Source organism: Microbacterium sp. NPDC057741, assembly GCF_042798735.1.
Classification (GTDB): Bacteria; Actinomycetota; Actinomycetes; order Actinomycetales; family Microbacteriaceae; genus Microbacterium.
In genome coordinates, this window is the sequence record NZ_JBHVJW010000002.1 from 1 (window position 1) to 113,369 (window position 113,369).

The following is a 113,369-nucleotide window of genomic DNA, read 5'->3' on the forward strand; positions in this document are numbered from 1 at the left end:
GGGCTGGAGCGGGCAAGCCCGCTCCAGCCAGCGGCCCCTCCCTATGCTCGCTCCGGGAACCTCCCCGCCCGCTCATGCGTCTGGGGATGCGTGACCTCCTTTGGGGAGGTATGGGGTGGAGTGGTCACGGGAGCGAAGCGTCGTGACGGGGCGGGCGCCGGGGGTCGGTGGGGGCGTTTAGGCTTGAGGGGTGGAACTTCCTTTCCCGCGGCGGGCCAGCCTCGAAGTGCTGAGAGCAGAGGCGGCCGATGAGCGCTCGGTGCTCGTACACGAGCGCCTGCGCTTCGGGGAAGACCCCTGGGAGTTCATGAGCGAACTGCCCACCACCGACGAACTGGTCGTGCTGCTGCTGCGCACCGACTGGATCGAGGCCAACGGGGGGAACATCCGCGACCGTGACTGGAACAACGGCGTGCTGCGCCGGATCGCCCTCGAATACCCGCAGCTGTCGACAACGGTGTGGCAGATGATGCGGCCCGCCTCCACAGGTTCGACAACGCAGCGGCCGTGATGCTCGTCGCCCACGATCCCGACTGGCAACGCCGGTTCGAGGCGATCGCGGACGAACTCCGACGAGTCGGCGACGAGGACTGGGAGATCGAGCACATCGGATCGACCGCGATTCCAGGCATCCGGGCGAAGCCGATCATCGACCTGGCGGTGCGCCTGCGCAGCGACGAGTGCCTCGAGTACCACCTGCCGGCGCTGGAGGGTGTCGGATGGCGGCTCGGCAGCCGCGTGCGCTCCCACCGCGTGATGGTCTTCGAGGCGGACGGTTCGCGCACTCGGATCGCGCACTTCTTCGCACCGGACCAGTGGGAGCACGCTCACCAGCGGGTCTTCCGTGACTGGCTGCAGGGGCATCCCGACGACGCCCGGCGCTACGAGCGGGTCAAGATCGAAGCGTCTGCCGAGCCGTCCACGTACAACTCGGCGAAGACCTCGGTCGTCCAGGAGATCATGGATCGCGCTCGGGCGGCGCGAGGGCTGCCCTCCGTCGACGTCTACGACAAGCGCTGACGCACCGCATTCCACAATCGGCATATGACGCAGAAAGCCCGCCCCGGAACCGGGACGGGCCTTCGAGAAGCCGGGGTCAGCCGATGAAAGCGGCCAGATCCTGCTCGAGAGCGAACTTCGGCTTGGCGCCGATGATCGTCGTCTTCACCTCGCCGCCCTGGAACACCTTCATCGCCGGGATCGACGTGATCTGGTACTTCATGGCCAGCTCGGGGTTCTCGTCGACGTTCAGCTTGAGGATCGTGATCTTCTCGGGGTTCTCGGACTGGATCTCGTCGAGGACCGGCGCGACCATCCGACACGGACCGCACCACGCGGCCCAGAAGTCGACGAGCACGGGGCCATCGGCCTGAAGCACGTCCTGCTCCCAGGTCGCCTGGCTGGTTGCCTTGGCAGTCATGGATTCTCCTTGTTTGAAAAGTTCGTGGAGCGGAATCCGCTCATCGGGCACAACAGCGAGACGCGGCGGAATGTTCCCGCGCTCAGACGGCGACGGGCTCCGCCACCGGGGCGCCATCAGCGAGGTCGGCGAGGAAGTGCTCGGCATCCAGCGCCGCGATGGTGCCGGTGCCCGCGGCGGTGATCGCCTGGCGGTAGGTCGGGTCGATCACGTCGCCGGCGGCGAAGACGCCGCGCTGCGAGGTGCGCGAGGAGCGACCGTCGACCCAGATCGTCCCCTCGGACGTCAGGTCGAGCTTGCCGTGCACCAGGTGCGTGCGGGGGTCGTTGCCGATCGCGATGAACAGGCCGTCGAGCGCCAGGTCGCTGACCGAGCCGTCGACCGTGGAGCGCAGACGCACGCCGGTGGTCTCGGCGTCGCCGAGGATCTCCTCGACCTCGCTGTTCCACACGAACTCGATCTTCTCGTTCGCGAACGCCCGCTCCTGCATGATCTTGGATGCCCGCAGCGAGTCCTTGCGGTGGATCACGTAGACCTTCGACGCGAAGCGCGTGAGGAAGGTCGCCTCCTCCATCGCCGAGTCGCCGCCGCCGACGACGGCGATCGTGCGCTCACGGAAGAAGAAGCCGTCGCAGGTGGCGCACCACGAGACGCCGTGGCCGGAGAGGCGCTCCTCGCCCTCGACGCCCAGCTTGCGGTAGGCGGAGCCGGTGGCGTAGATCACCGAGGATGCCTCGTGCTCGGCGCCGCTGCCCAGGATGACCTTCTTGACCGGGCCGTCGAGTTCGAGCGACACCACGTCGTCGTAGAGGACCTCGGTGCCGAACTTCTCAGCCTGCTCCTGCAGCTTGGCCATCAGCTCGGGGCCCTGGATGCCCTCCGGGAAGCCGGGGAAGTTCTCGACCTCGGTGGTGTTCATCAGCTCGCCGCCGACCTCGACCGAGCTGGCGACCAGCAGCGGCTCGAGATTCGCGCGCGCCGCGTAGATGGCGGCGGTGAACCCGGCGGGGCCGGAGCCGATGATGATGACCTGACGCATGTGATCTCCCTTGTGACCGCGAACAGCGCAGTCGCCTATCAGAACCAATGGTAACCGCGGGACATTCCCGATCGCCGAACGCGCGACGGGGGTCAGCGCCCCGGCAGGATCCGCTTCACGATGCCCTTCGCGGCCTGCAGCTCCGGAGCCCGCAGCAGCGCGAGCGCGGCGACGTACACGGCCACGACCACCACGGCGATGATGCCCGAGCCGATGACGCCGAGGATCTTGTCGGCCGTCGTCCATCCGCCGGTTCCGCCGAGCAGCAGGAACACGCCCCATCCGGCAGCGGCGGCGGGCACCGCTGCGAGCACGAAACGGCCGATGGCCGCCATCCAGCGCCCCGTCTCGAGCGTTCCGAGACGTCGGCGCAGCAGCACGGTCGCGATGATCGTCTGCACGGTGCCGGCCAGCGACTGACCGAGCGCCACCGCAGCCGCCAGCAGCGTGATCGGCAGGATCTCGGCTGCCGCCATCCACGCGGCGATCGTCGCCGTGGCCGCGATGAGCACGCACTGGATCAGGGTGAAGAAGAACGGCGTCCTGGTGTCGCCGTAGGCGTAGAACGTGCGCTGCACGATGAACAGCACGGCCAGCGGCAGCAGACCCACGAGGTAGCAGACCAGCACGACGGCCGCGTCCACAGCATCCGATGACGAGTTCGTGAAGACGCGCGACGCCGGCACGGCGGCGGCCACGACCGCCGCCAGTGCGCCGGTCAGGAAGAACCCGAGCGTACGGATGCTGCGCGAGATGTCGGCGCGCACCTCGGCGTCGCGGCCCGCATGCGCGTGCTCCGACAACTGCGTGAAGTAGGGGGTGCCGATCGAGTGCACGATGATCGAGTACGGCAGCATGAAGATCAGCCAGGCGTTGTTCATCACCGTCACGGCGGCGCCCTCGCCCGAGGCCTCGTTGGCCACCCAGTTCTGGTAGAAGCCTGCAGCCATGCTCGACAGCGCCATCAGCAGCGTCCAGCTGGCGATGCGTCCGACGTTGCCCAGCCCGACCCCGCGCCAGCGGAAGTCGACCTTGAGCGCGAGCCCGGTCTTGCGCCAGAAAAGCAGCAGGATGGCCGCCTGCACCGCGATGCCGGCCGTGGCCGTTCCGCCGAGCCAGGCCACCATGTCGGGCGTCCAGTCGGACACGTTCACCAGGTTCTCGCCGAAGACGGCGCCGATCACGAGGAATCCGATGATGGAGATGATGTTGTTCGCCACCGGCGCCCAGGTGAAGGGGCCGAAGATCCGGCGGGCGTTGAGCGTCTCGCCGACCAGGGCGTAGAGGCCGTAGAACAGGATCTGCGGCAGGCACCAGTAGGCGAACGCGGTCGCGAGCGCGAGTTGTTCGACCCTGTCGGCGCGCACCTGCAGGGTCACCAGCCAGGGCGCTGCGAGCATCGCGGTGCCCGTCGCCGCCACGAGCACCACCGTGCCCAGCGTGAACAGCTTCGAGATGAAGGCGTTGCCGCCGTCGGACTGCGTACTCGCGCGAACGATCTGCGGCACGATCACCGCCGTCAGCACTCCGACCGAGATCAGATTGAAGACGCTGTTCGGCAGCTGGTTCGCGACGGCGAAGGCATCAGCCGCGGCCGATGCGTTCGAGCCGATGACACCGACGAGCACGATTGTGCGCACGAGCCCGGTGACGCGCGAGACGAGCGTCCCGGCCCCGAGGATGGCGCTGGCGCGGCCGAGACTGCTGCTCACTCCGACTCCTTCTCGGATGCCGGTCCTGCGGCATCCGTGTCTGCGGCATCCGGCTTTGCGGTATCCGCGCCTGCGCGCCGGCGGCGCACGGTGCGCCAGATGCCGACACCGAGGAGCACCACGATCACACCGCCGAGGATGCCGAGGCCGATGCCCTCCCAGTCGGCGCGGACGGTGACAGTGGCCGACGTGGGCGCGCCGATCGGCACTCCGGTCGGACTGGCCAGCCGGAACTGCACCTCGAGCTCACCACTGCCCACGCGCGCCTCCACCGGGACCGTGACGCGGGTGTTGCTTGCCGCGCTGGCGACGATCGTGGTCTGCTCCTGCACGCTGAGGCGTGGATCGGAGGGCTCGGTGAAGAGTGTGAGGTTCACGGGCCAGGGCAGGTCGTTGCGGATCCACACCGGCAGCGGAGCGGCCGAGGTGAACAGCTGCACCGGACCCGGATCCTGGATTCCGACCGCGCCGAGTGTCTCGACCGTCGCGGAGCGGTGTGCGACCACCTGCTTGGGGAAGGCCTTCTCGCTGACGCCGACGCCGATGACGCGCAGCACCTGCGTGCGCTCCGGGGCGAGCAGCACGAGGGGCTGCTCGAGGATCGTCGAGAACGCGCGCAGGCGGGTCTCGTCGTCGAGCATTGCCTGCAGCGAGGTCGCGCGCCCCTGCTCGGGGGTGGCGGTGCTCTTCACTGTGACGGGCGATGCGTCGCGCAGCCCGGCCAGGCCGGTGGTCGAGGTGGAGACGGCGGCCAGCGCGGCGTGCAGGTTCTCGGCGGTGCGCTTCTCCGAGCGGTCCAGCCCGATCAGGAGGGGACGGTTCGGCATCGCGGCCGCGGCGAGGAAGAGCTGTCCCTGGGCTGCGGCGATCCCGGCGTCACGGGCTGTCTCGTCGGCGGCGATGACGGCATCGGACAGGTGCCGCGAGATCGCGTCGTCGACGACCAGCACATCGCGCCCCTCTGCGGTCGCCCGCGCGCCGGCAGCGCCCGTGAGGACGGTGTCGGGCAGCACGGTGAGCGCGTCGTCGCCGAGGTACCGGCCGAATGTCGCCAGGTCGTCGTCGGTCACGTCGCTGCGCGGCCAGAGGATGCCGGGCGTCGCACGGTGCACCTCGGTGAGCACGGTGTTGTCGGGCAGCGCGGGCTCGGTCTGATCCGGTGTCGGCGTGGGCGTCGGCGTGGGCGCGGAGGTCGCGAAATCCGAGGTCTTGATCAGCCCGGACAGGTCGGCGGGTCCGAGCAGGTCGCCGAGCTTCGCGTGCGCCTGCGTCGCGGCATCCGCATCGCCGAACTGCAGCGCGAAGCGATCGTTCGGCAGGGTGTCGAGGCGGGCGAGCCAGTCGGTGGCGCTCGCGGGAGCGGAGGTCCCGAGCACGCGGATGGCGGCGGGGATCGACGGGTCGATAGCGAGGATCGCCCCGGTGCCGGCGACGCCGTCGAGCTGTGCGGTGAGGGCGCCGGTCGGCGCGGTGAGGTCCGTGAGTTCCTGGGCGGTGAGCAGGCTGCCGTTCTTCGGGGTGGCGGTGATCGGCACGAGCACGCTGACCGCGGCGGGCTTCGCCGCCTGGATGACGACCACGCTGCCCGCGCTCGGGCTCCAGGTGCTCAGGCTGTCGCCGGTGCCCGTCGTCGTGCCGCTGAGCGTCGCACGCAGCGGGTACACACCCGGGGCCAGGCCGGTGAGCGCGGTAGCGGGCACCTCGATGCCGGTCGTGCCGGTGTCGCCTGCGCGCACGGCCTCGGTCGGCTGGCTGGCGATCGTCTCGAAGACGCCGGGGGCGGTGCCGTCGTCGAGCCACGAGTCCAGTGCATCCGCGCCGGTCAGGGCGGTGCGATCGATCGCCAGGGTCAGCACGCCCTCGGTGAGGCGGTCCGGAGTGTCGTTGTGCAGCGAGACGCCCGCGCTGAGCGGGGCGTCCGGCAGGATCGCACCCGCGGGGGCGACATCGACGGTGACGTTCGGATCGGGTTCGTCATCGGCGGCCGAGGCCGGCGAGACGGCTGCGGGGAAAGTGAGAAGGGAGGCCACGATCGCGACCGCGCCGAGTCGCCCGAGCAGCCGCCGCGTGCGCGCGCGGAGGCCAGGGGTGGGGGAGGTCGCGGTCATAGGTTCTTCCTGGAACGCCGACGGCGCCCGTGAGTGTGCTGCCCCCGATTCTAGAGCGACCGGTTTCGGGAACACTGAAGGCGCGGGGGACTTGCGGTCCGCCGCGCCTTCAGTGATGGTCTCAGGCCGCGGGCGCGCGGCCGAGCGCCGCGGGCACCGTCGCGATCCGGCGCAGCGACCATCCGAACAGGATGGAGAGCACGCCGATCCCCATCGCGAACGCGGCCACGCCGAAGGAGACGACCGAGGTGAACAGCGACGCTCGCAGGAACGAGGCGTTCATCAGCGTGGTGCGCAGCGGGTCATCCATGTCGAGCTCCGCATAGGTCTTGCCGTCCGACATCTCGAGGGCGTGGTGCTGGATGATGTCGGCCTGCACGTAGGCCGTGAAGGGCCCGGCGACCTGCTGGCCCTGGAAGGCCATCGCGTCGTCGGGAACCGTGATGTTCTCGGCGCGCAGCTGTGACGATACGACGACCCAGACGACGATTCCGGCCACGATGAGCAGGATGCCGGCGAGGATGCCCAGCACGCCGATGACCTTGACGGAGCCGAGCCGGCTGGCGGGTGCGGGGGAGCGGTCGGAAGAATCGGCGACCTGATCGGACATTTCGTGCCTCCAGAGGGGGAAGGAATGCTGTCGCGGTCAGCGTACTCAGCAAGCCGCAGATATCTCGGGCGATCGACGGAGAAAATCCGAAGGCGCGTAGAGTGTCGGCCGTGCATCTCGCCCCTCGCCCCGAACCGCAGCTCGCACGCGCTCTCGCCGCCGACCTGGATGCGGCGGACTTCCGCTCCGACCCACTGCGGCGGCTGTGGGGTGAGGAGGCCGACGACGCGCTGGCGCGCGGACTCCGTGAGCCGATCCTTCGCGCGCTCGGCGACGCCGACAGCCCGCTCGCGACGCTGGGCCGGTTCTTCGTGCTCGGGATGCCGCAGCCAGCGCCTGCTCTCGAGCGGGCGCTGCCGCGCCTCGGACTCTCGGGACTGGCATCCCTCGGCCTCGGCGTCGCCGACGGCGACGACGTGCGACCCGAGGTGCTGGTGCGGCCGCAGTCCTTCGTCGACCTCGACGGCGTGGGTGAGTGGTGGATCGCGAGCGACCTCGACGAGGTCGCGCTCGGCGCCGCTCTGCCCGCCGACCACGTGCTCGGCGTGGGCGGGGCATCCCGCACACTCGCCGAGCTGGTCATCCCCGCCCCTGTCGAGCGTGCACTCGACCTCGGCACCGGATGCGGCATCCAGGCCCTGCTCGTCGCCCGGCACGCCGGCCGGGTGGTCGCGACCGACATCTCGGAGCGGGCCCTCGCCTTCGGTGAGCTGAATGCGCTGCTGAACGGCGTCGCGAACATCGAGTTCCGGCTGGGCAGCATGTTCGAGCCGGTCGCGGGCGAGGCGTTCGACCTGATCGTGTCGAACCCGCCGTTCGTGATCACGCCGCGCGCCCAGGGCGTGCCCGAGTACGAGTACCGCGACGGTGGGCTGATCGGCGACGCGCTCGTGGAGCGCTTCCTACGCGCCGCGCCCGCGCATCTCACGCCCGGCGGAGTGGCTCAGCTGCTCGGCAACTGGGAGTCGCGCGGGCGCTCCGGCCTGGAACGGGTGGAGTCCTGGATCCCTGAGGAGCTGGATGCCTGGGTGATCCAGCGCGAGACGCTCACGCCGCTCGGCTACGCCGAGTTGTGGATCCGCGACGGCGGCACGCTGCCGCGGGATGCCGGGTTCACGCCGCTGCTCTCGGCCTGGCTTGACGACTTCGCCGAGCGCGGGGTGACCGCGATCGGCTTCGGGTACGTGCTGCTGCGGCGGCCTGCCTTCCCGGCTCCTGAGCGCCCTTCGGAACCTGAGCGCCCTTCGGACCCTGAGCGAGCGGAGCGAGACGAAGGGCGCCCACGAGAAGAAGGGCGCCTCCGCCGCTTCGAGCACCTCGCCCAGCCGCTGGCCAACACCGGTCGGGCGCTCGAGGCGGGCCTCGCCGCCCACGACCTGCTGCAGGACGGCCTGCCGGACCGGCTCGTGGTCGCAACGGATGTCACGGAGGCCAGGCATCTCATGCCGGGCGACGACGATCCGACCGTGATCGAGCTGCGTCAGGGTGGCGGCTTCGGGCGGGTCGTGTCCGTCGACTCCGGCCTGGCCGGATTCGTCGGCGCCTGCGACGGCGAGCTCACCGTCGGGCAGATCGTCGGCGCCCTCGCCGACCTGTTCGACGTACCGCTCGCAGACCTGTGGGCCGATCTGGAGCCGCGCATCCGTCGTCTCGTGCGCGACGGCTTCCTGCTGCCCGCGGAATAGCCCGCGGCATCCATGCGTTCGCATACATCGTGAAGGCTTTCGGATTCCTCTCTTTCGGGCACTACGGCGATGTGCCCGGTTCGGCGACCCGCACGGCGGGCGACATGCTCAAGCAGACCATCGAACTCGCCGAGGGCGCCGACGAGATCGGGGTGAACGGCGCGTACGTGCGAGTGCACCACTGGGCGCGGCAGGCGGCGTCGCCGATGCCGCTGCTGACGGCGATGGCTGCCCGCACCAAGCGCATCGAGGTCGGCACCGGCGTGATCGACATGCGCTACGAGAACCCGTTCCAGTTCGCGGAGGAGGCGGCCGCGCTCGACTTCATCGCCGACGGGCGGATCGCGCTCGGCGTGAGCCGTGGCTCACCCGAGACCGCGCTGCGCGGCTACGAGACGTTCGGCTATCACGACGGCGAGGACGAGGAGCGCGGCAGCGTGATGGCGCGCGAGAAGTTCGACCTGTTCCTGCGCGCGATCGAGGGGGAGCGGCTCGCTCCGGCCGACCCGCGGATGGCCGGCGCCGGCCGGTACCTGCACGTCGAGCCCTACTCGCCGACCCTGCGCGATCACGTCTGGTGGGGCTCCGGGTCCCGCGCGACCGCGGAGAGCACCGGGCGGATGGGCCTGAACATGATGAGCTCGACGCTCGTCACCGAGGCCACCGGCCAGCCGTTCCACGAGCTGCAGCGCGAGCAGATCGACCTGTTCCGCGCCGCGTACAAGGAGGCGGGGCACACCGGCCGCCCGCGCGTATCGGTGAGCCGCAGCGTGTTCCCGCTGATCAACGACATGGACCGCGCGTATTTCGGGCTGCGTTCCGAGGAGAGTGACGACCAGATCGGCATCATCGACGGGCTGCGGTCGACCTTCGGCAAGACCTACGCCGCCGAGCCCGATGCGCTGATCGAGCAGCTGAAGCGCGACGAGGCCGTCATGGCCGCGGACACGCTCATGCTGACCATCCCGAACCAGCTGGGTCCGGAGTACAACCTGCACGTGATGCAGGCGTTCGCCGAGCACGTCGCCCCCGCGCTCGGCTGGAAGCCGAACACCGAGGGCCCGGTGCAGGGCGACGCCGTCGCGTAGCATCCGCTGAGAAACCAGATCCCGCACGAGAAACCGGCTGACGCAGGGTTTCTCGTGCGGGAAGTGGTGTCTCGCGGTGGAGCACACGTAGATTGAGCGCCATGGATGCCGAGAACGACACCTCGATCGAAGGGCGCATCGCCCGTGCGAACCGCGATGCCATGCAGCGGCAGCAGAAGCTGTTCGTGCGCTTCGCCATCGTCGAGGGGCTGGTGCTCGCGCTCGCGGTCGTGGCGATCTACGTGCTGAAGCTCGTCGATCCCGACGCCGGGATCTTCGTGATCCTCGGCGTCGCCGTGGTGGGCGCGTTCGTCCTGTCGCTGCTGCTCATCCGCGAGGTGAAGCGCCGCCAGCGCGAACTCGCCGAGGCCAAAGGTGAGACCCCCGGCGTCTGGTGATCTCGGAGCGACGTTCGCCGAGAGTTCACTTTCGGGATGCGGGCGTCGCCTGACGGACACCTGCGGGTCACCTGAGATCCCTAGACAGAGAGCGGCACGTCTGCCGCAACTCCTCGTCGAAACAGGTCTCTTCCGTCATGCTCCCCACAGCTCTCCGCCGCGCCGGCGCGGGTGCGTTCGCCGCGGTGGTCGCCGCGACGCTGTGCGCCGCCGCGCTTCCGACATCCGCCGTTCCGGCCTACGCCCAGGACGACCCGAGCGTGAGCGAGGGGGCGACCCCCGCGCCGGAGCCGAGCCCCACAGAGCCGGCGCCGGCTCCGACGGCCGACCCGACCGAGACCCCCGCGCCGGAGTCGACTCAGGCCCCCGCTCCCGAGCAGACCGCCCCGGCTCCCGCCGAGACGACCGCGCCCGCGCCGGAGCAGACGCCGGATGCACCGGCCCCGGCCCCGACCGAGAGGGCCGCGGCACCGGTCGCGGGCACCGACGGCAACGCCGGCGCGCACTGGCCGCTGGTGATCACCGAGATCCAGGGTGACAACCCGGGCGCCGACGAGTACGAGTACCTCGAGGTCACGAACACCACCGACAAGCCGATCGACCTCGAGGCCGCCGGCATCCAGGTGAGGTACCACACGTCGAAGTGGAACGCCGGCACCGTGCAGCCGCTGATCCACCTCGACGGCGAGGGGGACGAACCGGCCGTGATCCCGGCCGGCGGCGTCGCCGTGCTGTGGATGAACTACGCCGACGGCGACCCCCGCCGCGCGCTCACGAAGGACCAGTTCCGCGCGTTCTACGGCATGACGGATGCCGCGACGCCGATCTTCCGGTTCGGCCCGCAGGGCGGGTTCGCGAACAGCGGCAACCGCGGGTTCAGCCTGACGGATGCAGCGGGCAAGACGCTCAGCCGGGCGTGGGTGCCCGCCGACGACGGCAACGGCTCGACGCCGTGGAACGCGCAGTTCGGGGTGCCCGATCTGATCGGCAACCAGGATGCCCGCCTCCTGGACTACGACGTGACCGGGGCGATCGCAGCGCCGACGCCCGGTGCGATCACTGCTCTGCAGGTGACCAGCGCGCTGACCAAGCCGACCGATCCTGATTCCGACGGCCCGCTGCTGCAGATCACCGAGGTGGCCCCCGACACGGCGAACGTCGGCGGTTCCGACGCCTACGAGTACATCGAGGTCTACAACGCCTCGGACAAGCCGGTGGACTTCGGCGACTACGTGCTGGCGTACCTCACCACCGACAACGACCTCACGAACCCGAAGGCGCTGTCGTCGACCCTGTGGCCCGCCGGTCCCGGCGAGCCGACGATCGCCGCGGGCGAGACGCTGGTGCTGTGGATCCAGAACCCGGCCGTCGTGGCAGCCGGGCTCACCGTCGCCGACTTCAACAAGGCGATGGGCAGCGACCTGAAGCTCGGTGAGGGCATTCTCATCATCGCATCCGGCGGTATGGCCAACGGCGGATCCCGTGGCCTGCAGCTGCAGACCAAGTCGGGCCATGTGGTCTCGCGCGCCTTCTACTTCGACGACGCGCAGACCACGCCGACCACCGCCATCCAGTACGCGTGGAACCCGGCCGACCCGGCGACGATGTGGACTCCGGCCGACCCGGCCGGCAGCACGCAGGCGATCCTGGGCCTCGCGGCCCCGACGCCCGGCACGGTGACCGACGCGCAGGTCGCGCCGTCGTTCGTGCCCTACCCGGATGCCGGGACGGCGCCGAAGATCGTCGATCTGACCGGCGGCTCCGAGGTGCCCGATTCGGGCGGCATCGAGCTCGGCTTCGACATCACCGACGACGTACTGGTGCGTCGAGTGACCCTCACGCTGAAGGACAGCCTCGGGGGCACCGAGCAGCGCAACCTCACCTTCAGCGCCGCCGGGCGCTACCTCTACTCGATCCCCGCCGTCGACGCGTACGGCAAGCGCTGGGTGGAGTACTCGGTCACCGCCGGCGACGGCACGCTCGAGTCCACGCTCGGCCCGGTGCGGATCGTGCTGGACGACTCACCCGTCGAACCGGTACGGCTGAACGTCGCCGACGGGCAGTACGTCAACGCCCAGACGCCGATCGTCGGCACCACCGACGGCGACCCCGGCGCGCTCTCGATCGGTGTGGACGGCACGCCGCTCGGAGAGACCACGCCCTCACTCGAGAGGGCGCCGCGGTTCGCGATCGAGGCGACCAGCACCGACTCGTTCTTCCGCAACGGTCTCAAGCTCGGCGACGACGTGCTGAAGATCTTCGACGAGGGCTACTACGACCGCATCGTCACGGTCGACGCCGAGGTTCCCGTGGGCCAGGTCGTCCGCGGCGAGAAGCTCACGCTCGGCGTGTACGCGGGCACGAAGGCCTGGCCCGAGCCGAACCTCGACGAGAACAATGACGACTTCGTCATGATGAACCCGCGCCTCGTGCTGCCGGACGGCCGGGTGCTGCATCCGACGCTCTGCACAGGAGCCGGTGAGGGCAAGGAGCCCGTGGAGCGGGCGTGCCCGGCGGATGCCGCGGAGCGCATCGCGCTGAGCGACGCGAATCTCGTCTACATCCTCTTCACCTTCGACATCCCGGAGAACGCCTTCGACTCGGTCTCGACGATGTGGGACACCACCGTCGTCGCGGACGGCGAGCACGTCGTCACGGCATCCGAGGGGGAGCGCACCGCGACGCGCACCGTGCGCGTCGACAACACCGCACCCCGCATCGACAGCACGATCACCGACGGTCGCCAGTACCGCGGTGACTTCACGATCGACGCGACCGTGACCGATGAGGGCTCCGGCTTCGACAGCGTCAGCGCGACGCTCGACGAGAAGGAGATCACGCTGCCGCTGAAGACCTCGTCGCTGACGCTCGAGCCCGGCGACCACGTCGCCGTGATCACCGCGAAGGACAGGGTCGGCAACACCTCCACGAGCACGATCGCGTTCTCGACGGCGGACGAGAAGCCGCACACCACGCTGATCAGCCCCGCCGACGGCGCGAAGATCGACGCCGACAAGGTCGATCTGGTCGCCAGCCCCGGCTCCAACGTCGACGACCGCCTCGAGCTCTGCTTCGCAGAGGGCTACCGGTACGTCCCGACGGATGCCGCGGTGCAGGTCGCCACGGGCACCACGACCGACAGCCGGGCGAGCGACCGCGGCGACGCGAAGCCGCTCAGCGCCGACGACCTGGCGAAGCTGACCCGCATGGACGGCATCGAGGTCGCGGAGACCTCGAAGACCGCCATGCCGTATCAGCTGTTCACGATCGACGTCCCCGCAGGCGCGAAGGACGGATCGGATGCCAGGGTCGCCTGGGAGGGATCCGCGAACGCCGACGCCAAGGTGCTGCTCTACGTGCAGGACGTGAACGGCGGCTGGCAGGAGGTGGACCGCCACGTCACCACCGGCGGCGCGCCCACCTCGTTCACCCTCGAGGCGCAGGTGCCCGTCACCGGCCATGCGAAGGACGGCAGGATCACGTTCCTCGTGCAGCACTCCGAGGGGTGGGCCGCGAACGACCTCAGCGGCCGCGACTCGCAGGTCACGCCCTACAACGAGGGCGCGACGCCGCGCGACCAGTACGACTTCACGCTGGCCTGGGAGTCGGACACGCAGTACTACAACAGCAACGAGGGCAAGCGCGCAGGCACCGGGGGAACGGATGCCTGGTACCAGCACCAGTTGAAGATCAACAGGTTCCTCGTCGACCAGCGCGACGACCTCAACCTGCAGTACGTCACGCACACCGGCGACATCGTCGACAACCAGAACGAGGAGCACCAGTGGCAGAACGCGGATGACGCGTACAAGATCCTCGACGACGCGGGAATGCCGTACGGCGTGCTGGCCGGCAACCACGACGTCGGTCACTTCGAGGGGAACTACGGCCCGTACAGCTCGTACTTCGGCGAGAAGCGGTTCGCGAAGAACCCCTGGTACGGCGGCTCCTACAAGGACAACCGCGGACACTACGACCTGGTGAGCGCCGACGGCGTCGACCTGCTCATGCTCTACATGGGCTGGCCCGACCCGAACGACACCGCCTCGAACTCCGAGGACATCGCCTGGATGAACCAGGTCATCCGGCAGTTCCCGGAGCGCAAGGTGATGATCAACCTGCACGAGTACATGCTCACCACCGGCGGACTCGGCCCGTTCCCGCAGCGGATCTACGACGAGGTCGTGGCGCCGAACGCGAACGTGATCGCCGTGGGCTCGGGGCACTACCACGACGCCTACACGCGCCTGGACGAGTTCGACGACGACGGCGACGGCGTCGCCGACCGCACGGTCACCTCGATGCTGTTCGACTACCAGGCGCTGCCGGAGGGTGGCCAGGGATACCTGCGCCTGCTGCATTTCGACAACGAGAAGGGCCGCATCATCGTGCGCACCTACTCGCCGTCGCTGGACGACTTCGACTCGGATGAGGCGTCACTGAACAGCCCGGCGGGAATGCAGGAGTTCGAGATCCCCTACGCCGCGGGCGGCATCCGTCCGGTGGCGAAGACCCTGTCGACCGACTCGTTCCGCGCCGACATCCTCACCACGAACCAGATCGACTGCGTGAAGGACGTCGTCAGCGGCGAGAAGACCTCCGTGACCTGGAAGGGTATCGGTCCGGCCAAGGGCAAGGCGGTGGCCCGGGCCGCCGCGGCTCCGGCGGAGCACGGCTGGTACGTGCGCACCACCGGCCCCTACGGCGGCGTGGAGTACAGCGAGGTCCGTACGTTCACCGCGACCGGGAAGCACGGTGGTGGGAACAACGGCGGTGGCAACAACGGCGGTGGCAACAACAACGGCGGAGGAAACGGGAACGGCGGCAACGGCTCAGGCGGCCAGCACGGCGACGCGCAGGGCTCGGGCTCCTCACAGTCCGGCGCCCTGGCGACGACCGGCGGCTCGACGGCCTGGCCGATCGCACTCGGCGCCGGTGCTCTCCTCGCGCTCGCCGCAGGCGGCGTCCTGGTCGCCCGAGGCCGACGCAACCGCCGGGCCGGCTGACCAGCGGCATCCGTCCTGCGCCGACGCCCCTCCCGAATCGCGAGATTCAGGAGGGGCGTCGACGTGCACGCAGACTCAGGGCCCGAACAGTCCCTTGCCCTTGTCGTCGAGCAGCTCGTAGGCGTCGGCGAACGTCTTCGGCATGCGGGAGGCGGGCAGGCCCGACTTCGCCAGCAGCAGACCCAGCACACCCTGCGCGGGTGGGGTGAGCGGCTTGTCCCTGTTGGCGTGCGCCGGATGCACCGGAGTGGCCTCCGGGTTCGGCGGAGTGAACGCCGGCGTGGTCTCGGGCCAGTCGGCCGGATGCCGCGGACGGGGCAGGTTCACCACCGAGAGCAGATCGTTCGCGCCGGCATCCCGCGCGGTCAGCGGTTCCATTCCGTGCAGCCGGTTCAGCGTGGCGATCACGGCACCGTGGTGCATCTCGTCATGGATGATCGTGTTCCGCGCGGTGTACGCCGAAACGGCGATCGCCGGCACCCGGCATCCGAGCCGGTCGAAGCCGAAGCCCATTTCGCCGACACCGGCATCGTCCGGCGGCGTGGCCGCGGGCGGGGGCACGTGGTCGTAGCATCCGCCGTGCTCGTCGAAGGTGATCAGCAGCAGAGTGTTGACCGCGTTCGAGCCCTTCGGCGACGCGCTGCGCCGGATGGCCGTGTACACGTCGTGCACGAGTGCATCGCCGGCGCGCACGTCGGACTGCGCGCTGTCCACGAACATGATCCCGTCGATCGAGCTCTCGTGCAGCGCGCCGAACGGCGGGTGGAAGTCGTTGTGGTTGTAGATCATCCGCGGCTCGATGAACGCATACGCGGGCAGCGTGCCGTTCGCGGCGTCGGAGTAGAAGTCCTCCATGGTGCCGAAGTGAGCGGTCTTCCAGAACTTCTCCAGCACCGGCGCGTGGATGAAGCCGGTGAACGACACCATCTGCAGCTTGTCGAAATAGATGCGCCAGGTCTTGCCGGCATCCTCGAGGCTGTTGAAGATCGTCGGCGCGGGGTCGGCGGTGAGCCACTTCTCGAAACCGTCGCCGAAGTGATTTGTCACGAACCCGTGGGACGTGGACGCGTGGAAGAAGGAGCGGTTGCAGAAGGTCTGCGAAGGCACGGCCGCGTACCAGTGGTCGAAGACGGCGAACTCGCGGGCGAGAGTCGACAGTGTCGGAAGCATGTCGGGGGAGAACGACCCCATGATGCGGGAGACCTCCTCCGTCGACGGCTTCCTGCCGCCGCCCAGCTGCGTCACGTGATGCACGTAGTCGGTGACGAAGCCGCTCATCGTCGGCTTCGCACCGTCCTTTGGAGAGTTGTACGGCGTCGTCATCCTCTCGGCCGCCACCGTCGCATTTCTCGGCGGATCGACCGTGCCGAACAGCTGGGTGTTGACGTGCGGGTACTCCTCGCCCGGATCGGGGTCGGGGAAGCTCATGATTCGATCGGTGGGACCCGAGTACACGTGCGCCGGAACGCGGGTGCCGTCGGGCGCAGTGTTCGCATGTTCACCGAACGCCAGACCTGCGAACGTCTCGCCGGCCGGCAGGTCCTCCTTCGAGTACAGGTAGCCGAGCAGGTTGTCGAAGGAGCGGTTCTCGCCCATCAGCACCACGATGTGGTCGAAGCCGGGCTGATGCCGCGGTGCGAGCGCGGCGTACTCGGGGTCGGACTCGAACCCCTCGTCGCGCTGCGCGATCGATGTCGCGATCACCGCGCCCCCGACTCCGCCGACCGCGGCACCGGCCACCGCCGCACCACCGAGCTTCAGAAAGCCGCGGCGGGAAGTGCGTCGCCTCTCGGCATCCGGTTCTGCATCCTCCGCATCCATGCGCCGATCCTAGGCGGTGCCCTCGCTCCCGGTACCCTGGAACCCATGCTCAACATGGCCGAGGGCCTGTCCCGACTCGGCGCGCTCGCCGCGCATCCGGTCGTCCGCACCCTGGCCGACGCCTTCGCCGCGGCGGGCTTCGAGCTCGCCGTCGTCGGCGGCCCGGTGCGCGACGCGCTGCTCGGCCGGCCCACGCACGATCTCGACTTCACCACGAACGCCCGGCCAAACGACATCCTGCGCATCGTCACGCCGATCTCGACCGCGCAATGGGACATCGGCCGTGCCTTCGGCACGATCGGCGCCCGTGTGCAGGGCGAGCAGGTCGAGATCACCACCTACCGCGCCGACAGCTACGACGGCACCACCCGAAAGCCGGTCGTCGAGTTCGGCGACGACATCTCGGGCGACCTGCTGCGCCGCGACTTCACCGTCAACGCGATGGCGCTGCAGGTCCCGGAGGTGAAGCTCATCGACCCGACCTCCGGCGTCGAGGACCTCGTCGCCGGGGTGCTGCGCACCCCGATCGACCCCGCGGTCAGCTTCGGCGACGACCCGCTGCGGATGCTTCGCGCCGCACGCTTCAGCGCCCAGCTCGAGTTCTCCATCGAGCACGACACCCGCCATGCGATGGAGCAGCTGCGCGACACCCTGCGGATCGTGAGCCCGGAGCGCATCCAGGGAGAGCTGATCCGGCTGATGCAGACGGACGACCCGGTGCGCGGCATCCGGGTCCTCGTAGACACCGGGCTGATCGACCTGTTCCTGCCCGAGGTGCCGGCGCTGCGCCTCGAGGTCGACGAGCACCACCACCACAAGGACGTCTACGAGCACTCGCTCACTGTGCTCCGCCAGGCGATCGCGCTGGAGAAGACGCGCAACCCGGGCGCAGAGCCCGACGTCGCGCTGCGCATCGCCGCGCTGCTGCACGACATCGGCAAGCCGCGCACCCGCCGGCTCGAGCCGGGTGGTGGCGTCACCTTCCATCACCACGACGCGGTCGGCTCGCGCATGGCGCGCAAGCGCCTGCAGACGCTGCGCTTCGACGGCGAAACCACCGACGCCGTCGCGAAGCTGATCGAGCTGCACCTGCGCTTCTTCGGCTACGCCGAGGGCGCCTGGACCGACAGTGCGGTGCGCCGCTACGTGCGGGATGCCGGCGACCTGCTCGAGCGGCTGCACATCCTCACCCGCGCCGATGTGACCACGCGGAACAAGCGCAAGGCCGCCCGCCTCGCGGGCGCATACGACGACATCGAGCGCCGGATCGTCGAGCTGCGCGAGCAGGAGGAGCTCGACAGCATCCGTCCCGAGCTCGACGGCAACCAGATCCAGCAGATCCTCGGCATCGCGCCCGGGCGAGAGGTCGGTGAGGCGTACCGCTTCCTGCTCGACCTGCGGCTGGACGAGGGCGTCGTCGGCCCGGAGGTCGCGGAGCAGCGCCTGCGCGCCTGGTGGACCACGCGCGCCTGAAGCGGCCGGATGAGAGCCCCGATGCGGGGCCCTCATCTATGCTGAAGTGCCGAGAGTGCGGCGACGGCGCTGCACGCACGCGCGCACGCGCATGAAAAGGCGGCAGATCGCGTCGTGAAGAAGGGGGGTGCGCCGTGGAGAGCAGACGCACGACCCGAGGAGACGGGCACGGCAACCTCCGCAACGAGGTCGAGAGCATGCTGAGCACCGCCATCGTGACCGGTGAGCTCGCGCCGGGAACACTCGTCTCCGTCCCCTCGCTGGCTGCGCAGTTCGCCGTGTCGGCGACGCCCGTGCGCGAGGCCATGGTGAACCTGCAGAACCGCGGCTTCGTCGAGCCCGTGCGCAACAAGGGCTTCCGAATCACCCGGATGAGTGAGCGCGAGACGCGGGAGATCACGACCCTGCGGGCCTGGATCGAGTCCGATGCGATTGCCGCGATAGCCGAGGACTTCCCCCGGGAGCGGATCGCGGAGTTCCGCGCGCTCGCCGACCTCGGCGTGCAGGCGGTCGACCAGGGTGACCTCACCGGCTACCTCGACGCCGACCGGAACTTCCACCTCGAGGTGCTCGCGCTGCTCGACAACAGGCGCCTTCTGCAGCTGGCCACCACGCTGCGGCAGGAGACCCGACTGGGCTGCCTGGCGGCCCGGATCGGCACTCCCGAGCTGCGGCAGTCGGCGACGGAGCACCACCTCATCCTGGACCGGCTGATGGATGGCGATGCGGCGGGCCTGTCCGCTCTCATGCGCGATCACGTGCTGCGCGACGCCGCAGGCGTCGACGGACCCTAGGCCTCAGCAGGTTCCGCGCGGGTGCCCGCCATCGCGGCGGCGAACGCGCGTGCGAGCGCCTCCCGCACCACGGTGATCATCGGGGTGTCGGCGGTGGTCTCACGTGCGGCGCTGAAGATCTCTCGCCCCGAGGTCATCTGCAGGCGCTGCCGGGCGGCATCCGTGTGCACCGATGACAGGATCAGCTGCGGCAGGATGCTGACCGCCTGCCCTGCCTCGATCATCCGCAGGTGGGTGACCAGGTCGTTCGTCTCGTACCTGACGTCGGGCTCGAATCCCGAGGCGCGGCACAGCTGGGTGAGCCAGATGCGCGACGCGGTGCCGCGGGGTTCGGCGATCCAGGGGTGCTCCGCCGCGGCGGCGAGACCGGTGACGCGCAGCGGCCCGCTGCGCGGAGTCACCAGGTACGGGGCATCCGCGCCGAGGGTGACGTGATCGAGCCCGGCGCGCCTGGGGCGGAGCACGCCGGGATACTGCTCCGCGATGACGAGGTCGAACTCACGGGCGGCCGTCTCGAACAGTCCCTGCTCGGGTTCGCGCTCGACGAGCTCGACCCGCAGCTGCGGATGGTGCCGCGCGAGATCGGCGATCGCGCGGGGAAGCACCGTGTGCGAGACGGATTGGAAGACGGCGATCCGGCAGGTGCCCGTCACGGTGTCGGCGTGGGCGCTGAGCTCGGCGGATGCCCGCTCGATCCTGTCCAGGATCTCTGCGGCCCGTGTCGCCAGAAGCTCTCCCTGCGGGGTCAGCTGCGCGCGTCGCCCCGTCCTGCGCAGCAGGGCGGTGCCCGCCTCGCGCTCGAGGGTGGCGATCTGCTGAGAGATGAACGACGGGGAATACGAGAACGCGCGGGCGACCGCAGACAGCGTGCCGCGCTGCTGGAACTCGTAGAGGAATCGCATACGTCGCAGATCGAGCATGGACCGATTCCTCCGTTATGAAGTATGAGTTCACTGCATTGATGAGATTCTGCCACTTTCGCTTAAGGGTGAGGCCCGGGCACACTGGGGCACAAGACACCGGCCCCGGCTTCCTCCTGGGCGTCGGAACCCGGGGTGAAAGAGGACTGATCATGAGCGTGGCCCTCACATCGACCGCTCTGCACCGCACAGCAGCGGCAGCATCGTCGAGCACGGAGACCAGCGGCATCGATCGCGTGCTGTACGAGATCGTCGACGCGGCGGACGAGACGCTGAGTCATACGGTCGCAGACGACCTGCGCGGTGCCATCCTCACCGACCGTCGGGCATGGCAGGCGCTGTCCGTCCGTCGGCCGCTCAGGGAACCGCTCGCGATCCGCGCCGCGGAGGGAACCCAGCTGCGCGAACTGCTGCGGGTGCTGCTGGCCGTGGTGCGCACCGGCTCTCCCGCTGACGTCAGCCTGAGCTGGCCGCTGTCCGACCGGCTTCACCGCACCCTGCAGCGCGCCGGCGCCGAGGTGCGCGTGGAGACCCTGCAGACCTGGGGATGCCGTGTGGCGCACGGCGGCCATCGCCTGCGCGTCGTCGGACCGCGACTGTCGCGCTCGACGGTGCTGAGGCGGGCCAGGGTGAACGCCGATGCCTGGACAGCGGGAGCGGACACTGCCGACGTCGATCTCGCAGGACCGGGGGAGATCGAGCGGCTGGCGCTGGCTGCCGCCTCGTTCCGGTCGTCGTCCGATCGGATCGGCGCCGTCCTCAGCCGGCAGTGATCTTCGCCAGCGCCTCGCGGAGCTGATCGCCAGAAGCGCCACCCGGCCACATGCGAACGATGCCGCCGGAGGTGTCGACGAGCGCGGTCATCGGCGGCTCCTTCACCGCGTAGTCGCGCCAGATCGCGCCGGTGCTGTCGACCAGCACCGGTCCGGTCACGTCGTTGTCCTTCAGATACGCCTGGATGGTGTCGCTCGGCTCGTCGAGTGCGACATGGACCACGAGCACATCGTCGCCGAGATCATCGGAGAGCGCGGTCAGGTCGGGTTCGAGGTCCTTGCACTGGGTGCACCAGGTGGATGTGAACTGCAGCACCAGGGGTCGCGAGGTCCACAGCGCCGCCAGGGCGATGTCGGTGCCGTCGACCAGCTCGCCCGATGCCTTCGGTGCGGGGACGGCGTCCTTCGCAGCCACGAAGCGGTCTGCGGACGGCGTCTGCGACGGGAGCGTCTCGGCGCCGCCGCGGGGGCTCTGAGCGCATCCGGTGAGCATGAGCGAGCAGATCAGCAGCGCCGCGGCTGCCAGACGCGCAGCGGGAGGGGTGCGTGCGGTCATCATTCGCCTTCCTGCACGGATGTGGGATCGCCCAGCGCCGGGTATCCGAGGCGGAAGCGCCCCGAGTCGTCGGGCTGGTACTCGGCCTCGCCGAGGGATCGGTCGCCGATTCGGAACGTGTAGGTCGTGCCGGGCGTCAGCTCGGCATCCGAGAAGGAGAACTCACAGAAGGTGGGGATGCGCGAGACGGTGCCGTAGTCGTTGTCGTCTGCACGCTGCGCCGTGCCCGGACGGAGAGTGATCTCGGTGACCACGTCGTCATCGCCCTCCGAGACGGTCAGGACCGCGCCTGAGTGCACGAAGAGGTACTGCGCTGAACCTGAGCAGTCCGTGTCCGGCACGCGAAGGGCTCCATCCCGGACGATCAGGATGGCTTCTCCGGCGGCCCCTTCCGCGTCAGCCTGCCCGGCGCACCCGGTCAGCGAGCCGATGAGGGCGCCGACGGCGACGAGGGCCGCGAGCGAGGCGGTACCCGCCCGCGCGGGTCGCCGCTGCGTCCGTGTGGTCATCCTGACATCCTTCCCGATGCACGTGGTGCCCCGCCCTGCGGCGGGACACCACGTGCTCATCGATCGATCGCGATACGCGCCCGGGTCACTTCCCGTTCGCCGCGTTCATCTTGTAGGTGACGGTCTGGGTTGCCGTCGGGTCGTTCTCGCTCGTGATCGTGACGGTGACCGTCCCGCTCGCGTTCGACGAGTTTCCCGTGCGCTTCAGGTACACCGGCACCTGGATCGTCTCACCCGCCTGCGCGGTGACGATGGAGCTCGGAGTCTGCACCTCCCAGGCGCCCTTCGCCCCGCTGAACGAGGTGGTGACCCGGTAGATGTCGCCGTTCGCACGGGCATCGGACACTGCCGCACCGGTGTTCGTCACCGGAACGGTCAGGGCGCGCAGGCCGTCCTGCATCTTGCCCGACCACACGCCCTTGCCGATCTGCACGCCACGGGCCTGCGGGCCCGCGCTGTCCAGCGATCGCACGGCGACCTTGTAGTGCAGGATGCCGCGGTCGTCGACCTTGCGGTCCACGACGTAGAAGTGCAGACGGTTGACCTCGTCGACGTACTCGAACTCGGAGCCCGAGTCGTTGCCGGCGTGGAACAGCGCGTCGTTCAGCTGACGCTGGTCACCGCGGGTGATCGGCACCGGCACGCCGTCGGCGCGCACGTAGTCGAGCGTGTCGATGTCCTGCGGGTTGGCGTCGACCGTCCAGATGAACGGGTTGCGGTCGGCGTTCTTCGTCTTGGCGATCATCACGCCGCTGTCGGGCTGGAACGAGTCCGTGCCCATGCGGTCGATCACTTCGAGCGTGTAGTTGTCGTACCCGCCGCCGTCGCAGTCCCAGAAGCCCTTCGCGCGGCGGTCGCAGACGTTCTTGTCGCCGCCGTCGAGCTTCAGGTTGACGCCGAGCGTGACGCCGTCCTCCTGCAGCTCGCGGGACTGCAAGTCGGTGGTGATCGAGCCCAGCGCCGACAGCTCGCTGCGCGTCAGGTCGATGTAGCTGGAGGTGTCGATCATGCCGAGCTTGATGCGGTTGCGCAGTGCGACACCGGCCGGCTGCGATCCGCCCGCGACCGAGGGGACGTTCCAGCGCGTGTGGGTGCCGCCGGGGCCGTTGAACGAACCGCGCGCGAGCACGTCGAACGGGCCGGAGGTGTCACGCAGCGGTCCGCCGTCGGCATTGTCAGTGCCGTACGGGTTGCCGTAGTTGTCCGCGATCCCGAGGATGTGCGAGAACTCGTGCGCGAACGTGCCCATGCCACTGGACTCCGCCTGCGTAGAGTTGCCGGCGCGGATGACGTTGCCGCTGCCGTCGGTGACCGGGAAGTTGGCGTTCGGCCAGTGGCTGACGGCCGCGGCCCAGCTGGTCCACGGGACGTACCGGGTCTTGACCCAGTTGGCCATCTCGTTGCCGTTCTGGTCGTACGCCTTGCCGTTCGCGTCACGCGGCGGACCGAACTGGTCGGTCACGTCCTCCTTCGTGGGGAAGAGCATCTGACCGAACTCCTCCCACGTGCTGGACTCGTCGTGTCCGGCCGTGACGTAGAACACCTCGTCGAACTCCCCGAGCGGGTTGGAGTTGCCGATGTCGGCACCCCACAGCTTCAGCGCGTCGGTGCGGATGTCCTTGTTGCAGGTGTCGCCCTTGGGGCAGAACGCGGCGTTCGGCTTGTTGAACGAGTCGTTCAGGCCGTACTCCTCGATGTTGCCCGGCATCCGGTAGGGACCGAAGGCCTTGAGGTCGACGCTGAGACGCCCGCCGGTCTGCTCCATCCAGTACTCGTTGATGGTGCGCCCGTGGTTGAGCTCGTTGGGCGTGTTCAGCAGGTTGCGGTAGAACTCCGGAACGCCCTCACGCGGCACGGAGTTCGCCAGCCCGGAAGGCGTGCCGAAGACATCGGCGTTCTCCTTCTGGCTGATCACGAAGTCCTGGTTCTGGAAATCGAGCAGGACGATCGCGCCGTTGAAGTGCCGCTTCGAGCCCGTGGTCTTGTCCGCCCAGTCGGTGCCGGGGATCGGCGTGTAGTCGTCCCAGGTCATGTCGTCCATGTTGACCCAGTTCTGCGGGTCGACCGGATTCAGGAGGTCGGGGTCGATGCCGCGGTCGTTCGCCGCCTGGGCGACGCCGCCGCCGCTGAGCAGCATCATGCTGGCCGCCGTGGCGGCGACGACAAGCGCGGCTGCCGCTCGGCGTCTGCCTGACCGCGGGAGGCGGTCGGTCGATGAGGATGCCAAGGCTTTCTCCATTCGCTTCGGTTCGGTGTTGCGCGCGACTCGGCTCGTCGTCGATTGACGAGCGATCGAGAGATCCTCGGTGACCTCGGGCAACGTCAGTAGCATTGCACTGATCTGCGAGTTCATGAAGAGAAATCTAAGAATCAGATGTGAGACGCCAGGGCGATATCTGGCCAAACGGTGATAAACACCAGTTCAACGCGGAGAAATATTGAAAGCGCCCGAAGTTGGTGTCAAACCAGACACCCGACCTCTAGGCGCAAGTAGAATATTAGTATAAGCTGATCCCACGTCGGCTCCACCGGCGCACACAGCAACGAACGACCGCCGCTGGGTGGTGCTGCAGGGTGAAGCCGCTCTGCGGGCACTGGCGGCGATCGGACCCGACACCAAGGGATACATCTATGTCAATGCAGACATCCAGGCGTGGGCGCCTTCTCGCCACGGTCGGAGCGCTCGGAATCTCCGCACTGGTCCTCGCCGGCTGCGCCAGCAGCACCGGTGACAAGGGCGGCGACAGCGGCAGCGCTTCGGGCACCACGATCAAGGCGGGCACCACCGACAAGGTCACCTCGCTCGACCCGGCCGGCTCGTACGACAACGGCTCGTTCGTCGTGATGAACCAGGTCTACCCGTTCCTGATGAACAGCAAGTACGGCACCGCCGAGGTCAGCCCCGACATCGCCGAGTCGGCCGAGTTCACCACGCCCACGGAGTACACCGTCAAGCTCAAGTCGGGTCTGAAGTTCGCCAACGGCCACGACCTCACCTCCAGCGACGTGAAGTACACCTTCGATCGCATGGTGAAGATCAACGACCCGAACGGCCCGGCCGCGCTGCTCGGCAACCTCGCCTCGGTCGAGGCCCCCGACGAGACCACCGTCGTCTTCAAGCTGAAGAACGGCAACGACCAGATCTGGCCGCTGATCCTCTCCAGCCCGGCAGGCCCGATCATCGACGAAGAGGTCTTCGCGGCCGACAAGGTCACCACGGACGACGAGATCGTCAAGGGCGAGGCGTTCGCCGGCCAGTACACGATCGATTCCTACAAGTTCAACGAGCTCATCTCGTACAAGCCGAACCCCGACTACAAGGGCAACCTGGGTGCGGCCGAGAACAAGGGCGTGCAGGTCACGTACTACGCGGATGCCTCGAACCTGAAGCTCGCGATCGGCAACGGCGACATCGACGTGGCGTTCCGCAGCCTGTCGGCCACCGACACCGAGGACCTCTCCAAGAACGACAAGGTCAAGATCGTCGACGGCCCCGGTGGAGAGATCCGCTACATCGTCTACAACATCGACACCATGCCGTTCGGCGCGAAGACCGCTGACGCCGACCCGGCCAAGTCGCTCGCCGTGCGCCAGGCGATGGCCGACCTGATCGACCGCGCCGCGGTCGCGAAGGACGTCTACAAGGACACCTACACCCCGCTGTACTCGTTCGTCGCGGACGGCATGCCCGGTGCGACCACGCCGCTGAAGGACATGTACGGCGACGGCAACGGCGGACCCGACGTCGACAAGGCGACCAAGGCGCTGGCGGATGCCGGTGTGAAGACCCCGGTCACGCTGAACCTGCAGTACAACGGCGACCACTACGGCCCGTCCTCGGGTGACGAGTACGCCGCGTACAAGACGCAGCTCGAGAAGGGCGGCCTGTTCAAGGTCAACCTGCAGCAGACCGAGTGGGTGCAGTACCAGAAGGACCGCACCGCCGATGTGTACCCGATGTACCAGCTGGGCTGGTTCCCGGACTACTCGGACTCCGACAACTACCTGTCGCCGTTCTTCCTCAAGGAGAACTTCCTCGCCAACCACTATGACAACCCCACGGTGAACGACCTCATCGTCAAGGAGCAGACCGAGACCGACTCGGCCAAGCGTCTCGACGAGATCGGCCAGATCCAGGAGCTGGTGGCGAAGGATCTCTCCACGCTGCCGCTGCTTCAGGGCAAGCAGGTCGCGGTCGTGGGCAAGGACGTGAAGGGCACCACCCTCGACGCCTCGTTCAAGTTCCGGTACGCGCCGCTGACGAAGTAACGCGTTCCGCTCCCGGGGATGCTGCCGCGAGGCGGCATCCCTGGGATGCGCTCGCCCGAGAACGCAAGAACGAGGTACCCCATGACCGTCGATGCTGTCGACGCCCTCACACCGGTCCTGCCCCGCAGCCGCTCCGCCGGCGGCGGACTGTGGCGCTACATCCTGATCCGGCTGCTCCTGATCATCCCCACCGTCCTGATCCTGGTGACGACGGTGTTCTTCCTGATGCGGATCACCGGTGATCCCATCACCGCCGCCCTGGGCGGACGCCTTCCTCCCGCGCAGCTGCAGCAGCGCATCCATGACGCCGGCTTCGACCGCCCGCTGATCGTGCAGTACCTGGAGTATCTCGGCGGCGTGTTCCGCGGCGACTTCGGCACCACGCTCACCGACCGCAGGCCCGTGATCGAGATCCTGCTGCAGTACGGCTCGGCCACGCTCGAGCTGGCGCTGTACGCCCTGATCGTGGCCCTGCTGATCAGCATCCCGCTCGGCCTGCTGGCCGCCTATCGGCGCGACCGCTGGCAGGATGCCACGCTGCGCGTGATGGCGATCCTCGCCTACGCGACCCCGATCTTCTTCGCCGGCCTGCTGCTCAAGCTCATCTTCTCGGTGTGGCTGGACTGGCTGCCGGTCTCGGGCCGCGGCAGCACCGACACCGAGCTGCTCATGGCGGGCATCGACACCCCGACCGGCATCTATCTGCTCGATGCGATCCGGCTCGGCGACGGCGCCGCGATCGGAGATGTGCTGCAGCACGCAGTGCTGCCTGCCATCGCCCTGGGTCTGCTGACCGCCGGCGTGTTCCTCCGGCTCATCCGCACGAACGTGATCGGCACGCTCGGTCAGCAGTACGTGACCTCGGGCCGTTCCCGCGGCGTCAGCGAGTACCGTCTGCTCACCAAGCACGCGTACCGTCCGGCGCTGATCCCGATCATCACCGTGATGGGCATGCAGATCGCGATGCTTCTGGCCGGCGCCGTGCTCACCGAGAGCACCTTCGAGTGGAAGGGCCTGGGGTTCATGCTCGCCGAGTACCTGAAGGCGCGCGACTTCGTCGCCGTGCAGGGCATCGTCGTGATGATCGCCGTCGTCGTCGCCGTCACCAACTTCATCGTCGACCTGGTCGCAGCGATGATCGACCCGAGGGTGAGGTACTGACATGGGCGTCATCCCCGAATCGGCCGATCTGCCCACTCCGAAGACCGAGGCGCTCGCCGCAGTGCCGCCGCAGAGGAAGCGCTGGACCGAGCGGCTTCCCGTGGTCTCGCACCTGAGGCAGAGCGTGGGTCTGCAGCGCGGCATGCTGGTGACCGGCCTGATCATCACGGGCCTGTTCGTCCTGGTCGCCATCCTTGCCCCGGTGCTGGCGCCGTACAGCTGGGCGCAGCAGCAGACCGACGCCGGTGTCTCGTTCGGCACGCGGCAGCCGCCGAACGCCACCAACCTGCTCGGCACCACGGTCTCGGGCTTCGACGTGCTCTCACGCGTGATCTGGGGCGCGCAGACCGCACTGCTGGTGATCATCGCGGCGATCATCTGCTCGATCTTCATCGGCATCGGCATCGGACTGCTCGCCGGATACTTCGGAGGATGGCTGGATCGCATCCTCGTCGTCATCGCCGACGCGATCTACGCGTTCCCGTCGCTGCTGCTGGCGATCGTGATGTCGATCGTGATCAGCGGTGGTCAGTCCAGCCTGTGGAGCGGCATCATGGCGACCGCGATCGCGATCACCGTGGTGTTCGTGCCGCAGTACTTCCGCGTCATCCGTGCCGAGGTGGTGCGCGTGCGCGCCGAACCGTTCGTCGACTCGGCGAAGGTGATCGGCGTTCCGACGCACCGCATCCTGCTCCGCCACGTGCTGCGCAACTCGGTGCGCACCCTGCCGGTGCTGATCACGCTGAACGCCTCGGAGGCGCTGCTGACCCTCGCCGGTCTGGGCTTCCTGGGCTTCGGCATCGAGGCGACGGCCGCGGCCGAGTGGGGCTACGACCTGAACCGCGCCATGGGCGATGTCACCAGCGGCATCTGGTGGACGGCCGTGTTCCCCGGTGTCGCGATCGTGCTGGTGGTGCTGGGCATCACCCTCGTCGGCGAGAGCCTGAACGATCTGAGTGATCCGCGACTGCGCACCCGCCGTCGCGCAGGAGGCAAATCATGACGGATGTCGCAGAGATCCGCGACCTGCGGGTCGTGTTCGCCACCGACGGCGAGCCCGTCGAGGCGGTGAAGGGCATCTCGCTGAGTGCGAGCTCGGGCGAGGTGCTCGCGATCGTCGGCGAGTCCGGGTCGGGCAAGACCGTGACCGCGAACACGCTGCTGGGTCTGCTGCCCGAGACGGCCACCACCTCGGGCGCCGTGATCGTGCGGGGCCGCGAGGGCGGTGAGACCGACATCGTGCACGCATCCCACACGAAGCTGCGCGCGATGCGCGGGCGCGATGCGGCGATGGTGTTCCAGGAGCCGTCGACGGCGCTGAACCCGGTGTACACCGTGGGCTGGCAGATCGCCGAGGGCATCCGCGCGCACACGAAGCTGTCGAAGAAGGATGCCCGGGAGCGGGCCATCGACATCATGCGGCGCGTCGGCATCCCGTCGCCCGAGCAGCGCGTGGACGACTATCCGCACCAGTTCTCGGGTGGCCAGAAGCAGCGCATCGTGATCGCGATGGCGCTGGTGCTGAACGCCGGACTGATCATCGCCGACGAGCCGACCACCGCGCTGGACGTCACGGTGCAGGCCGAGATCCTCGACCTGCTGCGCACCTGCCGTGACGAGTTCGGCGCGACGATCGTGCTGATCACGCACAACATGGGCGTGGTCGCCGACCTCGCCGACCGCGTGATCGTGATGTACCAGGGCGACATCATCGAAGAGGCGCCGGTGCGGGAGCTGTTCGCGAACCCCCGCGAGGAGTACACACGCAAGCTGCTCGCCGCGGTCCCGCACGTCGGACAGGGCAAGTCCGCGTCCGCCACGGTACCCGACCCCTCACCCGCGACCGACGGACCGCACGTGGCGCCGCCCGTCCCCGAGGGCAGTCTGATCGTGGCATCCTCCGCCGAGATCGGGTACCCGGGCCGTTTCGGCCGGGGCGCGGTCGTGGCAGTGAAGGGCGTGGACTTCCACGTCGCACCCGGCGAGGTCGTCGGCCTGGTGGGGGAGTCCGGCTCGGGCAAGACCACGATCGGCCGCGCCGTCGTGGGCCTCACCACTGTGCTCGGCGGATCGCTGACCGTGCTCGGCCAGGAGATGCGCGGGGTGAAGAACCGCTCGCTCACGCCGCTGCGCCCCCAGATCGGGTTCGTGTTCCAGGACCCGGCGACCAGCTTCAATCCGCTGCTGACGATCGCCGAGTGCGTCGCCGAGCCGCTGGTGGTGCACGGCCGGGCATCCAGTCTGGCGGCGGCCCGCCCGCGGGTGAACGAGCTGCTCGACGCGGTGCGACTGCCCACGAACTTTGGCGACCGATACCCGCACGAGCTGTCCGGCGGTCAGCGGCAGCGCGCGTCGCTGGCGCGGGCGCTGGCGCTCGATCCGAAGCTGCTGATCGCCGATGAGCCGACCAGTGCGCTGGACGTCTCGGTGCAGGCGACGGTGCTCGAGCTCTTCACGCAGCTGCAGGCCGAGCTGGGCTTCGCATCGCTGTTCATCAGCCACGACCTGGCTGTGATCGACGCCGTGTCCGACCGCATCATCGTGCTGCAGCAGGGTGAGATCAAGGAGCAGGGCACGACCGCCCAGGTGCTCGGCGACCCGCGCGACCCGTACACCCGCGAGCTGCTCGCCGCCCTGCCGGTGCCCGACCCCGTGGCTCAGGCCGAGCGCCGCGCCCAGTGGGAGTCGGTGCGCCGGCGGTAAGCCGCATCCGTCGAGAAACCACTTCCCGCACGAGAAACCGCGCCTCAGCGTGTTTCTCGTGCGGGAAGTGGTTTCTCGACGTCCGATGTCCGAGGCTCTAGTAGGTGGGAGGGCGCCACTCGGCTGCGGGATCGGGGCGAAGGATGAGGACGTCTCCGGGTTGGAGGCCGCGGTAAGCGGGGCGGCTGCGCAGCGGCTCCAGGCCGTTGTTGTAGCCGATGACGCTGTAGTAGTCGGTGAAGCAGAATCGTTCGTAGATCAGGTCGTACACGTCCCCGGGCGCGACTGTATAACTGACGATCTCACCGGCCGCGTTGCGCTTCACGGTGCCCTTCGCGTACTCCCGCGGGCCGAGGTCGGCCAATTCGTCGCTGAGGACCCCGGTGACGGTGCCGCCGCCTTCGTTGTATGAGCTGCCGGTCTTCCTCCCGTCCTGCACCAGCGAGATGGACGGCCGCGGAGATGGGCACGGGTCCTTGGGTGCGATGACCGGGGCAGGCGCGGGCGTCTCGCTCGCGGGTGTCGCGGCGGGTGTCGTCTTCACGGCTGCGGGCTTCTCCGTGGGTGCGGATGCCTGAGTCCGGGAAGGCGTGGGAGAGACGATCCCGGTGATCGCTGGCGCAGCGATGGCGACCAGCCCTGCCACGATGACAGCCGACGCCACCCAGGAGGCAACCTTGGCCGTGCGGTTCATGTGTTGACGCTATCGAGTGCTCACCGACATCGCCAGTGTCGTGAGCACACCTTGTGTCGACCGCTGTCAATCGTGCCGAAGGGGCGGTGTCTCGTACTAGTTGCCATCGACCCAGCCCCTGAACCACTGGCGACATAGACCGGGGTCGCCCGCGGACCGGCCGTTCTCGGTTACAAGCGAGACGACATCCCACGTCGTTCGTTCCGACGCCATGTTGCGAGTGTATGGCGGCGGAACCTTGTTCACCTGCCGGAGCATGGTGTCGGCGAGCGAAGCCTGCCCGTTCTTGGCGCTGTCTCCCGCCGCGCTGAACATCGAGCACGCCCAGAAGTACGTGGCGACATCGGCTCCGTTCAGCTTCGTTCCGCCTGCGGGCCAGTCCTCGGGGACCTCGCTGGGCCAAGTCGCGCCGTCCGGCAACGCACGAGGGAACGATCCGGTTGCCGCCGCATACTGTTCTTGCCGCTCGGCCGTGGTGGGCGCTTGCGGCGCCGGAGTGAAGGCGGTGCCAGTTCCGACGGGGCCGCTCCAGGGCGTGGCGGATGTGCGTGGTTGCCGGGGTTGTGTGGGTGCCTGCGGCTCACTCGTCGCGGTGCAACCGGTGAGTGCCGCGATGATCAGGGCGAGTCCGGTGAGGGCGGCGGCGACCTTCATCGTGGACATGAAACTGATCGTGGCATATGTACGTCGATCGTCGACTCGGTCACCACTCGATCAGTTCGGGGACGATGATCTCGACCTCGTCGGCGACGAGGTCGAAATCCTTGGCGTTGAAGGTCACCAGGCGCGCGCCGAGAGCGTATGCGTGCCCCGCCAGCAGCATGTCTCGGCTACGCGCATGCGAGGGCCGATGGGGCAGGACGATCGCCGAGAGACGCGCAGCGCCGTTGGCGGCGCGGTCGTCGAAAGGCAGCCACCCAGAGGGAAACAGCGCCTCGGCGCGTGTGATGTGTTCCTGTCGTCGGCGACGCGTCCGGGGGTTCGAAGCGCTCTCGACACCGAACCGCAGCTCGACGAGATTGATCGCGCTGACGAACGCCAGATCGTCAGGGAGTCGCACCTCATCGATGCGGATCAGCACGTTGGTGTCGAGCAGCATCACTTGCCCTGCTCCTTCCGCAGCCGCTGGTAGTCCTCTTCGGCGGCTTCCCACGGATCGCGAAACGGCTCCTCGTCGTAGGGCCGGGCGTCGATCTCCGCAGCCCACTCCCGCGCGACTCGACGCTGCTCCTCGGATCGCGGATTCGCGTCGAGCAAGGCGCGGATCTCTGCTCCCGTGCGGCCCCACCGCCGAGAGGTGAGATCTTGCGCGAGCGCATTCTCCATGCCGCTGCGGTTGTCCTCGGCGATCAATCGGAACAGTGCCTCGCGCGCCTCAGCCTCCATGGACCGTCCGTTGCGTTTCGCGCGCTTCTTCAGTGCGTCGACGACGTCGTCGCTGAGGTTGCGGATCGTGATCGCGGCCATGATGTGCCTCCTGTCGACGCCCCTGATCGGATGCTAGCACTCTGCCAGCATCCACGGTTCAGCAAACCGGATGTCCGTGGCCAGCCGTAGCGTCGCGGGCATGGCAGACACCGCCCTCGTGACCGACAGCGACGCCCTCGCCGGACTCGACGCCGCCCAGCTCCAGGCGGTCGAGCACGGGGACGGGCCACTGGTGATCGCCGCTGGTGCGGGCACCGGCAAGACGCGGGTGCTCACCTCGCGCGTCGCGCGGCTGCTGCAGGCGGGGGTGGCGCCCGAGCGCATCCTGCTGCTGACCTTCACCCGGCGCGCAGCGGCATCGATGATCGGTCGGGCGGCCGCGCTGTGCGAAGACCCGCAGGCAGCCCAGCGCATCGCGGGCGGCACGTTCCACGCCGTCGCGCACCGCATCATCGCCGAGCACGCGCAGCACCTCGGCCTGGCGGATGTCATGGTGCTCGACCCCGACGACGTCATCGACCTGCTCGACCTGCTGAGGTCGGAGTTCGGCCTGGGCGGCACCGATTCATCGACAGGCAGAGGGAAGCGCCTGCCGACAACCCGCACCATCGCCGACATCGGCTCGCGCGCGATCAACACCGGGATCCCGGCGCGCAAGGTGATCGAGGAGCAGTTCCCGTGGGCGCTCGAGCACGCCGATGACATCCTTGCGCTGCTGCGGCACTACAGCGCCCGCAAGCGCGAGCGCGGCCTGCTCGATCTCGACGATCTGCTCATCGCCTGGCGCGCGCTGGTGCGCGACCCCGACGTCGGTGCACGGCTGCGCGCGCGGTGGGACTGGGTGCTCGTCGACGAGTACCAGGACGTGAACAGCCTGCAGGTCGACATCGTGCGCGGGCTCGCTCCCGACGGGCGCGGCCTCACGGTCGTCGGCGACGACGCGCAGGCGATCTATGGCTTCCGCGGCGCCAGCGCCGGGCACCTGCTCGACCTGGCATCCGCCTTTCCCGACACCACTCTCGTGCGACTGGAGCGCAACTTCCGCTCCACGCAGCCGATCCTCGACCTTGCGAACGAGGTGCGCCCCGGCGAGCTCGGGCTGCGGTTGCGGGCAGACCGGCCGGATGCCGGCATCCGCCCGTCCCTCGTCGTGTGCCGCAACGCCGATGATGAGGCGCGCACCGTCGCCGACCGCATTCTCGAGGCGCATGTCGACGGTCTGCCGCTGCGCGAGCAGGCGGTGCTGATGCGAACCGGATCGCACAGTGCCCTGCTCGAGGTCGAGCTGAAGGTGCGGAACATCCCGTTCCACAAGTTCGGCGGCATCGGCTACCTCGAGACCGCGCACGTGCGCGATCTGCTCGCCGGGTTCCGGGTGGTGCTCAACCCCGCGGACGAAGTGTCCTGGTATCGGCTGCTGACCAGGCACCGCGCGATCGGCAAGTCCTCCGCGCGGGGTCTGGCGGCCATCCTCGCCGACGGCGGTATGGAGCGGGCGTCGGATGCCGTCGCCGCAGCACCCGCGAAGGCGCGCACCGGGCTCGCATCGACGCTCTCCCAGCTGGGCGCCGTGGATGCCACGACGACCGTGCCCGAGCTGGTCGAGGCGTGCCGGGCGGCGGTCGAGCCGCTGCTGCGCGCGCACTACCCGGACTGGCAGCGCCGTGTCACCGACGTCGACGGCATCGCCGAGGCGGCCGCCCGGCAGTCGGATCTGCGCACCTTCGTCAGCGAGCAGGCGATCGATCCGGTCGATGTGTCGGGCGACTGGGCGAAGAAGCCGCACCTCGACGAGGACTGGGTGACGCTCTCGACGATCCACTCGGCCAAGGGGCTCGAGTTCAGCGCCGTGCACGTGATCCGCGCGACCGACGGGGCGATGCCCTCCGACATGGCGCTGTCGTCACCGGCGGGACTCGTCGAGGAGCAGCGGCTGTTCTACGTGGGCCTCACCCGTGCCCGCGACACCCTCGATGTGTACGCGCCGGCGCGGCTGCCCACGCATCCGACCTCGTTCCTCGCCAAGCACGTCATCGCCAAGCCGAGCCGCTTCCTCACCGCCGAGGCCCGGGCGCTGATGGACGCCGTCGACACCGCGACCGGGGAGGTGCAGGGCGGCGAGCCGGTGCTCTCAGCCGCCCCGGCCGCGCGCGTGCGGCTGGACGAGTTCGACGACCTGTTCGCCTGAACCGCGATGGCCGCTCCCGCCAGCGTGGGCTGCAGAATTGCGGAGATCTGCAGAACTGCGGGCGGTTCGCCCGCAGTTCTCTCCGAGTCCGTGCGGATCTCCGAGATGACGCCGCGCTCAGTACTCGTCGGAGAGCTCCTCGGCATCAGGAACCGTGGAGACGGCGGCATCCCCCCGCAACGCCGCCTCCACGAGATAGGAGATGTCGATCGACACGATGCGCGGATCCTGAGCGAGCGAAGCGACACGGTGTGCGCTCATGATGCCGGCGTCTCGGGAGCGGCGGTCGGCAACAGCGTGGGTTCCGGCGAGGCCGTAGGGGTCGGTTCCAGTGACTCCTGCCGCTGCGGCGCCCGCACGAACGGAGGTGTCGGCGCCTGCGCCTGTGAACTGTCGGCCTCGCCGGTCTTCTCGTCGAGGGGCGCGACCTGGAGCGGGTAGATGTTCCACAGCGGCTTGCCCGCGAGATCCCGCTCCGGCACGGTGAAGGTGCCGTCGCCCTGGTCGTCCCAGCCGTTCTGAACATCGCGGCTCTGCTTGCCGTACAGGTTCAGCGGAGTGCCCTTGCCGGTGTAGATCTGCGCACCATCGATGAGCATGCCGTCTCGGTCGTAGACGAACAGGTTCCCCACCTGGGCACCATCCAGGAGCAGACCGTCCGGCGGCAGATACTCCATGTCGTCATATGCGTTGAAGGAGGTCGCGCGGTTGCTGATCTCGCCGAGCGTCCACGGGATCAGCAGCACGGCGGCGATGCTCGCGACGGTCGCGATGTGGCGCAGCGGGTTCTTGGGCAGCCACCGTCCGCGACCCCACTGCACGCTGACCAGTACAGCGATGATGACGCCGATCCACGCCACCGTGTTGCGCGGCCAGATGTCCCAGCCGAGCGAGAGCCCCACGAAGGCGTACAGGATCCAGCCGCGGGCCACCCACCACACCGGACGCAGCGCCCCGAGCAGGTCCAGAAGCCAGGCGCCGAAGGCGGACGAGCGGATGCGGGCCGGCAGGCGTCCGATCCACCCGCTGAGACGCGCATGCCAGGGGAGTGTCGACATCGGGGCATCCGCTCGCTCCGGCAGCCCGGCGGCCGCCCGGAGCTCGCGGGCGTATTCGACCGGATCTCCCAGTTCGATGTCGCCGCCGCTGTCGGCGGCCTGGTCGGTGAGGTCGCCGACCAGGCCGCCGACGAGGTCGTCGATGTCGTCCTCGGGCAGATCGGCGAGCTCGTCGCGGACGGCTGCGGCGAAGGCGCGGATGCGCTCCGCCGGCGAAGTCGTGAGATCGTTCATCGCTGCGCTCCTGCTTCGGGTCGGGGCCGGAAGATGGCCGTGTCCTGCGTCTTGGCGTGCGGATGCAGCAGCCCCGACATCGCCACCGCGAACTGCACCCAGGTGTCGGTCTGCTCCTCGAGCATCCGTTTGCCCTGCGGATTGATCGCGTAGTACTTGCGGTGCGGACCGCCTTCCGAGGGGACGACATAGCTCGACAGGGCACCGCCCGAGTACAGCCGTCGCAGGGTGCCGTACACGGACGCGTCACCCACATCGCCGATCCCGGCGTCCCGCAGGCGGCGCACGATGTCGTAGCCGTATCCGTCCTCATCGCGAACCACGGCGAGGACGGCGAGATCGAGCACGCCCTTCAACAGCTGCGTCGTATCCATCGCGCCTCCTTCGGCACCGGTCGGTGCGTTGTGGTGCACACTACCACGCGGTGCGCAGTAGTGTGCCAAAGACGAATGCGGAAGGCGTGTCGCCGAGCCGGCGCGGTGCCTATGATCAGTCCCAGACGGCAATGCTGGGGATCGGAGGTCTCGCGTGCCCTCGTCGTGGTCATCCTCACGCGATGTATCCAGTGCGGCGTCGCGGCTGCTGGTCGCGCGTGCGCACGAGGAGCTCGTTGCGGGGGAGCCGAGCGCCGCACACCTGCGGCAGGTGCGTCCGCTCGTGCGCGAGTCGTGGGAGCGTTCGCTGGCGATGCGCGTGGGCATCGAGGATGAGCCCGTCCTGGAACTGCCGCACGGTGATCTGGAGGAGTTTCGCGCCGAGCATCCGCTTGCCGGGGTGATCGAGATGGTCCGCCGCCTGCTGCTGCCCGGCTCCCGAGACGACTCTGGTGTGGTGATCGCCGTCGGCGACAGAGCCGGACGGATGCTGTGGATCGACGGAGACCTGGGCATGCGGGTCGGCTCCGGCGAGGTCGGCATCGTCGAAGGGGCGAACTGGGCGGAGGCGAAGATGGGGACGACGGCTCCTGGCACCGCGCTGGTGCTGGGCCGTTCCGTGCAGATCCACGAGTACGAGCACTTCAACCGATCCATCCAGCCATGGTCGTGCTCGGCCGCACCGGTGTTCGACCCGGAGACCCGGGAGATCCTCGGAGTCATCGACGTCACGGGCCGCGCGGAGGCGGCTTCGCCGCAGGCCGGCATGCTGATCGATGCGACCGCGCGCGCAGTCGAGGCGGAGCTGCTCGTCGCTCGCCTGCGAGCACGGGCCCTCGCACCTGCGCGACCTGCGCCGTCGCACGCCGCGCGCCGCCACACCTCGGTCGAGCCGCCGACGCTGCAGGTGCTGGGCCGCTCGCGTGCGCGTCTGGAGAGATCGTGCGGCGGCAGCGCAGCGGACCTCTCGCTGCGGCACGCCGAGATCCTGCTGATGCTCGCCGTGCATCCGCAGGGGCTGTCCGCCGAGCGGTTGGGGGAACTCATCTACGGCGATCGCTCCTGGACCGACACCCTGCGGCCCGAGATGGTGCGGTTGCGCAAGGTGCTGGCCGGGCTGGCCCTCGACCTGCGCATCGAATCACGGCCGTATCGCCTCACCGGACCGATCGAGACCGATGCCCAGAACGTGCTGTCGCTGCTCGGCCGCGGAGCGCACCGGGTCGCGCTTTCGGCATACAGGGGAGCGGTGCTCCCCGACTCGAGAGCGCCCGGCGTGGAGGAGTTCCGCGAAACGGTGCGCGCTTCTCTGCGCGAGGTGATGGTCGGCGAGGCCGCTCTGGATGTTCTTCTCAGCTATGCCGACACGGACGACGGGGCGGATGATCCGGAAGTGCTGCGCCTCTGTCTGAGGATGCTGCCGGCGCGATCGCCGAAGCGCGCCGCTCTGGTGGCGAGGGCTGAGCGTCTCGAGCGCGACTGATCCGAGATCGTTCGCAACCTCTTGCAACGTGTGCGGGCCTACCCTGTGTCCTGACGCACAGTCCCCAGCTGTTCACGTCACAGGCGAGGTGTTCTCATCCTCGCGACCGGGGGGACGGGGTGGGAGTCGTCCCCAGCGGCACCCACCCCCGAATCCTCCCGGTTCTGCGCTCCGATCGCAGGATCAGCGGAAGAAGAGCGCCATGCCGCCGAACAGTTGCGGCAGGATCCACAGCCCGGCGATCAGCGCGAAAGCGATGATCGTGATCCAGGGGATGCCTCGGCGCAGCCGGCGCCCCTGCGGGGCGACGCCCGGCGGGGGCGCCAGCATCCCGACCGGGGGAGCGAACGGCAGGGCGGAAGCCGGGCCGTCGGCGACCGGAGCGGCCGCCGACAGGTTGTCGTCCCGCCAGCGTGCCCACTGATCGAACTTCGTCAGCAGCGCGCCGACCGTGCCGAACAGCCAGGCCCAGGTCGCCGGGTCGAGGGTCGACGCCGGGCGCTGCATGTACAGGAACATCCAGTCGTCGACGATCTCCACGTCGAGCTGTGCGGCGTGGTCGATGAAGCGCGCCATGATGTCGGGCGTGAACAGATACAGCGCGTCGCGCTCGTAGCCCTCCGGGCAGTACAGGGTGAAGTACCGGTCGAAGTCGCCCTCCAGCGAGAGCCGCTGATCCTTCGAGAAGGATGCCGGCAGGTTGCTGCCCAGGGTGTTGTTGCCGAGCGCGTCCAGAACGATGTTCGGCAGCGGCACGTCGAGCTTGACCGCGATGTAGCCCCAGTGGTGGGTGGTCGAATTCTTGCCGGAGCCGGTCGTGTACTCGTAGTTGCCGAACTCCACGAAGCGCGGCTGCCGTCCGCGCAGCGCGAGCTCGACGTGCCTGTCTCGGCCGAGCTGGAAGATCATCCCCGGCAGCTCGGGATCGTCGATGCGCCCGACGAACTCCATGCCGTTCGCCGCCGCGAACCGAGCCAGGCGGAACGCGCGGATGCGGCCGTTGCGGAAGCTCAGGATCAGCACCACGGCAACCACGACGAAGACCACGCCGATCAGCACGAAGGGCAGCGCACCGGCGAAGCCGAAGCCGATCCCGCTCATGACCATCGGCACGAACACCAGCGGCACGACGGTGATCGCGAGCAGGGCGAAGACGACGGCCACGATGATGATCGACGCGGTGGCGCTGGCACTCCGGTGCGAACGCTGCTGCCTGCCGAAGGCGCGCACCGCCTGCATGTCGACCGGGTCGGTGAGCGGACGAGCGTCGAACGTGGCGCCGGTCACGGGTTGATCCTGTCGCCGTCCCAGGTGAGGTCGGCGTCCTCGTCGATCGCGAAGGCCTCGAGCGCCGGATCGGCCACGATCGCGGCGATCAGCTCGGCGGATCCGGCGACGACGGTGGAGTCGAAGTCGATCTCGCTCACCATCACCCAGGACCGATCCTCGGGCCACAGCAGGTTCGGATGCTGCGCCCCGGTGCTGTCCGCCCAGGGCGCATCGGCGACCCACGCCGGATCGGTGAAGGCCGAGGCGCCGGTGGTGAAGGTCACGTACTCGCGGCCGGGCAGCTCCAGCCGCGGGGACTTCGAGATCTCGTCGGAGAGGATCCCCGGCTGCCAGGTCGGCTTGCGGAACGGGTTGTTGAAGGCGTCGTGGATGCTCTGCTGCAGCATCCTCTCGTTCGCCGGGTCGGCGCCGGGCTGGAAGTAGGCGCTCGACGGTGCCTGCCCGAAGAAGCCGACCAGGCCGCCCCAGCCGTCCCAGATCGCCGCGACACCGGCATCCGGTGTAGCGGTGTGCGCGGCGAGGTGCCGCGCGATCGCGGCGAACAGCTCCCGGTCGATCACGCCCTCATCGGGTGACGTGAACTCGCGCCCGTCGGGCGCGATCCGCACGTTCCAGTCGCCCTCGGGCGGAGTGCGCACGATGCGCTGCCACTGCGCGAGCGGATGCAGGGTCGTGCCGAAGGCCGCGGCTGTCTCGGCCCAGGTGGCGGGCCCGTCGACGAAGCGGCCGATCAGGTCGTCCTGCTCCGCATCCGGCATCCGTTCCCACTCGTCGACGGTGGGGACCGCGCGATCCGGCAGGGAACGCACCTGCGCCGGATGCAGGATGCGGGCGTACGCGGGGAAGCCGCGCGGCACGACGCCGAGATCGTCGTCGAGCAGAGGGCGCAGCCAGTCGCCGATCGTGGGGTCGCCGGTCCAGTCCATGCGGTCCACGGTACCGGGGTGCGACGGATCGCTAGAGTGATCCCAAATCACCGCCTGGACAAGGGAGCACGGCAATGACGATCCCCGTCACGATCGACAACTTCGCGCAGGCGGAGACCGAGAGCATGATCACGAGGATGCTGCCGATCATCGGCAGCCTCGGCGTGTTCCATCACGACCGGCAGCTGGCTCCGCTGGAGCAGCAGCCCGTGATCCGGCAGAACCGCGACACGCTGTACTCCGTCGCCGTCGTCGACATCTCCGGCGGGGCCTCCCTCACCATCCCCGATGTCGGCGACCGGTACATCTCGGTCATGGTGATCAACCAGAACCACTACATCAACCGGGTGTTCCACTCGGCCGGCACCCACACGCTCACCGTCGACGAGTTCGACACCGACTACGTCGTCGTCGCCGTGCGACTGCTGTTCGACCCGAACAGTGCCGACGACATCGCCGACGTGCACCGGCTGCAGGACGCGATCACGCTGGATGCCCCTGCGCAGCGCGCCTTCGTGCCGCAGGACTGGGACCCGGCGTCGCACAGGGAGGTGCGGGAGGCTCTGCTCGTGCTGGGCAAGACGATCGGCGGCCTGGCGGGCTGCTTCGGACGCAAGGACGAGGTCGATCCCGTACGGCACCTCGTCGGCACGGCCCTGGGCTGGGGCGGCCTGCCCGACGCTGAGGCGTCGTACATCAACATCGACCCGCAGCTGCCGGTGGGGGAGTACTCGATGACGTTCCGCGACGTGCCCGCCGACGCGTTCTGGTCGGTGAGCGTCTACAACGCGGCGGGATACTTCGAGCCCGGCCCGTCGGAGATCACCAACGTCAACTCGGTCTTCGCGGCCCGCGGCGATGATGGCTCGGTCACGGTGCGATTCGGTGATCCCGCAGCTGAGAACGGCATCCCGCTCCCGGAGGGCTGGAACCTGCTGATCCGTCTCTACCGGCCCCGGCTCGCGGAGCTCGCTCACTGGAAGACGCCGGAGATCGTGCGGGCCTGATCCGCGCGCCGTCAGCGTAGGAGCGGCAGCACCTCGCTGCCCAGATACGCGACGTGCTCGGTGTCGCGCAGATCCATCAGCTGGAAGTGGACGCGGTCGACGCCGAGCGCGCGAAGGCCGTCGATGCGCTCCGCGATCTCGTTCGCGTCGCCGGTGAGCGTGGCACTGCCGCGCACGTCGTCGAGGGTGCGGCCGGCCGCTTCCGCTCGTCGTCGGATGTCGGACTCGGTCGCGCCGGCGAACGTCGGCAGCGCGACGGACATCTTCAGCGTCTTCGGATCGCGCCCGATCGCCTCGCAGGCCGCTCGCACGCCGGCGAGCTTCTCGGCGACGACGTCGTTCGGCTGGAAGCCGATGTTGAACTCAGTGGCGAACCGCGCGGCGATCGCCGGGGTGCGGCGCGGTCCGCCTCCGCCCACGATCACCGGCATCCGGCTCTGCACCGGTTTCGGCAGCGCGGGGGCGTCCTGCAGCGTGTAGTGCTCGCCCTCGAAGGTGAAGGTCTCGCCGGCGAGAGGGGAACGGGATCCCGTAGGCGCGGTGCTCCTCCTCGAACCAGCCGGTGCCGAGGCCGAACTCCACCCGCCCGCCGGACATCGCGTCGACCTGTGCGACCTGAATTGCGAGGATCGCGGGCGCGCGGTGCGTCGCCGACGAGACCAGCGTGCCCAGCCGGATGCTCGTGGTCTCACGGGCGAGACCGGCGAGAGTGATCCAGGCGTCGGTGGGACCGGGCAGCGGCGAGCCGGCGCCCATGCGCATGTAGTGGTCTGAGCGGAAGAAGGCGTCGAACCCGTGCCGCTCCGCGGCCAGGGCGCAGGCCAGCTGGTCGTCGTAGCTGAAGCCCTGCTGCGGCTCGGTGAAGATCGTGAACTCCATGGGATCACGGTAGCGGCGTCACCTCGCGTTCATCTCGGCGTCGCCCTCGCGTCAGGTCGGTGACGCACGATCGGCTGATGGCCGCACCGCTCGTGACCGTGATCCTCCCGGCGAAAGACGCCGGGGAGTACATCGGCACGACCCTGGAGACGCTCACCCGGCAGTTCGACGATCCCTCCGCGCTGAAGCTGGTGGCGATCGACGACGGGTCGACGGATGCCACGGGCGAGCTCATGCGGCAGTACGCCGCGCGGTTCGACCGCGCGGAGGTGCTGACCAACCCGCATCCGCGGGGGCTGGCCACCGCCCGCAATCAGGGGCTCACGCACATCGAGGGCGACGCGTTCTGCTTCCTCGACGGCGACGACTGGATGCAGCCGCGCCGGCTCGACGTGCTGGTTCGGGCGCTGCGCGAGCTGCGCTGCGACTTCCTGCGCACCGACCACGTCACGGTGAAGAGGGGGGAGCGACGGCTCGTGCGCGCGCCGTTCACGCACCGCGGCGTGGTCGCCGATCCGCGCGCGGCGATCATGCCCGCCGACGACCGCACGATGGTCGACTACCCCTACGCCTGGGCGGGACTGCTGCACCGGAGAGTGCTCGACGACGGTCTGGCCGGCTTCAGCGACGGGCTCTTCACCGCCGAGGACCGACCATGGATCTGGCGGCTGCACCTGCAGGCAGCCTCGTTCGCCGTTGTCGACGCGCCGCACCTGCTGTACCGGCGCGGGGTGACCGACTCGCTGTCGAAGACGCTCGACCGCCGACAGCTGGACTTCAGTCTCGCTCTCGGCGAGGTGCTCGATCTGGTCTCGTACGACCGGGATGCCTCACGGCTGATGCCGAAGGCCGTGTCGACCGTGCTCGCGCTCAGCGCGCACCACCTCGTGCGCGCCCGCAGGATGCAGCCCGCCGTGCGGCGGGAGCTGCGCTCCGGCATCCGCCACCTGCTCGCCCGACTGCCCGCGCGCGCTGCCGCCGAAGCGATCGCGCAGCTCGACGGTCCACGCCGCCGCGTGCTCGCGCGCACTCTGAGGGAGGCCGCGCGCGAGGGGGCCTCACCGGATGCGGGCGCGGTTTCGCCGGTCACGTCCTCGCTCGGCGCGCACGCTGTGCGGGCGCCCGCGCACTCAGACCCGCAGCCGGCACGACCGGAACCCGCGACACCCCCGCTCCGGTCGTTCGCCTCCCCGGTGCGGGGCGGGGCCGACCGGTCACCTATGCGACCGGGGCAGGAGGTCGGGCGATGATCCGGGTGATCGTCACGGTCGGCGCCGCCCGCCGGCAGCCGCCGTTCACCGTGCGCGGACCCCAGCGGGCGCGGATCCGGGAGCAGGCCCGTTTCACCCCGCTCTCCGCGCGAGCAGAGCACCTCCCGCCCCCGCCTCGGTCGCTCACCTGGCCGCTGCGGGACGGGTCTGACTTGGCGACTGTGCGACAGCAGGAGGTCGGATGATGATCCGGGTGATCGTCACGGGCGGCGCCGCCCGCTCGTTCGGATGCTCGACGGCGCGACCGACGCCGCTGCGGTCTCACCGGGTGCGGATGTGTGGCAGCCGCACCCCGCAGCGCGTGCGACCGGAGCGCACTCCGGCTTCCCTCCGGTCGATCATTCTGCCCATGCGGGGCGAGAGGGACCGGCCGACCGCACGACCGGAACAGGCGAGCGCACGGTGATCCAGATCTTCGCGCTGCACAGCGGCTACGGACTGATGGCGGCGGCCGCGGCGATCGACGCCGGCCTGCTCGGCGACGCCGAGCGCATCCTCGTGCCGATGAACACGGCCAAGGTGCCCGAGACGGCGATCGACCTCGCGACCGCGCCACGGATGCGCAGCCTGCGGGCCCGGTTCGACCGGATCGAACCGCTGAACCCCCTCGTCGATCCGCGGCATCCGACCGCCTGGCAGCCCGACGAGCAGGACCTGCCGCTGCTCGAGAGGCTGTTCCGTCGGGCGTGGGGGATCGGCGATGCCGAGATCGAGCTGTACGTGCAGTCACCGCAGGTCGCGCCCGCACTCACGCTGATGAGTCTGTTCCGCGACGCACGGATCGGCGTGATCGGCGACGGCCTGATGACCTACTCGCCGATCCGCAGCCGGCTGCCGCGCCAGATCACCGAGCGGGTCGCGCGGGTCGTCTACCCCGACGTCGTGCCCGACGTCGCGCCGCTCGTCTTCACCGAGACCGGAGCCGAACGGATGCCGGTTCCGGCCGCCGCCTTCGGCGTCGCGCTGCAGGAGATGGGCGACGCCGCTCCGGATGCTGCGCTCGACGCGCTCGCCGCAGATGGAAGCCGGACGGCGCTGGTGCTCGGGCAGTACCTCTCCGCGCTGCGCCTCGTGTCGGCGGACGAGGAGACGTCGATGCAGGTCGCCATGATCGATCGTGCGGCATCCGCCGGTGCCGAGCGCATCGTCTTCAAGCCGCATCCTTCGGCGCCGCCCGGTCTGCGCGACGCGCTCGCGACGCGGGCGACGGAACGGGGCGTCGCCTTCGCGATCTACGACGGCGACCAACCCGCGGAGTACGTCGCGCAGCGGCTTGCCGCGACCGACGCCGTCGCCGGGTTCTCCACGGCGCTGCCGACGCTGCGTGCACTGTCGGGCATCCGCACCCACGCCGTCGGCACTCGTACCGTTCTCGCCAGGCTCTCGCCCTTCGAGAACAGCAATCGGATGCCGGTGACGATCGTCGATGCCCTGGAACGGGATGCGTTCGCAGCGCCGGGTTCGCTGCAGCGGCTCGTCGACGCCGTCGGCTACGCGATGCAGCCGGAGATCATGGCGCATCTGAGGGCCGGCGCGGTGTCGTGGCTGGCATCCGTGCCGGCATCCGTTCGGGAGCGGTACGTGCCGGCGGAGCGCCTGCGCGCGCTCGACCTGCCCGGCGCTCCCGCGGCCACGACCGCACAGCGGATGCTGGAGTCCGCCGGCGGCGTCGGACGCGTCGAGGAGCTGCGGCTCACCGCGGCCGGCGCGAAGCGCCGGGCCCGCCGCGCCTGGAAGGCGGCGACCGGTCGATGACCCGGGCGGATGCCGCGCTTCGCGCTGCAGTTCTCGGCTCGCGCGGCGCGGTTGTGCGCCGCGCAGGCAAGGAAGTGCCGCGTGGGCAGAGTGGTGCCGCGTGGGCGGGGAGGTGCCGCGCGGGCGGGGAGCTGCCGTGCGGATCGGCGCGCGGGGCAGCCGTGGTCTCCGACCCGTCGGCTCCGACCCGTGGCCTCGCGCTGCCGTTCTCGGCTCGCGCTGCGCGTATGTGCGCCGCGCGAGCAGGAAAGTGCCGCGCGACCAGGAATGTGCCGCCGACCAGAGGCATGCGCGATGAACCGCACGCTGAGCACAGCGCTCGCGTCGCTCCGGTCTCAACCGTTGCGGTTGCGGCAGGGGCGGGAGGCACAACGAGTGAGACCGGAGCCGAAGAAGCAGAGGAGCCGACGATGAACGACAACGGACTGACGGTCGCGATCATCCCGGCGCGCGGGGGGTCGAAGGGCGTACCGGGAAAGAACCTGCGCCTGGTGGGCGGGGTGCCGCTCGTCGAGCGGGCGGTGCGAGCCGCGGCACCCGCCGTCGACCTCGTCGTCGTGAGCACCGACGATGCGGCCATCGCCGCCGTCGCGAGGGATGCCGGGGCTCGGGTCGTCGACCGACCCGCCGAACTCTCCGGCGACGAGGCGACATCGGAGAGCGCGCTGCTGCACGCGCTCGACGTGCTCGAGGCCGACGACCTGCGGGTCGGCACCGTCGTGTTCGTGCAGGCGACGTCGCCGTTCATCCCGACGGAGGGCATCGTCGACGCGGTCGCCCTGATCGAGGGTGGCACCTACGACAGCGTGTTCTCGGCGTACGAGACCTACGGATTCCTGTGGCGGAGGGATGCCAGGGGAAGGGCGTCCGCTATCAATCACGACGCCGCGCACCGTCCGCGCCGCCAGGACCGCGAGCCGCACTTCCTGGAGACCGGGGCCTTCTACGCCTTCGACGCGATCGGCTTCCGGCGCTTCCGGCACCGCTTCTTCGGCCTGGTCGGCATCGTGACCGTGCCCGAGCGCACCGCGATCGAGATCGACGACGAGCACCAGCTCGCCCTCGCCGAGGCCGTGGCAGCAGCGCCCGGGCCCGGTTCTCCGGCATCCTGGTCGCGGCAAGATTTCAGAGTTCTGCAGAATCCCGGAGCCGAACAGGCAGATGTCTCCTGGATTCCGCAGATCTCCGCCGTGCCGGGTTCCGGCCCGCGACTGCCTGCGCCCGCCGACTATGCGGCCGCGAGGCAGAATCGCGGAGTTCTGCAGAATCCCGGAGACGAACAGGCAGATGTCTCCGAAATTCCGCACGTCTCCGACGAGATGCGGCCGGCGCCGTCTGCGGGCATCGTCGCCCAGGCACCACAGACCCCAATCCCGGCCCTCGCACTGATCACCGACTTCGACGGCGTGCACACCGACGACACCGCGATCGTCGACGAGCACGGGAACGAATCCGTCCGTGTCAGCAGGGAGGACGGCATGGGCGTCGCGCGGCTGCGCCGGGCCGGCATCCCGATGCTCATCCTCTCCACCGAGCAGAACCCCGTCGTCGCCCGCAGGGCCGAGAAGCTGCAGGTGCCCGTGCTGCACGGCGTCGACGACAAGGCCTCTGCGCTCGCCGCATGGGCCGTCGAGCGCGGCATCCGTCTTGAAGACATCGCGTACGTGGGCAACGACGTGAACGATCTGGGGCCGCTCGGGCTGGTCGGCTGGCCGATCGCCGTCGCGAACGCGCATCCGCAGGTGAGGGCCGCCGCCCGCGTCGTCCTGTCCCGCCGCGGCGGCGAGGGCGCTGTCCGCGAGGTCGCCGAGCGGATGCTGGCCGCGCGGGCCTGATCACGGGCCGTCACGCCTGCAGGCACGACGCACGCCCAGGTCCGCAGACAGCCCGTTTCTGCCCGCATCCGTCGTTCCTGCCTGCATCCGTGACGACCTCCGACTGACATGACCCGGTCACCGCCCCGCCTCCCGGGGTTCACCTGGCGCCCGTAGACCGGAGGAGTACGACCGGAGACCCAGGAATGGAGCGTCATCATGACCGTCAGCATCGGAGACCGTGTGGTCGGCGGGGGCCGCCCCACGTACGTCATCGCCGAGATCGGCCTGAACCACAACGGCGACGTCGAGATCGCCAAGAAGCTCATCGACGTGGCCCGCGAGGCCGGCGCCGACGCGGTGAAGTTCCAGAAGCGCACCCCCGAGATCGCCACGCCGGAGCGCATGCGCGACGTGCCGCGGGAGACGCCGTGGGGCACCATGACCTACCTCGACTACCGCCGCCGCGTGGAGTTCGGCCGCGACGAGTACGTCGAGATCGGCGACTACGCCACGATGGCCGGCCTGCACTGGTTCGCCTCGCCCTGGGATGTGCCGAGCGTCGAGTTCCTCGAGGACCTGGGCGTCGTCGCGCACAAGGTCGCCTCGGCGAGCCTGACCGACACGGAGCTGCTGCTCGCTCTGCGCGAGACCGGCAAGCCCGTCATCCTCTCCACCGGCATGTCGACGACGGAGCAGATCGACCGGGCGCTGGACACCCTGGGCACCGACCGCACGATCCTCATGCACGCCACGTCGACGTATCCGATGGAGCCGGGCGAAGCGAATCTGAAGATGATCAGCACGCTCCGCGACCGCTATGCCGGAGTGCCGGTGGGCTACTCCGGCCACGAGCGCGGCCTGCAGATCTCGCTCGCCGCTGTCGCGCTGGGCGCCGTGGCCGTCGAGCGTCACGTCACCCTGGACCGCGCGATGTGGGGATCCGACCACGCCGCGTCGCTCGAGCCGGGCGGGTTCGAGCGCCTGGTCCGCGACATCCGCGTGATCGAGGAGGCGCTCGGCGACGGCGTCAAGCGCGTCTACCCCGGCGAGCTCGCCCCGATGGCCAAGCTGAGGCGCGTGGGAGCATGACGTACCCCGGCAGCCGTGCCCCGCGACTGCGGGTGGTGGCGATCGCCGACGCGGACTCGTTCGTGAAGTGGTCGGCCGCGCTGCTGGATCGGGTGCCCGACATCAGCCAGCACATGCTGCTGGTGCGCACCCCGCTGGTCGTCAGCGACGCGCAGAAGCGTGCGGCGCTGGCCGGCACACGCTTCGCCGAGGATGCCCGATCCGTGACCCGCATCTCACACGCGGACGTCGTGTCGTGGCTGGCCCGCGACCGCCCCGACGTGGTCGTGCTGGCAGGCCGTGCGCCGTTCGTGCGGCTGCTGGGCCGCGAGATCGACCGGCTCTCCGAGCGTCCGATCGTCGTGAGCGGCCTGCCCGGCATGTCGATCCCGGCGCTGCGCGGCGCACTTGAGTACCGACGCCACAGCGACCTGGTCGTCGTGCACTCGCGCCGCGAGGTGGCCGCGTACTCCCGACTCGGCCGCCGGATCGGCGTCACCGTGCCGATCGCGCTGGCGACCCTGCCGTACGTGCCGGATGCGGATGCCACGGCGCCTGGCGCTCCGCGCTCGCCCCTGCGCGGCACCGAGGCCGAACTGCTGAACGGTCCTGGAACGGATCTCGTCTTCGCCGCGCAGGCCCTGGTGCCGGCTGCGCACGAGGAGCGCCGGCGGATGGCCGAGATCCTGCGGCTCGCCGCGGTCGCCGACCCGAGCAGGCGCGTGGTCGTGAAGCTGCGGTCCCGTCCCGGCGAGGTGGAGACGCATGAGGAGCGCGACCCCTATACCGATCTGCTCGAGGACGCGCCGGAGAACCTCGTCCTCTCCTACGCGCCGATGGCCGAGGCGCTGGTCACCGCGCAGGGGCTGGTCACCGTCAGCTCGACCGCGGCGATCGAGGCGCTTGGTCACGGCGTGCCGGTGATCGTGCTCGATGAGTTCGGGGTGCGGCCCGAACTTCTCAACAAGGTCTTCGAGGGCAGCGAGCTGACCGGATCGGCAGAGGACGTGATCGCGCGTCGGTTCCGGCATCCGGATGCCCAGTGGGCGGCGGCCAACTACTTCCACCGGCCAGACGAGTCGATCTGGTGGGATGAGGTGCGCGATCTTGTGGCGCTGCGCCGGCGCGGTCTGCTGCCCGCGCGCACCGTGCCGCGTGCGCGCGGCGGGGCGCTGCACGCGGCCTGGCATCGCAAGAGCGTGCTCGGCGCCGAGGACCGCACGATCACCGGCGCGATCGCCGGGTTCGTCGGCGCTCCCGTCGCGGCGGCTCTGCTGGCCAGGAAGCGCCGCCGCGCGGCATCCGACGGCAGGGAGTGGCGGGACGACGCGAGCGACTTCACGCTCGCTCCGTCGCCGCTGGCCGAACCTGTGCAGAGGCACGGCCTCGTCATCCGGTAGACTGTTGTGGTTGTCTGCCCGGCGGCACTCTGCTGAAGGCGCGGACGACGTGCAACACACCCTCCTGCTTCCGGGAAAGTCCCGGGAGCCGTTCTAGTCCGAAGGAGGTGGGTAAGTGACGCACCAGTACGAGCTCATGGTCATTCTGACCCCTGAGCTGGACGAGCGACAGGTTGCCCCCAACCTCGACAAGTTCCTGAAGGTCATCACTAACGATGGTGGCTCGATCGACAAGGTCGACATCTGGGGCAAGCGCCGTTTCGCCTACGAGATCAACAAGAAGACCGAGGGCATCTACGCCGTCGTCAACTTCACCGCGACCAGCGAGGCCACGCAGGAGATGGACCGCCAGCTCAAGCTGAGCGAGCTCGTCTTCCGCACCAAGGTCCTGCGCGCCGAAGAGGCCCAGGCCATGGTCGCCGCAGAGGCCAAGCGCGCCGCTGAGAAGGCTGCTCGCAAGCCCAAGGCTGCGAAGGCGTAAGCGCCATGGCCGGCGAAACCGTCATCACCGTGGTGGGAAACCTCACCGCCGACCCCGAGCTGCGCTACACGCAGAACGGGCTGCCGGTGGCGAACTTCACCATCGCCTCGACCCCGCGCACCTTCGACCGTCAGGCGAACGAGTGGAAGGACGGCGATGCGCTGTTCCTCCGCGCCTCGGTCTGGCGCGAGTTCGCCGAGCACGTGGCGGGCTCGCTGACCAAGGGCATGCGCGTCGTCGCCCAGGGCCGTCTGCGTCAGCGTTCGTACCAGGACCGGGAAGGCAACAACCGGGTCTCGATCGAGCTCGAGGTCGATGAGATCGGCCCCTCGCTCCGGTACGCGACCGCTCAGGTCACGCGCGCGGCGTCCACCGGCGGAGCCGGTGGCGGCGGCGGCAACTTCGGCGGCGGGCAGTCCCGTCCGCAGCAGCAGGTCTCGGAAGAGCCGTGGTCTACCCCCGGCTCGTCGAGCGCCGACGCCTGGAGCACTCCGGGCAGCTTCGGCGACGACACCCCGTTCTAAAGAACTGCGGATGCCGCAGGCATCCGAACTCATCTCGTAAGGAAAACTCATGGCTGGAAAGTCGAGCGGCGACCGCCGCAAGCCGCGGAAGGGCGCGAAGAACGCCGCCCCCGCGAAGTCCATCCGCGTGGGCGTCATTGACTACAAGGACGTCGCTACGCTTCGCAAGTTCATCTCGGAGCGTGGAAAGATCCGCGCCCGTCGTATCACCGGTGTCTCGGTGCAGGAGCAGCGTCTGATCGCCAAGGCGATCAAGAACGCGCGCGAAATGGCGCTCCTGCCCTACGCTGGCGCTGGCCGCTGAGGGGTACCGACATGGCAAAGCTGATTCTCACGAACGAGGTCGCCGGGCTCGGTAGCGCAGGCGACGTCATCGAGGTCAAGAACGGGTACGCCCGTAACTACCTCATCCCGCAGGGCTACGCCGTGGCGTGGACCCGTGGCGGTGCCAAGCAGGTCGAGTCGATCCAGGCGGCCCGCAAGGCCCGCGCGATCCACGACCTCGACGAGGCCAAGGACCTCAAGGCGAAGCTCGAGGCCGGACGGGTTCGCCTGTCGGTCAAGGCCGGCGCCGAGGGCCGTCTGTTCGGTTCGGTGAAGCCGGCCGACGTGGCCGACGCCGTCTCCGCTGCAGGCATCGGCTCGATCGACAAGCGCAAGGTGCACATCACCGCTCCGATCAAGTCGGTCGGTGACCACGAGGCCACGATTCGTCTGCACGACGACGTGACCGCCGTGATCACCCTCCAGGTGATCGCCGCGAAGTAATTCGCTCTACGGATGCCCCGTTCTCCTCGGAGGACGGGGCATTCGGCGTATCCGGGGTCCTGCGCACGGATGCCGCGGGATTGGCTCTTGGATCCAGAATGCAGTTTCCACTACGCTCTGAGCATGGCCACATCCGGTGACGACGCGTCCACACCCCAGCAGCGGGTGGATGCCCTGCAGCAGATCGCCCGACGACACGGCGCCGGCTACCGCTCAGTGGGGGAGATGGCCTACGACATCATCCGCGAGGGCATTCTTGACGGCACCCTGCCTCCCGGCACCAAGCTGCGGCAGGAGACCCTCGCCGACGCGATCGGCATCTCGCGGCTGCCGATCCGCTCGGCGCTGATTCAGCTCGAGTCCGACGGGCTCGTCGAGTTCCATGCCCGCCGCGGTGCGATGGTGCGCACGCTGTCGGTGTCGGAGGCCACGGAGGTCTACCACCTGCGCTCGGTGCTCGAGCGCGAGGCGCTGCGCCTGGCGATGGCCGAGATGACGCCGGAGCGCATCACGCGGCTGCGCGAACTGGCCGGTGCCGCGGACGCGACCTCCGAGGGCGGCGACTTCGTCGAGGCGCGCTCGGAGTTCTATGCGACGCTGTACGACTCCACCGCGCGCCCGCTTCAGTGGGAGCTCATCGAACAGTTGCGGCTCAAGCTCGGCCGTTACGTGCTGGGCTGGCGGATGGTCTCCACCGAGGGGCACCGGCACTCGCACGAGGAGCTCGTCGAGGTGATCGCCTCCGGCGACGCGGAGAAGGCGGATGCCGTGCTCGCGCACCACCTCGAGCACGTGCGCGACGGCGTTCTCGCCCTCCTGGGCGAGCCCGCCTGAGCCCGCCCGCGCCCGCGCCCGGGTGCACGACGAACGCAGGGCCGATACGCGAATGCAGGGCCGGATCTTATGATCCGGCCCTGCATTCGGGCATCCGCCCTGCAGATGGAACGCGCGTCCTCAGGTCACCGCGCCGCGCTGCGAGAACCGCGGCTCACGCCACGCCTCGGTGCGGAGGATGTCCTCGAGCGCCGCGATGGCGTCCCACACGTCGGCGTGCGACGTGTACAGCGGGGTGAACCCGAATCGGATCAGGTCGGGGGCGCGGAAGTCGCCGATCACGCCGCGCTCGATCAGCGCCTGCATGATCGGATAGCCGTCGGCGACCCGCAGCGACACCTGGCTGCCGCGCCGTGCGGACTCCCGGGGCGTGACCACCTCGACGTCCCAGTGCGGGCTGAGCCGGGCATCCACCAGCGCGATGAACAGCTCGGTGAGCCGGAGGCTCTTCTCGCGCACCTCCGCCATGTCGACCTCGGCCCACATGCGCAGCGACGCCTCGAGACCTGCGACCGAAAGCAACTGCGGTGTGCCGACGCGGAACCGCGTGATGCCCGCGGCGGGCGCGTAGCCGACCGTGAAGTCGAACGGCCTGGCGTGCCCGTGCCATCCGGTCAGCGCGGGGCGGGCATCAGCCTGATGCTGCCGCGCCGCCCAGATGAACGACGGCGAACCCGGCCCGCCGTTGAGGTACTTGTAGGTGCATCCGACGGCGAAGTCCGCGTCGGCGCCGCGCAGGTCCACAGGCACCGCGCCGGCGCTGTGACAGAGGTCCCACACGACCAGCGCGCCGGCGGCGTGCACCCTGCGGGTGACCTCGGCCATGTCGTGCATCCGCCCCGTGCGGTAGTCGACGTGCGTGAGCACGACCACCGCCACGTCGTCGTCGAGCACCTCGTCGAGGGTCGGACCGTCGTCGGCGATCAGCCGGCGCTGCAGCGGCTCCGCGCCGCCGAGCAGCTCCTGAACGCTCTCGAGCATGTACAGATCGGTGGGGAAGTTGCCGCGCTCCGCCACGATCGTGCGCCGGCCGGGCCGAAGCCTGGCGGCCGCGACGACGGCCTGGAACAGGCTGGCCGAGGTCGAGTCGCCCAGCACCACCTCACCGGCGCCCGCTCCGACGATCGGGGCCACCAGATCGCCGACCGCCTGCGGCTTGTCGAACCAGCCGGCATCGTTCCAGCTGCGGATGAGGCCCGTGCCCCACTCCTCGCGGATCACGTGCTGCACGAACTCCGGGGTGTCGCGCGGCAGCGCCCCCAGCGAGTTGCCGTCCAGATAGACGACGCCCTCGGGAAGGTCGAACCGCTCACGGAACGGCGCCAGCGGGTCGGCGGCGTCCAGCGCCTCGCAGGTGCCGCGGTCGATCGCGGGGCGGGTGTCGGTCGTGGTCATCACGGGGTCCTCTCACTCAGGACGTCGGCGTGCAGATTCAGGAAGCGCAGGGCGTTGCCGCGGCGGATGGCGTGCCTCTGCATGTCATCGAGGAACTCGGCGCGCTCCACCACACCGCCCACCGGGCGCTCGCCGAGCGGGTAGGGGTAGTCGCTGCCGACCATGACCTGGCTCGCGCCGAGGGTGTCCACCAGCATCCGCAGAGCATTCGGGTCGAAGACGACGGAGTCGACGCTGAACCGGTCGAGGTACTCCGCCGGCGGGCGCTCGCTGACGCCGATGACGTCGGGGCGCTGCTGCCACGCGTTCTCGAAACGGCCGAGCCAGAACGCGAACGACCCGCCGCCGTGCGCGAACGCGAGCCGCAGCGTCGGCGGCACACGGTCGAACACCCCGCCGAGGATCATCGCGATGATCGACAGATGCGTCTCGGCCGGCATGCCCGTCAGCCAGCGGGCCATCCAGCGGTCCAGTCGCGGCGAGCCCGGCATGTCCCAGGGGTGCACGAACACCGGGATGCCGGAGCCCGCGCAGTGCTGCAGGAACGTCACCGTGCCCTCGTCGTCGAGGTCGCGGTCGCCGACGTGGTTCCCGATCTCGACCCCGGCATGGCCGGAGGCCATCGCCCGGTCGGCCTCCGCGCACGCGGCATCCGGATTCTGAAGCGGAACCTGCGCGAACGGGATGAGCCGGTCACGGGCGGGTGCGCAGATCTCCAGCGCGAGATCGTTGAAGATGCGGGCGACCTTCACCGCCTCGTCGCCGGTCTTGTCGTAGGAGAAGAACAGCGGCGTCGGCGAGACGACCTGCATGTCCACGCCGTCGGCGTCCATGTCGGCGAGCCGGGTCTGCGCATCCCAGCACTCGACGCCGATGCGGCGGAACTCGGTCTCGCCGAGCATGATCATCGCCTCGCGCTCGGAGTCCACCCGGAGCGTCGGCCAGAGACCCGGCCCGACCTGTGCGGACAGGTCGGGCCAGGATGCCGGCACGAAGTGCGTGTGGACGTCGATCGTGCCCAACTCTGATCAACCCTTGCCGGGGTGGATGGCGCCGCAGCTCGGGCAGGTGCGGCCCTCTTCGCTCTCATAGAACGCTTTGAACACCGGCGGCAGGTCCTCGACGATGTCGCGCACCTGCAGCTCGACCTCGTGCACCTTGGTGTTGCACTCCGGGCAGAACCAGGCGAACTTCTCCAGCGTGCCCTCCTCGCGGATGCGCTCGATGACGATGCCGATCGAGCCGGCCTCCGGGCGCTGCGGGGAATGGAACACGTTGCCGGGCAGCAGCCACATCTCGCCCTCGCGGATGTCGATGCGCCGCAGGCCCTCATCCGTCTGGATGTTGACGTGCATGTTCCCCTTGTACTGGTAGAACCACTCCTCATAGGGGTCGAAGTGGAAGTCGGTGCGCTGGTTCGGGCCGCCCACGACCTGCACGATGAAGTCGTTCATCGGGATGAACGCCTGCTTGTTGTTCACCGGAGGCTGGAGCAGGTGCTCGTTCTCCTTGATCCACGCCGGGAAATCGATGACGGGTGGGATGGTGGTCATTTCTCCTCCTTGAGTACAACGGGGTTCTGCGGACGCATCGCGATCGCCTGGATCTCGATGCGCAGGTGCGGGTGAGGCAGCTGATGCACGGCGACCGTCGTGCGTGCCGGACCCTGCTCGTCGAAGTACTCGGCCCAGACGGCGTTGTACTCGGCGAAGTCGTTCATGTCGACCAGGAACGCGGTCGTCTGGACGAGATCCTCCAGCCCGCAGCCCGTGGCAGCGAGGATCTCGCGGATGTTCTCGATCACCGCGCGCGTCTGCACGGCGATGTCCAGTCTGGTGGCTCCGAACTCGTCGGCGTCCGCGCCGGCGATCGTGTTGTCCGGACGGCGGCTCGAGGTGCCCGAGACGAACACCATCGCCCCTGCGACCTTGGCGTGCGGGAACCGCCCGCGCGGGGTCGCCTTGCCGGCGACCATGACGCCCTCGCTCATCGTGCTCCTCCTTCGATGCGTACCGACACGCGGCCGAGCCCGGTGATCGTCGCCTCGACGACGCCCTGCGCGGGCACCTCGACCGCGGCGGTCGCCGCACCGGCGAGCAGGATGCCGCCGGCGTGCGCCGGGAAACCCTGAGCGGATGCCAGCCGCAGCGCGGCCTGCGGAGCGCGCGCCGGGTCGCCGAGGATCGCTGCGGTGGATCCGGTCTGCACCAGGCGTCCGTCGATCTCGAGCAGCACCGCGCGATTGCCGAGAGATCCGGCCTCGGCCGGATCGCGCCACTCGCCGATCACGAACGCGCAGGCGGAGGTGTTGTCGGCGACCACGTCGGACAGATCGAAGCGGAAGTCGCGGTAGCGCGAGTCGATGATCTCGAGCGCCGGCGCGACCGCCGTCACGCGCGTGGGATCCTCGGGGTCGAGCAGGTACGCGACCTCGGGCTCGATGCGCGGATGGATGGCGGATGCCGGGTCGAACACACCGCCGTCGCCGACGCGCATCCCGTCCGTCAGGCTGCCGAGGATGATGTCGTCGACGCCCATCTGCACGGCCTTGGCACGGCTGGTGAACCCCAGCTTCAGGCCGACGGCCCGCTCGCCGCGCGCGATCCGGCGGGCCAGCAGCGCGTGCTGCACGGCGTAGGCGTCGGTGAGCCCGATCGCGCCGCCGGCGGAGAGCTGCTCGATCGCGGCGGCATCCTGCTGGGCGCCGTCGAGACGTGCGGCGAGAGCCGCGATCTCCGTGCTCATGCCGCACCGTTCTCTGCTGCACCGTTCTCTGCCGCACCATCACGTGCCGCGACCAGGTCCAGCGCGACGTCGACGATGAGGTCCTCCTGGCCGCCGACCATCCGGCGCCTGCCGAGCTCGACGAGGATGTCGCGGGTGTCGAGGCCGTACCGCTGCGCGGCGCGCTCGGAGTGCAGCAGGAAGCTGGAGTACACCCCGGCGTAGCCGAGGGTGAGGGTCTCGCGGTCGACGCGCACCGGGCGGGTCTGCAGTGGACGGATCAGCTCCTCCGCGGCGTCCTGCAGGGCGAACAGATCGCAGCCGTGCTCCCAGCCGAGCAGGTTCGCCACGGCGATGAACGGCTCGATCGGGCAGTTGCCCGCCCCCGCACCCTGCCCGGCCAGCGAGGCGTCGACGCGGTGCACGCCGTGCTCGACGGCGATGACCGAGTTCGCCACCGACAGCGACAGGTTCTCGTGTGCGTGGATGCCGATCTGCGTCTCCGGACGCAGCACCTCGCGATAGGCGTCCACGCGGTCGGCGACATCCCTCATGGTCAGCCGGCCGCCGGAGTCGGTGACGTAGACGCAGTGCGCGCCGTAGGACTCCATCAGCCTGGCCTGCTCGGCCAGCGACCGGGGGTCGTTCATGTGGCTCATCATCAGGAAGCCCGACACGTCCATGCCGTGCTCACGCGCCCAGGCGATGTGCTGAGCGGAGACGTCTGCCTCGGTGCAGTGCGTGGCGACGCGGACACTCCGCACACCCAGGTCGCGGGCCCGCTCGAGGTCGTCGATGGTGCCGATGCCGGGCAGGATCAGCGTCGTCAGCTTCGCGTTCTTCACGACGGATGCCGCGGCCTCGATCCACTGCAGATCGGTGGCGGCGCCGTGACCGTAGGTGACGCTCGAGCCGCCGAGTCCGTCGCCGTGGGCGACCTCGATGGCGTCGACCCCCGCGGCATCCAGTGCGCCGGCGATCGCGCGCACGTCGCCCGTCGAGTAGCTGTGCCCGACCGCGTGCATGCCGTCGCGCAGGGTCACATCCTGCACGTAGACCTTCATGCCGCCGCCTCCGTTCGGTTCGCGACCAGGTGCTCCGCGGTGCGCAGGGCGGCGCTGGTCATGATGTCGAGGTTGCCGGCGTACTCCGGCAGGTAGTGTCCGGCGCCCTCGACCTCGAGCAGCACGGTGACCTTCGTCCCGCGGAACGGGCGGTCCAGCGCCGGCACGTAGGCGTGGTCGACGGCGTCGAACTGCACCTGCTGCTTCAGGCGGTACCCGCCGACGTAGTCGCTGACATCGGCGATCATCCGCTGGATGGAGTCGCGCACCGCGTCCTCGTCCACGTCGGCCTCCACCAGGCAGAGCACCGTGTCGCGCATCATCAGCGGGGGCTCGGCAGGGTTCAGCACGATGATCGCCTTGCCGTAGCCTGCACCGCCGACCTGCTCGATCGCGCGGGCGGTGGTCTCGGTGAACTCGTCGATGTTGGCCCGAGTGCCAGGGCCGGCCGACTTCGAGGCGATGGACGCCACGATCTCGGCGTAGGCGACCGGCGCCACCCGCGACACGGCGGCGACGATCGGCACGGTGGCCTGCCCGCCGCAGGTGACCATGTTCACATTCTCGGCGCCGCGGTGCTCGTCGATGTTCACCACCGGGACGACGTAGGGTCCGATCGCGGCGGGCGTCAGGTCGACCATGAGCCGGCCGTGCTCGCGCATCAGCGCGGCGTTGCGCGCGTGCGCTCCCGCCGAGGTGGCGTCGAACACCAGCGCGACATCGTCGAACTCCGGCATCCGCAGCAGTCCCTCGACGCCCTCGTGCGTGGTCGCGACGCCGAGCCGGCGTGCGCGGGCGAGCCCGTCGGACGCCTCGTCGATGCCCACCATCGCGACCACGTGCAGCGAGGAGGAGAGTCTCTTGATCTTGATCAGCAGGTCGGTTCCGATGTTGCCGGAGCCGATGATCGCCACGCCGACGCTCATGCCGCCGTCCTTTCCGAGGGGATGAAGTCCGCGCGCACCTCGCCGAGGCCGTCGAGGCGGGCGCGGTACACGCCGGCGGACGCCGCGACCATGGGACCCAGCGCGCCGGACAGGATGACCTCGCCCGCGCGCAGCGGGCGGCCGTGCCGGGCGACCGCGCGTGCCAGCCAGGCGACCGCGATCACCGGGCTGCCCAGGCACGCGGCGCCGGACCCGGTCGACACCGGTTCGCCGTCGCGGTCCAGGCTCATGCCGAGCGCGGACAGGTCGAAGCCGTCCAGCGACCGGGGCGTGGTGCCGAGAACCACGGCTCCGCTGGACGCGTTGTCGGCGATGGTGTCGGTGATGCGGATGTCCCACCCGGCGATGCGCGAGTCGACGACCTCGATAGCGGGCAGCACGAACTCGGTCGCGCGCAGCACGTCGGCGACGTTCGCGGTGGGGGAGTCCAGGTCGCGGCCCAGCACGAAGGCGACCTCGGCCTCGACGCGCGGCTGCAGGAAACGACCCAGATCGAGAGGCTCGCGGTCGGCGACGATCATGTCGTCGAAGAGCACGCCGTAGTCCGGAGAGTACACGCCGAACTGCGCCTGCACCGACAGTGAGGTGAGCCCGATCTTGCGGCCCGCGATGCGCGCACCGGCCGCGATACGGCGATCGGTCTCCACGGACTGCGCCGCGTAGGCGGCATCCTGATCCGTCTCGCCGAGCAGGTCGCGCACCGGGGCGCACGGGATGCCGGACTCGGCGGCCTCGCGCAGCCGCACGGCTGCGCCCTCGACGCCGGATGCCGCGCTCACAGCTGCACGCACACGTTGGTCGGCTCGGTGTAGAAGTCGAGCGAGTGGGTGCCGCCCTCGCGGCCGATGCCGGAGAGGCCGACGCCGCCGAACGGGCTGCGCAGGTCGCGCAGGTACCAGGTGTTCACCCAGGACATGCCGACGTTCATGCGCTGTGCCACGCGGTGGCCGCGGCTGAGATCGGTGGTCCAGGTCACCGCGGCGAGGCCGTAGTCGGTGTCGTTCGCCAGCGCGATCGCCTCGTCCTCGGTGTCGAACGGGATGAGAGCGGCGACCGGGCCGAACACCTCCTCGCGCACCACCCGGTGCGAGTTGTCGAGCCCTGTCCACAGGGTCGGCTCGATCCAGGAGCCGGCGTCGAGACCGTCGCCCAGGGTGGGGACGCCGCCGCCGGCGAGCACTGTCGCGCCCTCCTCGACGGCCAGCTTCAGGTACGACTGCACCTTCTCGCGGTGGGTCTGTGAGATCAGGGGACCGGTGGTGGTCGCCGGGTTCTCCGGGCGGCCGAGGCGCAGGCGGGAGGCCTGCTCGGCGAGGCCGGCCGCGACGTCGTCGAAGATCGCGCGCTGCACGTAGATGCGCTCGGTGCACAGGCACACCTGCCCGGTGTTCAGGTAGGTGGAACGCGCCAGACCCGCGATCGCGGCGTCGAGGTCGGCGTCGGCGAAGACGACGGCGGCGTTCTTGCCGCCCAGCTCGAACGAGACGGGGCGCACCCGCGGCGACACTGCGCGCATGATCGCCGAGCCGGTCGAGGACTCGCCGGTGAAGGTCACGCCGTCGATGCCAGGATGCCGCGTGAGCATCTCGCCCGCGGAGTCGGTGCCGAACCCGTGCACGACGTTCACCACGCCGGCCGGCACGCCCGCCTCGGCGAGGATCTCGGCGAGCAGCGTCGCCGACGAGGGCGTCTCCTCGGAGGGCTTGATCACCACGGTGTTGCCCGTGGCCAGTGCCGGGGCGAGCTTCCAGGTGAGCAGCAGCAAGGGCAGGTTCCACGGCACGATCACGGCGACGACGCCGAGCGGCTTGCGCACGGCGTAGTTCAGGGCGTGCCGCCCGTCGGGCAGATCGGTGAGGTACGAGTCGAGCCCGGCCGTGGACACCGTGTCGGCGAAGGAGCGGAAGTTCGCGGCGGCGCGGGCGACGTCGAGGTCGCGGGCCAGGGTCTCCGGCTTGCCGGTGTCGCCGACCTCGGCGGCGACCAGCTCGTCTGCGCGGCGGTCGATCGCGTCGGCGACGCGCCGCAGCAGGCGGGCGCGCTCGGCCACCGGCATCCGTCCCCAGGGGCCGTCGAAGGCTGCGCGCGCGGCGGCGACCGCGCGGTCGACCTGCTCGGCGCCGGCCTCGTGCACCTCGCCGATGACGCTGCCGTCGACCGGGTTCACCTTGAGGAACGTGCGGGTGCCGTCGACCGGCTCGCCGGCGATCATGTTGCGGATCGCTCGCGGCTCCCGGCCGCGCTCGGCGGAGGGGAGGGGAGGCGTCATCGTCTCGGGGACCATGTGCTCAGGCTAGGAAGCGGCGAGGGATGCCGACAAATACTCTCTTGATGAGTTGCCATGCCCATACGGCTATAGTCACCGTCATGGCCACCGATCGAATCCTGGACGGCCGGGTCAAGATCCGGCACCTCGTCCTCGTCACCGCCGTCGCCGACGCCGGCACCCTCGTCCGCGCCGCCGAGGCGCTGCACATCACCCAGCCCGTCGTCACGCGCGGCCTGCGCGAGCTCGAGGAGGTGCTCGGCGTGCCGCTCTTCGAACGGATGCCGCGCGGCGTGGTGCCCACGGAGTACGGGACAGCGTTCATCGAGCGCGCCCGCTCCGTGCTCGCGGAGCTGCGCGCCGCGGGCGAGGAGGTGCGCCTCCTGCAGTCCGGGCAGCTCGGGACCGTGACCGTCGGCACGCACCTGGCCGGGTCGAACCTGCTGCTGCCGCGAGCGATCGCAGGACTGAAGCGCGAGCATCCGCGCCTGACGGTGGTGGTGCGCGAGGGCACGCCCGACCACCTGCAGCAGCTGCTGCTGAGCGGCGATCTCGATCTCACGGTGGGGCGGCTATCGCCGACGGTGCCGGGCAGGCTGGAGCAGGAGCGACTGCACCACGAACCGATCCGCCTGGTGGCCAGGGCCGGGCATCCGGTGGTCGGGACGGTGAAGGCGGAGTCGCTGGCCGAGCTGCTCGCCTACCCGTGGATCTTCCCTGTCGCGCAGACCGCGCTGCGCGCTGAGCTCGAGGCGGTGTTCTTCCACGAGGGCCTTCCTCTGCCGCCCGACCGCGTGGAGTGCACCTCGATGCTCACGCTGCGCAACCTGCTCGTGAACACCGACGTGATCGCGGCGCTGCCGATGTTCATCGCGACGGATGACCGCGAGCTGAGCCTGCTTCCCACCCCGCTCAGCTCGATCCGCCGGGCCGTCGGCGTCACCATGCCGAAGGACCGCGCACCGTCATCCGCAGCTGCCGCGCTGCTCGCCCACCTGCGGGAGGAGGGTGCGCGCATCGCCGAGCTGGAGCGGGAGTACTCGCACCCCCGGCGCTGAGCCGGTATGCCCATTCGGTCATGGCTGTGACCGATATGGATATTGGACAGCATCGTTACCTCCGGACGACGCTGAGGGGACGACACGACGTCGTGACGAACCCCACCCGAATCAGCCAATGGAGGCGACATGGCCGGCTCACCCTACGTGCCGAACGCGAAGAAGTACCGTCCCGAGGACTTCCAGCGAGTCGAAGGGGAACCGTCCGACCCGGACCCCTCCTCGTGGGGCATGCAGCCCGACGGCACCTTCCTGCCGCCCGCGCACACGCCGTCCGTGCCCCGTGACGTCTTCGTCGACTGGCCCGGCCAGCTCGAGCACTACGACCAGGAGACCTACACCCTGAACGCGAAGGCCGAGGCCTTCTATCCGATCGTCGTCAACACCAGCCACTCCTGGCAGTGCATCTACGACTTCGACGGCAAGCGCTACATGCTGCACTACGGCGGCGGCAACCACTGGAAGCTCTACGACATCACCGATCCGCGGGCACTGACGATCGTCGACGAGGAGCAGTGGGGATGGGGCGACCCGCGGCCCGAGTTCGGTGCGGTCACCGTGCAGTACAACGAGCGGCTCGGCAAGCACATCGCCGTGCAGGCCAGCGAGACGCCGCGCTACTTCCTCAAGGGGCGCGTCGCCAACAAGTGGATCGACGACACCGTCGAGGGCCAGCTCAAGGAGTGGGAGGGCCTGCGCGGCTTCCGCACCTACGAGATGAACGGCCCGAGCCCGCGTGACTGGACCGTCCTGACTGAAGTCTCCACCGACCCGAACCACGGGCCGGACGAGATCCAGGAGGGCAACGGCGTGCTCGACCTGCCGGTGTACTACGGCGACAAGTACCTGTTCGTCGCCACTGCACCCGACAACACCTTCACGAACCAGCCCTACAAGACCACGCTGTGGACCGCCGGCCATGCCGCCTACGACATCTCCGACCCAGCCAAGCCCGAACTGCTCTCCACCTGGTGGGTGCCGGGCTCCCGCGCCGGCGAGGAGACTGACTCCGAGTACCTCGCGACCAACGAGCGCTGGAACAACAAGACCTCCTGGTTCGGCTCGCGCATGGGCGTGTTCATGCCTCGCTCGGTGGAGTCCGGCTACAAGTACGCCTACGCCGCCCAAGGCGGACAGGGCTTCTTCGTGCTCGACGTCAGCGACCCGGCGAACATCCACCACGTCGGCTGGTGCCACCTGCCCGTGAGCGTCGCCGGCACCGAGGGCGACAACGTCGACACGACGCAGGTCGAGGAGACCGGCTACGTCTACGTCTCGGGCTACCCGATGAACACCGACTGCTACGAGCCGGCCAAGGAGATCTACCAGATCGACGTCAGCGACCCGACGAACCCGCGCGTGGTGCGCACGCTGCCCCGCCCGGTTCCGCCGGCGGATGCGAAGTTCACCGACTACGCGCAGCGCCGCGGCTCGTTCGGGCCGAAGCGCTCCGGCTACTTCACCAACACCGGCACGCCGCACGGCAACGTCATCCCTTACGCGTTCTACGCCGGCGGGCTGCAGATCTTCGATGTCCGCGACCCCGAGAACCCGAAGGTCGGTGCGTACTTCGTGCCGCCGATGGGTCTGAAGGAGGACGACGACATGGCCGCGCCCGTGCACGGCATCTTCGTCGAATGGGACCGCAACATCATCTGGCTGTTCGCGAACCACGGCATCTACGCGGTGTCGACGACCCTGCTGGGCGAGCCTGTCGTCGGGCTGCCCGCCGAAGCGTGACATGACCGTCATGTTCGAGACCGCCGTGAAGGGGGAGTCCGTGAAGACGCCTGATGCCACCGCCGGAGGCCGGCTCGTGGTCGACGCCCTGAAGAAGGACTACGAGCTCGACGGTGCACCGGTGCCGGTCGTGAAGGACGTCACCTTCACGATCGAGCCCGGCACGTTCTACTCGCTGCTCGGACCGTCGGGATGCGGCAAGACGACGACCCTGCGCTGCGTGGCGGGTCTGGAGAAGAGCAACGGCGGAGTGATCTCGCTGGACGGGACGACCATCTCGACCGGCACCGTGCACGTCAGCCCCGACAAGCGGGACATCGGCATGGTGTTCCAGAACTACGCGATCTGGCCGCACATGACCGTCTTCGCCAACGCCGTGTTCCCGCTGCAGGTGTCGAGCAACCGCATCCCGAAGCAGGAGGCGCGCAAGCGCGCCATGGAGGCACTGGAGCTCGTGCAGCTGGATCACCTCGCCCAGCGTCCGGCGACGGCGCTGTCCGGCGGGCAGCAGCAGCGGCTGGCGCTGGCGCGTGCGCTGGCGCACCGGCCGCGCCTGCTGCTGCTCGACGAGCCACTGTCGAACCTCGACGCCAAGCTGCGCGACACGATGCGCAACGAGCTGCGCAGCCTGCAGCGCTCGCTCGGCATCAGCGCCCTGTACGTCACGCACGACCAGTCCGAGGCGCTGTCCATGTCTGACCGGGTCGCCGTCATGAACGGCGGCCGGATCGTGCAGGAGGCCGCGCCCCGCGAGCTGTACGACCAGCCCGCCGACCGTTTCGTCGCCGACTTCGTCGGGCGGGTGAACATGATCCCCGCCGTCGTGCGCGAGGTCGACGGCGCCGGGGATGCCTCGGTCGAGGCGGTCGCCACCCGTCTGACCACTCCCGTGCCCGTCGGCGTCGGCGTCGGCGACGAGGTCACGCTCACCTTCCGCCCGGAGAGCCTGCGCTGGCACGCATCCCCGGTCGACCGGCCCAACGTCGTCGCCGCGCAGGTCGTGCGCGTCGAGTTCCTCGGCGAGATGGTCGAGTACGAGACCGAGGTGCGCTCGGGCGACGAGGTCGTCGGCCGCATCGTCGGCCGCGGCGCGCCGCTGAACAGCCCGCGCGAGGGGGACCGGGTCTTCCTCGAACTCGCGCCGCACGCCTGTCGTGTGCTGACCGACTGACCCTGCACAGAGCACCATCCCGCAACACACACCCGAACGATGTCAGAGAGGACATCAGAACCATGAAGAGAACTGCAACGAAGACGGCTCTGGGGGCCGCCGCGCTGGTCACAGCGTTCGCGGTGACCCTCACCGGCTGCGGATCGTCGAACGACTCCGCAGGCAAGGGGAGCGATCTGAAGGGCGACGTCGAGGCATCCGCCACGTGCGACGCCGTCCAGGTCGGCGCGTTCACGCGCTGCGAGAACTTCTACGAGGACTACTGGCCAGGCATCGACAAGCAGCTGGACAAGCTCTACGAGGAGGCGAAGAAGACCGACGGCGGCAAGCTCGTCATCTGGGACTGGTACGAGCTCGCTCCCGAGGTGATCGCCGAGTTCAACAAGCGCTTCCCCGACATCAAGGTCGAGACCCGCGGTATGACCTACAACCTGTCGTCCGGCATCATCTCCGCCAAGGCGACTGGAGCCCGCAACACCGACGTGGTGTCTGGTTCGATCACCTCGATGACCGCCATGTACGACGAGGGCTTCTGGGAGAAGATCGACTGGCAGAGCTACGGCGTGCCCAAGGAATTCTTCACCGTCGGTGCTCCCGAGCTCATGCCGGACAGCATCAACGGCACCCTGATGCAGTACAACACCGACAAGGTGGACTCCGTGCCGGCGAGTCTGGACGGGCTGCTCGACTCGAAATACAAGAACCAGGTCTCGGTCGCGGGCTACAACGCCATCGTCTTCTCGGGCTACGGCATGGCCGAGGGCCAGGACAAGATGGTGAAGCTGATCGACGACCTGAAGTCGTCGGGCAATCTGAAGCTGCTCGAGGACCAGGGTGCGCCATTGTCGAGCGGTGACGTGCCGATCGCGCTGAACCAGACGCTCTTCAACCCGAACCCGTCGCTGAAGGTGTCACCGTTCGAGAACACGAACATCTTCGCCCAGTTCTCGGGCGTCAACACCGAGGCGAAGAACAAGTCGGCAGCCGCCCTCTGGGTGCTGTGGAACGCGTTCGACCCGGACTGGATCAAGCTGCGCATGACCGACGAGCGGTTCGCCAGCACGCAGGTGCCCTTCGCAGGCTTGCCGACCAAGACCTTCGACGAGGCGACGGGTCTGATGAAGACAAACGCTGACGCCCTCCTGCTCGGCCTGAAGAACGGCGCCGAGACCGAGACGCAGGACACCCGCGACAAGTGGAACGACATGATCAACGCGGCCGACAAGGCGCTGAACGGATAACCATGTTCAAGGCAGGACGGACCGCGGCGCCGAGGACGCGCCCCACCTCGATGAAGATCGCGATGACCATCGCCGGCACGGTGATCTTCCTTCTGCTCGGGTTGCCGCTGATCGTGCAGATCATCACGGCGTTCCGCGGCCCGTTCCTGCCGTTCGGCGTCTCCTCCGCGCAGTGGGGCGTCACCAACTTCATCACCCTCTGGGAGCTCCGCGAGGACTTCTGGGGCGTGCTCGGCGCGACCGGCGCCTTCGTCGGCGGCTCGACGGTGCTCAGCCTGCTGATGGCCTTCGGCCTGGCCTGGATCACGGTCAGGACGGATGCCCCGATGCGGCGCCTCATCTCGGTGCTGGTGATCGTCCCGTACATCATCCCGCCGATCGTCAAGGCTCAGGCCTACCTGCTGATGCTCTCGCCGGAGTCGGGCGTGCTCAATCAGCTGCTCCGGCTGCTGCCGTTCACCGGCGACGTGCCGATCGATCCGTACTCGTTCGGGTCACTGATCTTCATCCAGTCGCTGACCAACGTGACCTTCCCGTTCTTGATGATGGTGCCGATCCTGACCAACATGGACGGCTCGCTCGAGGAGTCCGCGCGGGTGTCGGGGGCGTCCTGGCCGAAGACGCTGCGTCGGGTGACGCTGCCGATGCTGTGGCCGGGGCTGCTGGGCGTCACGGTGCTCACCTTCATCCTCGGGCTGGGCAGCCTGGAGGTGCCGCTGCTGTTCGGGCAGGAGTCCGGCAAGAACATCTTCTCGCTCAAGCTCTGGACCCTGATCAGCTCCAGCTCGGGGCAGCTGCCGCAGTACGGACTCGCCGCCGCCTGGGGACTGGTGTTCCTCGTGATCACCACGATCGCCTTCGCCGTCTACCTGCGTGCGACCAGGAACGCCGAGCGCCGGGCATCCGTCTCGGGCAAGGGCTTCCGCCCCTCGACCATGAAGATGGGCGGCTGGAAGATCCCCTCGATGATCCTGGTGACGATCTTCATCCTGCTCACCGCGATCCTGCCCCTGCTGGCGCTGCTGTGGGGCGCCATCACGCCCTATCCGGTGGCCTTCTCGTTCGACGCGATGCTGAATCGCACCAGTTTCGCTGCCTTCGGCACCGTGCTGGCCGACCCCGACTTCTGGGTGTCGCTGGGGCGTACCGTGATCATCGCGGGCGGCAGCGCCACGCTCGCAGTGGTCGTGGCGACGGTGTTCGCCTACGGCATCGCCCGCAGCAGGAAGACGCCCTGGGTGAAGGCCGCCGACCTGTTCGCGTCGTCGTCGGTGGCGATCCCCGCGACGATCGCCGGCTTCGCCATGTTCCTCACCTTCATGGTCCTGAACCCCTACATTCCGCTGGCGGGCACGCTGATCGCGCTGATCATCGCGTACTCGTACCGGGTGTCGATCGCCTACCGCTCGTCATACAGTGCGACGCTGCAGATCCGGCCGGAGCTGGAGGAAGCTGCGCTGGTAAGCGGTGCCAGCCAGCTCACCGGGTTCCGCCGGGTGGTCGGGCCACTGCTGATGCCGACCGTGATGGCGGTGTGGATCCAGATGTTCATCCTCGGCACCAACGAGTTCACGCTGCCGGCGTTCCTCGCGGTGCCCGAGACCCGGCCGCTGTCGATGTACATCTACGCGATGATCAACCCCCGCTCGGCGCAGCTGTACGCGCCGGATCAGGGTGCCGCGATGGCGCTGATCTTCACGCTGATGGTCTTCGCGATCGGTTACGGCCTGCAGTGGCTGCTCGCGCGGCGGGCGATCGGACGGGCACGCAAGGCGGTCGCCGCGCCCGACCTGACGCCGCTGTCCGCGGCTCCGGGCGGTGGCGGCGAGGATCCGTCCGCGACCGTCACGATCGCGGTCGCGAAGCGCCGCGCTCGGCGCAGCTGACGCCGCGCGCGCAACTTCGGATCCGGCGCCCGACGCGCCGCAGTGAGGCGCGCACAGGCGCGCTCTTGACTTTTGGATCCAGTATCCATTTGACTGGAACAGTGCCCGACGTCCGCGCACAGGGAAGAATTCGGTGAGGAGGTGGCGATGAAGATCGGATATGCCGCGATGCTGGAACAGGTGGCCCCGGCCGCCGTGATCGAGAACTGCGTCGCCGCCGAGGCCCACGGGTTCAGCGGGGTGATGGCGACCGACCATTTCCAGCCCTGGCTGCCGAGACATCGCACCGCAGCGCACGTGTGGACGATGCTCGGCGCGATCGGCGCGCACACCAGGGGGCCGCTCGGCCCCGGCGTCACGACTCCCGGTGCGCGGGCGCACCCCGCGGTGGTCGCGCAGGCGGCCGCTACCCTCGCGACGTTGTACCCGGACCGCGCCTGGCTGGGCGTGGGCTCGGGGGAGGCGCTCAACGAGCACATCACCGGGCAGTACTGGCCGGAGCCCGCCGAGCGCATCGACCGCATGTTCGAGGCCATCGACATCATCCGACGTCTGTTCGCGGCATCCATCGCGGGGCGCGACATCCGGCACCGCGGCGAGCACTTCCGGCTGGAGAGCAGCCGGCTGTGGACCATGCCGCCCACCGCTCCACAGGTCTTCGTCGCCACCGCAGGGCCGCTCACCGCGCGCCGCGCCGGTCGCAGCGCCGACGGACTGATCACGGTGGCCGCCGACGAGGAGCGCCTCGTCCCGCTGTTGCGCCGGTTCGCCGAGGGCGCGCGGGAGGGAGGGCGCGACCCGGAGCAGATGCCGCGGGTGCTGCAGGTGCCGCTGTCGTGGGCGCCGACCGAGGAGGAGGCGCTGCGCAACGCCCTGGACGGCTGGCCGATCGCCGGAGTGCGGATGCGTCGTGGCGATGTGCGCTCTCCCTACGACTTCGAGCAGCTCGTGCGCGGGGTCACCGAGGACGACATCCGCGCGGGCATGCTGATCTCCGCCGACCCCGATGTGCACCGCGCCGCGCTGCAGCGCTACGCCGATCTCGGCTTCACCCACATCTACCTGCACAACGTCGGCCCGAACCAGGCCGAGTGGCTCGAGGTCTTCGGCCGCGACGTGCTCCCGAAGGTGCGCGCATGAACGGGCTGAGTGTCTTCGCCCTGTCCGGCATCGGCGAGGTGCGCCCGGGCGATGACCTCGCCGAGCTGATCCTCGGCACCGGTGTCGAGCTGGAGGACGGCGACATCCTCGTCGTGACCTCGAAGATCGTCTCGAAGGCCGAGAACCGATACGTACAGGCTGCCGACCGGGAGGACGCGATCACCGCCGAGACGGTGCGCGTCGTGGCATCCCGCACCCGCGACGGGCACACCATGCGGATCGTGCAGAACCGGCTCGGCATGGTGTCGGCCGCCGCGGGCGTCGACGCCAGCAACACGCCGGACGGCTGGATCCTGCTGCTGCCCGTCGATCCGGATGCCTCGTGCCGTGCTCTCGCAGCGCGGCTGCGCGAGGCCACAGGACGCCGGGTCGGGGTGCTGCTCAGCGACACCCTGGGCCGCCCCTGGCGGGTCGGGCAGACCGACGTCGCGATCGGCGCCGGGGGAGTGCACGTGATCGCCGATCTGCGCGGCACCGTCGACAACGCAGGCAAGGCGCTCAGCGTCACCATGCCGTGCGTCGCCGACGAGCTCGCCGCCGCGGCCGACCTGGTCAAGGGCAAGGCGAGCGGGATGCCGGTCGCAGTCGTCCGCGGCCGCGGCGACCTGGTGGGCGATCTCGATCTGCCCGGCGCGGCCTCGATCGTGCGCATCGGCCCGGACGACATGTTCCGGCTCGGCACCGATGAGGCACTGGCCGAGGGGCGCCGAGCCGGTATGACGCAGGGACGCCGCGAGGGATATCGAGAGGGCTTCGCCGCGGGTGCGGCGCAACGACCGGATGCCGGCGCCGCCGGCGTCCGATGATCCGAAGGAGAACCATGGCACTGAAACTGGGTTACAAGGCGAGCGCCGAGCAGTTCGACCCGCGCGAACTCGTCGAGCTGTCGGTCGAGGCCGAGCGGCACGGCATGGAGTCCGTGTTCGTCAGCGACCACTTCCAGCCGTGGCGGCACACCGGCGGGCACGCGCCGTTCTCGCTCGCCTGGATGGCGGCGGTGGGCGAGCGCACGTCGTCGATCCGGATCGGCACCTCGGTGCTGACGCCCACGTTCCGGTACAACCCGGCCGTGCTGGCGCAGGCCTTCGCCAGCCTCGGATGCCTGTATCCCGAGCGCATCATCCTCGGAGTGGGCACCGGCGAGGCGCTGAACGAGATCGCCACCGGCTTCCGCGGCGCCGGAGAGCAGGACTGGCCGGAGTTCCGCGAGCGCTATGCGCGGCTGCGCGAGTCGATCCGCCTCATGCGTGCGCTGTGGTCGGGCGACCGGGTCAACTTCGACGGCGAGTACTACTCCACGCACGACGCGTCGATCTACGACCGCCCCGACGGCGGCATCCCGATCTATATCGCCGCAGGCGGTCCCCAGATGGCGAAGTACGCCGGCCGTGCCGGTGACGGGTTCATCTGCACCTCGGGCAAGGGCGCCGAGCTCTACGTCGACCAGCTCATCCCCGCCGTCAAGGAGGGCGTCGAGCTGTCGGGGCGCGCCTACGACGGATACGACCGCATGATCGAGATCAAGCTCTCCTACGAGGAGACGACCGAGCAGGCGTTGGAGAACACCCGCTTCTGGTCGCCGCTGTCGCTCTCCAAGGAGCAGAAGCACGACATCACCGACCCCGTCGAGATGGAGCAGGCGGCCGACGCACTGCCACTGGAGACCATCGCGAAGCGCTGGATCGTGGGCAGCGACCCCGACGAGGTGGTCGCGCAGATCAACCAGTACGTGGACTGGGGCTTCAACCACCTCGTGTTCCACGCGCCGGGCGGTGACCAGCGCCGCTTCCTCGACCTGTTCGAGCGCGACCTCGCGCCGCGCCTGCGCGCCTGACCTCTTCCGGCCGTCGAACGAGCGGAGCGAGTCGAAGTGACGAAACGTCTCACCCGAACACTGCCCTCCGAGGATGTCGTCGCCTCGCCGAGGCGGGTCTGGACAGTCGTGATCCCGGTCAAGCCGGCCGCGATCGGCAAGTCGCGGCTGCAGCTGCCCGGTGTGCGGCGTGAGGAGATGGCGCGGGCGATCGCGCTGGACACGATCGAGGCAGTGAGCGGTTGCGACCGGGTCGCGCAGGTGATCGTCGTCATCCGCGACGACGAGACGGAGCGGATGCTGCGCGGCTTCGACCGCGTCCGCGTCGTGCATGACGACGGCGCCGGACTGGGCGCGGCGATCGCGGTCGGTCTCGCGAGTGCGCGCGGCGATCGCGCGGTACTGCTCGGCGACCTGCCGGCGCTGCACCTGCATCAGCTTTCATACGCGCTGGATGCCGCCGGGGCGTTCGCGCGCGGTTTCGTGCCCGATGCCGACGAGGTGGGAACCTGCCTCGCGACGGCCCGCGCCGGCGCGGCGTTCGAACCGGCCTTCGGTCCGGACTCGGCGGCGCTGCACCGGGCGCGTGGTTTCGTCGAGTTGCGGCTGCCGGTGTCGTGGGGCCTGCGGCGGGATGTCGACACGGCCGAGCACGTCGCCGTCGCCCGACGGTGGGGCCTGGGCCCGCGGACTGCGGCGCTCGTCGGGGCGGCGCTGGTCGGGAGTGCGGCATGAAGCGGTCGTCGGGAACAGGAGCGTTACCGAGAACAGGACGGATGCCCGACATGGGTCCTGTTCTGGCGGGTTCTCCTGTTCTGGCGCGTGGTCCTGCTTGGCGTGCGCGTGTCGCAGGGGTCGGTGGCGTGGGGGGCTGGTCTGGTCTCCTGTGGAAGCCCGTTTCGAGGGCAGGAGCGTTGCCGAGAACAGGACGGATGCCCGGCATAGCTCCTGTTCTGGCGGGTTCTCCTGTTCTGGGTGAGCGTGTGGCCGGGCGGGAACTTACTGCCCGGCGGCCCGGCATCCGGCGGCGGGTTCCTAGGACAGGACCGTTGCCGAGGACAGGACGGATCCCTGGCGTGGGTCCTGTTCTGGCGTGTTCTCCTGCATCCGATGACGGAGCAGACCGATGACGATCGCGCCGCGCGTGGTCGTACTGGCCGGTGGTGTCGGTGGATCGAAGTTCACCGTCGGCGTGCGCGAGGCGCTGCGGCGCCGGTGGCCCGACGGACAGGGCGGCAGCGCCGCCGAGCTCACCGTGATCGTGAACACCGGCGACGACATCTGGATGAGCGGCCTGCGGCTGCAGCCCGACGTGGACTCGCAGATCTACGCCCTCGCCGGCGTCAACGACACCGAGCGCGGCTGGGGCCGCGCGGGCGAGACCGAGCGGGTCTCCGCCGAGATGAAGGCACTGGGTGCCGGGTGGCCGTGGTTCACGCTCGGCGACCTCGACCTGGGGGCGCACATCGCCCGCACCGGCTGGTTGCGTGACCGTGTACCGCTCTCGGAGGTCGTCGCCCGGCTCGCCGCACGCTGGCAGCTGGGTGTGCGACTGCTGCCGATGACCGAGGCCGAGGTCGACACTCAGGTGCTCACCGCCGACGGGAGCATGCACTTCCAGGAGTGGTGGACGCTGCACCGCGCGAGCATCCCCGCGCGAGGGTTCGTCTCACCCGGCATCGAGGATGCTGTGCCGGCACCCGGCGTGCTCGAGGCGCTCGCTGCAGCCGATGCGATCCTGCTCGCCCCCTCGAATCCGGTGGTGTCGATCGGCCCGATCCTCGCTGTGCCCGGCATCGCCGATGCGGTGCGCGCGGCCACGGGCGGCGTCGCCGGCGTCTCGCCGATCATCGCCGGTTCGCCGGTGCGCGGCATGGCAGACGCCTGCCTCGATGCGGTCGGCATCGACACCGCCGCCGACGCCGTCGGCCGGCACTACGGCGCACGGCGAGACGGCGAGCTGCTGGATGCCTGGCTGATCGCCGAAGAGGATGCCGCGCTCGCGCCGGGTCTGGTGGCGAGCGGGGTGCCCGCGTCGGTGCATCCGCTCTGGATGCGCGACCTCGACACCGGTGCCGCGCTGGCGTCCGCCGCGCTGGACGCGGCGCTGGCGGTGGACGGACGTTAGGCGAGGCGCCTCGACGGACCGGCCAGAGGGCTGTCGGGATGTGAAGATGTACGGTGGCGCGACACGACGGAGGATCCGGACGGCCCGACCACGCCGTCAGCGTGCGGGCACGAATCGCGTTTACCAGCCCTGACGACGAGCCGAGCTTCATCCCGCGGCCAGGGCCTCGCGGGAGGCCCCGCCGGGTCAGATCGCCGCGGGCAGGTCCACCGGCTCGCCGAAGACGATCAGCGGATGACCGTCGTGCTCGACGACATCGGCGGAGACCCGCCACACTGCCTGCACGCACTCCGGCGTGAGCACCTCCGCCGGTGAGCCGGCGACGCGGACGACGCCGTCGGCGATCACCACGACGTGGTCCGCGAATCGCGCCGCGTGATTCAGGTCGTGCAGGGCCGCGATCACCGTCATCCCGTCGTCGGCGAGCTCGCGCAGCAACCGGAGCGACGACAGCTGGGCGTGCACGTCGAGATGGTTGGTCGGCTCGTCGCAGAGCAGCAGCCGCGGCTGCTGCGCCAGGGCCCGCGCCAGATTCGCGCGCTGGCGCTCTCCGCCGGAGAGGGATGCCGCGTCCCGATCCGCGAACTCGGTCGCACCTGCTCGACGAAGGCTCTCCTCGACGATCTCCTCGTCGGCTGTGCTCGCTGCGGCGAACCAGCCCTGGTGCGGCGTGCGGCCGAGTTCGACGATCTCGCGCACGGTCAGCCCGTCGGCCTCGGCCCACTCCTGCTCGACCAGAGCGATCCGCTGCGCCCGCTCGCGGCGCCCGAGCCGAAGCAGATCGTCGCCGTCATGCGCGATCGTGCCCTCATCCGCGGCGAGCACCCCGGCGATCAGGCGCAGCAGCGTGCTCTTCCCAGCGCCGTTCGGCCCCAGCACCGCGGTCACCGCGCCCGAGGGCGCCGTGATGTCCACACCGTCGGCGATCAGTCGCCCCGCCCGACTGAACCGCAGCCGCTCCGTGCGCACCCCGCTCATCGCCCGCATCTCCCACTCAAGTCCACCGGGAACAGGAGATCGCGCGGGGACAGGATGTTTTCCTGGCAAGCGTCCTGTTCTCGCTGTCCATCCTGTTCTCGGCGCGTGGTCCGCGCCGTCGCCCATCGCTCACCAGCGGCGTCCCGCTTCACTGAGAACAGGAGATTCTGCGGGGACAGGATGCTTTCTCGGCATCCGTCCTGTCCTCGCCGGAGCTCCTGTTCTGAAGCAGGCCGCCGGGCCGTGCGCCCCGGCATGAACGCGGAGCGAGGTCGGCGACTCGGCATCCGCTGATCCGGAACAGGAGGTCCCGCGAGAACAGGAGGCATCCGCAGGATCCGTCCTGTTCTGGGCGAATGTCCTGTTCTCAGCGACGCCCGAACCGCGCACCGCGCCACGCCCACGCCCCCGCTCATTTCCGCACCCCGCCTCGCCTGGCCCGGCCCATCCGCACCAGCAGCAGCACGAACACCGGGCCGCCGATCAGCGCGGTGACGATGCCGACCGGCAGCTCCCGAGGGTCGAAGGCCGTGCGCGCGATCGTGTCGGCCCAGAGCAGGAACAGCCCGCCGACCAGGAACGACGCCGGCAGCAGCATCCGATGCCGTACGCCGACGACCGCGCGGGTCGCGTGCGGCAGGATCAGCCCGACGAACCCGATCGACCCGCTCACCGCGACCAGAGCGCCGGTGAGCAGCGCGCAGAAACCGAACAGCACGAACCGGATCCGGTCGACAGGGACGCCCAGCGCGGCGGCGGCGGAGTCGCCGAGGGCGAGACCGTCGAGAAGACGAGCCGAGCCGAGCAACGGCACGGCACACACCGCCGCGACGACTCCGGCCAGAGCGACATCGCCCCAGTCCGCCCCGGACAGCGACCCCAGCAGCCAGCTGAGGATCTCGCGGTAGCTGTCGTTGGTCGAGCTCCAGAAGATCACCATGCTGGTCAGTGCCGACAGCACCGCCGACACCGCCAGCCCGGCGAGGATCGTCGAGGTCGCCGATCTGCCGCCGGCGGCCCGAGAGATCAGCAGGGTCAGCACCAGCGCCAGCATCGCCCCGGCGAACGCCGCCGCCGGCAGCGCGATCGCGGCGCCCAGCACCAGCACCAGCACGGCTCCCATGGATGCTCCGGACGACAGCCCGAGCAGGTACGGGTCGGCGAGCGGGTTCCGCGTCAGCGCCTGCATCACCGCGCCGCACAGCGCGAGCCCGCCGCCGACCACCACTGCGGTGAGCACGCGCGGCGCGCGCAGTCGCCAGACGATGGCGTCCTGCGCTGGCGGCAGCACGGCGGGATGCCCGGTCAGGTGCGCCCAGAGCGTGGCCGCGACGTCACCGGGCGCGATCCGCGCCGGGCCGATGCCGATCGCGATGACGATCGACACGACGAGCGCGGCCGTGAGCAGCAGCAGGATGCCCGCCACCCGCACCCCCGGCATCCGCCGCGAGGTGCGGGTGACGGGGGAAGCGACCCGTTCCGCGGTGGAGGTCACAGCTGCCCCAGTTGGTCGATCAGCGAGGCGACGGCGTCGACGTTGCGCACACCCGACTCGGTGGCGGGGAAGTCGACGGTGAGGAACCTGTCGTTCTTCACGGCATCCATCACCGCGGTCGCGGGATTCGCCTTCAACTCGTCGATCTTGTGCTGAGCGGTGTTCCAGGTCGAGTCGACCAGCACGATGACATCCGGGTTCAGGTCGGCGACCTTCTCCCACGAGGTGGAGAACCAGCTCTCCTTCACATCGGAGAACGCGTTGCTGAGCCCGGCCGTGTCCATGATCAGCTGAGGGGCGCCGATCCCTGCGCCGACGAACGGCTGCTTGGTGCCGGACGAGTACCAGACCGCGGTCAGGCCGCGGTCGTCCGGCTTCAGCTCGGCGAGCTGCGCCTTCTGCTCCGCGACGAGCTTCTTCGCGGCCGCCTTCTCGCCCAGCAGGTCTCCGGCCTGCAGGAAAGTGTCGAACACCGCGTCGAAGGTGAGCGGGTCGGGCTGGTACTTCTTCTCCTGGCAGGCCGCCGGCGCGACGTAGGTGGTGATGCCGAGATCGGCCAGGGATGACCGCTCGCCGGCGCCGTCCGCGGAGAAGTTCGATTCCCAGCCGGCGAACACGAAGTCGGGGTTCAGTGCCAGCACCGCCTCCTGCGAGGGCACCTTGTCGGAGATCACCGGGATGCCCTTGCCCGCCGATGCGAGGTCGGACGGCAACGGCCCGTCCGAGTAGGCGCTTCCGACGATCCGGTCGCCGGCGCCGAGCGCCAGGGCGAGCTCGAGGGTGGACGACTTCACGGTGACGATGCGCTGCGGAGGGCTGTCGACGGTGATCTCAGTGCCGCAGTTGTCCACGGTCACGGCGGCGGACGCCTTCTTCGTCGGCGCCGGCTCCGCGGATGCTCCGGACGTGCAGGACGCCAGGGCCGGGACGGCCAGTGCGGCGAGGGACAGGGCGGCGAGGGTGCGCAGGATGCGGGACATGGTTCCTCCGAGGGGTCGACGAAAGCTGTGACGCAGTCCAGTTCGGACCACCGGAAGGCCGGCCAATCGGGTCGGCGGAACCATCATCCCACCCGGATGATGTCCTTGAACAGTAACACTGGATTTTGGATCCAGGATACGACATGATGATCCCATGCAGACCACACCCGTCGAGTTCTTCAGCGAAGGACACCGCATCTCCGCACTCTGGCGCACTCCCGAAGCACCCGGTCCGTATCGCGCGATCGTGCAGGGCCCGGGCTGGCTCGGCCTCAAGGACGCCAAGCTCTACGTGCGTTACCACGAGGCCCTCGTCGCCGCTGGGTTCGCCGTGCTGGTGATCGACTACCGCGGGTTCGGCGACTCCGAGGGCGACCGCGGCTACCTCTCGCCCGCCTGGCAGCTGCAGGACCTCATCAACGCGGTCAGCTACCTGACCACCCGCGAGGACGTGATCGCCGACGCGATCGGCGTCTTCGGCACCGGCGGGACCGGCGGCGGCAATGCCGTGCTGCTCGCCGACGCCGACCCGCGCATCAAGGCCGCCGTCAGCCAGGTGCCCGTCGCCGACGGCGAGGACTGGCTGCACCGGATGCGCTCCGAGTACGAGTGGCTCGACTACCTGAAGGCGCTCGACGAGGACCGCCGGCAGCGCGTCGTCACCGGCAGGGGACGCATCGTGCATCCGCGCGAGGAGATCATGATCCCCACCGCGGAGCGGCGCGCGACGAAGGTCAAGGCCGACGTCGACGACCGCATCCCCACCGCCGTGCCGCTCGCCTGCGCCGAAGGCATCATCGCCTACCGGCCGATCGACGCGGCAGCGCGCCTGGAGACCCCGCTGCTGGTGATCGGCGTCGACGGCGACGCGACCACGCCCACCGATCACGCCGAGGCGCTCTACGAGGCCGCGCGCGGTCCCAAGCAGCTGATCATGCAGCGGCACACCACGCATTACGCCGCCTACGACACGTACTGGGAGCAGACCACGCCGGTCATCGTCGACTGGTTCGACCGTCATGTCCGCCCGGCGCACATCATCACCCGTTCCGTCTCGTCCCCGGCATCCGGGGACTCCATCACCCCTCAGGAGGTACAGCGATGACCGTCGCACTCAGGATCACCGGTGGCACCGTCGTCACCCCGGCCGGGCCCGTCCGCGCCGACCTGCTCGTCACCGACGGCAAGGTCTCGGGGCTCGTCGCTGCGGACACCGCGGTGGCCGCAGACCGCGTGATCGACGCGAGCGGAAAGCTCGTGCTGCCCGGCATGGTCGACGTGCACGTGCACACCCGGGAACCCGGCTATGAGCACAAGGACGACATCTACACCACCAGCCTGCAGGCCGCGGCCGGCGGCGTCACGACGATGTTCGGGATGCCGAACCTCAAGCCCCCGACGACGGATGTCGCGACGCTGACCGACGTGTTCGAGCGCTACCGCGACTCCTCGATCGTGGACTGGAACCACAACCCCGCGCCGACGAAGTTCGACGAGATCGCCGGGATGAGCGAGATGGGCATCCGCGCCTACAAGATCTACATGGTGGTCGACACCGGGCGCGACTACCCGCACCCCTCCGGCACCGGCATCCACGACCACGGGCACCTGCTCGAGATCATGGATCACATCGTCAAGACCGGCAAGCGCTTCATCGTGCATCCGCACGACCAGGCGCTGATGGACTACATCGAGGGCGCCTACCTCGCCCGCGGCGAGAACACCCCGCAGGGCTACGCCTCCGCGTACGCCGCCCGTGAGGGCGTCATCTGGGACACCGCGATCGACGTCGTGCTGCGCCTCGCCGAGGCATCCGGATGCCCGGTGCACATCGCGCACATCCAGACCCGCCGCTCGATCGAGGCCGTGCGCCGCGCCAAGGAGCGCGGCATCGACGTGACCTGTGAGGTCAACCACTGGGCGCCGTTCCTCTCGACCTGGAACGACGTCGAGACCCTCGGCCCGTACGCGCTGAGCTACTGGGTGCCCGACGACAACCGCGCCGCGGTGTGGGAGGGCATGCGCGACGGCACCATCGACATCGCCGCCAGCGACCACGCCCCGCACACCCGCGAGGAGAAGGAGGTCGGCTGGACACAGATGTGGAGCTCGCACACCGGCACCCCCGGCATCCAGTACTACTACGAGCTCATGCTCGACGCCGTCAACAGGGGTGAGCTGGAGCTGCAGCGCGTGGTCGACATGGTCGCGCACATCCCGGCCGCGAAGTTCGGCCTCGAGGGCGTCAAGGGCGCGCTGACGATCGGCGCCGATGCCGACATCGTCATCGCCGACATGAACGAGGAGTGGACCATCACCAACGACGACGTGCTCTCGAAGATCGGGTGGACGCCGTACGACGGACGCACGATCAGCGCCCGCATCGAGCGCACGCTCGTGCGCGGCGTCGACGTGTACGTGGGGCGCGAGGTCACAGGCGACCGCGCGTTCGGACAGCTCGCCGCATCGGCGGAGGACAGGGCGGCATCACTCGTCGCCGCAGAAGGGAACTGACATGAAATTCGGACTGCTGCTGCCGCACTTCGGCGAAGAGGCCAGCAAGGAGAAGCTGCTCGAGGGCTCGAAGCTCGCCGAGAGCTACGGCTTCGACTCGGTGTGGGTGCGCGACCACCTGGTGTTCGAGCCGCACGGCGAGATGGAGAAGCCGAATCGCACCTTCTACGACGCGCTCACCACGCTGACCGCGATCGGCGCCGTCACCGACAAGCTCGAGCTCGGCACCGGATCGCTGATCCCGTTCCGGCATCCGCTGGTCACCGCCCTGATGGCGGGCACGATGACCCAGCTGCTCGGCCCCCGTCTGATCCTGGGCTTCGGCGCCGGCACGTTCGACCACGAGTTCGAGGCGATCGGCTGGGGCGACCTGGACCGCGTCGAGCTGGTGCGCTCGAACGCCGAGATCCTGAAGCGCGTGTTCACCGAGAACGACGTGAGCTACGACGACGGCGTCTTCAAGTTCGACAACGTCACGATCGAGCCGAAGCCGGTCGGCGGCCGGGTGCCGTTCTGGTACTGCGGCGCGACTCCGCGCTCCGCCCGCCTCGCGGCCGAGTTCGCCGACGGATGGATGCCGGGACGCACCGGCCTGCTCACGATGGAGAAGCGAATCCAGACCATGCGTGACATGACGGCCGAGAACGGTCGACCGATGCCGACTGTGGCCGTCATCCCGCCGACCTCGATCGAGGACACCCGCGAGGAGGCGCTCAAGCACGTGAACATCCCCGGTCTGCTGGCCTGGGCGAACAAGGCGAAGTTCGCGGTGAAGCCGCCGTCCGGTTCGTTCGAGACCGTCGAGGACCTCGAGGGCCAGCTGATCGTCGGCAGTCCCGACGAGGCGGTGGAGCAGATCAAGCGGTTCGAGGAGGTCGGCACCGAGCATCTGGTGTTCGACTTCCGGTTCAAGTTCGATCGCTTCTTCGAGCAGATCGAGCTGCTCGGCACCGAGGTGCTGCCCAAGCTGCGTGATCAGCAGAAGGCCGCGTAGCCGGCATCCCCCGGTCGTCGTCCGTGTCTCCGCAACGGGCGCGGACGACGGCCGGAATCCCCGCGTTTCATCCTCACTGGACTCTGGATCCAGAATCCAAAGACTGCTATCCTCCTGAGAACCCGATCGACGAAGACCGTGGCAAGGAAGTGCACCCCATGACCGATTCCCCTCTCACAACGACTCCTGTGCGCCCCTTGATCGAGGTGTCGCACCTGACCGTCCGCTACCAGATCGCCCGCACCGGGCAGACGCTGACCGCCGTGCAAGACGTGAACCTCACCGTGAACGCAGGGGAGTTCGTCACCGTGCTCGGCCCGAGCGGGTGCGGCAAGACCACCGTCATGAACGTCATCGCCGGCCTGGTCGACGCCACCGAGGGCACGGTGCTCGTCGATGGAAAGCCCGTCACCGGCCCCGGCCCGGACCGCGCCGTCGTGTTCCAGGACTACGCGCTGCTGCCGTGGCGCACCGTCGCCGACAACGTGCGCTTCGGCGTCGAGATGCAGCCGCGGTTTCGCGGCGTCGACACCGCCGACAAGGTGCAGGAGGCGATCGAGCTGGTCGGCCTCGGCGGGTTCGAGAAGTCCTACCCGCGGGAGCTCTCCGGCGGCATGCAGCAGCGGGTCGGCTTGGCCCGTGCTCTCGTCGCCGATCCGCAGGTGCTGCTCATGGACGAGCCGCTCGGCGCCGTCGACGCGCTCACCCGCGAGGTCATGCGCGCCGAACTCGAGAAGATCATCCAGCAGACCGGCAAGACCGTGGTGTTCATCACCCACTCCATCGAGGAGGCGATCCTGCTCGGCGACCGCGTCGTCGTCTTCAAGAGCCACCCCGGCTCGGTTCTCGAGGAGCACACGGTCGATCTGCCGCGTCCGCGTTCCGAGCGCGGCGCGCAGAACGACGCCGAGTACCTCGGGCTGCGGGATCACCTGTGGGACGCGCTCGAGCGCGAGGCCACCGACGCGGTGCGGGCATGACCAGCGCCACTCTCACGGTCGCCACGCAGCGCGCGCCGAAACCGCGGCGCCGCGTTCCCGGTTTCCTGCGGAGCAGGAGGGTGTGGTTCTCGATCATCGACTTCGTCGTCGTGATCACGGTCTGGCACCTCGCCGTCGTCACGTTCGGCGTCGTCAACAAGGTCTTCCTGCCGGCGCCGATGGACGTGCTGCTCGGCTTCGGGCAACTGGCTCAGGCGGGCCTGCTCTGGTCGAACATGGGCTTCAGCGCGGTGACCTGGCTGATCGGCTTCGTGCTCGGCGCACTCGCAGGCATCGTCACCGGCCTGGTCGTCGGCAGCACTCACGTCGCCTACAAGCTCGTGATGCCGCTGATGTGGGCGGCCTGGGCCACCCCGCTGGTCGCCATCCAGCCGATCATCGGCGTCTGGTTCGGATTCGGGATGACGCCGAACATCGTGCTCGTCTTCCTCAGCACCGCCATCCCGATCTCGCTCAACACCGTCGCCGGGGTCAGCGGGGTGAACCCGTCGCTGCTGCGAGCGGCCAGCGTCTACGGGGCGTCGGGGCTGCAGGCCTATCTGAAGGTGCGCCTGCCCTGGACCTTCCCGTACATCGTCGGCGGCATCCGGCTCGCGATCCCGACCAGCCTGATCGGTCTGCTCATCGGCGAGATGGTCTCCAGCCCGATGGGCATGGGATCGCTGATCGTCACCTCGTTGGCGCGATTCCGCACCAACCAGGCGTTCTCGGCCATTCTGTTCTTCATCGTCGTCTCCGTGGTGCTGGTGTCGATCGCCGACCTGCTGGAACGCAGGGCCGGGGCCTGGCGGGAGGTGAGTGCTCGATGACCGCTCCGGTGCTCACCGCCGCCCCGGGCGGGTTCCGGCTGCGCGCCGCGTGGGATGCCACGCGGTGGCAGCTCGCGGTGCTGGCGGAGCTCGTCGTCATCCTGCTCGTCTGGCAGTACCTGCAGGCCGTCGTCGGCTTCTGGAACCCGGTGTTCCTGCCGCCGCCCACCCAGGTGTGGGACGCGCTCGTCGGCATGTCCGAGTCGGGGGTGCTCTGGGCGAGCCTGCTGTACAGCTCCGGCAACGCCGTCGTCGGGTTCGTGATCGCCGCGGTCTTCGGCGTCTTCACCGGGCTGCTGCTCGGCTCGTCGAAGCTGTTCTACGACATCGCCGGGGGCCCGTTCTGGACGCTCTACGCCACGCCGCGCATCGCCTTCCAGCCTCTGCTGGTGCTGTGGATGGGCTTCGGCAACGGCCCCAAGATCCTGATCATCTTCCTGATGGCGTACTTCCCGATCGCGATCAGCACGATGGACGGCATCCGCGGCGTCGATCCGTCGGTGGTGAAGGCCGCCCGGGTCTACGGTGCATCCCGCGCGCAGGTGTTCTTCAAGGTGCAGCTGTGGGCTGCGCTGCCCATGATCCTGACCGGTCTGCGCATGGGCGTGGCCCGCTCGATGATCGGCATCGTCGTCGGTGAGTTCATCGGAGGCTCCGAGGGGCTCGGCTACTTGATCCGCAAGAAGGCGGGCGAGTTGCAGCTGGATGCCGCGATCGGGATCACCATCATGCTCGTGGTCATCGCCGTGATCGGCATGGCCGTGCTCAACCTCGTCAAGAAGACCGTCGCCCCCTGGTACGTCGAGGGCGTGGTCCGCAGATGAGTGTCTCGCAGCCCGCGAGACCCGACTCGAGAAGGCAGGAATCATGAGAAGGAGCATCATCGTCGCTGCTCTCGTCGGCGCGCTGGTCCTGAGCGGCTGCTCGGCATCGCCGGGCACCGGGGGAGGCGACTCCGACGTCAGCAAGGACACGCCGATCGGCGCACCCGAGAAGACGGAGCTGACCATCGCGCTCTCCGCCCCGAACCTGGACAGCCAGGCTCCGGTGTTCATCGCCATGGACAAGGGCTACTACGAGGACGAGGGACTGAAGATCAAGGTCATCGATGCGGACAACATCCGCGAGGGCCTGATCGGCGGCAGCCTCGACGTCGCCGTGGAGGATGCGATGGGCGTGGTGGACGCCGCAGCTGCAGGCACGGGGCTGAAGGTCGTGGCCGGCTATCGCGCGCGGCAGCCGTACATCATCGCCGCGAGCGACAAGATCAAGAAGCCGTCCGATCTGAAGGATCAGCAGATCATCCTGGGTGACGCCCCCGGTGTGCCGATCAACGACGTGCGGATGAACATCATGGCGGAGGAGGGCGACTTCGACATCCGCGACGTCGCCTGGAAGGACGTCTACCCGCCCGGATTCTCGAATGCCTGGGTGGAGAACTTCGTCGCTGGTCAGGTGGAGCTGACTCCGGTGTTCCCGCGGCACATCCCGATCATCGAGGAGGCCGGAGGCCACTTCATCGTGAACACGATGAAGGAATGGCCGAACGATGTGCTCACGGCATCGGAGGGCTGGATCGCGGCGAACCCGAACACGCTCGCGCGGTTCATCCGTGCCACGACGAAGGGCATGGCGCTGTACAAGGACGTCTCCCAGCAGGAGTACGTGCAGTCGATGATGGAGAAGCACGACTTCACGGTCACCGACGCCGAACGCGACCCGGAGATCTACGCCTACGGACCCGAGCTGTACAACGAGGACATGACGCTGGACAAGGACCACTTCGCCGATGCCATGAAGGCGTTCGGCATGGAGATGCCCGAGTGGGACTCGTTCGTCGACACGACGAACCTCGAACGGGCGAACGCCCAGCTGGACGACTGAACACGGTGAGGGGCGGCGAAGCTGCCGCCCCTCGCTCCGCAAGAAGACGAGAAGAGAAGGTGCACATGCGCGCAGCGGTGCTGAGCGGACACGATCTGCGGGAGCTGGTCGTGCGGGACATCCCCGACCCGCAGCCGGGTCCCGGCGAGGTGGCCGTCCGCGTCGAGACCGTCGGCGTCAACCAGCTCGACCTCAACGTGATCGCCGGGGTCGGGCCCGGCGCACGAGCCCGGCTGCCACGGGTGCTGGGCATCGACCCGGCCGGTTCGATCGTCGCCGTGGGCGCTGGAGTGGATGCCGCACGCATCGGCGAAGCAGTGGTCGTCAAGCCCAACATCCCCTGTGGAACCTGTCCCGCCTGCACTGCAGATCATGAAGAGGACTGTCCGAAGCAGACCGTCGTCGGCGTGCACCGCGACGGCGGCGCCGCCGAGGTCGTCATCGTGCCCGCGCGCAGCGCCTTCGACAGACGCGGGCTGGATGCGGCGCAGGCGAGTGCCGTCGTGCACAGCGCCGCGATCGTGCTGAACGCCGCCGAGGCCGTCGGGCTGTCGTCGTCCGACCGGGTGCTCGTGATGGGCGCCGGCGGCACGCTCGGCAGGGCTGCGACCGCGATCGCACTGCATCGCGGGGCCGAGGTGGTCGCGGCGTCCCGCCGGCCGCTTCAGCAGATCGGCGGCGAGACCACCGTGACCGCCCCCGACGCAGCCGCGCTCGAGACGGCGCTCACGCGCACAGCCGCCGGGTTCGATGTACTTCTCGACGTCACCGGGAACGCCCCCACGCTCGGCATTGGGATCGCCGCGCTCGGCTGGGGCGGCCGTGCAGTGTTCTGCTCGGCGTCGGTGAGCTCGGACCTGCGCATCGACGCCCGCGACTTCTACCTGCGGCGCAAGGTGCTCCGCGGCGCCGCCAGCGCCGGGTACCGTCATGTGGCAGAGGCTCTCGACCTCGCGGCGGCCGGCGTCGTCCCCGAGCTGGTCGGGGAGCGGCATCCGCTCTCCGAGATCGTGCACGCGTACGCGGCATTCCCCCTGAAGAAGAACGGCAAGGTGATCATCGATGTCCAGTGAGAACGGAAAGGGCTCGCTCGCGGGCGTCCTGGTGATCGAGCTGGGTCAGTACATCTCCGGACCGTATGCGGCGAAGCTGCTCGCCGACCTCGGTGCGGATGTGATCAAGATCGAGTCACCAGAGGGCGACCCGATGCGGCGCTGGGAGGGACGCGCCCGCATGAGCCCGCAGTTCGCGGCCTACAACCGTGGCAAGCGCAGCGTCGTGCTCGACCTGAAGGACCCGACTGACCTCGACCGTCTGCTGCGTCTGGTTGACGACGCCGACGTCGTGATCGACAACTTCCGCCCCGGCGTCACCGACCGGCTCGGCATCGGCGCCACGGCGCTCGCCGCACGCAACCCCCGCGTGATCACCTGCTCGATCACCGGTTTCGGGCCGGACGGCCCCTACGCGAAGCGGCCCGCCTACGACACGGTGATCTCGGCCGTCGGCGGCATGTACAGCCAGGTGGTGCCCGCCGAGACCGTGCGGCCGATGGGCCCGGCGTTCTCGGACCTGCTCTCCGGCATCCAGGCGACCCAGTCGGTGCTCGCCGCGCTGCACGCCCGCAACATGACCGGCGTCGGTGAGCACATCGAGGTGTCCATGGTGGGCGCGCTGGTCGATTTCCTCACCGAGTCAGCATCTTCCTTCCTCGAGACCGGGCAGGTCTCCGGACCGGACTCGCGCCCACGCCGCGCACAGGCCTATGCCTGCAGCGGGTCCGACGGCAGAGCGTTTGTCATCCACATGTCGGTGCCGGAGAAGTTCTGGACCGGACTGCTGGACGTGCTCGAGCGCCCCGACCTCGCCGACGACCCGCGGTTCGCGACCCGCGAGCAGCGCGTGCGCAACTATGACGAGCTCGACCAGGTGCTGAAGCAGATCGCCCTCACCAGACCGCGCTCCGAGTGGCTGGAGCGTCTCGCCGCACACGACATCCCGCACGGTCCGCTGAACACCGTCGCCGACCTGTTCGACGACCCGCAGATCCGCAGTATGGCGCTCGTCGAGCCGATCGACGGGCCTGACGGTCCGGTGAACGTGCCGACGCCGAGCACCCGGTTCCACCGCAGCGGCCGCCCCGAACTGACCTACGCCCCCGATCTGGGCGAGCACACGGCATCCGTCACGCAGAAGGACGCCGAGAAGGAAGGAATCAAGGCATGACCGCGCTCGACGACCTCGTCGCCATCGACGTGCACACCCACCCCCAGACCGAGGAATTCATAGCGGCGATGGGCAACCGGCACACGCAGATGGCCAAGCACTTCGGCCGCGAGCGGCCCATCGTCTCCTTCGCCGAGCAGGCCGATCAGTACCGCGACCGGAAGATGATGGCGGTGATCGTGAACTCCGACTCGGAGACCACCTCCGGCATCAAGGGCGCCCCGAACGACCTGCTCGGCAGGGCGCAGCAGGACCACCCCGACGTGTTCCTCGCCTTCGCCGGCATCGACCCGTGGAAGGGGCAGGCGGCGGTCGCGGAGATCCGTCGGATGCACGACGAGTACGGCATCAAGGGCGTCGGCGAGCTCAACCCGGCACGGCAAAAGTTCCTGCCCAACGACCGCCGGTTCTACCCGATCTGGGAGACCTGCGCCGAGCTGGGCCTGGTGGTGATGTTCCACTCCGGGTTTCCCGGTGCCGGCGCCGGCACCCCCGGCGGCGGTGGATACAAGCTGGAGAATGCCAAGCCCATCCCGTACATCGACGACATGGCCGCCGACTTCCCCGAACTGAACATCATCAGCGCTCACCCCGCCTGGCCCTGGCACCTCGACAACCTCGCCATGGTCTGGCACAAGTCGAACGTCTACCTCGACCTGTCCGGCTGGGCGCCCAAACACCTCCCCGCCGACGTGCGGCAGTACGCCAATTCGGTGATCACCGACCGCGTGCTGTTCGGCTCGGACTGGCCGGTGATGACGGTGGAGCGCTGGATGAGCGAGTTCGACGAGCTCGGCTTCAAGCCGGAGTCCCGGCAGAAGATCCTGCTCGACAACGCCCGCAAGCTGTTCAAGCTGTGAGGAGGATGCTCTGTGGCTGACCTGGTCATGGCGGCGATGACGCCGCACAACCCGCTGCTCTGGCGCGCGATGCGTGAGCCGATGCCCGACGACCTCGCTCCCGTCGCGCGGAACTTCGCCCGCATCCGCGCATCCGTCGCCGCGCACCGTCTCGATGCGCTGATCGTGATCGGCACCGACCACCTGCGGCAGTTCTACTACGACAACTCGCCGGCGTTCGTCGTCGGCACTGCGGAGTCGTACCACGGCACCTGGCAGAACGAGGTGCGCACCTTCGGGATGGAGTATCGCGAGGTGACCGGGCACGCGGCCCTGGCCGCACAGATCGCCGGCGGCTCACTGCTGCCCGAGGCGATCGACTTCTCGATCAGCCGGGAGTGGCGCCTCGACCACAGCTACGTGATCCCGCTGCAGTACGCACGTCCGGAGTTCGACATCCCCGTGGTGCCGATCCACACGAACGCGTCGCTGCCGCCGGTGCCGTCGGCGCGACGGTTCGCAGCGCTGGGCGCGCACCTGCGCGACGCGGTCGAACGGTGGGATTCCGATGCTCGGGTCGGCATCCTCGCTTCTGGCCACATGGCCAACGACGTGGGCGGGCCGCGGACCTTCGCCGGCGCACCGGATCCGGACTTCGACCGCAGCGCGTGGGAGTGGATGCGGGACGGCGACCTGGACGCCGCGATCGCCGGATGCCTCGACGTGGATCGCCTCAACGAAGCCGGGTCGATGACCTACCAGTATCTGAACGCGATCACCGCGCTCGCGGCGATGGGCGCACGGCCAGCCGACTATGCGGATGCCACGCCGTCGCGCTTCGCGAGCAGTCCCTTCTTCCTGTGGGAGGAGCAGTCATGACCGACTACATGATCGGCAAGTTCATCCGCAGCGTCGAGATGGACGATGCTGTGCTGGATCGGTATGTCGCCGACCCGGCAGGGTATGTCCAGGAGTGGCTGGCCGGCGGAACAGGCCCCGAGACGGTGACCGACGACCGCATCCTGACGGAGGCCGAGCAGGCTGCCTTCGCCGCGCGCGACTACGGCGCGCTGTTCCGGCTCGGCGCGCACCCTTACCTGCTGTGGCACTTCACCGAGGCCGTCTACGAGCACGAGTACACCGAGGACTTCGGCTGGCGCGAGTTGGTGGAGAAGTACCGGGCGGCGATCGCCCCGTAGGCCGTACGCGGAAGACGGATGCCGGCGTACTCATCAGTACGCGGGCATCCGTCTTTCTGAGAAGTCAGATCCCTGGAACAGGCTTACTGGAGCGGAACAGGCCGTCCGGGTCGTAGCGGGTGACGACCTCGCGCAGCCGCTCCAGAGACGCGGCCGGGAACAGCTCCTCGGGGTCGCCGAGCGACTCGATGAATCCCGCGAACCTGCCGACGCGGTATGGAGCGACGATCTCGTCGAGCCTGTCCTGATCAGCGAGCACGGCGGTTCGGGCATCCGGGTTGGCGAGGATTCCGACGGAGTACATCGTGACGTCGCCCGGAACGGTCTCCCGCACGCCGCCGCCGCGGACCGCACGGTGCAGCGCTCCGCCGACGTGGCGGAACTGAACGAGCATGAGGGCCTTGCGGGTCATCAGCTCGACGACCTGCGCGATCGTCTCGGGCGTCGGTCGCGACATCTGGGCTGTCGTGCCGCGCGAGGAGACCGGACCCGGCGGGTCGGTCGTGATGCCGGGGATCTCGACCGGAGACATGGCCGCAAACGTGTCGCGGAACGGGCCGAGGGCGTGGAACGGCTCGAGCAGGCGGCGACCCTCGGCCTCGAGGACTGCGGCGTCGATGTCGCCGCCCTCGCCCAGGTACACGCCCATGACCGAGACGAAGGAGCGGCCGCGGATGGCGTCCGGCAGATGCGGGGCATCCGGGAAGTTGTACATCGTGACCCAGGTCGTGAGTTCCTCCGGGGCGTCCGTGAGGAAGTCCGCCCACGTCTGCAGCACCTCGGTGGCCTTGTCTGCCGCGAACGAGAGAGCGCCGCCGTAGACACGGGACTGGCGAACGGTGCCGAACTCGACCGCCGTGACGAGAGCAGCGTTGCCGCCGGCTCCGCGCAGCGCCCAGAACAGGTCGGCGTGGTTCTCGGCATCCGCCCTGACCTGAGTACCGTCGGCGAGCGTGCACTCGATCGCCGTGATGGCGTCCGGCTGCAGCCCGTGCTTGCGGGACAGCCAGCCGATCCCGCTGCCGAGCGAATAGCCGACGACACCGACGGTCGGCGAGGAGCCGTGCCGTGCGGCGAAGCCGGCCTCAGCGAGCTGTGGGACGACCGCGCTCCAGCGCACGCCGGCCCCGACGCGAACGCGGCCGGTCCGGGTATCAACCTTCACCTCGTCGAGCGCGGCGGTGCGCACCAGGAGGGTGTCGGCGAGATCTCCGAGAGTGCTCGCGCCATGCCCTGTGGCCTGTGCGGCGACGCGCAGGCCGTGCGCGCGGGCGTAGCGCACGGCGGCGGCTACTTCGCCGGCGTCGCGTGGGACCGCGATGGCCGAGGGCTGCTGGTCGATCAGCAGGCTGTAGGTCGCGCGCAGCTCGTCCCAGCCCGGATCGGATGCGCGGACGATGCGCACACCGTCGGGTTCGGAGCCGGGCAGGTCGTCTGTCGCGGACAGGAATGAGGTATCGGTCATCACGCCTCCGGGATCGGTGGACACCCTTTTGTATCCAGAATCCAATCATGGCACGAGTTGCAAGGGAGTGGGCGGGTGTCTCCTTTGGGAGGAGGAGACACCCGCCGGGGGCGAGGACTGGGAGATCTCGCCCCACCGGGCCGGACCGGGTTGGGGATGGGAGATGGTCACGGCCCGGACTGCGGATGCCGGCTGGGAATACCGATCACCCGCACCGTCGACACCGGCGCGGTTGCCCCTCCGGCGATGGGCGCCGATGTCGACGGGGTCTTTGGGTGCATCCGGGAGGCCGCGCGTACGCGGGCCTCCCGGACGGGAGTCACGCGACGCGGCGTCGCATGAGTCCGGCGCCTGCCAGCAGCAGGAGAGCGGCGATGGCGGCGAGCAGCGGTGCACCGCCGTTCCCTCCGGTCGAGGCGAGCGTGTCACCGCCCTCCGCCGTCGCCGCGCCGCCACCGTGGGCAGCGGGCTGCGCGGTGCCGGGGTTGGTGCCGGGTTCGGTTCCCGGGTTGGTACCGGGGTCGGTCCCCGGGTCGGTCCCCGGGTCTGTACCGGGGTCGGTTCCCGGGTCGGTGCCGGGGTCGGTCCCCGGGTCTGTACCGGGGTCGGTTCCGGGGTTCGTACCCGGGTCCTCCACCGTGCTCTCGCCGACCACGGAGATGGCGTTGCCGCCGATCGAGATCGGTGCAGTGATCGGCGCGACGATCTGCGTTCCGCCGAGCAGCGAGCCGAGGCCGTCGGTCACCGGGTTCCCCGCGCTGCCGGGCGTGCCGCCCGCCGAGCCGGATCCGCCGGTCACCGTGCTGGTCCCCGCGGCCGAGATGGCGTTTCCGCCGATCGTCACCGGCGCGGTGATCGGTGTGACGACCTGGCTGCCGCCGAGCACTGATCCGTCACCGTCGGTGGTGGCCCCGGGAGCGGGCGCGGAGCCCGTGCCCGACCCGGCCGAACCAGACTTGTCGACCGTGCTGGTGCCCAGTGCGGCGATCGCGTTTCCGCCGACGTTCACGGGTGCGGTGATCGGTGCGACGATCTGCGAGCCTCCGCCGAGCGAGGACCCGCCGTCGGTGGTCGCGGCCGAGCCGGACGCCGGGGGCGTGGTGCCCGGGGAAACCGGTGCGGTGCCGCCGACCGAGCTCTCTCCGAGGACGGAGACCGCGTTGCCAGAGGCGGTGACGGGTGCTGTCACCGGCGCGACGACCTGCGTCCCGCCGAGCGCCCCGTCCGTTCCGTCGGTGCGGGGCGTGCCGGCGTTCGCCGCGGATGCAGGTGCTGCCGGTGCCGTGCCGCCGACGGCGCTGTCACCGAGGACGGAGACCGCGTTGCCGTTCGTCGTGATCGGAGCTGTCACCGGTGCGACGACCTGCGTCCCGCCGAGCGCCGCGCCGGAGCCGCTGGTCGTGGCGTCCGTCGCCGGAGCCGCGGATGCGGCGGGTGCGCCCGCCGATGCTCCCTTCGCATCACTCGTGCCGAGCAGCGCGATCGCGTTGCCGTTCGCCGTGATCGGCGCCGTGATCGGGGCATCCACCTGGGTGCCGGCGGCGATCGACGATCCGCCGTCGGTCCCGGCATCAGTGGTCCCGGCCGCAGGCGCCGCCGGAGCGGAGCCGCCGCCGGAGGCCGTGCTCCTGCCGAGCACGGAGATCGCATTGCCGCCGAGGTCGATCGGCACGCTCACCGGGATGACGGCCTGGGTGCCGCCGGCGACCGATGACCCACCGTCGGTCGTGGCCGTCGACGCGTGAGCCGCAGCGGCGGGTGCCGGCGCGGCGGTGGTGTCGTGGGCGGTGCTGCTCCCGAGCACCGACAGGCTGTTGCCGGTCACGGTGATCGGCGCGTTCACGGCCACGAGGGCCTGGGTTCCCGAGAGCGCTCCCTGAGCTCCGGAGGTGGTGATGAGCGGCTTCGGAGCCGTCGCGGGTGCGGCCGCCGACGCGGGCGCCGGAGCCGACTTCGAGGTGCCGAGCAGGCCGGCCGACACGTTCTTGACCGTGACCGGCACGTTGACGGTCACGACCGCCTGCGAGCCGGATGCCGTACCGCTGCCGCCGCTGGTGTGTGCGGTCGGCGCCGGTGCGGGCTGGGCGGGCGGTGTGCTGGCGGAGGTCGCCTTCGATGTGCCCAGCACGGATACGGCGTTGCCGCCGATCTGCACCGGTGCGCTGATCGGCGCGACCGCCTGAGTGCCGGACAGGATTCCGTCGTGGCCGGATGTCTCGGCCGCGTTCGCGGCCGTGGCGCCGAGCAGCGTGATGCCGCCGGCGATCAGCGTGCCCCACAGGGCCCGCTTGATGATTGCATGCATGGTTCAGTCCCCCTGACTGATGATCGGGTCTCGGATGCTGCGCGCGGACGCGCGCAGCGCTCTGTCGTCGCCCTCAGGCGACAGCGAGACCCCGTCAGTCGGGGGAGACGTCGGAGTCGGCGACGGGCGACGTCGGCAGGACGTCGTCGGTCGCCTGAGCAGCCCCGAGGCCGAGAAGCGCAGGGCTGTGCAGCGCATCATCGATGCGCGCGTTCATGGTCGTCGGGCCACCGCCGGAGCCGCCGACGGACGACGAGGATGCCGGCGCAGGCGCCGGAACGGGCGCGACTGCGGGATCGACGGGATGCGGCTGGGCAGTCGCGTCTCCGGCATCCGCTTCTGCGCCTGCGACCTGTGTCGCGGAGGCGAACAGCGCCGCCAATGCCTCGGATCCCGGCGCAGTCGTGGCCTGCGCAGCCTGAGCCGGCGTCTCGACCGCGGCAGGGGCGGGGGCATCGCCGACGACGGCGGGCGAAGAGGGCTCGGCCGCGGTGCCAGGCACAGCAGGCTCGCTCTCATCCGACGGCGTGATCGCGTCGACCACGGGCGGCAGCACGGCATCCGTCACGTCGGTGACTGCGCCTGTTGCGGCGTCTGCCGTTCCGGCGACATCGCGGACGAGGTCCGTCACGCCCAGGCCGTCGGCGACGTCACCGACGATCGGGACACCGCTGACGACGCCGAGCACGGGATCGAGGGCGGACGAGACCGGGGCATCCCGCAGGATGCCGGTGATCGGGGCAGTCGCTGCCTTGACGGTGTCGCCGGCGGCCTGTGCGACCGGGGCGACGATCCCGCCGATGACGGGGGTCTTGGTGACGGCGGTGACCGCGGTGTCGACCACAGCGGGAACGGCCTTCGCGACCGGCTTGGCAGCCGCGTTCGCGACCGGGGCGACGACCTTCGTGACAACCGGTGCGACCACCTTGGTGACCACGGGCGAGACGACCTTGGTGACGACCGGCTTGACCGGTGCGGTCACGGCCGTGACGGCCGGAGCGACCGCCTTCGTGACCGGCTTCAGCGCATCGGTGACAGGAGAGGTCGCGGTGTGCACCGCGCCGCTGACGGCCGAGGTGAGCGAGCCGAGCGGGTTCTCTGGCTCATCTGCATGGGCGGCGGAGCCGCCGGAGATCAGCGTGATCGTGGCCCAGGCCAGCACTCCGAAGGCGCCCCAGAGGACGGCCGCGGGAATGCGGCGTCGGGACACGACGGCGTTCACGCTGTGCTTCCTCCCCGAAGACGACGATCACCGAGCGCAACGCGCCCATGGCGGGAGACTACCCTCGCGCGGCCGTTCTGTCCACGCTGGATCACAGCGAGCATCGGGGAGCCGTGAAGAAGAAGGGGGCGGATGCCTCTCGGGAGGTGAGAGGCATCCGCCCTCGAATGCCGGCGGCGGGGATGCCGGCCGGCATCCGTGGGGCGATCGCGAGGGAGGGGGGAGGGGTTTCGCGATGCCCCGAGCTGCGGACGGGGACGGGCGCCGGGACGGGGAGGGGGAGGTGTCCCGACGGGTCCGCGCATCCGCACCGGTGATCCGGACCAGAGGTCGACGGAGGCACCGGATGCCGCGATGCGGGGGGCACCGCAGCATGTCGGATGGGCCGCACGGATGCGGCCGGAGGGATCAGTCGGGTGAGACGTCGGTGGTGAAGACCGGCGCCGCGGGCACGACGGACTGCGTCGCCTCAGCGGCGCGCACGGGCGTGCCCTCGTGGATCGGCATGTCGTCGTTGATTCCGGATGCCAGCGCGAGCGGGCCGCTCGAGCTGCTCGGGGTCGTGGTCGACGGAGCGGCCGGCGAATAGGGGCCGGGAAGCTCGAGGTCGGCGGAGGTGTCATCGGACGGCGTCGAATCGTGCGAGTCGGGCGGCGTCGTGCTCTGCGTCGCCACGACGGTCGCGTCGGGGCGGTGCTCGACGACCGCGCGCGTCCATGACGAGGCGACCGCGCTCCGCGCCGAGGGTGCGGTGCGGACGACGCCTGCGGGCGCTGCGCGGTGCTTACCGTGACGGGCTGCGCCGGAGCTCTCGTGTCCGCGGTGCCTGCCGCTGACCTGCTGAGCCTGGGAGCCGCCGTCGCGCCAGTAGCGCGCGTGGTGCGAGGACGGCGGGTGCGATGCGGCCTGATAGGCCTTCTTGACGATCGACTCGGTCCACGCGGCAGCGTTCTTGGCCGCGCCTTCGTTGTCGTACGCGTCGCCGGCGTGATCACCGGCGTCGAACTGCGCCGCGAACGCCGCGAACTCCGCCGGTCGGAGGATCGAGGCCGTGGCATCCGCGCTGTCGTCGGAAGGACGGGATGCGGATGCGGATGCCGCGAGCATCATGGGCTTCGGGACGGTCGACCCCGTGCGAGTCGCGCCCTGCTTGGGCGCGACGGCCTCGTTGCGGGGCGCGTGAGTCGCCTGTGCGAAGCCGCGAACCTGATCGACGACGGCCGGGCCCTTCTTCGCGGTCGCGTGCGTGTTCCCGGGTACGGGTGCCTTCGCCTTCGCGGGCGCCTTTGCCTTCGCTGAAGCCTGGTGGTCGCCGCGGCGGTCTCGTTCCTGCTGCTTCGGGGCCTGCCGGTGGTGCGACGCGGCCTCCTTGTCCGCCCGAGCGGGCGCCTGGTGGGCTGTGCGCTGCGCGTTCTGTGCCGAGGCGGCACCCGGACGGTCGTGCGGCGCGCCGCGATCCGATGCGTGCGCTGCTCCGCCGCCGAAGAGCGCGACCAGCAGGACCCACGCGAGTACGCCGAGTGCACCCCAGAGAGCGACCGTGGGCACACGGCGCCGGGAGGTCACGGCAGTCACTCGACTGTCTCCGTTCGGGTTGAGACGCGGGTCTCGGCTCGTCGTAGTTCGGGATGTTGCGCTTCGCGGTCGGATGACACGCAGATTCCGTACAGGGTACGCCACGAAGCTGAGTCCGTCGAGGGGGATCTTGCGCTCCGGAACGCGGATTCCGGGCGTGTCGACCGCGGCGTCGCGCGGCAGGGCGCGGATCGACGGTTCTCCCCAGGTTGTGCACATCGACACGCGCGGCGAGCAACCTTCAAGCATCGCTTTAAACCGATTTCCATCCACAGGGTGAGGAAAATGAAACTCCCTGTTCATGCACGATAAATAGGTCTTGGAGGGAAACTCTCCACTGGGTTGTCCACAGAGGTTCTTCACAGACACTCCCACGTTGTCCGCACCCTGTCCACAGAGTTATCCACAGGCTGTGTTGCAGTGGCGGGAGCGGACTTCTAGCGTTGGGGAGCGACCGGATGTCGGGGGTGCGTGATTCGCTGTTCACAGCGGCCCGCTACGAGCATCCGATCGCGATCGCGCGACCCCCGAGTCGTGCGTTTCGGAGTGGCCGGAGCCGGAGGGAGCACAGTGTCGATCGCCGACATCACCGAGGACCGGATGGGCGCACCCCGTGGACCGGAGCGCGTACCCCCGCACGATCTGCTCGCAGAGCAGAGCACCCTCGGCGGCATGATGCTCTCGGCCGACGCGGTGGCCGACGTGCTCGAGACTCTCAAAGGCGCCGACTTCTACGTGCCGAAGCACGAGCTGATCTTCGAGGCGGTGCTGTCGCTGTACTCGCACGGCGAGCCGACCGACGTCGTCGCCGTCACCGACGAGCTCATCAAGACCGGCGAGCTGGGCCGCGCCGGCGGCGCGGACTACCTGCACACGCTCACCTCTATCGTTCCCACCGCCGCGAATGCCGGCTACTACGCGGAGATCGTCGCGGAGCGCGCCATCCTGCGCCGCCTGGTGGATGCCGGCACCCGCATCGTGCAGCTCGGCTACGACGGCCAGGGCGACGCGACCGAGATCGTCAACAGCGCCCAGGCGGAGATCTACTCGGTCACCGGTACCGAGACCGCCGAGGACTACGTCCCGCTGACCATCGCCGTCGACGCCGCACTCGAGGAGATCGAGGCGGCGAGCGGCCGCGACGGCACGATGACGGGCGTGCCGACCGGCTTCAAGGAGCTCGACGACCTGACGAACGGCCTGCACGGAGGCCAGATGATCGTCGTCGCCGCGCGTCCCGCCATGGGTAAGTCGACGCTGGCGCTGGACTTCGCCCGCGCGGCATCCATCGCCCACGGCCAGCCGTCGATCTTCTTCTCGCTCGAGATGGGCAAGGCGGAGATCGCCATGCGCCTGCTCAGCGCCGAGGGCGCGGTGCCGCTGCAGAACCTGCGCAAGGGAACGATGGACCAGCGCGACTGGACCACCGTCGCGGCCACCCGAGGTCGCATCAACGACGCACCGCTGTACATCGACGACAGCCCGAACATGACGCTGGTCGAGATCCGCGCGAAGTGCCGCCGACTCAAGCAGCGGGCCGGGCTGAAGATGGTGATCATCGACTACCTGCAGCTGATGACGAGCGGCAAGCGCGTCGAGTCGCGTCAGCAGGAGGTCTCGGAGTTCTCGCGTGCGCTGAAGCTGCTCGCGAAGGAGCTGCAGGTCCCGGTGATCGCGCTCTCGCAGCTGAACCGCGGACCGGAGCAGCGTCAGGACAAGAAGCCCGCGATCAGCGACCTGCGTGAGTCGGGTTCGATCGAGCAGGATGCCGACATGGTGATCCTGCTGCACCGCGACTCCGTCTACGACAAGGACGTGCGTCCTGGCGAGGCCGACCTGATCGTCGCCAAGCACCGTAACGGTCCGACCGCGACGATCAACGTGGCGTTCCAGGGCCACTACTCCCGGTTCATGGATATGGCCCCCGGAGACTTCGGCGGTGGCGGCGGAGGCGGCGACTTCAACTGAGGTCCGCGCGCGTCTGTAGGTTCCGCGTGAACCTGGCAAAATCCGCGCACAGAAGGCAGGCAGTTGGCAGTGCTGCCATCTCGGCGGAGGGCGTCTCATTGATCGGGGGCTGAGCAGTCTGGTCTAATCGGTGGATGGTCGCGAGGTGGTTTGAAGCCGTCCCCAAAGCACGTCCCGGTGACCGTGTCGCCGTGATTTCGCCGGCATCCGCCGCCCCAGCGATCTCACCCGCACTGCACGAGCAGGCGATGCGACGTCTGACCGAGGCAACGGGGCTGATCCCGGTCGAGTACCCGACTACGCGTCAGTTGGGTGCGAGTGCGGAGGCCCGAGCCGCCGACGTGACCGCGGCGTTCGCCGATCCGGATATTCGGGCTGTGTTGGCGACAATCGGTGGCGATGACCAGGTGACGGTGGTCCCGCACGTCGATGCCGGCGTGCTCGCGGCGAACCCGAAGCCGTTCGTCGGATACAGCGACAACACGAACCTGCACAACCTGCTCTGGAATCTCGGCGTGCCGAGCTTCTACGGCGGATCCACTCAGGTGCATCTCGGGCCGGGCCCGTACCTCGACGACGTCCACCTGCGGTCGCTGCGCGCTGCCCTGCTCCACGGCGGCACGCTCGAGCTCACCGAACCCGGCGAGTCCGAGGACTTCGGGCAGCCATGGGACGATCCCCGCGCCCTGACGGAATTCGGCGCGCGCGAGGCCACCGAAGCATGGATCTGGGCTGGTCCAGGCGATGTCGTGTCTGGGAGGAGCTGGGGCGGTTGCATCGAAGTCGTCGACCAGATCGCCGTCGCCGGTCGTATGCCCGCTCTGAGCGACCTGGAGGGCGCGATCCTGCTGCTGGAGACCGGCGGACAGGCACCACCCGCAGTTCACGTCAAGCGCTGGGTGCGCGCCCTGGGCGAGCGCGGAGTGCTCGACGTCGTCGCCGGTGTACTCGTCGCCCGACCTCCGGTCAGCGAACTTGGCGCACCCGTACCGCCCGCGGCTGAGCGTGCGCGACTGCGAGCCGCTCAGCGGGACACGATCATCGAACAGGTCGCCCGGTACAACCCCGCCGCGGTCGTGTGCGTGGGCGTGCCTTTCGGACACACCCGCCCGCAGTGGATCATTCCGCACGGTGGTACCGTCACCCTCGACGGCACGAACCGGACCGTCGTCGGGGAGTACTAGTTCCGGTCGATCGTCCTCGTCATTCCGGGCGAGGTGATCGCCCGTTCTGGTGACGTGTAGGAATCCGCCATCTCGCATGGAATACCGGCTGCGATACCGTTGCCAACTGCGCGCGGAATCGCGCCATTCCCCGCCATCCCGGGCAGGAACCTACATGGCGGCGGAGGCGGCGACTTCAACCGAGGTCGGTGCGTTCTTGTTTTTGGCGGCCACAGTTCGTTTCCCGCTCCGTGACATAGTGCTCGCTGATCTCCCACTGTCTTCACGCCCGTTCACCGCCGTCTGCTCGCCACGATTACGCCCGACTTGCCTGCTGCACTGACCGACGCTCGATGAGCTCCATATGTCTACAGTGTGCGCAAGCACTGAGAATGCTTGGCCCCAACGTCGGAGACCAGCTCTAGAGTGCCAGACACCTCATCCTCAGAGCGATTGGAACCGACATGGCATCGATCCCGACGATTACTTGCCCTTACTGCCGCCACACCTTCGTCGGCGTCAAGGTCACGCGGCATGGGCTCATCCGATGTGGAAAATGTGGCAAGACCATCCGAATCTAGCAACTGGTAGACGTCGACCGGCCGGCAACGGTTGTGTCCGTCCGGAGACTGTGGCTCGCTCCGACCTCGCTGCGCGCCTCAGCGCTCTGGCGGGCAAACCTTAAATGCTCCAGCATTGCTCGTCGCGAGAGTACGCCCTAGTGCCAATGCTGGGTTTAAGCATTAGCCCGGCTATCCTCTAGACATGGCGGCTGAGCGGAGTACTCCATACCTCGAGACTCCTGAGGTTGTTCGCCTTTGTGACCTGCCGTACTCCACGCTCGATTACTGGGTCAGGACTGGGCTGGTTGCGCCATCAGTGCGTGGAGGCAGCGGAAGAAGGCGAACCCGACAGTGGTCAGTCCTCGATGTCGTGTGTGTCCGAGCGTTGAAGGAGCTACGAGACGCCGGGGCTTCGGTGCGTGTTCTGAAGCAAGCACAGGCCATGTTGCGCGACACCTGGTCGGCCACGCTTAGGGATCACATGCTGTACTGGGACGGAGGGGACCTGATACAGGTTGATGAGTGGAAGAACTTGGTCTCACTCATCGCGGCCCCCGGACAAGGTGTGCTTCATATCGTGGCGCTCTCAGTCGACGCTTTGCGCGCGGAAGCGGAGTCGGTTGCTGCTATTAGCGGTGGGGAAACTAGGAGGTCAGCATGAGTCTGGTACTCGAATCGCATGGCGTGGGCGAGTTGGATATCGACTATTCACGCGCTACACAGCTCTCGACCATTGGTTCGATGGCGGATGCGGTCCTGCGGGAGCTCATCATCATCGAGCTAGGGACGCTCGACTCGGACAAGTTGGTCGCGGTCCCGCAGGCCGCTCGGATCTTCCGCCTGGCGGCGACTCAGTATGCGCACCGGCGCACCATCTGGGACGCGCACTCGGTGCTTGATGACTTGGTCCACTTCTCCTCGCCCGGTTCGGACGATATTGGCGGAGCACCCGAACCGCAGGTCGATGATCTCCAGCCCTGGCTGGTGGGACTAGCAGGTGCCCTGGAGTCGCTCACGGAACAGGTACCGAACCCTGACGCGATTGATCTCGTGCGAAGGGAATTTACGCAAATCTCGCAGTCGACCATGCGGTCAGCTTCGCGCATGGTCAGCGGACACACCTTCCTCGCATAGTCGTGGAGAATCTTGGGCTGCTGCTCGCTCGCACCGAAACGAGGCTTGAGAGCGTCAAGCGACACATTGAAGGGCTCCCCGACGGCCGCGGTGGGGAGTGGAAGGAACTCCTGCGGCACGTACATGGCGAGTTCAGGAGTGACGCCGATACGATCGTCAGCGATATCTCCGTGGCCGAGGGGGTGGAAGAACCCGCCCGAGGGCAACTGCGAGCAAACGCGGGCCAGAGGCTAGAACGACTACAGATCCTCCTAGATGCACTTCACGCCAAAATGGCGACCTATCGTGACGCCGTCGCGCGGGCGGACGTGCCCGTCGGTCTTCAGCACCTTGTGGATGTGCTCATAGATCAGGTCGTCATCGACTCAGGCGATCCCATCATCCATCTCGACACCAGAAACATGTACTCGACCATCGACCTTGTTGGCCCGATGGATGAGCTCCTTGCGGCACTTGGGCCGCAAGGCCGGATGTACTCGGGGCGCCACCCGATCGCCTTCAACCTGCCTGCCCTGGATCCAAACAATGTGCTTCTCTCTCCCGTGCTGGCGCACGAAGTTGCGCATACCGCGGTGACACGCGAGCTGCTGAAGAAGCTGCAAGACCGGATCCAAAGCGGGCCGGCAGGAAGGCAGATTGACGATGCCTTTGCGCGGCTAGGCTTCGGTGGCGATCAGCAGCAGACGGCGGGGCTGGCGCAGGCTTTCCAGGCATGGTCGGCAGAACTGTTGTGCGATGCGATTGCGATCGCCCTGACCGGTCCGAGCTTCCTGTTCGCATTCGCTGCGTTCGTCCCTCCGACCGCTGTTGCGGCAGCCGGAAGATCGCATCCGGACATTCAGGATCGCATTGGTTTCGCGCTTGACGTCGTAGACAGCTACGGTTGGACGCCATTCATCGAAGATCGAGCCCCCAATCTGACGAAGTGGTTCCGTGAGGTCTCGACCCAGCCTGTTCTCACCGGCAGACCAGAGGAGACCTTTCTCCGGGAAGCAATCTCTGCTAGTGCAGCAGAGAGGAAGCAGATCGCTTCGCAGCATATTGTCAGCCCATTGGACCCACAAGAGGGCGCTCGAATCGATCAAGCGGCTACATGGCTTGCTCAAGGTGTACCGCTGGTCGATATCGACGGCGTCGTGCTCTCTCCATGGCAGGTCGTGCTCGCAGGTTGGATGGCGTCAATCTCCGTGCGGGGCGATGAATCGCCGACTGTCGCGCTGGCAGCAGGAGACCAGGACTATAACGCTGTGATCGTAAAGGCGATCGAGTACTCCCAGATCGTGTCCGAATGGAGGGCGAAATGACCGCGCTCACGGACACCGATATCCGCTTGATGCTTGCCGAAACCAACCCGTCGAGGCAGCTCATCATCACGCCCTTACTAGATCCGGAAAAGCAAGTCGGCCCGGGGAGCATCGACCTTCGCCTCGGCACGGAGTTCTTGGAGACACCGCGTCAAAACAGCGCCTCGATTGATCCGTTCGCTGAGAAAGACCCGCGCGCACGTCCAGTCGCTGACCTGCGCACTTACGTGCCGCTTGGGGATCAGTATGTGCTCCACCCGGGACAATTTGCGCTGGGAGCGACTCTCGAATTTGTCGTGCTCCCGGACGACGTGATCGGTCAGGTTCTGAGTCGTTCATCGTGGGGGCGACTCGGGCTTCTCGTTGCTACTGCCGTAGCCGTTCAGCCCGGGTTCCGTGGCTCCCTCACCCTTGAGCTTGTCAACGCGGGCATGGTGCCCATTGTGCTCCGTCCAGGCTTGCGGATCGCCCAGCTTCAGCTTTGGCGCACGGCACAATCCGCGGGCGCGCCGTACTCGACCAACGGAAAGTACCGTGCGCCTCTCGGGCCAGAGAGCAACCGACTTGCTTGGGAGCATGAGGAGCGTGAGCGACTCATCACGATCACGAACAAGATGCATGCCCGCGGGGCGAAGGTGCCCGCAGGCGACGATGCCGATGCCTGATTGGGAGCGTTGCCCTCCGGCCGTTGCCCTTGAAAGACGCGAGACCACCTGCGATCAGCGGGAAGACTACCAACGTGGCAGTTTGCGAGCAAGAGTCAGGGCCTGGGCGTTGATATTGGCGGCCAGCGATCTAGATCTCCCACAGCCCGGCGGAATGCTCCGACCGTCCAACGGCGGCGGCGAGTGCACTCGAATTCAACTGAGGTCCGCCCGCAGGCGCTCCGCCTGACGCAGCAGATACTGCTGCTCGAGCACGCTGGTCGCGCGGCGCGCGGCCTCAGCGTACTCCGCGGCGGCAGCATCCGTCTCTCCCGCCCGTTCGTGCAGGTAGGCGAGCGCCGCGTGGTAGCGCGGCACGTCGTCGTCCACTGCGGCGAGGGCGGCGAGGCCCGCCCGCGCGCCGTCGGCCTCGCCCACGGCGACGGCGCGGCCGAGGCGGATCACCGGTGAGTCCCCAAAGGCGAGGAGCTCGTCGTACCACTCGACGATCTGCACCCAGTCGGTCTCGGCGGCGGTCTGCGCGTCGGCGTGCAGCGCCGCGATCGCCGCCTGCGCCTGGTACTGCCCGAGTCGATCGAGCATCAGGGCGGACTGCAGGATGTCCACTCCCTCGGCGATCGCGCGCTCGTCCCAGAGCGAGCGGTCCTGATCGGCCAGCGGGATGAGCTGCCCGTCGATCACGCGAGCCGGGCGCCGAGCGTGATGCAGCAGCATGAGCGCCAGCAGTCCGCGCACTTCGGGCTCGTCAGTCAGCGCGGCGAGCTGCCGTGTGACGCGGATCGCCTCGGCGGCGATGTCGATCTCGCCCGAGTAGCCCTCGTTGAACATCAGGTAGAGCACGCGCATCACGCGGGAAAGGTCGCCGGACTCATCGAGCGGGATGCCGGCCAGCCGCTGCTTCGCGCGGCTGATGCGCTGCGCCATCGTCGCCTCGGACACCAGGTAGGCGTCGGCGATCTGCCGTGTGGTCAGGCCGGCGACCGCCCGCAGCGTCAGGGCGATCGCCGCCGCCGACGTCAGCACCGGATGCGTGCAGAGGAAGTAGAGGGCGAGGGTGTCGTCGTGCTGCGGCACCGGTCCGGGCTCGGGCTCGTACGAGATCCGCTCCTCGCGGGCCACGCGCGCCGTGTCACTGCGCACCTGATCGAGGAATGCGCGCCACGCGACGGTGACGAGCCACGCCCGGACGTCGCGGATCTCCGTCTGCCCTGGCCGCTCGAGCGCGTGCAGCAGCGCCGTCTGCGCGGCATCCTCGGCCGACGCGAAGTCGGCTCCGCGCCGGACGAGGATGCCCACGACATCCGGGATCGCGCGACGCAGCGCCGCGGCGTCCATCGGAGTCATCGATCTCACGCAGCGTCGGCGGGCGGCGCGCTCATCACCTCGCGCAGCTCCAGCCACTCGCCGAGCGGCTCGCCGCCGGCCCACGGAGCGGCGGACAGCTCGGATGCGATCTCGAGCGCTCGCTCGTACGAGTCGACCTCGACGAGCATCCACCCGGCGATGAGATCCTTCGTCTCGGCGAACGGTCCGTCGACGACGGGCGGGCGCCCCTCGCCGTCGTACCGGACCCAGGAGCCCGCCATTGAGAGCCCCTCCGCGGAGACCAGCTCGCCGGACGCGTTGAGCCGCTCCTCCATGTCGTGCATGTGCTGGATGTGCGCGGCCCACTCGCTCGGCGTGAGCTGGTCCATCGGGACCGCGTTCGTCGAGGGGCGTCCGCCGCGGTAGTGCTTGAGCATCAGATACTTGGCCATGATGACCTCCTGTTCGGTGCGGCCCCATTCTGGCCGCTTCACAGGGGAGACGGAACAGGCGGGGCGTTCTCGACATCGCTCCGGAAGATTTCTTGATCCGATTTCCGGCGCGGTGTCGATCCGGTACGTTCCTGTTCGACGTCTGAGTGAGGCCGCATCACGGCCGCCACGAACAAGGAGCATCATGACCAGCAAGCTCGTCTACACCGGATTCCTCACCGTCGACGGCATCGTCGACTCGCCCGGTTCCTCCCGCGAGGGGCATCCCGGCGGCGGGTGGGTGTTCGACACCCCGTTCCTTCCTGAGGCCTACTCGCTGAAGGGCGAGGAGCTCGGCGAGACCACAGCGCTGATGTTCGGCCGCCGCAGCTACGACGCGTTCTCCGCGGTGTGGCCCGGATCCGACGACCACGCCGACTACCGCGACCTTCCGAAGTACGTCGTCTCGACCTCGATCCGCGACGAGGACCTCGTCAGCGGCTGGGGTCCGCAGCACATCCTGCGCAGCACCGAGGATGTCGCGCGGCTGAAGGAGTCCGTCGACGGCGGGATCTTCATCCACGGCAGCGCCGAACTCGCCACCCGCCTCGGCGAGGCCGACCTCATCGACCAGTACAACCTGCTGATGTTCCCTTACCTGCTCGGCGGCGGCAAGAGCGTCTTCCGTTCCGACGAGCTCGGGCGGCGGAACCTCAAGCTGCGTGAGTCCGATGTGTACGAGAACGGCGTGGTGAAGCTCGTCTACGACGTGCAGCGCTGACGTGGCGGCTTCACCCGAGAACCGGACGCCGGAGTTCGAGCGCGCGCGTCGCGAGACCGTCCGGTACCACGAGGAGCTCTACGCCGAGGCCGCACTGGGCGCCGAGGGGACGTGGCTCGCCAGGCCGCATCGGCTGATCTTCGACGCCGTCGCTCTCATGCCCGACGATCGGCCGATCACGGCCTACGACCTCGGTGCGGGCATCGGTCGGCATACCGTGCCGATGGTGGAGCGGCTCGCCGAAGGCTCGACCGTCCATGCGGTCGACCTTCTCGCCTCGGCGGTCCGGCGACTCGAGGCGATCCCCGCACCCGGGACCACGCGGGTGCTGGCACAGCAGGCGGATCTCGCCGATCTCGAGTTCGCCAACCGCGTCGACCTCGTCTTCGCGTTCTCGGCGGTGGAGCATCTGCCGGATGTGGCGGAGATCCGGCGGCTGTTCGCCAAGATCGCGGCAGCGGTGCGAGAAGGAGGCGTGGTCGCGCTGGGCGTCATCGCCGACCGGTACGAGGTCGATCAGACGGGGGAGAGCCGCCCCGCGCTGCTGGAGAGCGGGATCACCGTCGCCGACGTCGAAGACCTTCTCGCGACCTCCTTCGCAGGCTTCGAGACGATCAGCAGAGCGATCCGGCCGGCGGCGGTCGTCGAGCACCGAGGAGACGAGGAGTACACACTCCTCTCCGCACTCGTCACGTGGATCGGGCGGCGGGGTGCCAGTCCCGGTCCCGGGAACCGAGGGTTCCGGCATCCGCCTCGCTGTGATTCGATGAACGGATGATCGCGAGGGCGGGGGAGCGCGCGACGCGTGCGCTGCTCGCGTGCGCGGTCGCGCTGCTGCTCGGCGGATGCGCAGGTGCCGCGGCGCCCCGCGCGGCGCAACCGACGCCGACAGCGACCGCCGCCTGCCCCCAGCAGGAGGGCGTGGAGCTTCCGCCCGGGTGCGCACCCTACGACCCCGACAAGGCCATGGCGCAGAACGAGCGCTTCCGCGACCGGACGGAGATGCCGGCCGAGAGCCGCGCGGCCGCCGAGGAGGCGATCGTCACGCTCCGTCCCGCGCTCGAGAAGCTGCGCAGCGCCGGCGACGTGTCGCCCGACTCGGTGCAGGCCGCGCTTCAGGATGCGGGACTCGACGGCATCCAGCTGCTCGGCGACGAGCGCGGCACCGAGTTCAGCGCGAACGGCCCCGAGGGTGGCTGCATCTTCGGAGTGGTGTCGGGGGAGCCCCTCACCGTCGAGGCGGGCGGGTACGTCCTGGACGGCGGCTGCTTCACGCCCCGCGGCGGGCACTGATCCGCTGACGCATGAACCTGCGCCTCCCGGGGGCTCGCATTCGAGGCCCAGGACACCGAGGTCGGGGTGCCGACACCTCCACTGGCGCACGCGCAGAAATGGATTGCCCGGCGAGGGCGGCACGGCCGACCGCCGGGTCGTCTGATGCCCGATCAGCTCTCGCGGCGGAGATTCACTGCACCGTGGCCGGGCAGAGGCGGCCTACCCCGCGGCGTGAGGATCGGGCGGCGGCGCGGTGGACTCCCTGACCACGAGCTCGGGCCGGAAGAGCAGCGTGCGGCCCTGCGCGGTGGCCTCCTCCGCCGGCGGTGTGGACAGCGCCCGGAACGCGGCGGCGGCCATCTCCTTCATGGGCTGACGGATCGTCGTCAGCCGCGGTGCGTACAGTTCGGCCAAGACGATGTCGTCGAATCCGGCGACCGACACATCTCTGCCGACCTCCATCCCGAGATCCCGGACGGCACGGCACACGCCGATCGCCGTCATGTCGTTGACGGCGAAGACCGCCGTCGGGGCGGACGGTCCCTGCAGCAGCCGGGTGGCCGCCTCTCGACCGAGCTCGGCCGCCTCGACATCGCCGAAGGCGTTGTCCACGGCGCTGCCCGGCGAGGAGACGACCTCGGGCACGGTGATCCCCGCCCGCTCGAGAGCGGTCGAGAAGCCCCGGAACCGTTCGGCGCGGTTGACGGATCGGATCGCACCCGAGACGAAGGCGATCCGGCGATGGCCGAGCGACACGAGGTGGTCGCCCATGAGCTCGGCCCCGATCGCGTTGTCGATGCTGACGTTGACCAGCCCCACCGGGTCATCGGCCTGTGCCGTGCGGTCGAAGGCGACCAGGCGCAGTCCGTCATCGAGCAGACCCTCGACGTGTTCGAGAGAGGGGAGCGACGAACAGAGCACGATGCCCCGAATGCCGTCCGAGACGAGTTCGTCGACGTACTGCCGCTCGCGCTCGGGATCGCGCTCGGAGTTGCACAGCAGCACGTGGTTGCCGTGCGCGAGCGCCACGGATTCGATATGGCGGGCGAGCGCCCCCCAGTACGGATTGCCGACCGAAGGCACGATCAGGCCGATCGTCTGTGGCTTCCCGGTGCGCAGCTGACGCGCGGCGCGGCTCGGTCGATACCCGAGATCACGGATGGTGGACTCCACCCGGTCGCGGGTCTCCGGGAGCATGCGATTCGTGCGCCCGTTGAGCAGATTCGAGACGGTGCTCGTCGACACCCCCGCCGCTCGAGCGACGTCGAGGATCGTGACTCCAGTCATGTGTGCGTGCAGCCCCTCTGTGACGGGGCGGTGCCCCATCCCGTGCATCGATGAACCAGGTGAGGCGATGCTACCGCACCAAGGCCACTTTCCGACACAATCGCGATCGTTGAGAATCAGGGAGTTGACCGATGTCGATCGGACCCCATACGATCGGTGCATCGTTACACCAGACGCGTCGAATCGACGTGCCGAAGATCAAAGCCGATCGAAAGGGGTAAGTCATGGAGTTCACTCGTCGCAGTCTGTTCACGGCCGTCGGAGTCGGAGCCGCGGCAGCCTTGGTGGGGTGCAGCGCCACGCCCGGCGCAGGCAAGTCCGCCGCTGCGGAGCCGACCGGGCCGGTGGAGGGGGATCTCACCTTCCTGAACGCCATGTTCCTGGCGGGTGCGGGCAAGGAGCTGCTCGAGGGCAAGCTGCTCCCGGAGTTCAAGAAGAAGTACCCGGATGTCAATGTCACCGTGGACTACACCAACTACGGCGCCCTGAACGAGAAGATCACCACGGGTCTTGCCAGCGGGCTGATGCCCGATGTGGTCACCCTCGGCGTCGGCTGGATCCCGCCGTTCGCCTACAAGAAGGCGATCGCACCGCTGCCCGAGTCGATGGCCACCAAGTACAACTACGAGGAGCGCACGCTCGAACCCGCCCGCTTCGACGGCACGCTGTACGGGCTGCCGGTCGTGATGGACACCCGCATCGTGACCTATCGCAAGGACTTCTTCGAAGAGGCCGGCATCACGGAGACGCCGAAGAATTGGGATGAGCTGCGTGCCATGGCCAAGAAGCTCACGGTCCGCGACGGCAGCGGGAAGGTGACTCGCTACGGGTTCGACCCGTTCTCGATCGACCTGCGTCAGTGCTGGGAGACCCTGCTGTTCGCCAACTCCGGTGACCTGTTCTCGAAGGATGGACGCAAGGTGCGCTTCGACAGCCGCAAGGGAGTTGAATCACTGCAGATCCTGCTCGACATGATCGACGACGGCTCCTCCGACTTCGCCTTCAAGACCGAGGCGGGTCAGCCCACCAGCGTGCAGCAGGGCAGCGCAGCGATCATGATGAGCAGCAGCGCGCAGTACCTGCAGATCGCGCAGCAGACCCCGGACATGGTCGACAAGATCGGTGCCTTCGTGATGGGCAACACCCGGCAGGCGGTGCTGCAGGGCGGCACGATGATCTCGCAGTCCGCGAGCTCGAAGCACCCTGCGGCGGCACGGGCGCTCGTGGAGTTCCTCGGCTCGCCCGACGCCGTGCTCGCCGCATCCGAGCACCGGGGCATGATCCCTTCGATCACGGATCTCAAGGACAGCGACTACGTCAAGGGCGCTCCGGCGATCGCCTTCGCCCTGGACAACTTCGACAAGGCCTGGTCCGAGGGCGGCACCCCGGCCTGGATGGAGATCCGCGAGAACATCGCCCCGGCACTCGAGACCGCCCTCGTGGGGCAGCAGAGCGCCAAGCAGGCCATCAACCAGCTCGCCGACCTCGCGAACAGCGCGATTGCGCGACTGTGAGCCGATCCGCACTCTCCAGGAAGCAGACGAAGCGATGGCAGTGACATACGCACCGCATACGGCGGAAGCGCCGCCTCCGCCGGTCCCGGCCGCAAAAGCCCGACGGCGGCGCCGGGGCGGCGTCGGGGCCCGCCGTCGCCGCGCGGGCATGCTCATGGTGGCACCCGCGTTCCTGCACGCGCTGATCTGGATCGGCATCCCCGTGGTCGCTGCCTTCGTGCTGTCGTTCACCTCCTACGATGTGCTCTCCAGTCCGCAGTTCATCGGCGTCGAGAACTACTTCGAGGCCTTCAAGGACCCGGTGTTCCTCCGGAGCATGCTCAACACGCTGGTGTACGCGATCTTCACGGTGCCGGTCTCGATGGCGATCGCTCTGCTCATCGCGCTCATGCTCGACACGCAGATCCGCGGCCGGGCACTGTTCCGCACCGCGGTCTTCCTGCCGCAGATCACGGCAACGATCGCCGTCGCACTGGTCTGGCTGTGGATCTACGACACTCGCAACGGTCTGCTCAACGCCGTGCTCACCTTCTTCGGGCTTCCGCCGCAGAGCTGGCTCGACACGACGACCTGGGCGATGCCGTCGGTCATCGTCGTCGGCATCTGGCAGGGCATCGGCCTGAAGATGCTCATCTACCTGGCGGCGCTGCAGGCGCTGCCGAGGGACGTCTACGAGGCGGCTTCGGTCGACGGCGCCACCAAGACGCGGCAGTTCTTCAGCATCACGATCCCGCTGCTGCGCCCCGCGACCTTCTTCGTGTTCGTCACCTCGGTCATCTCCGCAGTGCAGGCCTTCGACCTCATCTACATCCTCACCAGCGGTGGGCCGGCGAACTCGACGACGATGATGACCTACGAGATCTACACCTCCGCGTTCAAGGAGTTCCGCCTCGGCTACGCCTGTGCCCAGTCGATCGTGCTGTTCGCGTTCCTGCTGGTGCTGACCCTGGTGACCCGACGACTCAACGGGGGCGACAATGGCCGGGACTGATCTGATCGTGACAGGGCGGCGCTCCCGCCCCGGACGGTTCTCGAGCGTCCGCGGCAGGCCGGTCGGCGCCCGCGCGCCGAAGGGCCGGCGAATTCTCGCGAAGGTCGTGCTGTACGTGCTGCTGACGGCGATCGCGATCGTGATGATCACGCCGTTCGTCTGGATGATCCTCACGTCCCTGAAGACGCCGGAGGACATCTGGGCCAGCCCACCCGTCCTGCTGCCCACCGAGTGGGCGTGGGACAACTACCCGGCGGCGCTCAACGCCGCGCCCTTCCTGACCTACGCCCGTAACAGCCTGATCATCGCGGTCAGCCACACGGCGATCAACCTCGTGATCGCGTCGATGGCAGGCTACGCGCTGGCGCGGCTGCGTTTCCGCGGGTCGGAGGTGGTGTTCATGTTCTTCGTCGCCGCGCTGATGATCCCGACCTATACGAAGGTCATCCCGGAGTTCCTCATCGTGCGATTCATGCCGCTGTTCGGAGGGAACGACATCTTCGGGCAGGGCGGAACCGGATGGCTGGACACCTGGTGGGCGCTGATCATCCCCGGGGCGGTCACGCCGTTCGCAGTGTTCCTGTTCCGGCAGTTCTACCTGGACCTGCCGGTGGAGCTCGAGGAGGCGGCCCGCATCGACGGCGTCAGCGAGGTCGGCATCTGGGCCCGGATCATGACCCCGCTCGTGAAGCCGGCGTTCATCACGGTGGGGCTGCTCACCTTCGAGAGCTCCTGGAACAACTTCCTGTGGCCGCTTCTGGTGACCCGAAGCGACGACCTGCGGGTCATCCAGGTGGGCCTTTCAGTGTTCCGCACCGAGAACGAGACCCAGTGGGCCTACCTCATGGCGGGAACAACCCTGGCCACCCTGCCGATGGTGGTGCTCTTCCTCATCGGGCAGAAGTACTTCGTCCGCGGCTTCGCGAACGCGGGCATCAAATGACACACGTCGGCGGAGACAGCCGGACGCAACAGAGAGGATCGCAGATGGCGATGGACATGACGGGCGCTCGAGTACTGGTCACGGGCGCCGGGCACGGCATCGGGCGCGGAGTCGCCCTCGCGCTGGCCGCCGCAGGAGCCGATGTGGTCGTGCACTACGGGCGGTCTGCCGAGCCGGCCGCGCAGACCGTGAGCGAGGTGGAGGCGCTCGGACGCCGGGCGCTGGCGCTGCAGGCCGACGTCACCTCGACCGAGGAGGTCGACCGGCTGATCGCCGAGACGACCGCCTTCCTCGGCGGGCTGGATGTCGTGGTCTGCAACGCCGGGCACCTGGTGGGCCGGGTACCGGTCGCCGAGATGAGCGACGAGCATTACAGCGCGGTCGTCGACGTCAACCTCGGCTCCACGTTCCGCACCTGCCGGGCCGCGATCCCGCATCTGCGCGAGTCGGACCGGCCGCGCATCGTCGCGGTCTCCTCCCTCGCCGCGCACAACGGCGGCGGGCCGGGATCCGTCGTCTACGCGGCATCGAAGGCCGCCGTGCGGGGCTTCGTCAAGGGCCTCGCGAAGGAACTCGGTCCGCAGGGCATCACGGTGAACGCCGTCGCCCCCGGCTACATCGCCGACACCGCGTTCCACGGCACGTTCAGCACCGACGAGGCGCAGCAGAAGATGATCGCCGGCACGCCGATCGGGCGCGCCGGGGGCGTGGAGGACGTCGCCGCGGCCGTGCAGTACCTGGCGTCGCGCGAGGCGTCGTACATCACCGGCACCACGCTCGACATCGACGGCGGAACCTGGCCCCGATGAGTCTCCCGGCAGCACAGGCCACGGACACGAGCGGCCTGCCGCGCGAGCGCGGCGGGTGGTGGCACGACTTCGTCTGCCCGACGCACGGTGTCGAACTCTCGCACGAGGGGATCCCGGGCGTGCGTCCTCCTGCCGACGGGGTGGGCTGTGCGTATGGATGCAGAGTCGGCACCGAACGCGTCCGCGACGCGTGGCTGGTGCTGAGCCACCAGGCGTGGGCGCGGCGCATCCGGGTGCTCGCGCACCGCGCCGCCCGGACGGGCGACGCCACCGTGCGCGCCGAGGCCGTGCAGCTGCTCGTCGCGTACGCCGAGATCTACACCGAGGTCACCGGCGGCGGCGACCACGAGCAGGCGCAGGACTGGATGCTCCGTGGCCGGCTGTTCCACCAGGCCCTCACCGACGCCATCTGGTCGGTCTCGATCGCGCACGCCGTGTGGTCGCTCGCCGAGTCGGCGCCGGAGGAGGCGGCGGCGCTGCGGCCGGCTCTCGTCATCCTCGACGACGCGGTCGAGCAGTCGCGCGCCGCGCGGGACCGCCTGGTCGCCGAGGGGAGGTTCACGTCGAACTACACCGCCTGGCTGAACGCCGCCGGCAGGACCTGCGCTCGCGCCGCGGAGCTCGTGCGTGCGGCAGCCGGCGAGCAGCCGACGGAGGTCGCGGCGGAGGACGAGTGGCTCGACGGCGCCCACGGTCAGTTCGCGCATCTTCTCGCGGCGACCACGTCGCACGGGTGGGAGTGGGAGGCGACCACCTACTATCACGGCTTCGTCCTGCGCGCCTGCCTGCTGTCGCTGCGCGGGGTCGACCCGTCGGCCCTCCCCGCCGACGCCGGCGACCGGCTTGCGGCGATGATCGATGTGCTCGGCGAGCTCGCCACCGAGGGCGGCATCCTGCCGGCGCTCCACGACGGCCCCTATGCGCGCCCGGCCCTGGAGCTCGAGTGGACCGAGCTGCGCGCACTGGCGGACGGCTTCCTGGCGGATGCTGGTCTCGACGCCGTCGCCGCGCACGCCCGCGAAGCCGGGCCCGAAGGCGACGCGCTCGAGGATGAGCTGCGCAGCATGCCGCACGGATGGTTCGGCGGACCGCCGGCCGTGATCGATCGCTCGACGCGCCCCGCGGTGTCCGTCGACACCGAGGTGGGCGTCGCCGTCCTGCGGGCGGCCGGCATCCACGCCGTGCTCGACTTCGGACCGCACGGGGAGTCCCACGGACACCACGACAAACTCTCCCTCTCGCTCTACGGGAGGGAGACCCCGTGGCAGCCGGATCCCGGTCAGGTGCCCTACGGGCATCCCGCCTGGCGCGCCCACTACGCCTCCGCCGACGCGCACCCCTGTGTGCGAGTCGGTGCGGGCGACCCGCGCGAGGCGACGGGCAGGGTGGTCGCCCGCGACGAACGATCGCTCACCGTCGAGGTGGTCGGAAGCCCGACGTCGTGGTACGACGGCGTCCGCGCTGTTCGCCACGTCGTGGTGGCGGACGGATACCTGCTCGATGTCGTCGTCGCCGCGGCTGATCGACCGCGGCGCCTCATCCTCGGCATGCGGCCCGACGTGACGTTCGAGGTGCGGACCGAAGGTGACCTGATCCGCTCCTCCTGGCGCGGAGTCGAGCGCCTCGACGGGGTGCACGCCGCGCGCGCGGCCGGCCCCTCCGGCCCGGTCCCCGTGCGCGCGACGCTCCACCCCGGACCGGGGCCCGCAGACGACCCGCAGCGTGTGCGCACCCATCTCGACTGGGCGGCGGAAGACGCCACGCGGGTGCTGTGGGTGTCGGTGCTGCAGGCCGGATCCGCCACCGACGTCGCCGTGACCGGCATCGAGCTGCGCGGCTCCGAGGTCAGGGTCACGCGCGCGGACAGGATCGTGGACGTGCATCCGCTGCCGCCCGAGCTGGACCATGGCTGAGCCGCGCCCGTCCTCCTCGGCGGCCGTTCTCGAGGCAGACCCGCATCCGATGCTCCTCCTCGACGAGGCGCGCCTGAGCGACCTGCGCGCGCGACTGGACGGCGACCTCGCGCCGTTCTGGCGCCGCCTCGCCGAGCAGTGCGACCTCTACCGGCGCACGGCGCCGCCGGCGGAGCATCCGCTGGCGAGCATCACTTATCTCGGCCCTGCTGCGGCGAACCTGGCGCTCGCCTACCGGCTCACCGGGCAGCCGCACTATCTCGAGGAGGCCTGGCGCTGGATCGCCGCAGCGGTGTCCTTCGAGCACTGGGGCCGCGCGCACATGCCCGATCACGACCTCGACGCGGGATGGCTGCTGCACGGACTCTCGCTGGCCTACTCCTGGCTGGGCGAGGACCTCGACGCCGACCGGCGCGAGATGCTCCGCGCCAAGCTGGCCCTGCAGGGCGAGCGGCTGCACGACTTCGCCGTGACGAGCGAGGGGACGTGGTGGAGCAGCTCCTACTGGCAGAACCACCATTGGATCTGCCACGCGGGCCTCGCCACCGCGGGTTACGCGCTCGGAGAGCGCGCGTGGACGGAGCGGGCCAAGGACGCGTTCGCAACCGTCGTCGACGTCCTCCCCGCGGACGGCTCCGACATGGAGGGCGTCGTGTACTGGCGGTACGGCGTGCCGTGGCTGGCGCTCTACCTCGACATGCTCCAGCACGCCGAGGGCATCGACTGGTGGGACCGATGCCGATTTCTGGCGAACACGTTCTGGTACCGGCTGCACCAGGCGGCCCCCGGATACGAGGAGATCGTCGACCACGGCGACTGCCACGATCGACGCAGCGGGCACAGCGTCGCGCTCTACCGCATCCTCGCGGCCAGGTACGGGTTCGGCGAGGCGCAGTGGCTCGCGGACACGGTCGCCGACCGCTTCTTCTGGCGCGAGGCGTACGAGAGCGGCGTGCGTCCCGGCGTGCTGCCGGAGGCCTGGGCGGAACTGCTCTGGTACGACCGGAGCGTCGCTCCCGTCGACCCAGCACGACACACGTCCGGTCAGGCGGCGTTCGACGATCTCGGCCTGCTGGTGCACCGCACCTCGTGGCAGGACGACGCGACCCTGGTGTCGTTCAAGTCCGCGCCCGGCGGTGGGAGGACGGCCTCCGAGACCGCGCACCGCATCCACGCGGAACGCGGCTGGCAGACGCTGAATGCCGGTCATCATCATCCGGATGCCGGATCGTTCGTCCTCGCGACGCGGGGAGCCTGGCTCCTCGTCGACGAGGGGTACTCGAACCGCAAGCAGGCCGCGCATCACAACCTCGTCCTCGTCGACGACAGCGGATTCGCCGGCGAGGGCGGTTACAACGCCTATGCGGATGCGACGCCGGAGCGCACCGCCGACATGATCGGCATCCTCGCGGAAGGCGGCTTCCTGCACGGGCGCGCCCGGACCGGGCGCATGTACCCCGTCGAACTCGGCATCCGCTCGCTGGAACGATCGCTCGCGGTGCTGCCCTCCGGGCGGGTGGTGGTCGTCGATCGGGGCAGCGCCGCCGACCGGCGTGCCTGGACCCTGCTGTTCCACTCGGACCACCTGGCTGAGGCGCACAGCCCGATCGCGGGGGAGCCCGGCATCCGGCACCTGCTGCGCAACGGGCGCGCGGGCGCCTGGCTCACCGTGCACGTTCCCGGGGGCGCGGACGGCGTCGTGCGGGAGCAGCGGGTGAC

The 113,369-nt window shown here is 69.2% G+C and carries 101 protein-coding genes and 1 pseudogene (1 of these 102 running past the window's edge); 63 read left to right on the forward strand and 39 right to left on the reverse strand.

Annotated elements, in window-relative coordinates:
- Positions 1-190: 190 nt before the first annotated feature.
- Together ACFVDO_RS07020 and ACFVDO_RS07025 are read left to right on the forward strand one after the other, a co-directional pair.
- On the forward strand, positions 191-511 hold the full coding sequence (locus ACFVDO_RS07020; RefSeq protein ID WP_378859593.1) for a tryptophan synthase subunit alpha: 321 nt from the start codon (positions 191-193) through the stop codon (positions 509-511).
- Positions 511-1,020: a GrpB family protein gene (locus ACFVDO_RS07025; protein WP_378859613.1), complete on the forward strand. Its 510-nt coding sequence runs from the start codon at positions 511-513 to the stop codon at positions 1,018-1,020. The genes ACFVDO_RS07020 and ACFVDO_RS07025 overlap by 1 nt, the downstream gene beginning before the upstream one ends.
- A gap of 76 nt (positions 1,021-1,096) precedes the next feature.
- On the opposite strand, the gene trxA is transcribed toward ACFVDO_RS07025, so the two are convergent.
- The 5 genes from trxA to ACFVDO_RS07050 form a co-directional block, all read right to left on the reverse strand.
- Complete coding sequence (gene trxA, locus ACFVDO_RS07030) at positions 1,097-1,420, reverse strand: thioredoxin (protein ID WP_116241612.1); 324 nt, start codon at positions 1,418-1,420, stop codon at positions 1,097-1,099.
- An 82-nt stretch (positions 1,421-1,502) separates the two neighbouring features.
- Positions 1,503-2,459 carry a thioredoxin-disulfide reductase gene (gene trxB / locus ACFVDO_RS07035; RefSeq protein WP_378859594.1) on the reverse strand — a complete coding sequence of 319 codons (957 nt, stop codon included), beginning with the start codon at positions 2,457-2,459 and terminating at the stop codon, positions 1,503-1,505.
- 92 nt (positions 2,460-2,551) lie between these two features.
- The gene (gene murJ, locus ACFVDO_RS07040; protein WP_378859595.1) at positions 2,552-4,171 is read right to left on the reverse strand and encodes a murein biosynthesis integral membrane protein MurJ; all 1,620 of its coding nucleotides are present in this window, start codon (positions 4,169-4,171) and stop codon (positions 2,552-2,554) included.
- Complete coding sequence (locus tag ACFVDO_RS07045; RefSeq protein ID WP_378859596.1) at positions 4,168-6,279, reverse strand: DUF6049 family protein; 2,112 nt, start codon at positions 6,277-6,279, stop codon at positions 4,168-4,170. The genes murJ and ACFVDO_RS07045 overlap by 4 nt, the downstream gene beginning before the upstream one ends.
- 121 nt (positions 6,280-6,400) lie before the next feature.
- Positions 6,401-6,889 (reverse strand): aromatic ring-opening dioxygenase LigA, encoded by a 489-nt coding sequence (locus ACFVDO_RS07050; protein ID WP_378859597.1) that lies wholly within the window; start codon positions 6,887-6,889, stop codon positions 6,401-6,403.
- Positions 6,890-6,999: 110 nt separating this feature from the next.
- Between ACFVDO_RS07050 and ACFVDO_RS07055 the strand changes: the two genes are divergently transcribed.
- The 4 genes from ACFVDO_RS07055 (at position 7,000) to ACFVDO_RS07070 (ending at position 15,066) form a co-directional block, all read left to right on the forward strand.
- A complete protein-coding gene (locus tag ACFVDO_RS07055) occupies positions 7,000-8,574 on the forward strand; it encodes a class I SAM-dependent methyltransferase (RefSeq protein ID WP_378859598.1) in 1,575 nt (524 codons plus the stop codon).
- A gap of 29 nt (positions 8,575-8,603) precedes the next feature.
- Complete coding sequence (locus tag ACFVDO_RS07060) at positions 8,604-9,662, forward strand: LLM class flavin-dependent oxidoreductase (RefSeq protein ID WP_378859599.1); 1,059 nt, start codon at positions 8,604-8,606, stop codon at positions 9,660-9,662.
- A gap of 101 nt (positions 9,663-9,763) precedes the next feature.
- Complete coding sequence (locus ACFVDO_RS07065; RefSeq protein ID WP_378859600.1) at positions 9,764-10,060, forward strand: hypothetical protein; 297 nt, start codon at positions 9,764-9,766, stop codon at positions 10,058-10,060.
- Between the two features lie 137 nt (positions 10,061-10,197).
- Positions 10,198-15,066: a lamin tail domain-containing protein gene (locus ACFVDO_RS07070; protein WP_378859601.1), complete on the forward strand. Its 4,869-nt coding sequence runs from the start codon at positions 10,198-10,200 to the stop codon at positions 15,064-15,066.
- Between the two features lie 75 nt (positions 15,067-15,141).
- On the opposite strand, the gene ACFVDO_RS07075 is transcribed toward ACFVDO_RS07070, so the two are convergent.
- Complete coding sequence (locus tag ACFVDO_RS07075; RefSeq protein ID WP_378859602.1) at positions 15,142-16,887, reverse strand: alkaline phosphatase family protein; 1,746 nt, start codon at positions 16,885-16,887, stop codon at positions 15,142-15,144.
- A gap of 45 nt (positions 16,888-16,932) precedes the next feature.
- Between ACFVDO_RS07075 and ACFVDO_RS07080 the strand changes: the two genes are divergently transcribed.
- Both ACFVDO_RS07080 and ACFVDO_RS07085 read left to right on the forward strand, forming a co-directional pair.
- The gene (locus tag ACFVDO_RS07080; RefSeq protein ID WP_378859603.1) at positions 16,933-18,360 is read left to right on the forward strand and encodes a CCA tRNA nucleotidyltransferase; all 1,428 of its coding nucleotides are present in this window, start codon (positions 16,933-16,935) and stop codon (positions 18,358-18,360) included.
- 134 nt (positions 18,361-18,494) lie between these two features.
- Complete coding sequence (locus ACFVDO_RS07085) at positions 18,495-19,154, forward strand: GntR family transcriptional regulator (RefSeq protein WP_378859604.1); 660 nt, start codon at positions 18,495-18,497, stop codon at positions 19,152-19,154.
- On the opposite strand, the gene ACFVDO_RS07090 is transcribed toward ACFVDO_RS07085, so the two are convergent.
- The gene (locus ACFVDO_RS07090) at positions 19,151-20,074 is read right to left on the reverse strand and encodes a LysR substrate-binding domain-containing protein (RefSeq protein ID WP_378859605.1); all 924 of its coding nucleotides are present in this window, start codon (positions 20,072-20,074) and stop codon (positions 19,151-19,153) included. The two genes, ACFVDO_RS07085 and ACFVDO_RS07090, sit on opposite strands and share 4 nt — an antisense overlap.
- 152 nt (positions 20,075-20,226) lie before the next feature.
- On the opposite strand from ACFVDO_RS07090, the gene ACFVDO_RS07095 reads away from it, so the two are divergent.
- Positions 20,227-20,847, forward strand: coding sequence for a hypothetical protein (locus ACFVDO_RS07095; protein WP_378859606.1), 621 nt, complete (start codon positions 20,227-20,229; stop codon positions 20,845-20,847).
- On the opposite strand, the gene ACFVDO_RS07100 is transcribed toward ACFVDO_RS07095, so the two are convergent.
- The 3 genes from ACFVDO_RS07100 to ACFVDO_RS07110 all read right to left on the reverse strand — a co-directional run bounded on the left by ACFVDO_RS07100 (position 20,834) and on the right by ACFVDO_RS07110 (position 24,139).
- Positions 20,834-21,403 (reverse strand): TlpA family protein disulfide reductase, encoded by a 570-nt coding sequence (locus ACFVDO_RS07100; RefSeq protein WP_378859607.1) that lies wholly within the window; start codon positions 21,401-21,403, stop codon positions 20,834-20,836. The two genes, ACFVDO_RS07095 and ACFVDO_RS07100, sit on opposite strands and share 14 nt — an antisense overlap.
- Positions 21,403-21,912 carry a hypothetical protein gene (locus ACFVDO_RS07105; protein ID WP_378859608.1) on the reverse strand — a complete coding sequence of 170 codons (510 nt, stop codon included), beginning with the start codon at positions 21,910-21,912 and terminating at the stop codon, positions 21,403-21,405. The genes ACFVDO_RS07100 and ACFVDO_RS07105 overlap by 1 nt, the downstream gene beginning before the upstream one ends.
- An 85-nt stretch (positions 21,913-21,997) precedes the next feature.
- A complete protein-coding gene (locus tag ACFVDO_RS07110; RefSeq protein ID WP_378859609.1) occupies positions 21,998-24,139 on the reverse strand; it encodes a peptidase M6 in 2,142 nt (713 codons plus the stop codon).
- Positions 24,140-24,549: 410 nt separating this feature from the next.
- Between ACFVDO_RS07110 and ACFVDO_RS07115 the strand changes: the two genes are divergently transcribed.
- The 4 genes from ACFVDO_RS07115 (at position 24,550) to ACFVDO_RS07130 (ending at position 30,045) form a co-directional block, all read left to right on the forward strand.
- On the forward strand, positions 24,550-26,181 hold the full coding sequence (locus tag ACFVDO_RS07115; protein ID WP_378859614.1) for an ABC transporter substrate-binding protein: 1,632 nt from the start codon (positions 24,550-24,552) through the stop codon (positions 26,179-26,181).
- Positions 26,182-26,262: 81 nt separating this feature from the next.
- Complete coding sequence (locus ACFVDO_RS07120; RefSeq protein ID WP_378859610.1) at positions 26,263-27,342, forward strand: ABC transporter permease; 1,080 nt, start codon at positions 26,263-26,265, stop codon at positions 27,340-27,342.
- Between the two features lies 1 nt (position 27,343).
- A complete protein-coding gene (locus ACFVDO_RS07125; protein WP_378859611.1) occupies positions 27,344-28,345 on the forward strand; it encodes an ABC transporter permease in 1,002 nt (333 codons plus the stop codon).
- Positions 28,342-30,045, forward strand: a complete 1,704-nt coding sequence (locus ACFVDO_RS07130) for a dipeptide ABC transporter ATP-binding protein (RefSeq protein WP_378859612.1) — start codon at positions 28,342-28,344, stop codon at positions 30,043-30,045. Before ACFVDO_RS07125 ends, ACFVDO_RS07130 begins: the two co-directional genes overlap by 4 nt.
- A 97-nt stretch (positions 30,046-30,142) precedes the next feature.
- On the opposite strand, the gene ACFVDO_RS07135 is transcribed toward ACFVDO_RS07130, so the two are convergent.
- From ACFVDO_RS07135 to ACFVDO_RS07150, 4 genes are all read right to left on the reverse strand, one after another.
- The gene (locus ACFVDO_RS07135; protein WP_378860118.1) at positions 30,143-30,739 is read right to left on the reverse strand and encodes a hypothetical protein; all 597 of its coding nucleotides are present in this window, start codon (positions 30,737-30,739) and stop codon (positions 30,143-30,145) included.
- Between the two features lie 96 nt (positions 30,740-30,835).
- Positions 30,836-31,402 (reverse strand): hypothetical protein, encoded by a 567-nt coding sequence (locus ACFVDO_RS07140; RefSeq protein WP_378860117.1) that lies wholly within the window; start codon positions 31,400-31,402, stop codon positions 30,836-30,838.
- A gap of 40 nt (positions 31,403-31,442) precedes the next feature.
- On the reverse strand, positions 31,443-31,838 hold the full coding sequence (locus tag ACFVDO_RS07145; RefSeq protein ID WP_378860116.1) for a PIN domain-containing protein: 396 nt from the start codon (positions 31,836-31,838) through the stop codon (positions 31,443-31,445).
- The gene (locus tag ACFVDO_RS07150) at positions 31,838-32,206 is read right to left on the reverse strand and encodes a hypothetical protein (protein ID WP_378860115.1); all 369 of its coding nucleotides are present in this window, start codon (positions 32,204-32,206) and stop codon (positions 31,838-31,840) included. Before ACFVDO_RS07150 ends, ACFVDO_RS07145 begins: the two co-directional genes overlap by 1 nt.
- 100 nt (positions 32,207-32,306) lie before the next feature.
- On the opposite strand from ACFVDO_RS07150, the gene ACFVDO_RS07155 reads away from it, so the two are divergent.
- Complete coding sequence (locus ACFVDO_RS07155) at positions 32,307-34,355, forward strand: ATP-dependent helicase (RefSeq protein ID WP_378860114.1); 2,049 nt, start codon at positions 32,307-32,309, stop codon at positions 34,353-34,355.
- Between the two features lie 117 nt (positions 34,356-34,472).
- Here ACFVDO_RS07155 and ACFVDO_RS07160 read toward each other — a convergent pair whose 3' ends face one another.
- From ACFVDO_RS07160 to ACFVDO_RS07170, 3 genes are read right to left on the reverse strand one after another with little or no spacing between them, the layout of a single operon-like run.
- Positions 34,473-34,616 carry a hypothetical protein gene (locus tag ACFVDO_RS07160; RefSeq protein WP_378860113.1) on the reverse strand — a complete coding sequence of 48 codons (144 nt, stop codon included), beginning with the start codon at positions 34,614-34,616 and terminating at the stop codon, positions 34,473-34,475.
- Entirely contained in the window at positions 34,613-35,647 is a 1,035-nt protein-coding gene (locus tag ACFVDO_RS07165; protein WP_378886849.1) for a hypothetical protein, read from the reverse strand. Before ACFVDO_RS07165 ends, ACFVDO_RS07160 begins: the two co-directional genes overlap by 4 nt.
- Positions 35,644-36,021, reverse strand: a complete 378-nt coding sequence (locus ACFVDO_RS07170; protein ID WP_378855403.1) for a PadR family transcriptional regulator — start codon at positions 36,019-36,021, stop codon at positions 35,644-35,646. The genes ACFVDO_RS07165 and ACFVDO_RS07170 overlap by 4 nt, the downstream gene beginning before the upstream one ends.
- Positions 36,022-36,175: 154 nt before the next feature.
- On the opposite strand from ACFVDO_RS07170, the gene ACFVDO_RS07175 reads away from it, so the two are divergent.
- Positions 36,176-37,504 (forward strand): transcriptional regulator, encoded by a 1,329-nt coding sequence (locus ACFVDO_RS07175; protein WP_378855401.1) that lies wholly within the window; start codon positions 36,176-36,178, stop codon positions 37,502-37,504.
- A gap of 183 nt (positions 37,505-37,687) precedes the next feature.
- Here ACFVDO_RS07175 and ACFVDO_RS07180 read toward each other — a convergent pair whose 3' ends face one another.
- Together ACFVDO_RS07180 and ACFVDO_RS07185 are read right to left on the reverse strand one after the other, a co-directional pair.
- Entirely contained in the window at positions 37,688-38,791 is a 1,104-nt protein-coding gene (locus ACFVDO_RS07180; protein WP_378855399.1) for a hypothetical protein, read from the reverse strand.
- Entirely contained in the window at positions 38,788-39,720 is a 933-nt protein-coding gene (locus ACFVDO_RS07185) for a hypothetical protein (protein ID WP_378855397.1), read from the reverse strand. Before ACFVDO_RS07185 ends, ACFVDO_RS07180 begins: the two co-directional genes overlap by 4 nt.
- A 74-nt stretch (positions 39,721-39,794) precedes the next feature.
- Here ACFVDO_RS07185 and ACFVDO_RS07190 point away from each other — a divergent pair, with 74 nt between their 5' ends.
- Positions 39,795-40,727: a DUF1254 domain-containing protein gene (locus tag ACFVDO_RS07190; protein WP_378855395.1), complete on the forward strand. Its 933-nt coding sequence runs from the start codon at positions 39,795-39,797 to the stop codon at positions 40,725-40,727.
- Positions 40,728-40,738: 11 nt separating this feature from the next.
- Here ACFVDO_RS07190 and ACFVDO_RS07195 read toward each other — a convergent pair.
- A pseudogene (locus tag ACFVDO_RS07195) lies at positions 40,739-41,606 on the reverse strand (LLM class F420-dependent oxidoreductase).
- 77 nt (positions 41,607-41,683) lie between these two features.
- Between ACFVDO_RS07195 and ACFVDO_RS07200 the strand changes: the two are divergent.
- The 10 genes from ACFVDO_RS07200 to ACFVDO_RS07245 all read left to right on the forward strand — a co-directional run bounded on the left by ACFVDO_RS07200 (position 41,684) and on the right by ACFVDO_RS07245 (position 51,524).
- On the forward strand, positions 41,684-42,856 hold the full coding sequence (locus ACFVDO_RS07200) for a glycosyltransferase family 2 protein (protein WP_378855393.1): 1,173 nt from the start codon (positions 41,684-41,686) through the stop codon (positions 42,854-42,856).
- A gap of 249 nt (positions 42,857-43,105) precedes the next feature.
- Complete coding sequence (locus ACFVDO_RS07205) at positions 43,106-44,632, forward strand: polysialyltransferase family glycosyltransferase (RefSeq protein WP_378855391.1); 1,527 nt, start codon at positions 43,106-43,108, stop codon at positions 44,630-44,632.
- 410 nt (positions 44,633-45,042) lie between these two features.
- Positions 45,043-46,467, forward strand: a complete 1,425-nt coding sequence (locus ACFVDO_RS07210; RefSeq protein WP_378855388.1) for a cytidylyltransferase domain-containing protein — start codon at positions 45,043-45,045, stop codon at positions 46,465-46,467.
- Positions 46,468-46,665: 198 nt separating this feature from the next.
- Positions 46,666-47,538 carry an N-acetylneuraminate synthase family protein gene (locus tag ACFVDO_RS07215; protein WP_378855386.1) on the forward strand — a complete coding sequence of 291 codons (873 nt, stop codon included), beginning with the start codon at positions 46,666-46,668 and terminating at the stop codon, positions 47,536-47,538.
- The gene (locus ACFVDO_RS07220) at positions 47,535-48,917 is read left to right on the forward strand and encodes a DUF6716 putative glycosyltransferase (RefSeq protein WP_378855384.1); all 1,383 of its coding nucleotides are present in this window, start codon (positions 47,535-47,537) and stop codon (positions 48,915-48,917) included. The genes ACFVDO_RS07215 and ACFVDO_RS07220 overlap by 4 nt, the downstream gene beginning before the upstream one ends.
- Positions 48,918-49,032: 115 nt before the next feature.
- Complete coding sequence (rpsF, locus tag ACFVDO_RS07225; protein WP_378855382.1) at positions 49,033-49,398, forward strand: 30S ribosomal protein S6; 366 nt, start codon at positions 49,033-49,035, stop codon at positions 49,396-49,398.
- A gap of 5 nt (positions 49,399-49,403) precedes the next feature.
- Positions 49,404-49,922: a single-stranded DNA-binding protein gene (locus ACFVDO_RS07230; RefSeq protein WP_378855380.1), complete on the forward strand. Its 519-nt coding sequence runs from the start codon at positions 49,404-49,406 to the stop codon at positions 49,920-49,922.
- Positions 49,923-49,971: 49 nt separating this feature from the next.
- Complete coding sequence (gene rpsR / locus ACFVDO_RS07235) at positions 49,972-50,226, forward strand: 30S ribosomal protein S18 (RefSeq protein ID WP_040168021.1); 255 nt, start codon at positions 49,972-49,974, stop codon at positions 50,224-50,226.
- Between the two features lie 11 nt (positions 50,227-50,237).
- On the forward strand, positions 50,238-50,690 hold the full coding sequence (gene rplI, locus ACFVDO_RS07240) for a 50S ribosomal protein L9 (protein WP_378855378.1): 453 nt from the start codon (positions 50,238-50,240) through the stop codon (positions 50,688-50,690).
- A 123-nt stretch (positions 50,691-50,813) separates the two neighbouring features.
- Positions 50,814-51,524 carry a GntR family transcriptional regulator gene (locus ACFVDO_RS07245; protein ID WP_378855376.1) on the forward strand — a complete coding sequence of 237 codons (711 nt, stop codon included), beginning with the start codon at positions 50,814-50,816 and terminating at the stop codon, positions 51,522-51,524.
- A gap of 120 nt (positions 51,525-51,644) precedes the next feature.
- Here the strand turns inward: ACFVDO_RS07245 and kynU are convergent, their stop codons facing one another.
- From kynU to ACFVDO_RS07290, 9 genes are read right to left on the reverse strand one after another with little or no spacing between them, the layout of a single operon-like run.
- Positions 51,645-52,919, reverse strand: a complete 1,275-nt coding sequence (gene kynU / locus ACFVDO_RS07250) for a kynureninase (protein ID WP_378855374.1) — start codon at positions 52,917-52,919, stop codon at positions 51,645-51,647.
- The gene (locus ACFVDO_RS07255; RefSeq protein WP_378855372.1) at positions 52,919-53,941 is read right to left on the reverse strand and encodes an amidohydrolase family protein; all 1,023 of its coding nucleotides are present in this window, start codon (positions 53,939-53,941) and stop codon (positions 52,919-52,921) included. Before ACFVDO_RS07255 ends, kynU begins: the two co-directional genes overlap by 1 nt.
- Positions 53,942-53,947: 6 nt before the next feature.
- Positions 53,948-54,472, reverse strand: a complete 525-nt coding sequence (locus ACFVDO_RS07260; protein ID WP_378855370.1) for a 3-hydroxyanthranilate 3,4-dioxygenase — start codon at positions 54,470-54,472, stop codon at positions 53,948-53,950.
- Positions 54,469-54,909, reverse strand: a complete 441-nt coding sequence (locus ACFVDO_RS07265; RefSeq protein WP_378855368.1) for a RidA family protein — start codon at positions 54,907-54,909, stop codon at positions 54,469-54,471. The genes ACFVDO_RS07260 and ACFVDO_RS07265 overlap by 4 nt, the downstream gene beginning before the upstream one ends.
- Complete coding sequence (locus tag ACFVDO_RS07270; protein WP_378855366.1) at positions 54,906-55,664, reverse strand: 2-keto-4-pentenoate hydratase; 759 nt, start codon at positions 55,662-55,664, stop codon at positions 54,906-54,908. The genes ACFVDO_RS07265 and ACFVDO_RS07270 overlap by 4 nt, the downstream gene beginning before the upstream one ends.
- The gene (gene dmpG, locus ACFVDO_RS07275) at positions 55,661-56,707 is read right to left on the reverse strand and encodes a 4-hydroxy-2-oxovalerate aldolase (RefSeq protein ID WP_378855364.1); all 1,047 of its coding nucleotides are present in this window, start codon (positions 56,705-56,707) and stop codon (positions 55,661-55,663) included. The genes ACFVDO_RS07270 and dmpG overlap by 4 nt, the downstream gene beginning before the upstream one ends.
- Entirely contained in the window at positions 56,704-57,633 is a 930-nt protein-coding gene (locus tag ACFVDO_RS07280; RefSeq protein WP_378855362.1) for an acetaldehyde dehydrogenase (acetylating), read from the reverse strand. Before ACFVDO_RS07280 ends, dmpG begins: the two co-directional genes overlap by 4 nt.
- Positions 57,630-58,433 carry a 2-keto-4-pentenoate hydratase gene (locus tag ACFVDO_RS07285; RefSeq protein ID WP_378855360.1) on the reverse strand — a complete coding sequence of 268 codons (804 nt, stop codon included), beginning with the start codon at positions 58,431-58,433 and terminating at the stop codon, positions 57,630-57,632. Before ACFVDO_RS07285 ends, ACFVDO_RS07280 begins: the two co-directional genes overlap by 4 nt.
- Positions 58,430-59,938: a 2-hydroxymuconic semialdehyde dehydrogenase gene (locus tag ACFVDO_RS07290; RefSeq protein WP_378855358.1), complete on the reverse strand. Its 1,509-nt coding sequence runs from the start codon at positions 59,936-59,938 to the stop codon at positions 58,430-58,432. The genes ACFVDO_RS07285 and ACFVDO_RS07290 overlap by 4 nt, the downstream gene beginning before the upstream one ends.
- An 83-nt stretch (positions 59,939-60,021) precedes the next feature.
- Between ACFVDO_RS07290 and ACFVDO_RS07295 the strand changes: the two genes are divergently transcribed.
- The 10 genes from ACFVDO_RS07295 (at position 60,022) to cofD (ending at position 72,118) form a co-directional block, all read left to right on the forward strand.
- Entirely contained in the window at positions 60,022-60,978 is a 957-nt protein-coding gene (locus ACFVDO_RS07295) for a LysR substrate-binding domain-containing protein (protein WP_378855356.1), read from the forward strand.
- Positions 60,979-61,107: 129 nt separating this feature from the next.
- Positions 61,108-62,718 carry an LVIVD repeat-containing protein gene (locus ACFVDO_RS07300; protein WP_378855354.1) on the forward strand — a complete coding sequence of 537 codons (1,611 nt, stop codon included), beginning with the start codon at positions 61,108-61,110 and terminating at the stop codon, positions 62,716-62,718.
- 1 nt (position 62,719) lies between these two features.
- Positions 62,720-63,889 (forward strand): ABC transporter ATP-binding protein, encoded by a 1,170-nt coding sequence (locus tag ACFVDO_RS07305; RefSeq protein WP_378855352.1) that lies wholly within the window; start codon positions 62,720-62,722, stop codon positions 63,887-63,889.
- Between the two features lie 62 nt (positions 63,890-63,951).
- Complete coding sequence (locus tag ACFVDO_RS07310) at positions 63,952-65,130, forward strand: ABC transporter substrate-binding protein (RefSeq protein WP_378855350.1); 1,179 nt, start codon at positions 63,952-63,954, stop codon at positions 65,128-65,130.
- 2 nt (positions 65,131-65,132) lie between these two features.
- Entirely contained in the window at positions 65,133-67,016 is a 1,884-nt protein-coding gene (locus ACFVDO_RS07315) for an ABC transporter permease (RefSeq protein WP_378855348.1), read from the forward strand.
- Positions 67,017-67,163: 147 nt separating this feature from the next.
- Entirely contained in the window at positions 67,164-68,156 is a 993-nt protein-coding gene (locus ACFVDO_RS07320; protein ID WP_378855346.1) for a TIGR03557 family F420-dependent LLM class oxidoreductase, read from the forward strand.
- Positions 68,153-68,983 carry a coenzyme F420-0:L-glutamate ligase gene (gene cofE, locus ACFVDO_RS07325; protein ID WP_378855344.1) on the forward strand — a complete coding sequence of 277 codons (831 nt, stop codon included), beginning with the start codon at positions 68,153-68,155 and terminating at the stop codon, positions 68,981-68,983. The genes ACFVDO_RS07320 and cofE overlap by 4 nt, the downstream gene beginning before the upstream one ends.
- A 14-nt stretch (positions 68,984-68,997) precedes the next feature.
- A complete protein-coding gene (fgd, locus tag ACFVDO_RS07330) occupies positions 68,998-70,011 on the forward strand; it encodes a glucose-6-phosphate dehydrogenase (coenzyme-F420) (protein WP_378855341.1) in 1,014 nt (337 codons plus the stop codon).
- 36 nt (positions 70,012-70,047) lie between these two features.
- Entirely contained in the window at positions 70,048-70,725 is a 678-nt protein-coding gene (gene cofC / locus ACFVDO_RS07335; RefSeq protein WP_378855339.1) for a 2-phospho-L-lactate guanylyltransferase, read from the forward strand.
- A gap of 391 nt (positions 70,726-71,116) precedes the next feature.
- Positions 71,117-72,118 (forward strand): 2-phospho-L-lactate transferase, encoded by a 1,002-nt coding sequence (gene cofD, locus ACFVDO_RS07340; protein ID WP_378855337.1) that lies wholly within the window; start codon positions 71,117-71,119, stop codon positions 72,116-72,118.
- A gap of 186 nt (positions 72,119-72,304) precedes the next feature.
- Here the strand turns inward: cofD and ACFVDO_RS07345 are convergent, their stop codons facing one another.
- The 3 genes from ACFVDO_RS07345 to ACFVDO_RS07355 form a co-directional block, all read right to left on the reverse strand.
- Positions 72,305-73,096, reverse strand: a complete 792-nt coding sequence (locus ACFVDO_RS07345; RefSeq protein WP_378855335.1) for an ABC transporter ATP-binding protein — start codon at positions 73,094-73,096, stop codon at positions 72,305-72,307.
- A 412-nt stretch (positions 73,097-73,508) separates the two neighbouring features.
- The gene (locus ACFVDO_RS07350) at positions 73,509-74,591 is read right to left on the reverse strand and encodes an iron chelate uptake ABC transporter family permease subunit (protein ID WP_378855333.1); all 1,083 of its coding nucleotides are present in this window, start codon (positions 74,589-74,591) and stop codon (positions 73,509-73,511) included.
- A complete protein-coding gene (locus tag ACFVDO_RS07355) occupies positions 74,588-75,571 on the reverse strand; it encodes a putative F420-0 ABC transporter substrate-binding protein (protein WP_378855331.1) in 984 nt (327 codons plus the stop codon). Before ACFVDO_RS07355 ends, ACFVDO_RS07350 begins: the two co-directional genes overlap by 4 nt.
- A gap of 154 nt (positions 75,572-75,725) precedes the next feature.
- Between ACFVDO_RS07355 and ACFVDO_RS07360 the strand changes: the two genes are divergently transcribed.
- From ACFVDO_RS07360 to ACFVDO_RS07415, 12 genes are all read left to right on the forward strand, one after another.
- Positions 75,726-76,676, forward strand: coding sequence for an alpha/beta hydrolase (locus ACFVDO_RS07360; protein WP_378855329.1), 951 nt, complete (start codon positions 75,726-75,728; stop codon positions 76,674-76,676).
- Positions 76,673-78,085: a dihydroorotase family protein gene (locus ACFVDO_RS07365; protein WP_378855327.1), complete on the forward strand. Its 1,413-nt coding sequence runs from the start codon at positions 76,673-76,675 to the stop codon at positions 78,083-78,085. Before ACFVDO_RS07360 ends, ACFVDO_RS07365 begins: the two co-directional genes overlap by 4 nt.
- A gap of 1 nt (position 78,086) precedes the next feature.
- Positions 78,087-79,079, forward strand: coding sequence for an LLM class flavin-dependent oxidoreductase (locus ACFVDO_RS07370; protein ID WP_378855325.1), 993 nt, complete (start codon positions 78,087-78,089; stop codon positions 79,077-79,079).
- 158 nt (positions 79,080-79,237) lie between these two features.
- Positions 79,238-80,059: an ABC transporter ATP-binding protein gene (locus ACFVDO_RS07375; protein ID WP_378855323.1), complete on the forward strand. Its 822-nt coding sequence runs from the start codon at positions 79,238-79,240 to the stop codon at positions 80,057-80,059.
- Complete coding sequence (locus ACFVDO_RS07380) at positions 80,056-80,889, forward strand: ABC transporter permease (protein ID WP_378855321.1); 834 nt, start codon at positions 80,056-80,058, stop codon at positions 80,887-80,889. The genes ACFVDO_RS07375 and ACFVDO_RS07380 overlap by 4 nt, the downstream gene beginning before the upstream one ends.
- Positions 80,886-81,713, forward strand: a complete 828-nt coding sequence (locus ACFVDO_RS07385) for an ABC transporter permease (RefSeq protein WP_378855319.1) — start codon at positions 80,886-80,888, stop codon at positions 81,711-81,713. The genes ACFVDO_RS07380 and ACFVDO_RS07385 overlap by 4 nt, the downstream gene beginning before the upstream one ends.
- 43 nt (positions 81,714-81,756) lie before the next feature.
- The gene (locus tag ACFVDO_RS07390; RefSeq protein WP_378855317.1) at positions 81,757-82,773 is read left to right on the forward strand and encodes an ABC transporter substrate-binding protein; all 1,017 of its coding nucleotides are present in this window, start codon (positions 81,757-81,759) and stop codon (positions 82,771-82,773) included.
- Between the two features lie 65 nt (positions 82,774-82,838).
- Complete coding sequence (locus ACFVDO_RS07395) at positions 82,839-83,846, forward strand: alcohol dehydrogenase catalytic domain-containing protein (RefSeq protein ID WP_378855315.1); 1,008 nt, start codon at positions 82,839-82,841, stop codon at positions 83,844-83,846.
- Positions 83,836-84,999 (forward strand): CaiB/BaiF CoA transferase family protein, encoded by a 1,164-nt coding sequence (locus tag ACFVDO_RS07400; protein ID WP_378855313.1) that lies wholly within the window; start codon positions 83,836-83,838, stop codon positions 84,997-84,999. Before ACFVDO_RS07395 ends, ACFVDO_RS07400 begins: the two co-directional genes overlap by 11 nt.
- Positions 84,996-85,859 (forward strand): amidohydrolase family protein, encoded by an 864-nt coding sequence (locus tag ACFVDO_RS07405; RefSeq protein ID WP_378855311.1) that lies wholly within the window; start codon positions 84,996-84,998, stop codon positions 85,857-85,859. Before ACFVDO_RS07400 ends, ACFVDO_RS07405 begins: the two co-directional genes overlap by 4 nt.
- A gap of 12 nt (positions 85,860-85,871) precedes the next feature.
- Positions 85,872-86,717 carry a hypothetical protein gene (locus ACFVDO_RS07410; RefSeq protein WP_378855310.1) on the forward strand — a complete coding sequence of 282 codons (846 nt, stop codon included), beginning with the start codon at positions 85,872-85,874 and terminating at the stop codon, positions 86,715-86,717.
- Positions 86,714-87,037 carry a hypothetical protein gene (locus ACFVDO_RS07415; RefSeq protein WP_378855305.1) on the forward strand — a complete coding sequence of 108 codons (324 nt, stop codon included), beginning with the start codon at positions 86,714-86,716 and terminating at the stop codon, positions 87,035-87,037. Before ACFVDO_RS07410 ends, ACFVDO_RS07415 begins: the two co-directional genes overlap by 4 nt.
- A 64-nt stretch (positions 87,038-87,101) precedes the next feature.
- Here the strand turns inward: ACFVDO_RS07415 and ACFVDO_RS07420 are convergent, their stop codons facing one another.
- The 4 genes from ACFVDO_RS07420 to ACFVDO_RS07435 form a co-directional block, all read right to left on the reverse strand.
- Positions 87,102-88,502: an FAD-binding oxidoreductase gene (locus tag ACFVDO_RS07420; RefSeq protein WP_378855303.1), complete on the reverse strand. Its 1,401-nt coding sequence runs from the start codon at positions 88,500-88,502 to the stop codon at positions 87,102-87,104.
- 319 nt (positions 88,503-88,821) lie between these two features.
- Positions 88,822-90,807 (reverse strand): beta strand repeat-containing protein, encoded by a 1,986-nt coding sequence (locus ACFVDO_RS07425; RefSeq protein WP_378886850.1) that lies wholly within the window; start codon positions 90,805-90,807, stop codon positions 88,822-88,824.
- A 94-nt stretch (positions 90,808-90,901) separates the two neighbouring features.
- Entirely contained in the window at positions 90,902-92,029 is a 1,128-nt protein-coding gene (locus ACFVDO_RS07430; protein ID WP_378855299.1) for a hypothetical protein, read from the reverse strand.
- Between the two features lie 408 nt (positions 92,030-92,437).
- A complete protein-coding gene (locus ACFVDO_RS07435; protein WP_378855297.1) occupies positions 92,438-93,595 on the reverse strand; it encodes a hypothetical protein in 1,158 nt (385 codons plus the stop codon).
- 609 nt (positions 93,596-94,204) lie between these two features.
- Between ACFVDO_RS07435 and dnaB the strand changes: the two genes are divergently transcribed.
- The 6 genes from dnaB to dcd all read left to right on the forward strand — a co-directional run bounded on the left by dnaB (position 94,205) and on the right by dcd (position 100,401).
- Positions 94,205-95,572, forward strand: a complete 1,368-nt coding sequence (dnaB, locus tag ACFVDO_RS07440) for a replicative DNA helicase (protein WP_378855414.1) — start codon at positions 94,205-94,207, stop codon at positions 95,570-95,572.
- 134 nt (positions 95,573-95,706) lie between these two features.
- Positions 95,707-96,756, forward strand: coding sequence for a S66 peptidase family protein (locus ACFVDO_RS07445; protein WP_378855295.1), 1,050 nt, complete (start codon positions 95,707-95,709; stop codon positions 96,754-96,756).
- Between the two features lie 744 nt (positions 96,757-97,500).
- Complete coding sequence (locus ACFVDO_RS07450) at positions 97,501-97,959, forward strand: MerR family transcriptional regulator (protein WP_378855293.1); 459 nt, start codon at positions 97,501-97,503, stop codon at positions 97,957-97,959.
- Positions 97,956-98,432, forward strand: coding sequence for a hypothetical protein (locus tag ACFVDO_RS07455; RefSeq protein WP_378855291.1), 477 nt, complete (start codon positions 97,956-97,958; stop codon positions 98,430-98,432). Before ACFVDO_RS07450 ends, ACFVDO_RS07455 begins: the two co-directional genes overlap by 4 nt.
- 2 nt (positions 98,433-98,434) lie before the next feature.
- On the forward strand, positions 98,435-99,736 hold the full coding sequence (locus tag ACFVDO_RS07460) for a hypothetical protein (protein ID WP_378855289.1): 1,302 nt from the start codon (positions 98,435-98,437) through the stop codon (positions 99,734-99,736).
- Positions 99,733-100,401: a dCTP deaminase gene (gene dcd, locus ACFVDO_RS07465; protein ID WP_378855287.1), complete on the forward strand. Its 669-nt coding sequence runs from the start codon at positions 99,733-99,735 to the stop codon at positions 100,399-100,401. The genes ACFVDO_RS07460 and dcd overlap by 4 nt, the downstream gene beginning before the upstream one ends.
- A 195-nt stretch (positions 100,402-100,596) precedes the next feature.
- On the opposite strand, the gene ACFVDO_RS07470 is transcribed toward dcd, so the two are convergent.
- Together ACFVDO_RS07470 and ACFVDO_RS07475 are read right to left on the reverse strand one after the other, a co-directional pair.
- Positions 100,597-101,736: an RNA polymerase sigma factor gene (locus tag ACFVDO_RS07470; RefSeq protein ID WP_378855412.1), complete on the reverse strand. Its 1,140-nt coding sequence runs from the start codon at positions 101,734-101,736 to the stop codon at positions 100,597-100,599.
- Between the two features lie 14 nt (positions 101,737-101,750).
- The gene (locus ACFVDO_RS07475) at positions 101,751-102,158 is read right to left on the reverse strand and encodes a YciI family protein (RefSeq protein ID WP_378855285.1); all 408 of its coding nucleotides are present in this window, start codon (positions 102,156-102,158) and stop codon (positions 101,751-101,753) included.
- Between the two features lie 184 nt (positions 102,159-102,342).
- Between ACFVDO_RS07475 and ACFVDO_RS07480 the strand changes: the two genes are divergently transcribed.
- Genes ACFVDO_RS07480 through ACFVDO_RS07490 form a run of 3 tightly spaced genes read left to right on the forward strand, consistent with a single transcriptional unit; the run spans position 102,343 to position 104,211 of the window.
- Positions 102,343-102,918, forward strand: a complete 576-nt coding sequence (locus ACFVDO_RS07480; RefSeq protein WP_378855283.1) for a dihydrofolate reductase family protein — start codon at positions 102,343-102,345, stop codon at positions 102,916-102,918.
- A 1-nt stretch (position 102,919) separates the two neighbouring features.
- A complete protein-coding gene (locus tag ACFVDO_RS07485; RefSeq protein ID WP_378855281.1) occupies positions 102,920-103,696 on the forward strand; it encodes a class I SAM-dependent methyltransferase in 777 nt (258 codons plus the stop codon).
- A complete protein-coding gene (locus ACFVDO_RS07490) occupies positions 103,693-104,211 on the forward strand; it encodes a hypothetical protein (RefSeq protein WP_378855279.1) in 519 nt (172 codons plus the stop codon). Before ACFVDO_RS07485 ends, ACFVDO_RS07490 begins: the two co-directional genes overlap by 4 nt.
- Before the next feature lie 201 nt (positions 104,212-104,412).
- On the opposite strand, the gene ACFVDO_RS07495 is transcribed toward ACFVDO_RS07490, so the two are convergent.
- On the reverse strand, positions 104,413-105,480 hold the full coding sequence (locus ACFVDO_RS07495; protein WP_378855277.1) for a LacI family DNA-binding transcriptional regulator: 1,068 nt from the start codon (positions 105,478-105,480) through the stop codon (positions 104,413-104,415).
- A 224-nt stretch (positions 105,481-105,704) separates the two neighbouring features.
- Between ACFVDO_RS07495 and ACFVDO_RS07500 the strand changes: the two genes are divergently transcribed.
- From ACFVDO_RS07500 to ACFVDO_RS07525, 6 genes are all read left to right on the forward strand, one after another.
- The gene (locus ACFVDO_RS07500) at positions 105,705-106,994 is read left to right on the forward strand and encodes an ABC transporter substrate-binding protein (protein ID WP_378855275.1); all 1,290 of its coding nucleotides are present in this window, start codon (positions 105,705-105,707) and stop codon (positions 106,992-106,994) included.
- Positions 106,995-107,148: 154 nt separating this feature from the next.
- Positions 107,149-107,985, forward strand: a complete 837-nt coding sequence (locus ACFVDO_RS07505) for a carbohydrate ABC transporter permease (protein WP_378855273.1) — start codon at positions 107,149-107,151, stop codon at positions 107,983-107,985.
- Positions 107,972-108,928: a carbohydrate ABC transporter permease gene (locus ACFVDO_RS07510; RefSeq protein WP_378855271.1), complete on the forward strand. Its 957-nt coding sequence runs from the start codon at positions 107,972-107,974 to the stop codon at positions 108,926-108,928. Before ACFVDO_RS07505 ends, ACFVDO_RS07510 begins: the two co-directional genes overlap by 14 nt.
- A 44-nt stretch (positions 108,929-108,972) precedes the next feature.
- Positions 108,973-109,737 (forward strand): SDR family NAD(P)-dependent oxidoreductase, encoded by a 765-nt coding sequence (locus ACFVDO_RS07515; protein ID WP_378855269.1) that lies wholly within the window; start codon positions 108,973-108,975, stop codon positions 109,735-109,737.
- On the forward strand, positions 109,734-111,650 hold the full coding sequence (locus ACFVDO_RS07520; RefSeq protein WP_378855267.1) for a heparinase II/III family protein: 1,917 nt from the start codon (positions 109,734-109,736) through the stop codon (positions 111,648-111,650). The genes ACFVDO_RS07515 and ACFVDO_RS07520 overlap by 4 nt, the downstream gene beginning before the upstream one ends.
- On the forward strand, positions 111,643-113,369 hold the 5' portion of the coding sequence (locus ACFVDO_RS07525) for a hypothetical protein (protein ID WP_378855265.1). The gene runs 403 nt beyond the window's last position; 1,727 of the gene's 2,130 nt are visible here — the first part of the coding sequence; the start codon lies at positions 111,643-111,645; its stop codon lies off the right edge, out of view. The genes ACFVDO_RS07520 and ACFVDO_RS07525 overlap by 8 nt, the downstream gene beginning before the upstream one ends.

Bases quoted from the DNA above. Each gene is read 5' to 3' on its own strand.
- ACFVDO_RS07025 (WP_378859613.1), top strand. From the start codon at position 511: ATGCTCGTCGCCCACGATCCCGACTGGCAACGCCGGTTCGAGGCGATC.
- trxA (WP_116241612.1), bottom strand. From the start codon at position 1,420: ATGACTGCCAAGGCAACCAGCCAGGCGACCTGGGAGCAGGACGTGCTT.
- trxB (WP_378859594.1), bottom strand. From the start codon at position 2,459: ATGCGTCAGGTCATCATCATCGGCTCCGGCCCCGCCGGGTTCACCGCC.
- ACFVDO_RS07045 (WP_378859596.1), bottom strand. From the start codon at position 6,279: ATGACCGCGACCTCCCCCACCCCTGGCCTCCGCGCGCGCACGCGGCGG.
- ACFVDO_RS07050 (WP_378859597.1), bottom strand. From the start codon at position 6,889: ATGTCCGATCAGGTCGCCGATTCTTCCGACCGCTCCCCCGCACCCGCC.
- ACFVDO_RS07065 (WP_378859600.1), top strand. From the start codon at position 9,764: ATGGATGCCGAGAACGACACCTCGATCGAAGGGCGCATCGCCCGTGCG.
- ACFVDO_RS07070 (WP_378859601.1), top strand. From the start codon at position 10,198: ATGCTCCCCACAGCTCTCCGCCGCGCCGGCGCGGGTGCGTTCGCCGCG.
- ACFVDO_RS07075 (WP_378859602.1), bottom strand. From the start codon at position 16,887: ATGGATGCGGAGGATGCAGAACCGGATGCCGAGAGGCGACGCACTTCC.
- ACFVDO_RS07080 (WP_378859603.1), top strand. From the start codon at position 16,933: ATGCTCAACATGGCCGAGGGCCTGTCCCGACTCGGCGCGCTCGCCGCG.
- ACFVDO_RS07090 (WP_378859605.1), bottom strand. From the start codon at position 20,074: ATGCTCGATCTGCGACGTATGCGATTCCTCTACGAGTTCCAGCAGCGC.
- ACFVDO_RS07095 (WP_378859606.1), top strand. From the start codon at position 20,227: ATGAGCGTGGCCCTCACATCGACCGCTCTGCACCGCACAGCAGCGGCA.
- ACFVDO_RS07100 (WP_378859607.1), bottom strand. From the start codon at position 21,403: ATGACCGCACGCACCCCTCCCGCTGCGCGTCTGGCAGCCGCGGCGCTG.
- ACFVDO_RS07105 (WP_378859608.1), bottom strand. From the start codon at position 21,912: ATGACCACACGGACGCAGCGGCGACCCGCGCGGGCGGGTACCGCCTCG.
- ACFVDO_RS07115 (WP_378859614.1), top strand. From the start codon at position 24,550: ATGCAGACATCCAGGCGTGGGCGCCTTCTCGCCACGGTCGGAGCGCTC.
- ACFVDO_RS07120 (WP_378859610.1), top strand. From the start codon at position 26,263: ATGACCGTCGATGCTGTCGACGCCCTCACACCGGTCCTGCCCCGCAGC.
- ACFVDO_RS07125 (WP_378859611.1), top strand. From the start codon at position 27,344: ATGGGCGTCATCCCCGAATCGGCCGATCTGCCCACTCCGAAGACCGAG.
- ACFVDO_RS07130 (WP_378859612.1), top strand. From the start codon at position 28,342: ATGACGGATGTCGCAGAGATCCGCGACCTGCGGGTCGTGTTCGCCACC.
- ACFVDO_RS07135 (WP_378860118.1), bottom strand. From the start codon at position 30,739: ATGAACCGCACGGCCAAGGTTGCCTCCTGGGTGGCGTCGGCTGTCATC.
- ACFVDO_RS07140 (WP_378860117.1), bottom strand. From the start codon at position 31,402: ATGTCCACGATGAAGGTCGCCGCCGCCCTCACCGGACTCGCCCTGATC.
- ACFVDO_RS07145 (WP_378860116.1), bottom strand. From the start codon at position 31,838: ATGCTGCTCGACACCAACGTGCTGATCCGCATCGATGAGGTGCGACTC.
- ACFVDO_RS07150 (WP_378860115.1), bottom strand. From the start codon at position 32,206: ATGGCCGCGATCACGATCCGCAACCTCAGCGACGACGTCGTCGACGCA.
- ACFVDO_RS07155 (WP_378860114.1), top strand. From the start codon at position 32,307: ATGGCAGACACCGCCCTCGTGACCGACAGCGACGCCCTCGCCGGACTC.
- ACFVDO_RS07160 (WP_378860113.1), bottom strand. From the start codon at position 34,616: ATGAGCGCACACCGTGTCGCTTCGCTCGCTCAGGATCCGCGCATCGTG.
- ACFVDO_RS07165 (WP_378886849.1), bottom strand. From the start codon at position 35,647: ATGAACGATCTCACGACTTCGCCGGCGGAGCGCATCCGCGCCTTCGCC.
- ACFVDO_RS07170 (WP_378855403.1), bottom strand. From the start codon at position 36,021: ATGGATACGACGCAGCTGTTGAAGGGCGTGCTCGATCTCGCCGTCCTC.
- ACFVDO_RS07185 (WP_378855397.1), bottom strand. From the start codon at position 39,720: ATGGACTGGACCGGCGACCCCACGATCGGCGACTGGCTGCGCCCTCTG.
- ACFVDO_RS07190 (WP_378855395.1), top strand. From the start codon at position 39,795: ATGACGATCCCCGTCACGATCGACAACTTCGCGCAGGCGGAGACCGAG.
- ACFVDO_RS07200 (WP_378855393.1), top strand. From the start codon at position 41,684: ATGGCCGCACCGCTCGTGACCGTGATCCTCCCGGCGAAAGACGCCGGG.
- ACFVDO_RS07205 (WP_378855391.1), top strand. From the start codon at position 43,106: ATGCTCGACGGCGCGACCGACGCCGCTGCGGTCTCACCGGGTGCGGAT.
- ACFVDO_RS07210 (WP_378855388.1), top strand. From the start codon at position 45,043: ATGAACGACAACGGACTGACGGTCGCGATCATCCCGGCGCGCGGGGGG.
- ACFVDO_RS07215 (WP_378855386.1), top strand. From the start codon at position 46,666: ATGACCGTCAGCATCGGAGACCGTGTGGTCGGCGGGGGCCGCCCCACG.
- ACFVDO_RS07220 (WP_378855384.1), top strand. From the start codon at position 47,535: ATGACGTACCCCGGCAGCCGTGCCCCGCGACTGCGGGTGGTGGCGATC.
- ACFVDO_RS07230 (WP_378855380.1), top strand. From the start codon at position 49,404: ATGGCCGGCGAAACCGTCATCACCGTGGTGGGAAACCTCACCGCCGAC.
- rpsR (WP_040168021.1), top strand. From the start codon at position 49,972: ATGGCTGGAAAGTCGAGCGGCGACCGCCGCAAGCCGCGGAAGGGCGCG.
- rplI (WP_378855378.1), top strand. From the start codon at position 50,238: ATGGCAAAGCTGATTCTCACGAACGAGGTCGCCGGGCTCGGTAGCGCA.
- ACFVDO_RS07245 (WP_378855376.1), top strand. From the start codon at position 50,814: ATGGCCACATCCGGTGACGACGCGTCCACACCCCAGCAGCGGGTGGAT.
- kynU (WP_378855374.1), bottom strand. From the start codon at position 52,919: ATGACCACGACCGACACCCGCCCCGCGATCGACCGCGGCACCTGCGAG.
- ACFVDO_RS07260 (WP_378855370.1), bottom strand. From the start codon at position 54,472: ATGACCACCATCCCACCCGTCATCGATTTCCCGGCGTGGATCAAGGAG.
- ACFVDO_RS07265 (WP_378855368.1), bottom strand. From the start codon at position 54,909: ATGAGCGAGGGCGTCATGGTCGCCGGCAAGGCGACCCCGCGCGGGCGG.
- ACFVDO_RS07270 (WP_378855366.1), bottom strand. From the start codon at position 55,664: ATGAGCACGGAGATCGCGGCTCTCGCCGCACGTCTCGACGGCGCCCAG.
- dmpG (WP_378855364.1), bottom strand. From the start codon at position 56,707: ATGAAGGTCTACGTGCAGGATGTGACCCTGCGCGACGGCATGCACGCG.
- ACFVDO_RS07280 (WP_378855362.1), bottom strand. From the start codon at position 57,633: ATGAGCGTCGGCGTGGCGATCATCGGCTCCGGCAACATCGGAACCGAC.
- ACFVDO_RS07290 (WP_378855358.1), bottom strand. From the start codon at position 59,938: ATGGTCCCCGAGACGATGACGCCTCCCCTCCCCTCCGCCGAGCGCGGC.
- ACFVDO_RS07295 (WP_378855356.1), top strand. From the start codon at position 60,022: ATGGCCACCGATCGAATCCTGGACGGCCGGGTCAAGATCCGGCACCTC.
- ACFVDO_RS07300 (WP_378855354.1), top strand. From the start codon at position 61,108: ATGGCCGGCTCACCCTACGTGCCGAACGCGAAGAAGTACCGTCCCGAG.
- ACFVDO_RS07305 (WP_378855352.1), top strand. From the start codon at position 62,720: ATGACCGTCATGTTCGAGACCGCCGTGAAGGGGGAGTCCGTGAAGACG.
- ACFVDO_RS07310 (WP_378855350.1), top strand. From the start codon at position 63,952: ATGAAGAGAACTGCAACGAAGACGGCTCTGGGGGCCGCCGCGCTGGTC.
- ACFVDO_RS07315 (WP_378855348.1), top strand. From the start codon at position 65,133: ATGTTCAAGGCAGGACGGACCGCGGCGCCGAGGACGCGCCCCACCTCG.
- ACFVDO_RS07320 (WP_378855346.1), top strand. From the start codon at position 67,164: ATGAAGATCGGATATGCCGCGATGCTGGAACAGGTGGCCCCGGCCGCC.
- cofE (WP_378855344.1), top strand. From the start codon at position 68,153: ATGAACGGGCTGAGTGTCTTCGCCCTGTCCGGCATCGGCGAGGTGCGC.
- fgd (WP_378855341.1), top strand. From the start codon at position 68,998: ATGGCACTGAAACTGGGTTACAAGGCGAGCGCCGAGCAGTTCGACCCG.
- cofD (WP_378855337.1), top strand. From the start codon at position 71,117: ATGACGATCGCGCCGCGCGTGGTCGTACTGGCCGGTGGTGTCGGTGGA.
- ACFVDO_RS07345 (WP_378855335.1), bottom strand. From the start codon at position 73,096: ATGAGCGGGGTGCGCACGGAGCGGCTGCGGTTCAGTCGGGCGGGGCGA.
- ACFVDO_RS07355 (WP_378855331.1), bottom strand. From the start codon at position 75,571: ATGTCCCGCATCCTGCGCACCCTCGCCGCCCTGTCCCTCGCCGCACTG.
- ACFVDO_RS07360 (WP_378855329.1), top strand. From the start codon at position 75,726: ATGCAGACCACACCCGTCGAGTTCTTCAGCGAAGGACACCGCATCTCC.
- ACFVDO_RS07365 (WP_378855327.1), top strand. From the start codon at position 76,673: ATGACCGTCGCACTCAGGATCACCGGTGGCACCGTCGTCACCCCGGCC.
- ACFVDO_RS07370 (WP_378855325.1), top strand. From the start codon at position 78,087: ATGAAATTCGGACTGCTGCTGCCGCACTTCGGCGAAGAGGCCAGCAAG.
- ACFVDO_RS07375 (WP_378855323.1), top strand. From the start codon at position 79,238: ATGACCGATTCCCCTCTCACAACGACTCCTGTGCGCCCCTTGATCGAG.
- ACFVDO_RS07380 (WP_378855321.1), top strand. From the start codon at position 80,056: ATGACCAGCGCCACTCTCACGGTCGCCACGCAGCGCGCGCCGAAACCG.
- ACFVDO_RS07385 (WP_378855319.1), top strand. From the start codon at position 80,886: ATGACCGCTCCGGTGCTCACCGCCGCCCCGGGCGGGTTCCGGCTGCGC.
- ACFVDO_RS07390 (WP_378855317.1), top strand. From the start codon at position 81,757: ATGAGAAGGAGCATCATCGTCGCTGCTCTCGTCGGCGCGCTGGTCCTG.
- ACFVDO_RS07395 (WP_378855315.1), top strand. From the start codon at position 82,839: ATGCGCGCAGCGGTGCTGAGCGGACACGATCTGCGGGAGCTGGTCGTG.
- ACFVDO_RS07400 (WP_378855313.1), top strand. From the start codon at position 83,836: ATGTCCAGTGAGAACGGAAAGGGCTCGCTCGCGGGCGTCCTGGTGATC.
- ACFVDO_RS07405 (WP_378855311.1), top strand. From the start codon at position 84,996: ATGACCGCGCTCGACGACCTCGTCGCCATCGACGTGCACACCCACCCC.
- ACFVDO_RS07415 (WP_378855305.1), top strand. From the start codon at position 86,714: ATGACCGACTACATGATCGGCAAGTTCATCCGCAGCGTCGAGATGGAC.
- ACFVDO_RS07420 (WP_378855303.1), bottom strand. From the start codon at position 88,502: ATGACCGATACCTCATTCCTGTCCGCGACAGACGACCTGCCCGGCTCC.
- ACFVDO_RS07425 (WP_378886850.1), bottom strand. From the start codon at position 90,807: ATGCATGCAATCATCAAGCGGGCCCTGTGGGGCACGCTGATCGCCGGC.
- dnaB (WP_378855414.1), top strand. From the start codon at position 94,205: ATGGGCGCACCCCGTGGACCGGAGCGCGTACCCCCGCACGATCTGCTC.
- ACFVDO_RS07445 (WP_378855295.1), top strand. From the start codon at position 95,707: ATGGTCGCGAGGTGGTTTGAAGCCGTCCCCAAAGCACGTCCCGGTGAC.
- ACFVDO_RS07450 (WP_378855293.1), top strand. From the start codon at position 97,501: ATGGCGGCTGAGCGGAGTACTCCATACCTCGAGACTCCTGAGGTTGTT.
- ACFVDO_RS07455 (WP_378855291.1), top strand. From the start codon at position 97,956: ATGAGTCTGGTACTCGAATCGCATGGCGTGGGCGAGTTGGATATCGAC.
- dcd (WP_378855287.1), top strand. From the start codon at position 99,733: ATGACCGCGCTCACGGACACCGATATCCGCTTGATGCTTGCCGAAACC.
- ACFVDO_RS07470 (WP_378855412.1), bottom strand. From the start codon at position 101,736: ATGGACGCCGCGGCGCTGCGTCGCGCGATCCCGGATGTCGTGGGCATC.
- ACFVDO_RS07475 (WP_378855285.1), bottom strand. From the start codon at position 102,158: ATGGCCAAGTATCTGATGCTCAAGCACTACCGCGGCGGACGCCCCTCG.
- ACFVDO_RS07480 (WP_378855283.1), top strand. From the start codon at position 102,343: ATGACCAGCAAGCTCGTCTACACCGGATTCCTCACCGTCGACGGCATC.
- ACFVDO_RS07490 (WP_378855279.1), top strand. From the start codon at position 103,693: ATGATCGCGAGGGCGGGGGAGCGCGCGACGCGTGCGCTGCTCGCGTGC.
- ACFVDO_RS07495 (WP_378855277.1), bottom strand. From the start codon at position 105,480: ATGACTGGAGTCACGATCCTCGACGTCGCTCGAGCGGCGGGGGTGTCG.
- ACFVDO_RS07500 (WP_378855275.1), top strand. From the start codon at position 105,705: ATGGAGTTCACTCGTCGCAGTCTGTTCACGGCCGTCGGAGTCGGAGCC.
- ACFVDO_RS07505 (WP_378855273.1), top strand. From the start codon at position 107,149: ATGGTGGCACCCGCGTTCCTGCACGCGCTGATCTGGATCGGCATCCCC.
- ACFVDO_RS07510 (WP_378855271.1), top strand. From the start codon at position 107,972: ATGGCCGGGACTGATCTGATCGTGACAGGGCGGCGCTCCCGCCCCGGA.
- ACFVDO_RS07515 (WP_378855269.1), top strand. From the start codon at position 108,973: ATGGCGATGGACATGACGGGCGCTCGAGTACTGGTCACGGGCGCCGGG.
- ACFVDO_RS07520 (WP_378855267.1), top strand. From the start codon at position 109,734: ATGAGTCTCCCGGCAGCACAGGCCACGGACACGAGCGGCCTGCCGCGC.